Raw genomic sequence first — 113859 nt, forward strand, 5'->3', positions numbered from 1 at the left:
ACTCGGACTCGACGGGGAGGCCGGCGCGGTACCACGGGTGCGCGGCGCCCTCGCAGTCTGGCGTGCGGGCCGTTCCCGCCCGCACGCGGGCCGCCCCCTGGGCCTGCTCACCGGCGCGGGCCTGTCAGCGCGGGCACGCGTGGAGCTGATGCGCCTGCAGATCGCGCTGGGGCGCGCGGGACTGGACCCCGACCGCCCCGAGCGCTCGCCCCTGGGCTCCGACACCGTCGCCGACCTGCTCCGCGACTACCATCCGGAGCTGCGGGACCGCCTCGTCCAGCCGCTGGCCGCCGGGTTCTTCGGCTGGGACCCCGAACGCTCGGCCGCGGCGCCGCTGGCCGCGCACCTGGCGGCCTCGGGCAGCACCAGCCGCTGGCACACCTACCGCGACGGGATGGACACGCTCGCCCGCGCCCTCGCCGACCGGCTCGACGTGCGCACCGGGCACACCGTGACGGCGGTGGCCGCCGACCGGGACGGGGTCCGGCTGGAGTCGGACCGCGGGGCGCTCACCGCCCGTGCCGCGGTGCTGGCGGTGCCCGCCCCCGTGGCTGCCGGGCTGTACCCCGGCGCACCCCCGGCCGAACGCGACTACCTGCGCGCGTGCGGGTTCACGCCCATGCTGCGCCTCACCCTGGTCCTGGACCGGCCGATGGCGCCCCGGGGCGCGCGCCGCGGCTTCGCCACCCTCGTGCCCGCCGACGAGGACGCCCTGGTCAACGTGATCACGGTGGACCACAACAAACATCCGGGCCGCGCCCCGGCGGGCCGCGGACTGGTGTCGGTCGTCACCTCGCCCCGCGGCACCGCCGAACTCCTCGACGCGCCCGACGCACAGGTGGTGCGCCGCCTCCTGGACCGCGCCGAGCGCTTCGTCCCCGGCCTGGCGGCACGCGTCCGGACCGCCCACGTGCACCGGTTCCGGTACGGGCTCCCCGAGGCCACCCCGCGCGCGCTGGAGGCCCGGGCGGCGTTCGCGGCCCGGCCCGCCTCGGCCGTGGAGTACGCCGGCGACTGGGTCGCGCTCCGCCCGTGCAGCGAGGGCGCTGTCTCCTCCGCCGCCCTGGCCGCCCGACGCGTCCTCGCGCACCTGTCCCGGCCCCGGGCCGAACAGCGCCCCGGCGACCGCACGAGCGCCCTCCCCACCCCGAACGACGAGGCATGATGACACCCTTCAGCAAGCCCATCCACCTGGGCACACTCTTCGACGACCTGGCCGAGCGCGGCCACGCCACGGCCGTGCACCTGAGCCGGCCCCTGGACATCGCGCCCGGCCTGGGGACCGCCCTGGACATCCCGCGCCTGGCCGGGCTCGTGGCCGAGGCGGCCGGATGGCTGACCAGCGCCGGGGTCCGGCCCGGCGACCGCGTCGCGATCGCCAAGCGCAACCACTGGGACTACGTGGTGCTCTCCTGCGCCGCCGCGCGGGTGGGCGCGGTGCCCGCGTCCCTGTCCGCCCACCTGGACCCCTCCGTCCTGGAGGTCCTCCTCAAACGGCTCGACCCCGCGCTCCTGGTCACCGACGCCGCGCTGTTGGCGGCGTGCCGGGAGGGCGGGACCGACCTGGCGTCACTGGCCGGGCGGGCCCTGGTCGTCGACGGGACCGCCGCGGGGGCGCTGTCCACCGACGACGTACGCGGTGGGCCCGAGCCCCGGCCGCGCCGCCCGCCCCTGGACGCGCCGCTGGCCATCATGCACACCTCCGGCACCACGGGCGTGCCCAAGCTGGTCGTGCACTCCACCCGCACGATCATGCGCCGCCTGGCCGGGTTCGAGGCGCACCGCTGGCCGCTGCTCGGCAGCCGCCCCGACGACGCCGTCGCCAGCGCGGTCTCCTTCGCGCACGGCCGCGCGCTCGCCTGGACGGCGAGCGTGCTCTGGCTGGCCCCCGCGCGGCTGCTGGCGGTCTCGTCCTCGGACTGGGCGGAGGCCGGGCCCTTCCTGGAGCGGCACCGCCCCACCACCCTGGAGGCGCAGCCCGCGACCTACGTGCGCTGGCAGGACCGTGCCGCCGAGCGGCGCGCCCCCTTCGAGCGCGTGCGGCTCTACATCAGCACCTTCGACGCCATGCACCCGCCCACCGTCCGCGCCTTCCTCGGCGCCACCCGGCACCGCCACCCGGTCTGGATGCAGGGCTGGGGCCAGAGCGAGACCGGGCCGCTCACCTTCCGCTTCCTCACCAGGCGCGCCATGGCCACCGAACGCGGACGCCACCCGACCACGCGCGACCTCGGCCGCCCGGTCCCCACCCGTACCGCACTGCGCGTGGTCGACCCACAGACCCTGCGGCCTGTGCCCCGTGGCACCCAGGGCCTGGTGTTCTGCCGCAGCGAGGCCCTGTGCCTGGGCTACGTCGGCGAGGAGGAGCGCTGGCGGTCCAAGTGGGTCGGCCAGTGGTGGAACACCGGCGACCTCGGCGTGCTCACCCGCACCGGGAGCGTGCGCCTGGTCGACCGGGAGGTGGACGCCATCCCCGAGGGCAGCTGCCTGGAACTGGAGGACGTCATCGCCGACCGTCTTCCCGGGGTGCTGGAGTGCGTCGTCCTGGGCGTTCCGGGCCGCCCCTCCCTGCCGGTCGCGGTCACCGAGGACGGCACGCTCGACCTCGACGCGTGGCGGCGTGCGGTCACCGACCTGCCCCCGCTCGCCGACCCGGTGGCGATGAAGTGGGACGAGGTTCCCCGGACCGGCACCGGCAAGGTCCGCCGCGCGGCACTGCGCGACCGGATCGGCGAGACACCCGACACCCACGGGACGGGGCGGTGGACCTGATGGCCCACACCGCCCCCGGTATCTCGACCACCTCTGGTGCCCTCGACACTTCCCGCGTCACCCGTACACCTGGTGCCGCTGACATCCCCGACGCCCCCGGGGACCCGAACGCCTTTGGTGCCCCTTGTACCGCCGACACCCCTGGTGCAACCGATGCTCCCCGTACACCTGGTGTCCCGGGTGCCCTCGATACCCCTGACACCTCCGCTACTCCCGGGGCCCTCGACGCTCGTGGTGCTTCTGGCGCTTCTGGTGGCCCTGGCGTTCCCGGCGCCTCCGGTGGCCTTGTTGTCTCCGGTGCCCCTGGTGTGACCGCGGGGCGACGGCGCGCGGAGGTGGCCGGGGTCGCGCTTCCGCTGGCCGGTGCGCGGGCCCGGGCGCTCGGCGACTCCCTCGCGCTACGGGTGGCCGCGGAGCGCCTGCGCGCGCTGGGGTGCGCGGTGACCGCCCCGGGCGGCCCGCCGCCGTCCGGGGCTCCGGCGGGGTGGATCGGCCTGACCGCGCTGCCCTTCGCCCCGGACGGCCCCCTGCCCGGGTGCGCGGTCTCCTGGTCCGGCCCGGTCGGCGTCCCCATGGAGGGTGAACGCGACGTGCAGGCCGCCTGCGGGATCGAGCACGTCCACGGACGGGCCTCGGGAGGACCGCGCCCCCTGGGGGTGGACTACGCCTCCGTGTGCGCCGGGGTGCTCTGCTCCCTGGCGGTCACGGCCTCGGCCCTGGCCCTGGTCCGTGGCGGGCGGTCCCTGTCCGCGACGACCTCGGTGGCCCAGGCGGCTCTGCTCTCCCTCACCCAGTACGCCGCGGCGGCCACGGCGCCCGGAGCGGGCCCTGACTTCGGCGACCCGCCGCCCGGTGATCGTCGCACTCCGCCGTTCCGTGCGGCCGACGGAGTGCTCTTCGAGGTGGAGACGCTCGACGCCGAGGCGTGGCGGGACCTGTGGACGCGCCTGGGCGCCGACCCGGGGGCGGCCGCCGCGGGATGGCTCCCGTTCCAGCGGCGCTTCGCCACGGCCACCTGCCACCTGCCCGCCGCGCTGGGCGACACGGTCGCCGCCCTGGACTACGCACAGGTGCGCGCCGCCGCCGAGCGGAGCGGCGTCAGTGTCGTCCCGGTGCGGTCCGCCGACACCCCGCCCGACCCCGCACCCGACTCGCCCTGGCGGCTGCGCGGCCTCACGCCCGGGTCCCCTGGGCACGCCCTCCCCCCGCTCGGACCGCACGTCCACGCACCGCTGTCGGGGATCCGGGTCCTGGAGGCCACCACCCGGGTGCAGGGCCCGCTGGCCGGTCATCTGCTCGGCCTGCTCGGCGCCCGCGTCCTGCGCGTGGAACCGCCCGGCGGCGACCCCATGCGGGGCGTACCGCCGATGGCGGGCCCGTACTCGGCCCGCTTCCTCGCGCTGAACCGGGGCAAACGCGCCGTGGAGGCCGACCTCAAGAGCGAGCGGGGGCGCCGCACCGCGCTGGACCTCGCCGCGTCGGCGCACGTGTTCCTGCACAACTGGCCGCCGGGCCGGGCCGAACGGCTGGGCCTGGCGCCCGACGACCTTGCGGCCGGGCGCCCGTCGCTCGTCCACGCGCACACCGGCGGATGGGCCGACGCGCTCCCCGACCCCCAGCCGCTGGGCACCGACTACCTGGTACAGGCGCACAGCGGAGTGGCGGCACTGGTCAACGGTCCCGGCGAACCCCCGGCGCCCTCCCTGATGACGATCACCGACGTCCTGGGCGGGATCATCGGCGCCGAGGGGGCCGTCGCGGCTCTGCTGGCGCACGCCCGCACCGGCGCGGGCGTGCGGGCCGAGACCGCCCTCGTCGACGCCGCCCGTCTCCTTCGCGAGGCGGCCCCGCCACGGGGGCCCTCCGCCGACCGCTCCGCCGGGGCGGCCGTGACGACCGACCTGGCCGCGATGGCCGCCGACCCGGCGTTCGCGACGGCGTTCGACACCGACGGCGCCGCCTACGCCCGCGCGCCGTGGACCTTCGCGCCCGCCGCCAGTGGTCCGTCGGAGGAGCCCCGTTGACCACTGCCACCAGTCGCCCGGAGGTGTCCCGTTGACCACCGTCCTGCCCACGACCTGGACCTCGGCGGGCGGCATCGCCCTGGCCGACCGGGTCCCCCGGGAACTGCGCGCGGCCTGGACCGCGCGGGGGCTGTGCCCCGGCCGGGACCTGTACACCCTGTTCGGCGAGCACGTACGGGCCGCGCCCGACCGCGCGGCGGTGATCGACGCCCAGGGCGTGCTCGACTACGCCGGGCTGGACGCCGCGGTGCGCCGCGCCGCCACAGCCCTGTCCGGGGCCGGATACGGACCGGCCGACATCATCGCGATCCGGCTGCCCAACGGGCGCGAGGCGGTGACGGCCGAACTCGCGGTCGCCGCGATCGGGGCCGTGTCCCTGCCGATACCCGAGCGCCCCTGGCGCGACGTCGCCGGCCTGCTCGGACGCTCCCGCGCCGGGGCGCTCGTCACCGGCCCCGGCGAGACCGGGTACGCCCGTGGCCACCGGGCCGACCTGCCCCACCTGCGCGGGCTGTGGACCTTCGGCCCCGCCGTCCCCGGCGCCCGCTCCCTGGACCGGCCCGACCCGGGGCGGGCCGAGCACTGGAACCCGGCGCGCCCGGACCCGGAGGCCCCCGCCCGCCTCCTGGTCTCCTCGGGCTCGGAGGCCGAACCCGCGATGGTCGCCTACTCCCACAACGCCATGGCCGGCGGACGCGGCAACTACGTGGCGGCACTGCACCCCGGCCCCGGGCCGATGCGCAACCTCGTCCTGGTCTCCCTGGCCTCCTCGTTCGGGTCCTGCGGCGTCCCTGTCACCCTGGCCCGGCTCGGCGGCACCCTCGTGGTGCTGCCCCGGTTCGAGGCCGCCGCCGCCCTGCGCGCGGTCGAGTCGCACCGGCCCACCCACCTGACGGGGGTGCCCACGATGCTGCGCCGCATGGCCGAGCATCCGGGGCAGGAGGCCGCGGACCTGTCCTCACTCCAGCGGATCGTGGCCAGCGGGGCCCCGCTGCACCGGGAGGTCCACGATGCCTGCGTCCGGCGCTTCGGGCGGCCGGTGGTCAACGTCTACGGCTCCACCGACGGGGTCAACTGCCACACCGGCCGCGACCCGCGGGGCTGGGTTCCGGGACTGGCCGGGTACCCCGACCCCGACGTGGCCGAGGTGAGCGTCCGCGACCCCGAGGGCCGCCCGGTCGCCCCGGGGCGGACGGGGGAGATCTGGGCCCTGGGGCCGATGAGCCCGCTGTGCTACGTCGCGGCACCCGACCTGGACGCCTCCCGCCGCGCCCCGGGCGGGTGGGTGCGCACCGGAGACCTCGGGCGGATGGACGCCGACGGCGCGCTCTGGATCGTCGACCGGATGCGGCGCGTGGTCATCCGGGGCGGCGTCAACCTGGCCCCGGCCGAGGTGGAGCGCGAGCTCAGCGCCCACCCCGACCTCGCGGACGCCCACTGCGTGCCGGTCCCCGATCCCGATCTGGGCGAGCGGATGTGCGCCTGTGTGGCGCCCCGGAAGGGGGCCGAGCCGCCCACACCCGGTGCCCTGACCGCCTTCCTGCGCGAGGAGCGCGGCATGGACCGGCGCGCGCTGCCCGAACTCTTCCTGGCCCTGCCCGAACTCCCGCTCGGGCCCACCGGAAAGATCTGCGCCGCCACGCTGCAGCGCCTGGCGGCCGCACACGCCCGACCGGTGCGCGAGCACCGGACGTACGACTCCGAGGAGCACCCCGTGCAGTCCACCACCCCAGCGCGCGAGAGCGGCGAGCCCGCCTCGCGCTACGTCTTCGACAACCACAGTGAGCACGCCTTGGACCAGCACCGCTTCCTGGCGGCCGCCTACGACCCCCTGACCACCGAGCGCCTCGCCCGGACCGGGGTCGGCCCGGGATGGCGCTGCCTGGAGGTCGGCGCGGGCGGCGGCAGCGTGGCCCGGTGGCTCGCGCGCCGGGTCGCTCCCACCGGGTCGGTGACGGCGACCGACATCAAACCCGAGCGGATCCCCGCCGAGGAGGGGCTGGAGGTCCTGCGCCACGACGTCGTGCGCGACCCGCTGCCCGAGGCCGCGTTCGACCTCGTCCACTCCCGGCTGGTCCTGCTGCACCTGCCCGAGCGGATCGCGGTGCTGGACCGCCTGGTGCGCGCCCTCAAACCGGGCGGGGTCCTGCAGCTCGACGAGTTCGACATCACCTACGGGCCCGGCCTGCTGATGCCCGGCCGCGGGGCGGCCAAGCTCTACGAGACGTTCCTGGAGACCAAGATCCGGGTCATGCGGCGCGCCGGAGCCGACCCGGCGTGGGGGCGCGACGCGGCCGACGCGATGCGGCGGGCCGGACTGGTCGACATCGATCCGCGCCCCCGGCTGGAGCTGTGGGACGCAGACTCGCCGGGCGTCCACCTGATCGCCCACCACACCCGGCACCTACGCGACCAGTTCGTGGCCGAGGGGATGACCGACGGGCAGCTCGCCGACGTCCGCGCCCTGCTGGCCGACCCGGGCTTCCGGGCCAGTTCGTGCGTCGTCTACTCCGTGCAGGGCCGGCGCCCGCTGGAGGCCGGATGACGGCGCCGCGAATCGACCTGGACACCGCCGCCCCCGGCGTCTACCCGGCCATGGCGGCCTTCGACACGGCCGCGCGCGCGGGCGTGGACCCCGTCCTCGGCGAACTGGTGCGCATCCGCGCCTCCCAGCTCAACGGCTGCGCCTTCTGCCTGGACATGCACACCCGGGCCGCGCTGAAGGCGGGGGAGGGGCAGCACCGCCTGGACGCGCTCGCCGCCTGGCGGGAGAGCCCGCTGTTCACCGGCGCCGAGCGCGCGGCCCTGGACCTGACCGAGTCGATGACGCTGATCGCCGGGTCGGGCGTGTCCGAAGAGGTCGTCGCCGCGGCGGCCGAGCACTTCGACGAGGCCGCCCTGGCGGCCCTGGTGTGGGTGATCGCCGCCGTCAACACCTGGAACCGCGTGGCCGTGGCCGCCGCGCTACGGCCACCCGGGTGACGGTCGCCCCGGCGGCGGAACAGCGGGAGGGGTCCGCCCGGGGGCGGACCCCCGGTGCGGACCTCGGAGCGGGCCCGGAGCGGGCCCGGACCGGCGTCGATGAGAGGGGGCGGGCGGGGGAGTGGTCGATAGCATGGTTCGGCGGGTACCGAGTGCCGGCCGTACCGGAGGGAGCCACGGATGAGGGCCAACCAGATCCCCACCGAGGAGATCAGGCGGGACCCGGCGGCGTTCGCCGACAGGGTGACCGCGGACGGGCGGTTCGACCGGACCGCCGAACCCGGGCGGTACCGGCTGGTCATCAACCGGGCGTGCCCCTGGGCGCACCGGGTCGTCATCGTCCGCCGCCTCATGGGTCTGGAGGAGGCGGTCTCCCTGGCCGTCACCGACCCCCGCCAGGAGATCATCGACGGCGACCCCCACTGGGTGTTCACCGAGGAGACCGGCAGCCCCGGCGACCGGGACCCGGTCCTGGGCATCCACGCCCTGCGCGAGGCCTACCTGGCCCGCGATCCCGACTACACCGGCGGCGTCAGTGTGCCGGGACTGGTCGACACGGCCGACGGGCACCTGGTCTCCAACGACTACGACCGGCTCTCCCTCGACATGGCCACCGAATGGGGCGGCCTGGTGCGGGACGGCGCCCCGGACCTGTACCCGTCCGCGCTGCGCGACGAGATCGAGTCCCTGGGCGAGGAGATCTACCGCGACCTCAACAACGGTGTCTACCGGTCCGGTTTCGCGCCCGACCAGAAGCGCTACGACCGGGCCGTCGCCGGAGTGTTCCGCCGGCTCGACGCCCTGGAGGAGCGCCTCGCCTCGCGCCGCTACCTCGTCGGCGACGCCCTCACGGTGGCCGACATCCGGCTCTTCACCACCCTGGTGCGCTTCGACGCCGTCTACCACGGCCACTTCAAGTGCAACGTCCGCAAGCTCGCCGAGTACCCGGCCCTGTGGGCCTACGCCCGCGACCTGTTCCAGACACCCGGGTTCGGCGACACGACGCACTTCGACCACATCCGCGTGCACTACTACTTCGTCCACACGGCCATCAACCCCACGCGGGTGGTCGCGGTCGGACCCGACCCCCGCCTGTGGCTGACCGCCCACGGGCGCGAGGACCTGTGCGGTACCCCCTTCCGGGCGGGCACCGCGCCGGGCCCGGTCCCCGAGGACGAGCGCGTCCCCGCCCCCGCCTGAGCGCTGGGCCGCGCACGCGCCTACCGGGGGGACCACACCCCCAGCTCGTTGCCGCTGGGGTCGGTGAAGTGGAACCGGCGGCCTCCCGGGAACTCGTAGGGTCCGTTGACCACGTCGCCCCCGGCGGCGCGGACGGCGTCGGCGGAGCGGTCCAGGTCGGCCGAGTACAGCAGCACGAACGGGCCTCCCGCGCGGACCTCGCCGAAGGTGGTGAGGCCGCCGGCCTCCGGGGCGTCCGGGCCGGCGGGGCCCTGGATCCCCGCGTACCGGGGTCCGTAGTCGTTGAACCGCCAGCCGAAGGCGTCGCCGTAGAAGCGCTTGGCCCGTTCCAGGTCGGTGGCCGCGATCTCGACGTAGTCGATGGCGTGGTGCTCATGCTGGTGCTCGGTCATGGGGGACATGGTGCCCGACGGCGGTGACATCCGGGTGCCGGACGCGGGCGTGTTCCGCGCGGCCGGGCGGGCAGGTGTGCGCGGGTGAGGTTCGGGTAGCGCGTTGGTGAGGGCACGTGCACGACACTGATCCGGCCGAACAGGGGCGGCACGGCCCGGCCCCCGCCGGTCGTCGTGCGCTGACGGCGAATGGGGTGAGGACGGTGTTCCGAGACCGCGGAGAGGCCGGGGAGCGGCTGGCCGGAGCGGTGGCCGAACTGGGACCTGAGCGACCGCTGGTGCTGGCGCTGCCGCGCGGCGGGGTGCCCGTGGCCGAGCACGTCGCTCGGTCGCTCGGCGCGCCGCTGGACGTCATCGTGGTCCGCAAGATCGGTGCTCCCGGCAACCCGGAGGCGGCGATCGGCGCCACCACGGCCGAGGGTCCGCCCCTGTTCGACAAGGGCGCCCTGGTCGCGCTGGGGGTCACCGAGGGAGATCTGGCGGGCCGGTCGGGCGACGCGCAGGCCGAGGCGCGGCGGCGTGTGTCGGCCTACCGCGGGGACGCGCCGGATCCGGAGGTCGAGGGCCGCGACGTCATCGTGGTCGACGACGGCCTGGCCACGGGCATGAGCGCCCGCGCCGCCGTGTCCGAGGTGCGTGAGCGCGGGGCCGCCGCCTCGGTGGTCCTGGCCGTCCCCGTGGGCGCACCCGAGGCGGTGACGGCGCTGGAGGAGGTGTGCGACCGGGTCGTGTGCCTGTCCACACCGCCCGACTTCCGGGCCGTGAGCCTCTGGTACGAGGAATTCCCCCAGGTCGACGACGCGGAGGTGCGTCGGATCCTGGGACGGGCCCGATGACCGGCGGTCCTGACGAGGGGAGTGCACCATGACCATGCAGGAGGTGACCGTGGCCACCGCGGGGGTGGAGGTCGGCGGGTACCTGGCGACCTATCCCGGGGTGCCGGGGATCGTGGTCTTCGCGCACGGCAGCGGGAGTTCGCGGCACAGTCCGCGCAACATGGCCGTGGCCGAGGAGCTGCACCGGCGGGGGCTGGCCACGCTGCTCTTCGACCTGCTCACCCCCGACGAGGGCCGCGCCGACGATCTCACCGCGGAGCAGCGCTTCGACATCGGTCTGCTCACCCGCCGCCTGACCGGAGCGGTGGACTGGCTGGCCACGCGCGAGGAGACCGCGGACCTGCGGGTCGGGCTGTTCGGCGCGAGCACCGGGGCCGCCGCGGCGCTGCGCACCGCCGCGGAGCGCCCGGACCGGGTCCACGGGGTCGTCTCGCGCGGCGGGCGCCCCGACCTGGCCGGGACCGAGGCGCTGCAGCTGGTGAAGTCGCCGACGCTGCTGATCGTCGGCGGCGCGGACCCCGAGGTCCTGCAGCTGAACCAGGAGGCCGCCGACCGGCTCTCGGCGCACAACCGGATCCACGTCGTTCCCCGCGCCACGCACCTGTTCGAGGAGCGCGGGGCGATCGAGGAGGTGTCCGACGCCGCCGCCGAGTGGTTCCTGCTCACGTTCGGCGCGGACGGGGACTGAGCGGTCCGGGAGCGGCCGACGGAACCCGGACGGCGGCCGGGCGGCAGCGGTACCGGCGTGGAGCGGCCCGCCGGCGACGCGTCGCCGACGGGCCGTGGAGCCCGGTTCAGCCGCTGAGTTCCGGGTGCCCGAACAGGGTGGCGAATTCGGAGGGAAGCTGGCTGAGCAGCTTGTTCAGCTCGCCGCCGGACACGTTCTCCGCGACGGCGGTGAGCGTGGCACTGGCGTCCCACTCGGCGGTCATGGGCCGCGCTCCCGTGGCCGCCGCCACCCGGTTGAGGAACTCCTCCACCCCGAACGACTCGGCGTTCTCCAGTTCGCCCCTGTGCAGCGGCTCGGTGAGCGGTTCGGGCAGCTGCGCGGCCAGGTGCTCCACCCCGTCGGCGGGCAGGCGGGGCGCGAGTGTGCCGAGCACGGAGTGCGCGACGTGTTCGGCCTCGTCGCGGTCGGCGTACTCGCCCAGTTCACGGACCTTGTTGAGGAACTCGTCGTACTTCATGTCGGCCTCCTCACCGGTGGTGGATGAGCGGCGTGTCCGTCGTCCTAGGACCGTGCCCGGGACGGGCGGAGGCGAATCATCCCTGGTCGGCCCGCGTGGCGCTGCTGACAGGGCGGGTGCGGTCCGGATATGGCTGAGACCACGGGCGCGCGGGGACGCGCCCGTTCCCGGTCGGGGCCGTCCGGGCGGTGTCCCGCCCGCGGCGCCCATCCAGGAACCATCGAAGGAGACGAACCCATGTCACGTGTGACCGTCGCGGCGTTGGCCGCGGCTCTGATCGCGGTCGGCCCGATCGGCCTGACCGCCTGCACGAGGGACAACACCCACGACCAGAGGCATGTGCAGACGCCCGAGGAGGTGGAGGTGCCGGAGGAGACGGAGAGCCCGCAGACGGACGGGGACGCCGACGGGGAGCTGGCACTGACGCTGGACGTCAGTGCCGAGGAGTACTCCTTCGAGGGCATTCCCGAGACCCTGCCGGTGGGGACGACCGAGATCACGTTGGAGAACACCGGCACGATGCCGCACGACCTGGTGCTGGAGGAGCTCGGGGACGAGGTGGTCATCCCGGAGACGGCACCGGGCGAGCAGGCGACCGGCACCGTCTCCCTGCTCCAGCGGGGCGAGTACACCTTCTACTGCTCGGTCGGCGACCACCGGGAGCGGGGCATGGAGACGACGGTGACGGTGGAGTGAGCCCGGTCGCGGGCGAGTGGACGCGGGCGGGCGTCCGGCGGCTCTCAGGTCAGGAAGCCGCGCAGGAGGGCCTCACTGCCCTCCAGGTGTTCGCGCACGGCGAGCCGGGCGGCCTCGGGATCGCCGGAGCGGATCGACTCGACGATGGCGCGGTGCTGGGCGCTGCTGTGCTCCAGGTTCTTGACCAGCATGGGCATGGCGTCGAGCAGGTCGTTGACGCGCATGCGCACCTCGGTCAGGGACGAGGACAGCGACGGTGAGCCGGTGAGTTCGGCGATGGTGAGGTGGAAGACGGTGTCGGTGCGGCGGTAGTCGTCGACCTCGGCACCGTCGACCTGGGCCAGCCGTTCGGTGAGTAGGCGGTCCTGGTCCGGGGTCAGGCCGGTCTCGGCCAGCAGCACGGCGGCGCCGGTCTCCAGCACCCGGCGGTAGGTGAGCAGGTCGTCGAGGTCGACGTGCATGTCCTTGAGGACGCGGCGCGCCTCGGCCCGGCTGGGGCGCGGGCGCACGTAGGTGACGAAGGTGCCGCCCAGCCGTCCGCGCCGGGACTCGACGTAGCCCTCCTCCTGCAGGGCGCGGATGGCCTCGCGCAGGGTGATGCGGCTGACGCCCAGGCGGCCGGCGAGCTCCCGCTCGGCGGGGAAGCGGTCGCCGTGCGCGACCACGCCCAGCCTGATCGCCGACAGGAGCCGTTCGACGGTCTCCTCGAAGGCGTTGCCCGCACGGACGGGGCGGAACACGGCCTCGGCGGCCGGCCCGGCGTCGGTGTCGGGCTCGGCGTTGGTCCTGCCCACCTGTGCCCCCCACGTTCGGTGACGCCCTTGCCTCCCTCAGGTTAGGGCCTGTCCGGTGGAGCGGCCTCCCGCCCCGGGTTCCGGGGCGGGTCGGCGGTGGGGTCCGGACGGCAGGAGCGGCGCGCCTCCGATCGCGCCGGGGGCAGGGGATACGCCCCCGCCCGGGCCGGGGGCAGGGGATACGCCCCCGCCCGGGCCGGGAGCGGCCGGGACGGGGGCGCGGGGCCGGCTCCGGCTCACTTGAGTTCGGAGTCGGCCTCCTCGATGAGCGCGAACTCCTCCTCGGGGGCGTCGGCGACCAGGCGGTGGCGGGAGTAGAACCAGAAGTAGGCCAGGAACACCACCAGGATCGCGGCGGTGACGGCGGCTCCGACCATGTCCACGAAGAAGGTGGCGGCCAGGGCGCACACCGCCAGCACGAGCGCGACGCCCGTGGTGACCGCCCCGCCGGGGGTGCGGTAGGGCCGCTCCAGGTGCGGTTCGCGCCGGCGGAGCACGATGTGCGAGGCCATCATGAGCACGTAGGAGACGGCGGCGCCGAACACGGCGATGTTGATCAGCCGGTCGCCGTCGGCCACGGTGACCGCGAGGACGAACCCGATCGTGCCGGGCACGATCAGTGCCAGGTAGGGCGTGCGGCGCTTGCCCGTCACGGAGAGCCAGCGCGGCAGGTAGCCCGCCCGCGATAGGGCGAACAGCTGGCGGGAGTAGGCGTAGATGATGGAGAAGAACGAGGCCACCAGCCCGGCCAGCCCCACGTAGTTGACGAAGTCGGCCAGCGCGGTGCCGCCGCCGTAGGCCTCGCGCAGCGCTTCGGGCAGGGGGTTGGTGGAGGAGGCCATGGCGGCCGCCCCGGCGCCGCCGGGGGCGAGCACGAGCATGGCGGTGGCGGTCACCATCAGCACGCACATCGCCGCGATGATGCCGCGCGGCATGTCCTTGCGCGGCTCGCGCGCCTCCTCGGCGGCCAGCGGCACTCCCTCGACGGCCAGGAAGAACCAGATGCCGAAGACGAAGGCGCCCAGCACGCCGGCGAACCCGTAGGGCAGGAACGCGCTCGCGCCCAGCGCCGAGGTCGGTTCGATGTCGAACAGGTTGGCGGCGTCGAAGCGCGGGACCATGCCGACGGCGAAGGCCACCAGCGCCACGAGGGCCACGCCGGTGATCACGAACATCACCCGCAGGGCCTCGCCCACGCCCCACAGGTGGATGCCGACGAACACGGCGTAGCACACGAGGTAGACGGGCCAGGCGTTGGTGAGCCCGAACAGGCCCAGCGCCTCGACGTAGCCGCCGATGAAGACGGCGATGGCGGCGGGGGCGATGGCGTACTCGATGAGGATGGCGGTGCCGGTGGTGAAGCCGCCCAGCGGGCCCAGTGCCCGGCGCGCGAAGCCGTAGCCCGCTCCGGCGGTGGGCAGGGTGGAGGCGAGTTCGGCCAGGCCCAGGACCATGCACAGGTACATGGCGCCCATGAGGACGGTGGCGATGAGGAGCCCGCCCCAGCCGCCCTCGGCCAGGCCGAAGTTCCATCCTGCGAAGTCGCCGGAGATGACGTAGGCCACGCCCAGCCCGGCGAGCAGCACCCAGCCGGCGGCCCCGCGTCTGAGCTGGCGCCGGCGCAGGTAGTCGTCCCCGGCGGCGGCGTACTCGGCCCCCTGGATGTGGACCGGGCGGTCGTTGGTGTCGGACATGGGCGCTCCCTCGGTTCGGTTGCCCGTGGCCTTGCGGGACCAGCGATGCGCTCATTGGTTCACCGCCAGTCCTTTTGGATTACCGGAGATGGTCTGCTGGTCGGGTCCGCGCTGTCAAGGGGAGTAACACGCTATTGACAGGCGGGGACCTCGCTGGTTGCATGACCGGTGAATGGTCTGAGACCAAACCAAATGCGTCGGAGGCCGGACCCGGCGCGGACAAGGAGTCCCAGGTGAACGAGCACGGCGGCCCCCCACTGTCCCTGGACGAGTTGCGGCGCGAAGCGGCCGAGGGCACCCTCGACACCGTCCTGGTGGCCTTCACCGACATGCAGGGACGGCTCCAGGGCAAGCGCCTCTCCACCCGCTTCTTCCTGGAGGAGGTCCTCGGCCACGGCACCGAGGGCTGCAACTACCTGCTGGCCGTGGACGTGGACATGAACACCGTCGACGGGTACGCGATGTCGTCCTGGGAGACCGGCTACGGCGACTTCGCGATGGTCCCGGACATGGCGACGCTGCGCCGGACCCCCTGGGCCGAGGGCGCGGCCATGGTCACCGCCGACCTCGCCTGGCACGACGGCACGCCCGTGGCCGCCTCGCCCCGCCAGATCCTGCACCGCCAGCGCGAACGGCTCGCCGAGCGCGGCTGGCACGCGCTGGTCGGCACCGAACTGGAGTTCGTCGTCTACCGCGACAGCTACGAGCAGGCCTGGAACCGCGCCTACCGCGACCTGACGCCCGCCAACCAGTACAACGTCGACTACTCCGTCCTGGGCGGCGCCCGCGTCGAACCCCTGCTGCGCCGGATCCGCCGGGAGATGACCGGCGCCGGCCTGTACGTGGAGTCGGCCAAGGGCGAGTGCAACCTGGGCCAGCACGAGATCGCCTTCCGCTACGCCGAGGCGGCCCGCACCTGCGACCAGCACAGCGTGTACAAGAACGGCGCCAAGGAGATCGCCGCCCAGGAGGGCATGTCCCTGACCTTCATGGCCAAGCCCAACGAGCGCGAGGGCAACTCCTGCCACATCCACCTGTCCCTGCGCGACGACGAGGGCACGCCCGTCATGGCCGAGGGGGACGGCATGTCCGCGGTGGGCCGCCACGTGCTGGGCGGCCAGCTCGCGGCCCTGCGCGAGTTCACGCTGCTGCTGGCGCCCAACATCAACTCCTACAAGCGCTACGTCCCCGGCAGCTTCGCCCCCACGGCCGTCGCCTGGGGGCCCGACAACCGCACGTGCGCGCTGCGCCTGGTCGGCCGCGGCCCCTCCCTGCGGCTGGAGAACCGCGTCCCCGGCGGCGACGTCAACCCCTACCTGGCCACCGCGGCCCTCATCGCCGCCGGACTGCACGGCGTGGACGAGGCGATCGAGCCGCCCGAGCCCCTGACCGGCAACGCCTACGCCTCCGGTCTGCCCACGGTGCCGACCACCCTGCGCGAGGCCCTGGAGCTGTGGGAGGGCAGCGAGCTGGCGCGCGCGGCCTTCGGGGAGGAGGTCGTGGAGCACTACGCCCACAACGCCCGGGTGGAGCTGGCCGCCTTCGACGCCGCCGTCACCGACTGGGAGATGTTCCGCGGCTTCGAGCGGATGTGACGCCGCCGGGCCCACCGCGACCGGGCCCGACGCAGAACCGGGCCCCGAGGCGACCAGGCCCGACGGAGGCCCGGGTCCACCGCGACCGACAGCGCCCACCACGCACCGACGAGCACGAGGGGGAGACAGTGGGGACCGAGCACGAAGTGATCGACCCGGCCACGGAGGAGGTCCTGGCCACCGTCGGCCTCGCCTCGGCCGAGGAGACCGACGCCGCGGTCGCCCGTGCCGCCGCGGCCTTCCCGGCCTGGCGGGACACCGCGCCCGGCGAGCGCGCGCGACTGCTGCGCGCCGTGGCCGCCGCCCTGGACGAGCACGGTGAGGAACTCGCCCGGCTGGAGGTGCGCAACGCCGGGCACCCCCTCGGCCAGGCCCGCTGGGAGGCGGGCAACGCCCGTGACGTCTTCCAGTACTACGCGGGCGCGCCCGAACGCGCCGCCGGACGCCAGATCCCCGTCCCCGGCGGGTGGAGCGTCACCTTCGCCGAGCCGCTGGGCGTGGTCGGCGTCATCGTCCCGTGGAACTTCCCCATGCCCGTGCTGGCCTGGGGCACCGCCCCCGCGCTGGCCGCGGGCAACACCGTGGTCGTCAAACCCGCCGAACTCACGCCGCTGACCGCGCTGCGCATCGGCGAGCTGGCCCGCGAGGCCGGGCTGCCCGACGGGGTCCTGCAGGTACTGCCCGGCGCCGGATCCGTGGCCGGGGAGCGCCTGGTGCGCCACCCCGACGTCGCCAAGATCGCCTTCACCGGCTCCACCCGGGTGGGGCGCGCCATCATGGCGGCCTCCGCCGACCGGCTCAAACGCCTGACCCTGGAACTGGGCGGCAAGAGCGCCAACATCGTCTTCGCCGACGCCGACCTGGACAGGGCCGCCGCGGCCGCCCCCGGCGGGGTCTTCGACAACGCGGGCCAGGACTGCTGCGCCCGCTCCCGGCTGCTGGTCCAGCGCCCGGTGTACGAGCGCTTCATGGAACTGCTGCGCCCGGCCGTGGCGGCCGTGCGCGTCGGTGATCCCGGCGACCCGTCCACCGACATGGGCCCGCTGATCAGTGCCGCCCAGCGCGACCGCGTCGCCGGCTACGTCGACGCGGCGACGGTGGCCTTCCAGGGCGGCGCGCCGGACGGGCCCGGGTTCTGGTTCCCGCCCACCGTCCTGACCACGACCGACCCGGACGAGCCCGCCTTCCGGGAGGAGATCTTCGGCCCCGTGGTCTCGGTGCTGCCCTTCGACACCGAGGAGGACGCCGTGCGCATCGCCAACGACTCCGACTTCGGCCTGGCCGGATCGGTGTGGACCCGCGACGTCGGCCGCGCGCTGCGGGTCTCGCGCGCCGTCCGGGCGGGCAACCTGTCGGTGAACTCGCACTCGGCGGTGCGCTACTGGACGCCCTTCGGGGGCATGAAGCAGTCGGGCATCGGCCGTGAGCTGGGGCCCGACGCGCTGGACGCCTTCACCGACACCAAGACCGTCTTCGTCTCCGACGACACCTGAGGGAGTGCACATGAACCGGTTCGACCAGCGCGTCGCCGTCATCACCGGAGCCGCGGGCGGTATCGGCCGCGCCACCGCCCGCAGGCTGGCGGACGAGGGCGCGACCGTCGTCGCCGTCGACCTGGACGAGGAGGCGGGCAAGCGGGTCGCCGAGGAGGTGGGCGGCCGTTTCCTGAGGGCCGACGTCACCGACGAGGCCGAGGTCGAGGAGCTGTTCGCGACGGTCCGCCGCACCTGCGGCAGCGTGGACGTGGCCTTCAACAACGCCGGGATCTCCCCGCCCGAGGACGACTCGATCCTCACCACGGGGCTGGAGGCCTGGCGCCGTGTCCAGGAGGTCAACCTGACGTCGGTCTACCTGTGCTGCAAGTACGCGCTGCCGTACATGCGAGAGCAGGGGCGCGGGTCGATCGTCAACACCGCCTCCTTCGTGGCCACGATGGGCGCGGCGACCTCCCAGATCTCCTACACCGCCAGCAAGGGCGGCGTCCTGGCCCTGAGCCGCGAGCTGGGCGTCCAGTTCGCCCGGGAGGGCATCCGCGTCAACGCCCTCTCGCCGGGGCCGGTGAACACCCCGCTGCTGCGGGAGCTGTTCGCCAAGGACCCCGAGCGGGCGGCCCGCCGCCTGGTGCACGTCCCGCTGGGGCGCTTCGCCGAGGCCGAGGAGATCGCCGCCGCGGTGGCGTTCCTGGCCAGTGACGACGCCTCGTTCATCACCGGGTCCAACTTCCTGGTCGACGGGGGCATCTCCGGCGCCTACGTCACACCCGAGTAGGAGGTCCACTGCCGTGCCACCGATCATCGGCGTCTCCGCCTACGCCCAGCCCGCCCGCTGGGGCGTGTGGGAGATGCCCGCCGTACTGCTGCCCGGCGCCTACACCGACGCCGTCGCCGCCGCGGGCGCCGTCCCGGTCCTGCTGCCCCCTCTGGAGGGGGTGGCCGGGGCCGTGGCGCGCCTGGACGGACTGCTGCTGGCGGGCGGCGGCGACCTGGGCCCCGGCCTGTACGGCGCCGAGGCGCAGGAGCACACCGCCGGGGTGCAGGCGGCCCGGGACGGGGCCGAGAGCGCCCTGCTCGCGGCCGCGCTGGAGCGGGGGATCCCCGTCCTGGGCGTGTGCCGGGGGATGCAGCTGCTCAACGTGGCCCGCGGCGGCACGCTCGTGCAGCACCTGCCCGACCGGGTGGGGCACGACGGGCACCGCCGCCGGACGGGGGTGTTCGACGACCATCCGGTGACGGTCGCCGAGGGCACACGGACCGCGCGGGTCCTGGGGCGAACGCGCCTGGACGCGCCCTCCTACCACCACCAGGCCGTGGACGCCCTGGGCGAGGGCGTGGTCGCCACGGCCTGGGCCGCGGACGGCACGGTCGAGGCGCTGGAGTACGCCGACACCGCCGACGTGCTCGGCGTGCAGTGGCATCCGGAGATGGGCCGCGACCCGTCCCTGTTCGACTGGCTGGTCGAACGGGCCGCGGCCCGGTGTGGCAGGCTGGCGGCCGACCCGTCGACCTGAACCGGAGGCACAGTGGCCGCCCACGCCGGCAGTACCGGAAGCCGTGACCACGACGTCCTCGTCGTGGCCGGAGCGGGGGTCGACACCATCGTGCGTGTCGACTCCCTGGCCCTTCCCGAGGGCGATTCGGTGTTCGTGCCGCCGGTGCTGGACTACGTGGGCCACACCGGCAACGGCGTGGCGCTGGGGTGCCACGCCCTGGGGCTGGCGACCAAGTTCGTCGACTTCCTGGGCGACGACGTCCAGGGCCGCATGGTCCTGGCGGCCTACGCCGAGCGCGGGCTCGACTTCAGCCACGTCGTCTCGCCGCACGGCACGCCCCGGGGCGTGAACCTGGTCGACGCCCAGGGCCGCCGGTTCTCCTTCTTCGACGGCCGCCACCCCGCCGACCTGCGGCTGCCCCGCGAGTTCTACCTGCCGTTCGTCGAGCGCGCCCGGCACGTGCACATGTCGATCATGGGGCACAACCGGGACGTCTACGACGACCTGGAGCGGTTGGGCGTGCCCAGCTCCACCGACCTGCACGACTGGGACGGCCGCGCGGAGCACCACCTGCCCTACGCCCTGCGCTCCGACCTGGTCTTCCTCAGCGCCGCCGCGATCCACGGCCGGGTGGGCGAGGTGATGCGCGCGGTGCTGGAGCGGGGCCGGGCCGAGCTGGTCGTGGCCACCGACGGCGCCGAGGGCTGCCACGTGCTCGAACGCGGCTGGGCCGGCTCCGTGCACGTGCCCGCCGCCGACCCCGGCGCCCCGGTCGTGGACACCAACGGCGCGGGCGACGCGTTCGTCGCGGCCTTCCTGCACGCCCGGCTGGAGGGCGCGCCGTCCCTGGAGTGCGCGCGGGCGGGCGCGGTGGCGGGTGCCTTCGCCTGCACCACCGCCGGAACCCATACAGACTTCATCACCCTGTCCGGCCTTCGCCATCTGACCGGTGGGGGCGCCCCGTAGTGTGCCCTAGTCTTTCGGCTGGGGGAGGCTTTGTGGACAACGAATGGTTCGTGCGTCGGACCTACCGGTGGTCGGACTGGACGGTCGAGCGGCTGGTGGAACTCAAACGGCGCGGCGGGACGACCGTCAGCCTGGTGATCCCGGCCAAGAACGAGGCGGCGACGGTCGGTGGCATCGTCTCCCGGGTGCGCGCGGCCCTGGTGGAGGACGTTCCGCTGGTCGACGAGCTGGTCGTCATGGACTCCGACTCCACCGACGACACCGGCGCGCTCGCCCGCGCGGCCGGGGCGCGGGTGCACAGGGTCATGGACGTACGGCCCGACCTGGGCCACCACCAGGGCAAGGGCGAGGCCATGTGGAAGTCGTTCTTCGTCACCTCCGGTGACGTCGTGGTGTTCATGGACGCCGACCTGGTGGAGTGGGACACCCACTTCGTGTCGGGACTGCTGGGCCCCCTGCTGACGGAGCCGGGCGTGGGCCTGGTCAAGGCCTTCTACGACCGGGTCCTGGACCAGGCCGGGGCCGGGGCGGGCACGAACGAGGGCGGCCGGGTCACCGAGCTGGTGGCCCGGCCCACCATCGCGCTGCGCTGGCCGGAGCTGGCGGGCGTGGTCCAGCCGCTGTCGGGGGAGTGGGCGGTGCGCCGCGAGCTCCTGCGGGACCTCCCCGTGCCCACGGGCTACGGGGTGGAGCTGGCGGTGCTGGTCGACACCTACCTCGGCCGGGGCGCCGACGCGATCGCCCAGGTGGACATGGGCCGGCGCGCCCACCGCCACCAGAGCCTGCGCGGGCTGGGGGCGATGGCGACCGAGCTGCTGGCCGTGGCCGACCGCCGTGCCGGTCTCGGGCAGGGGCGCGAGGAGGTCGAGGTGTGCCAGTTCGGCACGGGCGGACGGACGATGACACGTACGGTGAGTGTGGTCGAGCGGGGCCCCGCGGGCCGGGTGGCGCCCGCGCCCGAGTGGCACCAGGGAGAGGTGGCCGATTCGTGCTGAGACTGCGGGGGCGGGAGTACGACCGGGACGCGGCGCTGGTGATGGCGATCGTCAACCGGACCCCGGACTCCTTCTACGACCGGGGGGCGACCTGGGACGACGGGCCCGCGTTCGAGCGTGTGCGCCGGGTCGTGGACCAGGGGGCCGACATCGTCGACATCGGCGGTATCAAGGCGGCTCCGGGTGAGGAGATCGGCGCGGACGAGGAGAAGCGCCGGATCGTCGACTTCGTCGCGGGGGTCCGCCAGGAGTTCCCCGACCTGGTCATCAGCGTGGACACCTGGCGGGCGTCGGTGGGCCGGGCCGTGTGCGAGGCCGGCGCGGACCTGCTCAACGACGCCTGGGGCGGCTACGACCCGGAGCTGGCCGAGGTGGCCGCGGAGTTCGGGGTGGGGCTGGTGTGCACGCACACCGGCGGGGTGGCCCCGCGGACCCGGCCGCACCGGCTGCACTACGACGACGTGGTGCGCGAGGCGATCGACTCCACCGTGGCGCTGGCCGAGCGGGCGGTGGCGCTGGGGGCGCCCGCGGAGTCGGTGCTCATCGACCCCGCCCACGACTTCGGCAAGAACACCTGGCACTCGTTGGAGCTGACGCGCAGGCTGGACGAGATGACGGCGACGGGGTGGCCGGTGCTGGTGTCGCTGTCCAACAAGGACTTCGTGGGCGAGACCCTCGACCTGCCCGTGGGCGAGCGGTTGACCGGCACGCTGGCGGCGACCGCGGTGTGCGCGTGGCACGGGGCCCAGGTCTACCGGGTCCACGAGGTCGTGGAGACGCGCCAGGTCCTGGACATGGTCGCCGCGATCAGGGGTGTGCGGCCTCCCGCGCGGGCAGTGAGAGGGTTGGCGTAGGGGTGTTGGCGGAGGGGAGGCTCGATGATCGTCGGAACCGCGGTCTGTCCGCATCCGCCGCTGCTGCTGCGTGAGCTCACCGGCGGGCAGGACGTCGGCGCGGACCTGCGCAAGGCCTGTGAGGCGGCGGTGGCGTCCCTGGTCGCGCTCGGCCCCGAGGTACTCGTGGTCGTGGGCGGAGCCGACACCGGCGGGCGCCGCGAGCCGGGCCCGGCCCCGGTCCGGGCCTTCGGGGGTACGGAGAGCGCCGGGGGAGCCGGGGGTTCCGGGACGCGTCCCGAGGAGGGCGCGCTGCCGTTGAGCCTGGGTGTCGCGGGTCGGCTGCTCGACGCGGTCGGCGGCGCGGTCCCCGTCGATATGTACGCGGTGGCCTTCGACGCCGGTCCCGGGCCGGTGGCGGAGCTGGCGGACGCGATCGCCCGCCGCCCGGAGCGGGTCGCGCTGCTGGTGATGGGCGACGGCAGCGCGCGCCGGGGGGTCAAGGCCCCCGGGCACCTGGACGAGCGCGCCTTCGCCTACGACGAGCGGGTGCGGCGTGCCCTGGCCGGGGCCGACCCGTCGGCGCTGCTGGGACTGGAACCGGGTCTGGCCGCGGAGCTGCTGGCGGCCGGGCGGGCCGCCCTGCAGGTGATGGCGGCCGCGGTGGCGCGGGGCGGCGCGTCCTACCGGCCCGAGGTGCTCTACGCCGACGACCCGTTCGGGGTCATGTACACGGTGGCGGTGTGGTCGTGCGACTGCTGATGAACGACGTCGCGCCCGGCGCGGCCGAGCCCGGCGACCCCGTGGACGACGCGGTCCTGGAGGCGCTGTACGCCTACCCCGACACGGGCGGGCGGCCGTGGGTGCGGGCCAACATGGTCTCCACGCTGGACGGTGCCGCCGCGGGCAACGACGGCCGGACCGGGACCATCAACACCGAGGCCGACCTGGTCGTGTTCACGCTGCTGCGGGATCTGGCCGACGTGGTCCTGGTGGGCGCCGGGACGGCGCGCGCCGAGGGCTACCGCCGTCCCACGCCGCGCACGGGCGCGCGGCGCGAGCGCGCCGAGGCGCAGGGGCGCGCCGCGCACCCGGCGCTGGCGGTGGTGACCCGCAGCGCGCACGTGCCGCCGCTGCTGGCGGCCGAGGAGCCCGACCGGGGCCAGGTGTGGCTGCTGACCTGCCAGGAGGCGGGCGAGCCGGCGCTGGAGCGGGCGCGTGCGGCGCTGGGGCCCGACCGGGTGCTGGTGCTGGGCGAGGCGGAGGTCGACCTGGTCGCGGCGGTGGACGCGCTGCACGAGCGGGGGATGCCGCGGATCCTGTGCGAGGGCGGTCCGCGGCTGCTGCGGGACGTGGCCGCCGAGGGCGTGCTCGACGAGCTGTGCCTGACCGTCGTGCCGGTGCTGGCCGCGGGGGCGGAGCAGCGCATCACCGCGGGCGCGGGCGTGGACCAGGAACTGGTGCCGCGCCTGCTGCTGGAGGGCGGGGGAACGCTGCTGCACCGGTGGATCCGTCCCTGAACGCGTTCCTCGGGACCCGGAGGCCGTGGGGCGGGCGGGTGCGCCCGTGGCCGGGCCCCTGCCGGAGGCTGGGGGATGCCGCGCGGCACCGGTGGATCCGTCCCTGAGCGTGCCTCGCAGCGGGCCGGGAGGCCGTGGGGCGGGCCGATGTCCGCATCGGTGTGCTGAGCCCGTCGCGCGAACGGACCCCCGACCCGGCGGCCCGACCTTCCATGAACGGACCCGTGCTCAGCTCGGCGCCGCACCTCGCGAGATGGCGGCGGCCTCCTCGGCGTCGTCGAGCAGCCGCCGCTGGCGCTCACGGACCGGCGCGTGGTCGCCCGGAGCGCTGCGCCGCAGCTCCCGGTACCGGCCGCCGCGAGAGGCCAGCGCGAGCGCGGCCGAGCGGGGCAGGCCCTCGGCGGCGCCCCCGGCGGCCAGCGCGGCCCGGACCCGGCGGCGGTGGTCCCGGCGCGCGGCGAGGTAGACGAGCATCGCGGCGGTGAAGATCACCAGGACCTTGGCCAGGATCACCGGCACCGTGTTCCCGAACACGGGCGCGTCCAGCAGCCAGTGCATCGCCATGGCGAGCAGGACCAGGCCGGTCGCGGCGGCCGCGCGGCCGGGCGGGGGCCGCCAGGCGACCGGGGCCAGCAGCCCGAGGGCGGTCCCGGCGACGGCGGTCATCGCCCAGTGCGAGCCCGGGCCGGTCACCCCCACGCGCAGGACCGCGGACTGGACGACCGAGAGCGCGCCGGCGGTGGCCCCGGACTGGACGATGGCGCTGACGGCGTAGAGGAGGTTCTCGGTGACCTCGAAGCCCAGACCGGCGAGCGCGCCCAGGACGAAGCCGTCGGCGGGGCCGCGCAGGGCGCGGGGGAAGGCGGTCGCCACGAGCACGACGCCCGCGAGTTTGAGCAGTTCCTCGTTGAACGGCGCGGTCAGCGCCGCGCCCCAGGCGGTGGCCAGGTCCAGGCCCAGAACGGAGGACCAGGCGCTGCGCAGTGCCGAGTTGGCGATGACGGCCGCACCCGTCGCCGCGGTCAGGCCCCACAGGGCGGCCACGGCGCAGGGGAACCGGTCGGGGGTCCGGACCGGGCGGATGCGCCGGAACAGCCAGAAGCCGAACGCGAACGTGGCGGCGGCCAGGACCAGCGCGAGGACCACCTCGCCGGGGAAGACCCGGGCGGAGCCGGACAGCTGCCCGAGCAGGACCAGGAGTCCGGCCGCGCTCCCCAGCGCGATGGCGGCGGTGGCCGCGAGCGCGGGCGGGCGCGGCGCGTCCGGGTAGGCGTGGTGCGGAGTGGGACGGCCGCCCGTCCCGGCCCCGGCCTCTCCTGTGCCGCCCGTCCCGGCCCCGGCCTCTCCTGCGCCGCCCGTCCCGGCCCCGGGCGCACCACCGCGGGGTGCGCCGGAACCGGTCGCGCGGTCGTGGGAGCGGCTCCGTCGCGGCGCGGGTACGGCCGCGGACCGGCTGTCGCGGGCCCGGCTCACGCGTCCTCCCGGGTGAACGTGATCGAGGTCAGGACGTCGTCCACATCGGCCAGGTCGGCGCGTGTGGCGTCGCGCCCGGTGAGCGTCATCGACACGGCGAACCGGCCGTCCGGGGAGGGGTACAGGACGGCGGTGCCGGACTCGGTGTCGCTGGTGAGCGTGCCGGTCAGGCCGCGTGTGCCGTCCTCCGCCCTGGTGGGGTCGGGTGGGCCCAGGCGGGTGGATCCGTCCCCGGCGCGCAGGGTGCGGTCCAGGCCCCGCCACAACTCTGGGGCGGTGGGCGGCACGGCGGTGGTGGGGGTGACCGTGCTCAGAGTGAGTTCGGCCGGGCCGCGGCTGAAGTGGTAGACGCGTTCGGCGGTGCTGGTGCCCGTGCGCAGGGCCCAGCCGTCCCGGCGGAAGGTCAGTTCCGCCTCGACGTCCTCGCTGGAGCCCACCGCGAGGGCGTGGCCGGACCGGACGGGCTCGGTGCCGGGCAGGACCCTGTCGAGTAGCGGCCAGGCGGTGACGAGCACCGCGACCGCCCCGACGGCCAGGCCCGGCGGCCACCAGGAGCCGCCCGCGTGAGGGGGAGCGTGCGGTCGCTGTGCGTCGGTCCCCGGTGCCATGGCACCCCTCTCGTCGCGCGCGGTGAGACCCCGTCACGGACAGCGAATCATCCGTACGGGTGCTCGTTCGCGAGGGACGGCGGACTTGGCGTACGTTTGCGGCGATTTCACCCGGTCCGGGGAGTTCGGGCCGCCGGGGGCCGTCCGTGTCCCGGTGCCGGTGAGGAGGCGGCGGTCGGGGTGCGCGGTGGATCGCGGATGCCCCGGGCCTCGCAGCGGTGGGCGGGTGCTCGCCGCGGTGAGACCGCGTGCGCTCAGGGCGTGGCGGCGACGATGACGCGCAGGGCCGCGGGGCGCTTGGTGAAGCGGACCGTCTCACCGCACTCCCACACCTCGCCGTCCACGGAGATGTGCCGGTGGCCGGGCGGAAGCGAGAGGGTGAGCTCCGTCGCGAGGCGGCTGGAGTAGCCGTCCCCTCCCCTGGAGCGCTCGAAGAGGATGTCGGTGAGGGCCCGCCATCGCGGGTAGGTCCGTGCGGCCGCCAGTACGCGCACGTCCAGGCGTCCGTCGTCCAGCCGTTCGCGCATCGCCGGTACGCGGCCGTGGGTGCGGTACCGGCAGTTGCCCACGAAAGCCCACCACACGCGGGTCGGCCGGCCATCGATCCGGGTCGGGGTGGGCTCGACGTCCCTCAGGTCCCGCCACAGCGCCAGGCCGAACGCGGGCCACTTGCCGATCCTGGGCGCCCAGCGGTCGCGCCGCCGGACCAGGCGCGGGTGCGACCCGAACGTGGCGGTGTTGAGGAAGACCCGGCCGTCGGCCTCGCCCACGTCAACCCTGGCCAGGTGGCCGCTCCCGTAGGCCCGCAGTGCCGCCTCCACCGAGGTCAGGCCCAGTGTGCGCGCGAAGTTGTTCAGGGTGCCGGTCGGCAGGATGAGCAGGGGGCGGTCGTGTTCCAGGGCGGCGCGGGCCCCGGCGTTGGCCGTTCCGTCGCCGCCCGAGACCACCAGGATGCGCGAGGTGCGGGCGGCCTCGTCCATCACCGCGGCCATGTCGTCGTCGGGTGTGAGCGGCACGATCCGGGCCTTGGGCAGGGACCGCGTCACACGGTCGGCGGTGGCGCCGAAGCCCGGCCCTCCGATCCCCGTGCCGGCGGAGCGGGGATTGACCACCACGGTCACGCCGGAGCCCTCGGGGTCGCCTCCGGCCGAGCCCTCCGGGACGGTGCGCGCGCCCGAGACCAGTTCGGGGCGGGCGGGCAGCACGGCTCGTGAGAGCACGGCCGCGGCGGTACCGATCACCAGGCCCCCGGCCACGTCGCCGGGGTAGTGCACGCCGCTGTGCACCCGGGAGAGGGCCACGGCGCCGGCGATGCCCCAGACCACGGCGGACAGCGGGCGCGGGGCGTCGGCGGCGATCCCCCCGGCGAAGGCCGCCGCGGCGGCGGTGTGCCCGGAGGGGAAGGAGGAGTTGCCGTAGGCGCGGTAGGGCCGGCGTGCGCGCGGGACCCGGGAGCTGTCGGGGCGCGAGCGGGTGACCAGGTTCTTGACCACGAAGGAGGTGGCGTTGGCGGCGCCGGCGGCGGTGATCGCCCGCAGCGCGGTCCGGCGCAGGCGGGGCCCGCCGACGGCGGCGAGGGTGGCCGAGACCAGCAGCCAGGGCGCCATGTGGTCGGTGGCCTGGACGAAGCGGGGGGTGACCGGGTCCAGCGCGGGCGGCCCGAGTGCCGTCACCTTGTCATAGAGGTAGCGGTCGGCACGGCTGAGGAGTCGGGACGGTCGGAGTCGCATGTCTCCAGAGTGGGTCCGTCCGGCCCGGGTGTCCAGGAACCGGCCGGTGTGGATCGCGACACATTTCGTGACCTATCCGTGACATTTCCGGGGCAATCCGCCCTCCGGCCCCGCGACGAATCACTCGTGTCCGATCAGCGCGACCGAGTGAAGAGGACCCATGGTCACGGGCCACACCGTCCACCGCCGCCGCAGGATCGCGGTCATCGGCTCCGGCGTAGCCGGGCTGACGGCGGCCCACGTCCTGCGGCGGCACGCCGACGTCACCCTGCTGGAGGCGCGGGACCGCCTCGGCGGGCACGCGCACACCCACCGCGTGGCGGCGGCCGGGGGAGGGGAGCTGTCCGTCGACAGCGGCTTCATCGTGCACAACCGGCGCACCTATCCCCACCTGCTGCGCCTGTTCCGCGAACTGGGGGTGCCGACCCGCTCCACCGAGATGAGCATGTCCGTGGGCTGCGACGGGTGCGGCCTGGAGTACGCGGGCGCTCGGGGCCTGTCGGCCCTGCTGCCGAGCCGGTCCCGCCGCAGCACCGCCTACCTGCGCATGCTGGCCGAGGTGCCCCGTTTCCACCGGGTCGCCCGGCGCCTGCTCGACACCGGACCGCCCTCACCGGCCCGCGAGCCCACCCTCGCCGACGTCGTCCGCCACCACCGCTTCGACCGGTACTTCGTCGCGCACTTCCTGCTGCCGCTGGTCTCCGCGGTGTGGTCCTGCCCGCCGGGCACGGCCCTGGACTACCCGGCCCGCTACCTGTTCGCCTTCCTGCGGCACCACGGGATGCTCTCGGTGTGGGGCTCGCCGTCGTGGCGGACGGTCGAGGGCGGTTCGCGCGTGTACGTGGAGCGGGTGGCCGCGAGCCTGGCCTCGGTGCGCACCGGCGCGCCGGTCACCGCCTTGGCACGCACGGCCCACGGGGTGCGCCTGCGAGCCGGCTCCGAGGAGCTGGAGTTCGACGCGGCCGTGGTGGCCACCCACGCCGACCAGGCCCTGGCCCTGCTGGAGTCGCCCGCCCCGGTCGAGAAGGAGGTCCTGGGGGCCTTCGCCTACTCCCGCAACCGCACCCTGCTGCACACCGACACCAGTGTCCTTCCCCGGGACCGCGCCACGTGGGCGAGCTGGAACCACCGGCTGTCCTCGTGCGAGCCCGACGACGCGCCGGTCCGGGTCAGCTACCACATGAACCGCCTGCAGCACCTGGCCGGCGACGAGCAGTACGCGGTGACACTCAACGACGGCGGAGCCGTCGACCCCGGCCGGGTCGTGGCCGCCATGGACTACGCCCACCCCGTCTACACGCCGGCCTCGGTCGCCGCCCAGCGGCGGCTCGGCGAATTGAACGACGGCGTCGTGGCCTTCGCGGGCGCTCACCACGGGTGGGGCTTCCACGAGGACGGGTGCCGGTCGGGGGCCGTCGCGGCCGCGAGCCTGGGGGTGCGCTGGTGAACACGCCCGGCGTCCCGGCGCTCTACGAGGCCACCGTGCGCCACGTGCGTGCCGAGCCGGTGCGCCACGCCTTCGCCCACCGCACCTACTACTGGCTGGTCGACCTCGACGACCTGCCGCGCCCGCCGTGGCCGCTGCGGCTCCTGGCCGGGTTCCGCGCCGCGGACCACGGCGGCGGAGACGCCGCGTCCCTGCGGGCCGATCTCGACGCCTACCTCGCCGGACACGGGGTGGACCTCGCGGGCGGGCGCGTGCTGATGCTGTCCCACGCCCGCGTGCTCGGGCACGTGTTCAACCCGCTGACCGTGTACTGGTGCCACGACCGCGGGGGCGACCTGGTCCGGGTGGTCGCCGAGGTCCACAACACCCACGGCGGACGCCACCGCTACCTGCTGGACGTCGACGGCCGGGGCCGGGCCGAGGCGGACAAGGAGTTCTACGTCTCCCCGTTCAACCGGGTCGAGGGGCGCTACCGGCTCAGCCTCCCGCTTCCGGGCGACCGGGTCGCGCTGACCGTCGCCCTGCACCGGCGCGGCCGACCGCCCTTCGTCGCCTCGGTGCGCGGCGCCCACCGCCCGGCCACTCCCGCGGCGCTGCTGCGGATGGCGCTGCGCCACCCCCTCGCCCCCCTGGTCGGCGCGCTGAGCATCCGCCGCCAGGGCATCGGGCTCTACCTGCGCGGCTTGCCGGTCCACCCGCCGCGGGCCCACGACCGAAAGCGAAGAGAACGGACGGACGCACCGCGATGAACACCACCCCCGACACGACGGTTCCGCGCCCCTGGCCGGCCGTGGACGCCCGGCGCTGGCCCGACGTCGCCCGGGTCCCGGCCCGCGGGCCGCGGGTGCCCGTGGCCCGCGCCCTGGCCGCCCACGCCGCCCGCCGGGCCGGTGTGCGCCTGCACACGGGACCGGGAGAGCCCGGCGCCGCCGGTCCGCCGGTCCTGCGCCTGCGCGACCCCGACGCCTTCCACCGCCGCCTGGCCGCCGGCGGGCTCATCGGCTTCGGTGAGTCGTACATGGCGGGGGAGTGGGACTCCCCGGAGCTCGTGCGCCTGCTCACCGTCCTCGCGCGCGGGTACGAGGAGCTGGTCCCGCGGCCCCTGCGGCCGCTGCGGCACGTCACGCTGCCGCGGCGGCCGTCCCTGGACCGCAACACCCGCAGCGGCGCGCGCAGGCACATCAGCCACCACTACGACCTGTCCAACGACCTCTTCGCGACCTTCCTCGATCCGACCATGACCTACTCCAGCGCGTTGTTCGACGAGGGCGAGGAGCGCTGCCGGGCCACGCTGTCCCGTGCCCAGCGGCGCAAGATCGACCGCCTGCTGGACGGCGCGGGCGTCACCGACGGGACCGAGCTGCTGGAGATCGGCACCGGGTGGGGGGAACTGGCCGTGCGCGCCGCGCGCCGCGGTGCCCGCGTCACCACGGTCACGCTGTCGTCCGAGCAGTGCGACCTGGCGCGCCGACGGGTCGAGGAGTCGGGCCTGGCCGACCGGGTCCAGGTGGAGCTGTGCGACTACCGCGACGTCCGCGGAACCTATGACGCCGTGGTGAGCGTGGAGATGGTCGAGGCGGTCGGTGAGCGCTACTGGCCGGTCTACTTCGCCGGACTCGACCGCCTGGTGCGCCCGGGCGGGCGGGTCGGCCTGCAGAGCATCACCATGGAGCACGGACTGATGCGGGCCTCACGCACCTCCTACACCTGGATGCACAAGTACGTCTTCCCGGGCGGGCTGATCCCCTCGGTCACGGCCATCGAGGAGCAGTTGCGGGACCGGACCCGCCTCAGGGTGGTCGACCGGCTCGCCTTCGGCGCCGACTACGCCGACACCCTGCGGTTGTGGCGCGAGGCGTTCGAGGGGGCCGCCGAGCGGGTGGCCGGACTCGGCTTCGACGACACGTTCCGCCGTATGTGGTCGTTCTACCTCGCCTACTGTGAGGCCGGGTTCCGCGCCGGCATGATCGACGTGGAGCAGCTCGTGCTGGAGCGCTCCCGGTGAGCGCGGTGGGCGCACTCGCGACCACCGGTGCCGTGAGCGCGCTGGCCGTGGCGGTGCTGATGCTGGGCGCCTTCGCGGTGGGCCGCAGGGTGGGGCGGCACAGCGTCGTGGACGTGGCCTGGGGCCTGGGGTTCGTGGTGGTCGCGGCGGTCGCCCTGGTGACGGCCACCGCGGACCACGCGCGGGCCTGGCTGCTGTTCGCCCTGGTCGCCGTGTGGGGCGTGCGCCTGGCCGCGCACATCCACCGGCGCTCCCGCGGCGTCGGCGAGGACCCCCGGTACGACCGTCTGCTGTCGCGGGCCCCCGGGAGCCGGGACGCCTACGCGCTGCGCGTGGTCTACCTCCTCCAGGGCGCCCTGGTCTGGTGCGTCGCCCTTCCGGTCCAGGTCTCGGCGCACACATCCGGCCCGCTCGGCGGGCTCGCCGCGGCCGGGACGGCCCTGTGGCTGTTCGGATTCCTCTTCGAGGCGGTCGGCGACGCCCAGTTGCGCCGGTTCAAGGCCGATCCGGCCCATCGCGGCCGGATCATGGACCGGGGGCTGTGGGCCTGGACCCGCCATCCGAACTACTTCGGGGACGCGTGCGTGTGGTGGGGGCTGTTCCTGGTCGCGGCGGGTTCCTGGTGGGTCCTGCTGACCCTGCCCGCGCCGCTGCTGATGACGTTCCTGCTCACGCGGGGGTCCGGGCAGCGCCTGCTCGACGAGCACATGGCGGGCCGGCCGGGCTGGGCGGAGTACGCCCGCCGCACGAGCGCCTTCGTGCCCCGGCCGCCCCGGCGGGACGCCCCCTGAGCTCGCCCCGCAGGGGCGCGGGCCCCTACGCCGTGGGCAGGTGCCCGCCGTCGACGCGCACGGCGGTGCCCGTGACGTAGGCGGCCTGACGGCTCGCCAGGAAGGCGGCGACCGCGCCGTACTCCTCGGGGCGGCCGTAGCGCCCGGCGGGGATGGTGGCGCGTGCGTCGGCCTCCACCTCGGCCACCGTGCGGCCCTCGCGTTCGGCGCGGGCGGCGTCCAGGGCGTCGGTGCGCGGCGTGGCGACGCGGCCGGGCACGATGACGTTGGCGGTCACGCCGTCGGCGGCCACCTCCCGCGCCAGGGTCTTGGACCAGGAGTGCAGTGACGCCCGCAGCGTGTTGGAGATCCCCAGGTTCGGGATGGGCGCGATCGCCCCCGAGGAGGTGCTGGTGATGATCCGGCCCCATCCGCGCTCGCGCATCCCCGGCACCACGGCGTCGGTGAGCGCGATGACCGGCAGGACCATGGACGCGTGGTGGTCCTGCCACAGCGCGATGTCCTGGCCCAGGGCGGGCGTGGGCGGCGGGCCCCCGGTGTTGTTCACGAGGATGTCGACCGGGCCCAGGTCCCGCTCGACGCGTTCGGCCACCTCAGCGGCCCGGCCGTGGTCGGCCAGGTCCCAGGCCAGCGCGAGCGCGGACACGCCGTGCCCGGCGCAGGCCTCCACCGTCGCGGCGAGGCGGCCCTCGTCGCGTCCGGTGACGGCCACGTGCACGCCCTCGGCCGCCAGCGCCTCGGCCATCGCCCGCCCCAGGCCGGAACTGGCCGCGGTCACCAGCGCGACCCTGCCTGCGATCCCCAGGTCCATGTGCGTCCTCCCGCTCGTCGTGTTGTGCGCATCCTGGCAGGCGGGCGGGGCGCGGGCGGCACCGGGGCGGGGTCGGGCCGCGCGGTCGGCCCGACCGCGGCGACCGGCGGGTCAGGGGGTCGGGTCGACCGGCGGATTGGCCCTGGAGTACTCCGGTGGCTCCGGCGCGAGCAGCCCGGCGCCCGCGGTGGCCACGACACCGTCCACGGTGAACTCCACCGAGCGCTCCCGCGTGGGCGAGTCCTCCTCCCACCGCACACGGGCCCGCCCGGTCAGTTGCAGCAGGTCGCCGGTCTCCCAGTCGGGGACGAGCAGACCGGCCCGGGGTTCGACCCACAGGTTGCCTAGCGTGTTGAACATGGCGTTGCCGGCGTAGTCCGGCCAGCTGAGCAGGGTGGGCGAGTGCACGCGCAGGAACCCGGGGCCGCCGCCCCGGTGGCTGGCGTCCGCCTGCCCGGTGTCGGAGCGCGTGGCGACGAAGAAGGTGTCGGCGCGCCGGACGAGGGCCCGCTGGCCGGGAGTGAGCGCCTCGCCGCGGACGGGTTCGGGGCGGGCGGGCGCGGCGGGGACCGGGGTGCGCTTCTGGATGTACTTGGGGCAGTTCGCGTAGACGTCCTCGGCCGCCATACGCAGGCCGGCGCCGTGCGGCCGGACGGTCCCGTTGAGGCGCATGCGCCGGCGCCCGGCCGGGTCCAGGGCCAGGGCCCCGACGGGGGCGGGGCCCTGGCGCAGCCGCTCGGCGAGCGGGTCGCCGCGGTGCGGGAGGGCGGCGACGTCGAGCGTGCCCTCGTCGGGGACCTGGAGGAAGCCGGGCGGTCCGGTCAGCAGCGAGCACCAGGTGCGCCCGTCGCTGTCGGCCGCTCCGACCACTAGGAACGTGCGGGCGGTGAGGAAGCCGGCGGCCACGCCGGGCACCGACGAGCGGATCGCCCGCGAGGTGTGGCCCGCCTGCCGCGACAGCGCGGCCCGTGCCTGCACGGCGAGTTCGCCGCGGTGGTAGGAGCCCATGGCTCCGCCCTTCTGTCGGGTCGGGGGCACGGCCTAGAAGAAACCGCAGGTGGGTGCGCTGGTGATGGGCGCGTCGGCGCCCTCGGCGCCGGTCGCGGCGTAGATCTCCAGGCGGACGCCGTCCGGGTCGTGGAAGAAGATCCCGCCGGAGGCGGCCCCCTCGCCGTGCGGGACCACGCCGTCGTAGGCGAACTCCACGGCGGCGGCGCGCAGGTCCGCCTCGGCCCGGCGGACCTCCTCCATGGTGTCGACCTGGAAGGAGAGGTGGTGCAGTCCCGCGGTGTCGGCGCGGAAGGCGTGGGCGCTCTGCTTCCACAGGGTGAGGACGAGTCGGCCGTCCCGGCCGAGGAAGGCGAACTCGCGGCCCTCCTCCTTGCCCTCGCTCATCGTCTCGAAACCCAGTACGCGGCCGTAGAAGTCGCGCGAGCGCTCGATGTCGGTGACGTTGATCCCCACGTGCCCGGTGGTGGCGGTGGACGCGGTCATGGTGTGCCCTTCTGCCGGGGGCCACAGCCCGATTGCTGCAACCACTGAAACGGACTTTAGGGGTTAGTCGCACGGCGCGTCAACCACTCAAATGGATTTCAGTGGTTAGCGAGGTAGGGTTGGTACGATCCAGGCGGTCATCGAGCGGGGGAGGACGCATGGCGGAACGCAGGGCCCGGCCGCTGGTCGGCGAACCCGTGGCCATGGACCTGATCAACACCCGCTGGGCCGTCGGCGGGGCGGTCCAGGACCTGCTCGTCTCGCTCGACGGACTGCGCCAGTGGCTGTCGGAGACCGGACTGGACGCGCGTTTCGACGCCGACCCCGCCGCGCTCGACCGCCTCCTGCGCGTCCGCGAAGCGCTGCTGCGCCTGATGCGCGACGCGGGCGACCCCGGCGCCCGTGCCGCGCTCAACGACACCCTCGCCCACGGGTGGGTCCGGCGCAGGCTCCTGGAGGGCGCGGGGGGCGGGCCCGGGGTCCCCGGCTTCGACGTCGAGTTCGACGACCCCTCCTGGGGGCCGGCCTGGACGGCCGCCGACGACTACCTCGACCTGCTCCGGGCCCCCGACCGCATCCGGGGCTGCGCCAACCCCGCCTGCGTCCTGTGCTTCTTCGACACGTCCAAGAACGGCACCCGCCGCTGGTGCTCCATGGCCGGATGCGGCAACCGCGCCAAGGCCGCCCGGCACCAGGCCCGCGGGCGCGCCGGCCGGACGGCCTGAGTCCCGAGGCCGCCGGCGCCGAGTACCGCCCGGCCCGGCGTCTCGACGCCGTGAGCACCCCGGGCTCCCGGGGATCGGGGCCGGGGCGCCACCGGCCCCTTCAGGACCGGTCGGTGAGTTCGGTGAAGGTGAGACTGGCGCGCGCGCTGGGCAGCGCGATGACGATGTGCACGCGCGTGCCGTGGCCCGGAGAGCTCTCGATCCGCAGCGTCCCGCCGAGGTTGGCGGCGCGCTCGCTGATGGAGACCAGCCCGTGGCCCGTGCGGGGATCCTCGCGCGGTGCGCCCGAGAGGCCGCCGACGTCGAAGCCCACGCCGTCGTCCTCCACGGTGACGGTCACGTCCCAGTCGGTGATGTCGATGTCGACCGTGGCCCTGGTGGCCTGGGAGTGCTTGTCGATGTTGCGCAGGCACTCGCGGATGATGACGAACAGTTCCTCGCGCTGGTGCCGGGGCACCCGGAACTCGTCGCCGGTGAGGCGGACGTCGACCTCGGTCTCGGGAACCGCGTTGTGCGCGAACAGCGCCAGCTTCTCCCGCGTCCGCCCGTCCCCCCGGTCGGTGCGCAGTTCGGCGACGAGCCGGCGGGTGTCCTCCATCAGGGCGTGCAGCGCCCGGCGGGCGATGGAGAGCCGGTCGTCGGCGGTGGGCGCCCCTCGCTGCCGGTAGATCTCGTACAGGTCCAGGTTGCGGTCGACCAGGCTCAGCCCGCTGCCGACCCAGTCGTGCACGTCCCTGGCCAGGCGCTGGCGGTCCGAGGGGGTCATGTCGTCGACGGGCGCGCCGACGCCGCCGTCGTGGTTGCGCACCATGGCGGCGGTGCGGGTCGTCACGCTCTCGTGCACGGCCCGCAGCCACAGGGCGGTGATCCGCACTCCGTCGGGCTCGTTGCGGAACATCTGGGTGGCGGCCTCGGCCGCCAGCTGGAAGACCAGCGTGCTCACCTGCTGGACCACGGCCGGGTCCAGGGCACGGCAGTCGGCGCGGTCCTCGGTCACGCTGGAGCGCGGGACCGAGGCGTGGTCGATGATGACGGTGCCGGCCTCCACGCTCACGAACGCGTCGGTCAGCGAGGCCTCCACCTGGCGCAGGGCCTCGGCCAGGGCACGGGAGTCGGGGACCGCGCCGTGCCCGAGGGCCTGCATACGGGAGCGGAAGGCGTTCAGGATCATCTGCGTGCGTTCACGGGAGGTGAACTCCGCCGGTTCCCAGTGGGGGAACTCCAGCGGAATGTACCGTTCACGGCTGCTCTCCAACTCGCCCCTCCGAATCGATGGGAGGTCGCTCTCGCCCCGTGCGCGCTGGACGACGGGGACAGGGAGCTCGGCGCGGATGGACATGGGTGCCGGAATGGATGAGTGCGGTCCGACACGTGGTCGCGGAGCGAGACGACCTGTTCGGAATGGTACGTGATTCGTCCCGGATTCGCCCCTGCGCACGGGCGCCCCCGTGCCGGGAGGGGCACGGAGGCGCGGGCGGTGATGTTCTCGGTCACGCTCCTTCCGTGAACACCAGAACCGCGTTCTGGCCGCCGAACCCGAAGGAATTGCTCACCGCGACGCGACTGTGGTGCGTGCGCGGCTGGTCACGCACGATGTCGATCTCGATCGCGGGGTCGGGCGCCGTCAGGTTGGCCGTCGGCGGCACGGTGCGCTCCTCGATCGCCAGGACCGTCAGCGCGGCCTCGATCGCCCCGGCGGCGCCGAGCGTGTGACCAACGACACCTTTGGCGGAGGTCACCACCGGGGCGTCACCGAGCAGTCGGCGGATCGACGCGGCCTCGGCCGCGTCGTTGAGCGGCGTGGAGGTGCCGTGCGCGTTGACGTGGTCGACCTCGTCCGGTGCCACCCCGGCGTCGGCCAGGGCCGCGGTGACGGCCAGGGCCACGCCCCGGCCCTCGGGGTCGGGCGCCGTGGCGTGGTGGGCGTCGGCGGAGGCTCCGTAGCCCGCCAGACCGGCCCTGACCCGGGCCCCGCGCGCCCGGGCGTGCTCGGCGCGCTCCAGGACCAGGATGCCCGCGCCCTCGCCCATGACGAACCCGTCCCGGTCGGTGTCGAAGGGGCGCGAGGCCCGCTCCGGGTCGTCCAGGCGCCGCGTGGACAGGGCGCCCATCCGGGCGAACCCGGTGGCCACCAGCGGAAGGATGCCCGCCTCGGTGCCCCCGGCGATCACCACGTCGCAGACGTCGCGGCGCAGCAGGTCCAGGGCCGAGCCCAGGGCGGTGGCACCCGAGGCGCAGGCCGTGGCGGTGACGAAGTTCGGCCCGCGCGCCCCGAACCACATCCCCAGGTGGCCCGACGCCATGTTGGGGATCATCAGCGGGATGAGCAGCGGGGACACGCCCTCGGGTCCGCTCTCCCGCATCCGGCGGTGCTGCTCGTCGTAGCTGCGCAGGCCGCCCATGCCGCAGCCGAGCACGACGCCCACCCGGGCCCCGTCCCACGCCCGCGGGTCGAGCCCGGAGTCGGCGACCGCCTCGATCGCGGCGATGAGCGCGAACTGCACGAACCGGTCGTACTTCATCGTGCTGCGGCGACCGAGCAGATCGTTGGGATCGTAGGCGGGCACGGAGCAGGCGATGTCCACGGGCATCCCCTCCAGGACCGGGGTGCGGGCCGCCGTGGAGCGACCGCCGCACACCCCCTTCCAGGAGTCCTGGACGCCGATTCCCGCCGCCGTGACCAGCCCGAGGCCGGTGACGGCGACCGCTCCGCCGCTCACGACCCCGCCGCGGCGGTCTGTGCGTCGATCAGCTCGGCCGCGCGGGCGACGGTGTCGGCCGGGGTGGCGGAGTCCTCGCTGATCCGCACTCCCATCTCCGACTGGACGACCAGCAGGAGTTCGACCATGAAGAGGGAGTCCATCTCCAGGTCCTCGAAGGTCGTGTCGGGCGTGATGTCCTCCGGGCTCACCTCGAAGCGCTCGGTGAGGAGGGTGACGAGCTGGTCGTAGGTGCTGCTCATGGTCGACTCCTTGTGTGTCGTACGCGGTGGGTCGGCGGGCGGGGCCCGCCCGGTGGGTGGAACGGTCAGGACCCGTCCAGCGGGGGCCAGCGCAGCAGCGTCGAACCCCAGGACAGGCCCCCGCCGAAGGCCGTGAGGAGGACGCGGTCGCCCTCGTCCAGCCCGCCCCGGTCGACGGCGTCGGCCAGGGCGACGGGGATGGAGGCGGCGCCGGTGTTGCCGACGCGCTCGATGTTGGAGACGGCACGGTCCCGGGGCACGCCCAGGTCGTCGGCGAGCTGGTTGATGATGCGCTGGTTGGCCTGGTGGCTGACGACGCGGTCCAGGTCCGCCACGTCCCAGCCGGCCTCGGCCAGGACGCTGCGGGAGGAGGCGGCCATCCGCAGTACGGCGTGGCGGAAGACCTCCTGGCCGCGCATGGTCATGTAGGCGTCGCCCGGACCGGCCGGGGCGTCGGAGCCGCGTTGGCGGGACCCGCCCGCGGCGATCATGATGTGGTCGGCGCCGGTGCCGTCGCTGCCCAGGTCGAAGGGGCCCAGGGCGCCGGGCTCGTCCGGCTCTCCCGCGCGCAGCACCACGGCTCCGGCTCCGTCGCCGAAGATCACCGAGGTGGAGCGGTCGGCGGGGTCGAGCACGGTGGAGTTGACCTCCGCGCCCACGACCAGGACGCGCCGGGCGACCCCGGCCGAGACCAGGCCGGTCGCGGCGGCCAGCGCGTAGACGAAGCCGCTGCACACCGCGCCGACGTCGAAGGCGGCGGCGCCGGTCAGGCCCAGGCGGCTCGCGACGGCGGGAGCGGTGGCCGGGCACGGGTGGTCGGGGGTCATGGTGGCGACCACGACCGCGTCGGCGGAGTCGCGTCCGGCCGACTTCAGGGCCCGGGCGCCGGCCTCGACGGCGAGGTCGGAGGTGGCCGTGCCCGGGTCGGCGACGTGCCGCCGCCCGATGCCGGTGCGGCTCCGGATCCACTCGTCGGTGGTGTCCATCCGCCCGGCCAGCTCGTCGTTGGTCACCACGCGCGGCGGCAGGTACGACCCGACACCGCACAGGACCGCGGCGGCGCTCATCGCGCGGCTCCGGCCGTGTGCGGCCCGCGTGCCCGCGCCCGGGGCCCCTCGTGTGCGTCCATGGATGTCTCCTCCGTTCGACGTGGCCCCACTCTCGCGGTCGGCGCTGATCACGCGGTGACCGGTCGCTGACGGGGTCCTGACGTCCGTGGCGGGTGCCTCAGGCGGTCAGCGCCAGGCAGGGGTCGTGGTTGAGGATCTCGGCGTAGCGCCGCTGGAGCGCCCGGCCCGGTTCGAGTCCCAGATCGGTGGTCAGGCGCAGGCGCATGCGGTGGAACAGCTCCATGGCCTCGCCCTGGCGGCCCGAGCGGTACAGGGCGACCATGAGCTGCTCGCAGAAGCGCTCGTGCAGCGGGTACCGGCCTACCAGGCGGCGCAGCTCGGGGATCACCTCGCGCTCGTCGCCCATCGCCAGGCGGGCGGTCACCAGGTCCTCCCAGCAGGTCAGGCGGCGCTCGTCGAACAGCGCCGAGGCGGCGCGGCAGCGCATGCCGTCGCCCGCGTCCAGCAGGGCCGGGCCCCGCCACAGGTCCAGGCCGCGCTGGAGGAGGACGGCGGCCGGAGCCGGGCTCGCCCGCAGGGCGGCGGCCCCCTGGCCGGCCAGGGTGAGGAAGCGGTTGCCGTCCACGGTGTCGGCGGGCACGTCCAGGACGTAGCCGCTGTGGACCGAGCGCAGCACCCGAGCGCCCGGGCGCTCGGGGGCCGACGCCTCCAGGATGCGGCGCAGCCGGGTCGCGTGCGCCTGGAGGGCGTTGCGCGCGTTGCCCAGGGAGGCGTCGGCCCAGAGCTCGTCGCACAGCTCGTCGTGGGAGATGACCGTGCCGGGGTTGAGGGCCAGCACGGCGAGCATGGTGCGAACCTTGGCGGCGCGGACGGGATGGCTCTGGCCCCGCGCCTCGATGGTCACGTTGCCGAGGATCGTGATCTGCACGGGTCTCCTTGGGTCGTGCTCGGCCGGAACGGTCACGAGACCGCCCGGACGGGCCGGGGTCTGCCGAAGGCGTGGGCGCCGCGGGGCCCGTCCGCCATGAGGATCTCGTGCTGGAGGCGCTGGGCCTGCTCGGAGGGTTCGAGTCCGAGTTCCTCGTCCAGCACCCGGCGCAGGTCGCGGTAGGCGGTCAGCGCCTCCCCGCGGCGGCCCGAGCGGTGCAGCGCGGTGATGAGCTGGTCGTGGTACCACTCGTTGAGCGGGTCGGCCGCGATGAGGGAGCGCAGCTCGGGTACCAGCTCGCGGTGGCGGCCCAGCCGCATGTCCGCCTCCACGCGCAACTCGACTGCGTGGTGGCGCAGTTCCTCCAGGTAGGTGACGTGGCGGGAGAGCACCGGGCCGACGGAGGTGTTGGCCAGCACCCGCCCGCGCCACAGGCCCAGCGCCTGGCGCAGGAGGTGGGCGGCCTCCTCCACGCGGTCCTGGCGGACCAGGGCGCGGCCCTCCTCGACGCCCCGCGCGAAGACTGTCGCGTCGATCTCGTCGGGATCCACGGTCAGCAGGTGGCCGGTGGGCTCGGTGGCCACCGACGCCGTGGAACGGGACAGGGCCCGGCGCAGGTGGTACACGTGCGTGCGCAGGATCGCCGCTCCGCCCGGCGCGGGCGCGCCGTCCCACAGCTCCTCGGTGACGGTGCCGGGGTCCACCACCTGGTTCGCCCGCAGCAGCAGGAGCGCCAGGAGCTTGCGGACCTTGGTCCCCGAAGGCACACCGAGGCCGTCCTCGGATCTCAGCTCTAGCGAGCCGAGAACGCTGAAGTTGATCATTTGTGTCCTCGCTGCTCTTTTTTCGTGAACGGCAGGGAAATTGATTTCGATCTCTGGTGGACAACGCTGGTGTGATTCAGGACACTGATTTCCGTCTGGGTGGTCGGCCTTCTGCTGTCTTCGAGTTCTAGCAGGCAGAACCCGGTTGCCGACAGGGTGAATAGACCAAGGTGCAAACGAGATGTCTCTTTCGGGACATCGGGTGCACCGGAGGTGCCATGCGATATGCCACTGCGTGGGGATGGCCGGTTCCATTCGGTGCCCAATCCTGGGTTCCGGAGATCTTCACCGAGGAATGGAGCCGAATCCGTGAAAACGACAGTTCCGCTGCTCGTGGTCGGGGCCGGTCCCACCGGCCTGGCGCTGGCGTGCGAACTCCTGCGCCAGGGAGTCGACTGCCGCGTCATCGACAAGGCGCCGGACAGGCCGTCCGACCAGGCACGCGCCCTGACCATGTGGGACGGGGCCCTCGACGTACTGGAGCGGCACGGCATCGCCCAGGAGGTCGTCTCGCGCGGCACCCCGATGACCGCCGCCCGCTACTGGTCGCGGGGGCGCAACTTCGCCAACGTCCGGTTCGGGGAGTACGGGCGGGGCGCCGCGTCGCCGCTCATCATCACCCAGCCCGCCGTGGAGGAGGTGATGCGCGACCGCCTCAAGGAACTGGGCGGGCACGTGGAGTGGCGGACGCGGCTGCGGGACCTGCGCGACCACGGAACGCACGTCGAGGCCGTCCTGGAGGGCCCCGACGGGTCCGAGCACGTCACCACGAGCTGGCTGGTGGGCTGCGACGGCAACAGGAGCACCGTCCGCGAACAGGCGGGCATCACCTTCGGCGGCAGCACCTACGGGCGCAGCTTCGTCCTCGGCGACGGCGACATCGACCACGACGTCACCCCGGGCGAAGCCCACTACGTCCTGCACACCGACGGCGTCCTCGTCATCGTGCCCCTGCCCGGCGGCAAGCTGCGGGTCTTCGCCGACGCCACCACCGTGGGGGACCCGGACACCGCGCCCACCGCCGCCGAGATCCAGCGCCTGGCCGACGCCCGCTCCCCCTTCCCCCTGGTCGTGCGCGACCTGCAGTGGAGTACCCGCTTCGAGGTGCACCTGCGCCAGGCCACCAGCTACCGCAGCGGACGCTGCCTGGTGGCGGGCGACGCCGCCCACGTGCACAGCCCCGCCGGGGGCCAGGGCCTCAACACCGGCATCCAGGACGCCGCCAACCTGGCCTGGAAGCTCGCGCTGGTCCTGGAGGGCCGGGCCGGGGCGGAGACCTTCCTCGACAGCTACCAGGCCGAGCGCGAACCCGTCGCCGCCGGCGTCATGCGTTCCTCCCACCAGCAGACCCGCCTGTGGACCATGCGCTCACCCGTCACGCGCGCCCTGCGCGACGCGTTGATGGGCCGGGCCGCCCGCAGCGGCCTGCTCGAACGCCGCATGGTCCCGGCCATGGCCCAGCTCGACCTCGACTACACCGCGAGCCCGGCCGTCGGGGAGGGCGGTGGGCGCCGCGCGCTCCAGCACGACCTGCCCGACGCCGACCTGGTCCCCGTGGCCGGGGGACCGCGCGTGCGCCTCGGCCGGCTGCTGGCCGACCCGCGGCACACCCTCGTCGTCCTGCCGGGAGCGGACGCCGCGGGCGCCCGCGCGGCCGTCGAGGCCGCCGCCCCGCTGGCCGACCGCGTCCAGACCCTCGTCCTGCTCACCCCCGAGGCCGCCGCGGCCGGATCCCCCGCGGGCACCTACCTGCTGCCGCGCGGCCACGCCGGGACCGGCGCCCGGGCGGCGGGGCGGCGGCTCGTGCTGGTCCGCCCCGACGGCTACGTGGCCGGGACCTCCACCACCCTCGACCCCGCCGACCTGCTGCGGCCGCTGGCGCCCGCGCCCGCGACGGCGCGCTCCTCCGGCCCCGCCCACCCCTGACGCCGCGCGGGAGCGACCCCCTCATGTTCGACAGACTCGACTCACTGACCGCCCGGCCCGTCCGGGTCCTGCTCGTGGCGGCCGTGTTCACCACGGTCATGGCCGTCCTGGGCAGTGGCGCGGCCCAACACCTGCTCAGCGGCGGCACCGACGACCCCGCCTCGGAGTCCGTCCTGGCCGGGGAGGTCATCGACGAGCACTTCCCCGGCAGCCAGCCCAACCTCCTGCTGCTGCTGACCCCCGCCGAGGACGGCGCTCCGGTGGAGCACCCCGACGTCGTGGACTCGGCGGAGGACCTCGTGGAACGGCTCTCCGCCGAGGAGGGCGTCACCGGGGTGACCTCCTACTGGACCAGCGGCGCCCTGGCGCTGCGCACCACCGACGGCGAGCACGCCTTCGTCACCGCCCGCATCACCGGCGACGAGAACACCGTGGCCGAGACCTTCGCCCGCGTCGCCCCGGAGTACCGGGGGGAGCAGGGCGAGGTGACGGTCCGGATCGGCGGCGAGTCCGCCGTGCGGGTCGAGACCGAGTCCACGGTCGAGGCGGACCTCGTCCGCGGCGAGGCGATCGCCCTGCCCATCACGCTCCTGGTCCTGGTCCTGGTCTTCCGCAGCGTGGTGGCCGCCCTCATCCCGCTGCTCGTCGGCGTGGTCACCATCATGACCGCCAACGGGGTCCTGCGGATCATCGCCGAGTTCACCGAGGTCTCGATCTTCGCCCAGAACCTCGCGGTCGGGCTCGGCCTCGGCCTGTCCATCGACTACGCGCTGCTGTTCCTGCGCCGCTACCGGGAGGAGCGCGACGCCGTGCCCGACCGGCGCGCCGCGCTCGGGACGACCCTGCGCACGGCCGGGCGCACGGTCGTGTTCTCCGCGCTCACCGTCGCGGTCGCGCTGGCGTCCATGCTGGTCTTCCCGCAGTACTTCCTGCGCTCCTTCGCCTACGCGGGGATCCCGGTCGTGCTGTTCTGCTCGGTGGCCGTGCTCGTCCTGGTCCCCCCGCTCCTGGTCCTGCTCGGCGACCGCGTCGACGCCCTGGACCCCACCCGCCTGCTGCGCCGCCGCCCGGGCGCTCCCGCCCCGGTCCCCGGGCGGGCCTGGCACCGCCTGGCCACGGTGGTCATGGGGCGGGCGCCGCTGTTCGCGGTGGGCACGACCGTGCTGCTCCTGCTGCTGGCGGTGCCCTTCCTGCGGGTGGAGCTGGGACCGGCCGACCACCGCCAGCTCCCGTCCGGCTCGGAGTCGCGGCAGGTCGCGGAGTTCGCCGAGGAGAACCTGCCCGGGCGCGCCGACGGGACGATCGACGTCCTGCTCCCGGTGGAGGGCGAGGCCGCCCTCGACCCGATGATGATCCCCCGGCAAGCCGTGGAGCTGTCGGAGATGGCGGGCGTGGACGGTGTGGTCAGCCCCCTGGGGATCTACCGGGACGGCGCCCTGGCCTACGCGCCCACCCCGGTCGACGTCGACCGGCTCTCGGACGGGCACATGATGCTCTCCGTCGTGCCGGACGAGGACGTGGCCACCATCTCCGATGAGAGCCGGGCACTGGTGGAGGAGCTGCGCGAGATCCCCGGCGCGCGGGTGAGCGGCACGGCTGCGGTCTTCTACGACTCCCAGGACGCCCTGGCGCGGCAGCTGCCCATCGCCCTCGGGCTCATCGTGGCCACCGCGCTCGTCCTGATGTTCCTCTTCACCGGCAGCGTCCTGGTTCCGATCCAGACGCTGGTGCTCAACACCCTGAGCCTGACCGTGATGTTCGGCGCGGTGGTGTGGATCTGGCAGGACGGCAACGGCAGCGCGCTGCTGGGGTTCGACACGATCGGCTCCATCGAGACGACCCTGCCCATCCTCATGTTCTGCCTGACCTTCGGGCTGTCCATGGACTACAACATCATCGTCCTGTCGCGGATCAAGGAGGAGTACGAACGCACGGGCGACCACCGGGCGTCCGTCGCGGCGGGGCTCCAGCGCACGGGCGGCCTGGTCACGGCGGCCGCCCTGATCCTGGCGGTCGTGCTCCTGGGCATCGGCTCCTCGCAGATCACCAACATGCAGATGCTCGGCATCGGGGTGGCGCTGGCGATCCTCATGGACGCCACGGTGATCCGCGGCTTCCTGCTGCCCGCGCTCATGGCGATGATCGGCGGCCGGGCCACGTGGTGGGCGCCGGAGCCGCTGCGCCGCTTCCAGCGGCGCTTCGGGCTGCACGACGAGCCGCCCGCCCCCGTCCCCGCCTCCTCCCCGGACGCCGGCGGCGCGGCGGGGGACACCGCTCCGTCCCCGGCCCCGGATCCCGGCCCGCGGACGGCGGAGCGGCCCGAGCCCGCCGTCTCCGACCGCCCCTGAACGACCACCCCCAGCGACCCAGGAGGAGCGAGCCATGTGCTCTCCCCAAGTGATCCTCGCGGCCCTCGGCGCGAGGGCCCAGACGACCTGCCACGAACACCACCACGAGCACCACCACGCCTCGCCCGCGCAGGCCCCGACCGCCGGGGCGGCGCCCTCGGGGGTGGGCGCGCCCGGGCCCGCCCCCCGGTCGGTGCCCCGGCCCGCTCCGGCGCCCGCCGCGGCGGGCCCGGTGGCCGACCGGCGCGGCCTCCTGCGCGCGGCGGTGGCGGGCGCGCTGGGCCTGGCGGGCGCCGTGGCGCTGCCGGGGACGGCCGCGGCCGCCCCGCCCCGGCCCACCGATCCCGACCTGTCCCTGGCCGCGATCCTGCGCCGGGACCGCCGCCGGATCGTGGACCTGACCCACCCCCTCAGCGCGGACTTCCCCGTGTTCGAGTTCTACGTGCGCCGTCCCGAGCAGCGGCAGGTGATGTTCGCCGACGTCGTGGGCTTCAACTCCGCCGAGTGGACCTTCAACGAGCACGCGGGCACGCACATGGACGTCCCCGCGCACGCCGAGGAGGGGCTGGCGCACGCCGACGAGATCGCCCTGGAGGACCTCGTGGCGCCGCTGGCCGTGGTGCGCGTGGCCGAGCGCGCCGAGCGCGAGAACACCACCGAGCTGACCGTGGACGACCTCCTGGACTGGGAGGACGAGCACGGGACGATCCCCGCCGGCGCGTTCGTGGCCATGGACAGCGGCTGGTACCGCCGCGTGGACGACGCCGGGGCCTACCTCCAGTTCGACCGCGCCGCCGAGGTCATGCGCTTCCCCGGCGTGAGCGTGGAGGCGGCCGACTTCCTGGTCCGGGAGCGCGACATCGTCGGCTTCGGGACCGACACCACGAGCCTGGACGTGGGGACGCGGGTGGAGCCGCTGACCCATCGGGCGCTGCTGACCACGGGGCGCTACGGCCTGGAGAACCTGGCCGCCCTGGACGAGGTGCCGGAGAGCGGGGCCACCCTCGTGGTCGGCCTGCCCAAGCTGCGCGGCGGTTTCGGCGCTCCGGTGAGGGCCATGGCCATCCTCTGACCTCGGAACACACTGTCCACCGTCACAGAGCGAGAAGTTCCGGTATCCGTTCTGTGGACAAAGACCGTCCCGTGCGGACATTATAGATAGACCGAGTACCGATAGTAGATAGCGTTGCTATCACCGACGCCATGCTCCCGAAGGAGAGGCAAGGACCACTCTCATGTTTTCCTCACTAGGCAGGTTCACCATCCGGCGCCGATGGTGGGTGCTGGCCGCGGCCGTGCTGTTCGTCATCGCGGGCGGCGTCTGGGGTGCCGGAGCGGGTGGCGCCCTGGGCGGCGGGGGAGGGCTCGACGACCCCCACGCCGAGTCGACCCAGGCCGACCACATCCTTCAGGACACCCTCGGGCGCTACACGGCCGACGTCGTCGTGGTCTACGAGAGCGACGAGCTCACCGTGGACGACCCGGAGTTCCAGGCGCTGGTGGAGGAGGCGGCCGCGCGCGTGCCCGCCGAGACCTACGAGTGGCAGGAGACCTACTGGTCCACCGGCTCCGAGGACTTCGTCTCCGAGGACCGCCACAAGGCCTACGTCTCCTTCCAGCTCGCCGGCTCCTCCGAGGAGGAGCGGGTCGCCCTCTACCAGGAACACGACTACGAGGGACTGCTGGACGTCCCCGGGATGGAGGTGCGCTACGGCGGCCTCGTCGCGGTCAACGACCAGTTCAACGGCATCAGCGCCGAGGACCTGCGCACCATCGAGCTGATCGCCACGCCGCTGCTGCTCATCATGCTCCTGTTCGTCTTCCGCAGTGTGGTCGCGGCCCTGCTCCCGCTGTCGATCGCCGTGTTCGTCGCGGTGGGCTCCCTGGCCGTGCTGCGGGTGGTCGGCGGGGTCGTGGAGCTGTCCACGATCGCCATCAACGTGGTCATCGTCCTCGGACTCGGTCTGGCCACCGACTACGCGCTGCTCATCGTCACCCGCTTCCGGGAACAGCTCGCCAAGGGCGACGACGTGCCCCAGGCCGTCGTGCGGACCATGGGCACCGCCGGGCGCACGGTCGTGGTCTCGGGACTGACCATCGCGGCCACCCTGGGCGGGCTGCTCGTCTTCCCGTCCCGGTTCCTGATGTCCCTGGCGTGGTCGGGTGTGAGCGTGGTGGTCTTCGCCGTCATCGCGGCCGTCACCCTGCTGCCGGCCCTGCTGTACTTCGCCGGACACCGCGTCAACTCCCTGCGCGTGCCGCTGCCCCGGCTGCGGCGCGCCCGGGCCGCCGACGCCCAGGTCGGACAGGACGCGTGGTACCGCACGGCCCACGCGGTCATGCGCCGCCCGGTCCTGTGGACCGTGGGCCTGTCCATGGCGCTCATCCTGCTCGGGCTCCCGCTGCTCAGCGCCAACTGGGCGCGTCCCGCCGAGTGGGCGCTGCCCGAGGGCACCGACTCCAAGGTGGTCACCGAGGAGCTGGTCGCCGACTTCGGGCACGACCCGACCAAGATCGTCACGACCGTGGTCACCATGCCCGGGTCCGCCGAGACGCCCGAGGCCCAGGAGGAGTTGGCGGCCTTCACCGAGCGCCTGGTCGCGGTGGACGGCATCCACCGGGGCTCGGTCACCGGCGCGGAGGGCGAACTGGCACGGATCACGCTCTACTACACGATGGACCCGATGGGTCCCGACTCCCGGCCGATGACCGAGGAGCTGCGCGCGGTCGACACCCCCGAGGGCGCCGAGGTGCTGTTCACCAACCGCCCCTTCGGCGTGGCCGACATGCTCGACATGATCGGGGAGCGCGTGGTGTGGATGAGCGCGATCGTCGCGCTGGTCACCTTCGTGGTCCTGTTCATGGCCTTCGGCTCGGTGATCATGCCGCTCAAGACGCTGGCGCTCAACGTGCTCTCGCTCTCGGCGGCCTACGGCGCGATGGTGCTGATCTTCCAGTACGGCCTGCTGTCGGATCTGCTCCGCTTCGAGCCGACCGGCTACATCGACGCCAACATGCCGCTGCTGGTGGCCGCGGTCGCCTTCGGCCTGGCCATGGACTACGAGGTGTTCGTGCTGGCCCGCATCCGCGAGCACTACCTGCGCAGCGGGGACACCGTGGAGTCGGTGGCCTACGGCATCCAGCACACGGCGCGCATCATCACCGCCGCCGCCCTGCTGCTGGGCGTCGTGGTGGCGGCGTTCGTCTTCACGCGCATCAGCGTGCTGATGATGATCGGCGTGGGCCTGGTGATCGCCCTCGCGGTGGACGCCACCATCGTGCGCGGGCTGCTGCTCCCGGCGACCATGAAGCTCCTCGGCCGCTGGGCCTGGTGGGCTCCGGCCCCGATGGCCCGCTGGTGGGAGAAGTACGGCATCCCCGAGGAGACCGGCGACGACGAGCCGGAGCAGGGCGGTCCCCGGACCCGGGCCGCCGATCCGCTGGTCGGTCAGTCCAGCGGTCTGTGACCCGCTGCTGACGCCGTGAGCCCGCCCCTCCGTCCGGGGGCGGGCTCTTCGCGTGTCCGGGGGAGGGCGCGGCGGATCAGTCCCGGCGGCGGCCGTGGACGAGGCGGCGCAGCAGTGACTCGAAGGGGCCGCGCACCCCGCCCCGCCGCATGAGGTCGGCCGCCACCGCCGACCCCGCCCACACCGCCAGCGCCAGCGCGCAGGCCGACGGGGCGGTGAGCGAGGCGCCCAGGCCCAGGGCGAACGGCGAGAGCAGCCCGACGAACACGAACGACTGCGCCACGTAGAAGGTCATCGACCGCTGTCCCAGGGCCACCAGGGCGGCGGTGACCGGCCCGTGCGGCGGCCGTGGCCCGGAGGCGGCCAGGGCCACCAGCGCCGCCAGGCCCACCCCCGCGCCCAGGCCCGTCGGCAGGTGGACGGCGGCCAGGACCTGAGCCGCCAGGGGCGAGGGCGCGTGCCAGGCGCCGGCGTGGGCCAGCGCGGCCGGGAGCCCTCCCACGACGGCCGTGCCGAGGCCCGCCGCCGCCGTCGCCGTCAACAGCCGCCGGTGCCGGGCGGGCTCCTCCAGCACCCGCCGCCGGGCGGCCCAGACCCCGGCCAGCACGGCCGGCAGCACCGTGAGCACACGGCCGAGCGTCTCGACGGGCAGGGTCCGGAACCGGTGGACGGCGGCCGACCAGGGGTCGGCCATCGTCACCGACGCGGTGATGACGTCGATCTGGCCGGACAGCTCGCCGGCCGACACGATCCAACCGACCGCGGCCGCGGGCACCACCAGGGCCGCCGCCCCCCACAGCAGCGCGCGGTCGCTCCACCGCAGGACGCCGGCGCCCAGGAGGGCGATCAGCCCGTACACGCCGATGATGTCGACGAAGACGAGGGTGTGGGCCAGGCCGAACGCGACCATCCACGCCCCCCGGCGGCGGATGAGCCCGCGGGCACGCGGCCAGTCCGTGCCGTCGCGGGCCGCGGCGCGCTCGGTGATCTGGACCAGCGCGTAGCCGAACAGCAGGGCGAAGAGCGGCCGTGCGCGGTGGTCGACGAACAGGGACAGGAGGATGTTCACGGCGCGGTCGGGGACCGAACCGGTGGCGACGGTGACGAAGAGGGGCGCGTGCGCCAGGGCGATCAGCAGCAGCATGTAGCCGCGCGCCAGGTCGGGTACGAGGGCGCGCGGCGAGGGCTCGCGTGCCACGGCGGACACGGCGGTGCTCTTGGGAGACGGCATGACTCTCCAGACGTGCGGACGCCCGCGACGGCGGACCCTGGTGGGGGACCGCCCTCGCGGGCGTACTGGGTGCGGGTGGTGGAGCTGTGGGTGCTGTGGGGTCTACTCGGCGGCCGTGGTCCGCTCCGTCCACTGGTAGAGGGGCGGGCGGTCCGTGCCGCGGGTGGAGGCGACGCACTCGAAGTGCTCGTATCCGCCCCGGTGGGGGATCTTCACGGTGGTCTCCCCCGAGCGGAGGAAGTACCGCCGCAGATCCGGCGGGAGGTCGGTGGGGCCTCCCACCAGGAGCACGTGGGTGACCACGGGAACGTGGTCGGGTGCGTGGTCGGGGGCGTCCGGCTGGTCGGATCGGCTCATGGTCACCGCTCCGGGTGCGGGGCGAGTTCGATCCGGCCCTCGGCCAGGCGCTTGCCGAACTGGTGCAGTCCCACGTCCACCGCGACGCGGCCCGCCCCCAGGTCCTCGGGCTCGGACGCCGAGCACTCCAGATCCGAGCCGAACTCGCCGAAACCCGTGAAGTGCGTGGAGCACGCGACCACCGCGGCGGCGGGGGAGGCCAGCGCCCCCGCGCGGTGGGCCGCCACGGCGGCGGCCTGCCGGAACCCCTCCACGATGAAGGGGCCCGGCACGTGGTCGTAGTCGTGGTCGAAGAACGAGGGGTGCGTGCGGTCCACCGCGTAGGCGAACCGCGTGCCGCCGTCCCCGGACGCCCCGGTGTCGGCGATGACGACGTTGCGCCGGTCCAGGCGGCCCACCTCGGAGGGCTCCAGCGGAGCCGGAGCGTCGGCCGGGGCGGTCGCGGTCCGCGCCGCGGGCTTGCGGGAGAGCTGGAAGGCGCGCAGCGCCTCGTAGTCCTCCGCCGGCATGAACACCACGTCGGCGGTCAGCGTCATCGCCGTCGCGCCGTCGACGGTCACCTCGCCCTCCAGCGACAGTTCGGAGAAGTCCGCGCCCCGCTTCTTGCGGTCCCCCACGCGGTAGCGCAGCACGCCTTCCAGGGGGGAGGCGCCGTCGTCGGCGTAGGGGGCCAGGTCGGGCACGCGGAAGGCGAACCGCTGGAGGGTGAACGGCAGGCCCACCGGGACGCCCAGGTGGCGGTGGATCGCCACGAACGACCCCTGCCGGGCCGCCTCGGCCACCGAGAACGTGTCGTGGCGGGCCACCGCGCGGTCGAACCACAGGGTGTGGGCGCGGGGGAGCTGGAGGGCGAGGTGGATGTCGCCGTCCTCGTCCTGGAGGGAGTCGGCGACGAACACCTCGCCGATGGCGCGCCGGTGGGCGAGGGAACAGGGAACGGACTGCTCGAAGCTCAGGCCCTGCGCGGGTCTGGCCGGGGCCTCGGGCGGATGCGCGGTCATGGGAAGCGGTCCTCCTGCTGGGTCGTGGTCGGGGGGTACGGGGAGAGCGGTTCAGGAGCGGGCGACGCGGCGCCAGACGGTGTCCAGGACCGAGGGCCCGTTCTGCTCCAGGTAGAAGTGGCCGCCGGGGAACAGGTGCGACTCGAAGCCGCCCCGCGTGTGGTCGGCCCACCCCTGGAGCTGCGCGGGCGTGACCGTACGGTCGTCGGCCCCGCCCAGGGCGGTGACGGGGCAGGTCAGCGGCGGACCGGGCCGGTAGGCGTAGGAGTTGGACAGCTCCAGGTCGGCGCGCAGGATCGGGGCGAAGTGGGCCCGCAGCTCCGGGGAGGAGCGCACGGCCTCCGGCACGCCCTGGTAGACGCGGTCGACCAGGCCCAGCAACTCGTCGTCGTCGCGTGGCAGCTCCAGGCTGGCCCTGCGGGTCAGTGGCGCGGACCGGGCCGAGACGACCAGGTGCGCCGGCGGCGCGCCGGCCCGGGTGAGCGTGCGCGCCACCTCGAAGGCCACGGCCGCGCCCAGGCTGTGCCCGAACAGGGCGACCGGGCCCTCGCCGCCCTCCAGGACGGCCGCGGCCATGTCGCGGACGAGGCTGGTCCAGTCGCTGACGAAGGGTTCGCGGGTGCGGGCGGCGCGGCCGGGCAGCGTCGCCGCCCAGACCTCCACGTCGGGGGCCAGCGCCGGCCCCCACCGGTGGAACATCGCCGGACCCCCGCCGGAGTGCGGGAAGCACACCAGGCGCAGGGTCGCGCCGGGCTGGGGGACCGTGGCGCGGATCGCGGCGGTCCTGGGCGCGGCGGGCGCCTGGCGGGTGGCCAGCGCTCCGGGCGGACTGGTCGGGGCCATCATCGGTCACTCCCCACGGTGGCGGGCTGGGCGCCCGCGTTGTCGGTGGCGATGGCCCGGGCCAGGCCGTGGACGGTGCCGCCCTCCATGACCTCCAGCAGCAGCTGGAGGCGCACCTTCATCCCGAGTTCGTTCTCCACCTGGTTCTTCAGCTCGACGAGGACGAGCGAGTCCAGGGCCAGGTCGGTCAGCAGCGACTCCGCGGGCACCGCGCCGGGGCCCGCCAGACCGAGGGCGTCGGCCACGCGCTCGCGTACGAACAGCTCCAGCCTGTCGACGAGGCCGTCCACGGGGAGCCCGGAGGGTGCCTGCGTGCCCGGCCCGGACACCGGCTCGGCGGACCCCGCCGCCGGTGCGGTGCGGGGCGCCGGCGTGCCCGTGCCCGGCGGCAGCCAGTGCCGCTCGCGCTGCCAGGGGTAGAGCGGCAGGCCGACGCGGCCCGCGGGCGCGGGGTGCACGCCCGCCCAGTCGATGTCGGCCCCGGCGGTGTACAGGCGGGCCAGCGACCGGTCGAGGGAGTCCGCGAGCGCGCGTCCGCGCCGCAGGCTGCCCACCGCGGTCGCGTCCGCGCCCGCCTCCTCCAGCAGGGTGCCGACGTCGCGCAGCAGGACCGGGTGCGGACCGATCTCCACGAAGGCGGACACGCCCGTCGCGGCGAGTGCGGTGAGGGCGGGCGCGAAGAACACCGCGTCGCGCAGGTTGCGCGCCCAGTGCGCGCCGTCCAGGGCCTGGGTGTCCAGGCGCGTCCCCGTCACGGTCGAGTAGAACTCGGCCCGTCCGGGGACGGCGGTGACGTGCGCCGCCTCCTCGGCGAGCCGGGCGGCCTGCTCCTCCAGCAGCGGGCTGTGGAACCCGTACTCCACGGGCAGGCGCCGGCAGGCGGCGCCCAGCGCCGTGGCCGCCTCGACCACGGCAGCCACGCCCTCGGGCGCGCCGGACACGACCGTCGAGCGCGGGCCGTTGACGGCGCCGATCCCGACGCCCTCCACCGCGTCGACCAGCGGCTCGACGTCGGCGAGGGGGAGCGCCACACTGGCCATCGCGCCGCCCCGGGCCCCGGTCTCGGTCAGCCGGGCCCGCCGCAGCAGCAGGTCGACGGCCTGCTCCCGGGTGAGCACGGCGGCGTCGGCGGCGGCCACGATCTCGCCCATGCTGTGCCCGACCACCGCGTGCGGCACCACGCCCCAGGAGCGCCACAGGGCCGCCAGGCCGAGCTGGAGCGCGGCGATCGCGACCTGGGCGATCTCGGTCTCGTGCAGGCGGGCGTCCTCCTCCGGGGCCCGCAGCTGCTCCAGCACCGACCAGCCGGCCGCCTCCCGGACCAGCGCGTCCCAGGCCAGGACCTCCTCCAGCACCACGGGCTCGCGGTCCAGCAGGTCCGCTCCCATGGCGGCCCACTGCGATCCCTGGCCGCTGAAGACGAACGCCACCCGGCGGTCGGCGGACGGGCGCGGGGGCACCGGGCGCGGAACGACCGCGCGCAACCGCCGGACCAGGTCGTCCGCGTCCTCGGCGGTCAGGCACAGGCGGTGCGCGTGGTGCCCCCGGCGCAGTGCCGCCGCCGCGCACACCCGCTCGGCCTCCGCCCGGTCGGTGCCCTCCAGCCGGTCGGCGTAGCGCCCGGCCAGGGCGGCTAGCGCCGCCTCGCTCCGTGCCGACAGCGGCAGCACGAGGCGGCCGGGCCGGGCCGCCGCCGGGTCCCCGGCGGGCGCCTCGCGCGGCGCGGCGGCCACGACCGCGTGCGCGTTGGCGCCGCCGAACCCGAAGGAACTGACGGCGGCCAGCGGGCGCGGTGCCGGGGCCAGGGGAGTGGGTTCGGTGGGCAGCGTGAACCGGGTGCCCTCCAGGTCGATCTCGGGGTTGGTGCGGCGCAGGTGCGGCAGCGGCGGGGCCTCGCCCTTCTCCAGCACCAGCAGCGCCTTGACCAGGCCGGTGATCCCGGCCGCGGCCTCCTGGTGGCCCACGTTGGCCTTGACCGATCCCAGCGCGCAGGCGTGCTCGCCCCGGCCGTAGACCTCGCGCAGGCCCTCGACCTCGATGGGGTCGCCGAGCGGGGTGCCCGTGCCGTGCGCCTCGATGTACACGACCTCCTCGGGCGAGGCGTCGGCGTCGGCCAGGGCGCGGCGCAGCAGCGCGGCCTGCGCCCGCGGGTTGGGGGCGGTGAGGCCGTTGGTGCGCCCGTCGTGGTTGGCGGCGGTGCCCCGGATGAGGCCGCGCGGGCGCCCGCCGACGGCGTCGGACATCCGCCCGAGCAGCAGGACTCCGCAGCCCTCGCCCCGCACGATGCCGTCGGCTCCGGCGTCGAAGGGACGGCACCGGCCGCCCGGGGCCAGGGGCAGGACGCGCCCGGTGACCTCGGTGGACAGCGGGGACAGCAGCACGTTCACGCCGCCGACCAGCGCCAGGTCGCAGTCGCCCTGGCGCAGGGCCCGCACCGCCAGGTGCACCGCCATGAGCGAGGAGGAGCAGGCGGTGTCCACGGCCATGCTCGGCCCGTGCAGGTCCAGCAGGTACGACAGCCGGTTGGCGACGATGCTGTGCGCGCCGCCGGGCGCGGTGTAGGCGTTGATCGGCGCGGCCCCGGCGATCTGCATGGTGAGGTAGTCGCTGCCGTACACGCCCAGGAACACGCCGGTGGAGCGTTCGCGCAGCCGCTCGACGGGGAGTCCCGCGTCCTCCACGGCCTCCCAGGCGGTCTCCAGCACCAAACGCTGCTGCGGGTCCATGCGCGCGGCCTCGGCGGCCGTGATCCCGAAGAACGCGGCGTCGAAGGTGTCGACCTCGTCCAGCTGTCCCGCCCACCGGTCGTTCGGCGCGCGGTCGGCGGCGGACGGGGCGACCGCGCCGTCGGTGCCGGCCGAGGACGTCCCGCTCCGCCGCGGAGCGGTCCCGGGGCGACGGCCGTCGGGGGCGTCGGTCATCGGCGCGACGGCGTCGGTGCCCTCGCGCAGCAGGTCCCAGAACCCGTCCGGGTCGCTCACCCCGCCGGGCACGCGCAGACCCGTCCCCAGGACGGCGATCGGCTCGTGCCGGGCCGCCTCCGCCTGGCGCAGGCGGCCCCGCGCCTCCCGCAGTTGGAGCAGCGCCCGTTCGAGCAGGGCGCGCTGGTCGCTTCGCTCCGTCATCGGTTCTCCCTCTCGTCCAGCTCGTCCAGCTCCTCTTCCAGGAGCGCGGTCAACTCGTCGTCGTCCAGGCCGGACAGGTCCTCGGCCGCCTCGGGAGCGGGCGCCCCGCCCCTGCCGCCGGAGCCGGACGGTGCCTCGGGCGCGCGGGCCGGGCCGGGTTCGGGGTCGATCCGGGCCAGCAGGCCCTCGGCCAGGTCGTCCACGGTGGGGTGGGCGAAGACCATGGCCGCCGACAGGCGCACGTCCAGCGCCGACTCCAGTCGGTTGCGCAGCTCGACGGCCATCATCGAGTCGAAGCCCAGGTCCTGGAACGGCACGCCGTTGTCGAGCGAGGCGGCCGGGGCCCCCACGATCGCCCCGACGTTCTCCAGCAGGAAGGCGCGCATCTCCGCGGTCCGCCGCTCGTGCGTACCGGCGGCCAGGACCCGGGTCCGCGCGCCGCCGCGCGGCGCCGCAGCGGCCTCGTCGGCGCGCATCAGCCCGTCGAGCAGCTGCCGCGCCACCGGCGGGACCGAGGACCGCGCGACGTCCTCCCAGCGGAACGCCGCGGCGACCACGTGCGGCCGTCCCGAGCGCATCGCCTCCTCCAGCAGGGCCATGGCGGTCTCCGGCTTCAGCGGCGGGACGCCGCGCGCGGCCAGGCGGTCGGCCCCGCCGCCGGTGACGGCCAGGCCGGTGTCCGACCAGGGGCCCCAGCCGACGCTGACCGCGGGCAGGCCGCGGGCCTGGCGGTGCACGGCCAGGACGTCGATGAGGCTGTTGGCCGCCGCGTAGGCGGCCTGCCCGGGCGAGCCGAGCACGGCGGCCAGGGAGGAGAAGAGCACGAAGTGCTCGACGGGCTGGTCCAACGTGGCCTCGTGCAGGTGCCAGGCGCCCGCAGCCTTGCCGGACACCGCCCGCTCCACGGCCGACCGGTCCAGGTCGGCCACGAGCCCGTCCTCCAGCACACCCGCCAGGTGGAACACCCCGGCCAGCGCCGGGTACCTCTCGCCCAGGCCGGCCAGCGCGGCGCACACCCGCGCCGGGTCGGCCACGTCGGCGCGCACCGTGCGCACCCGGGCCCCGGCGGAGCGCAGCGCCGCCAGCTCACCGCGCACCTGCGCGGTGGGTCCGCGTCGGCCAAGGAGCAGCAGGTGCCGGGCACCGCCCTCCACGAGCCGGCGCGCGGTGTGCAGGCCGAGCGCGCCCAGGCCGCCCGTCACCAGGTAGGTCCGGTCCGGGCGCAGCAGCGCGCCGTCGACGGCGGTGAGGGGCAGCGGCGCCAGCCGGGGGGCCAGCAGGGTGTCGCCGTCCACGCGGAGCTGGCCGGGGGCTCCGGCCGAGCGCAGCCCGGCGGCCAGGGCCGCCACGCCCCCGCTCCGCACCGGCCAGGGCAGGTCGACCACGGACACCTCCAGTTCGGGGTGTTCGTTGGCGGCCACCCGGCCCAGGCCCCACAGGCCCGCGCCCGCCGGATCGGCGCCCGCCGGATCCGACCCCGCGGGATCCGTGCCCGCGGCGTGGTCGGCGGCGTGCACCCCGCCGGTGACCAGCCAGATCCGGGGCGGATCGGCCGGCCACGCGCGGCGGCCCACGGCCTGGAGCAGATCGAGGGCGCCGAGCGCGGGACCGGCCAGCACGCCGGTGTCCAGGGCCGTGCGAGGAGCCAGGGCCCGCAGGTCCACCACACCGCTCAGTCCGTCCCCGGCGACGCCGTCCAGCAGGTCGTCGTAGGCCGCCGGACCGGACCCCGGCGCCGGTGCGCGGACCACGGTGGCCGCTCCGCCCGCCGAGACCAGGCGCGCGGCCAGGTCGTCGGCGGTGCCGGAGGCGTCGGCGAGCAGCAGCCAGCGGCCGTCGCCCGCCGTGCGCCCGAGGGCCGCCTCGCTCCAGCGCAGCCCGTACAGGCGCCCCTCGTCGGCGCCGCGCTGCCTCGCCGCCAGGGTGACCCGCAACCGCGCGGCCCGCCACACGACGGTGCCCTCGGTGTCGTACACCGTGACCTCGGCGGCCAGGTCGCGCCCGCGCGAGGGCAGCAGCCGGGCGTGGCACCAGGCCTCGCGGGCGGGCGCGGCGTCCTGGCGCGACCACAGGCCCTGCACGCCCGCGGGCAGGGGCAGCTCCCCGGCGCGGTCGCCGACCGAGGCCGCCACCACGTGCAGGCAGGCGTCGAGCAGGGCGGGGTGCAGCGGCGCGGAGTCCGAGGCCAGACCCTCGGGCAGCACCATGCGGCCCAGGGCCTGCCCGGGCCCGGACCAGAGCTCGGCCAGGCCGCGAAAGCGCGGGCCGTAGCGGAGCCCGGACTCGTCCAGGCGCTCGTACAGCACCCCGGCGTCCGTCGGGTCGGGGCAGGCACCCCGGACCTCCTCCAGCGGGGCGCACACGGGGGCGGACTCCGCCTTCTCGTGGACCACGCCCCGGGCGTGCACGACCGTACGGCCGCCCTGGCGCGAGGTGACCAGCAGGCGCGACCGGCCGTCGTCGTCGGGCCGCAGCGAGAGCTGGAGCCCGCGGTCGCCGTCCTCGGCCACCGCGTACGGCTGGACGAAGGCCACCTCGTCGGCGCTGGCCGCGCCGCCTCCCGCGCCCGCCGCCCGCGCGGCGGCGGCCAGCCAGTACGCGCCCGGCACCAGCGCCACGTCGTCCACGACGTGGTCGGCCAGCTCCGGGGCGCCGGCCAGGTCCAGGGGCAGCGTCCACACGCGCAGGTCGGGGTCGGCGCCCACGTGCACGCGCTCGCCGAGCAGGGAGCCCGTCCGGTGGGTGCGCGCGGCGGCGCCCGCGCGGGCGCCGCGCAGCAGCGGGAAGTGCTGGTGGTCCCAGCCGTGCGGGGGCAGGTCGACGTGGGCGGCCCGGGTGCCGTGGTGGGCGCTCCAGTCCACCGCCGCGCCCGCGGCGTACAGCTCGCCCAGCGCCCGCAGCATGCCCAGGGTCTCGTCCTCGTCCCGGCGGGCGGAGGAGACCGACAGGGCCCCCTCGACCCCGGCCGTGACCTCGTCCACCGAGCGGATGAGCACGGGGTGCGGGGCGACCTCCACGAAGGTGTCGTAGCCGTCGTCGAGCAGCCGCTCCAGGGCGGGAGCGAAGCGGACCGTGGCCCGCACGTTGCGCTCCCAGTACTCCGGGCCCAGCTCGCGGCCGTCGATCGGCTCGCCGGTGACCGTGGAGTACAGCGCCGTCCCGGCCGGGCCGGGCGCGATACCCTGGAGCGCGGCGCGCAGCCGCGCCTGGATCGGCTCCACCTGAGGGCTGTGCGCCGCGAACTCCACGGTGACGCGCCGGGCGAAGACGCCCTGGGCCTCCAGCTCGGCCACGACCTCGTCCAGGGCGTCCGGTGTCCCGGAGAGCACCAGCGCGCGGGGGCCGTTGAGCGCGGCCACCGACAGCACGTCCTCGCGGCCCCGCAACAGGGCGGTGGCCTCGTCCACGTCCAGCTCGACCAGCGCGAGCCCGCCCGTGCCCGTCAGCTCGGTGAGCAGGCCGCTGCGCTCCACCACGATCCGCGCGGCGTCGGTCAGCGACAGCGCGCCCGACACGTGGGCGGCGGCGATCTCGCCCATGCTGTGGCCGACCACCGCCACGGGGTCCACCCCGAAGGCCCGCCAGGTCCGGGCCAGGGCCACCTCCATGGCGAACAGCGCGGGCTGGATCTCGGCGGTGCCCTCGGCGACCAGCCCTCGCTCGTCGCTCCACAGGGAGCGCCCGAGCCAGCGGGAGATCTCGACGTCGCACGCGCGTACGGCCTCGCGGAAGGCGGGCACGGACGCGGCCAGGCTCCGGCCCATGCCGTTCCACTGCGACCCCTGGCCGGGGAAGACCAGGACGGGTCGGCGGGTGCGGCGCGCGGCCTCGCCCGGACCGCTCACCGCGGGGTGCGGCCGACCGGCGGCCAGCGCCCGCATGCCCTCGGCGAGGGAGGCGGCGTCGGAGGCGACCACCGCGGCGCGGTGCCGGTCGTGGTCGCAGCGCAGTGCCGCCGCGGCCGCGGCCCGGGGCAGCCATCCCGGGTCGTCGGCGCGGCGGTCGGCCTCCTCGGCCCAGCGCCCCGCGCGCCGCGCCAGCGCCTCGGGCGACCGCGCCGAGACGGGCACCAGCAGCGCCCGTCCAGCCGAGCGCCCGGACACGCCCACCCCACCGAGCACGTTTTCCCCACTGGGTACGCCTGCCCTACCGGGTACGCCTGCCCTACCGGGTACGCCTGCCCCACCGGGCACGCCTGCCCGATCGGGCACGTGGTCGCCACCGAGTACGACTGCCCTACTGGGCGTATCCACCTCGATGGGCACGACCGCTCCACCGGGTGCGGGGGCGGCGGAGAGCACCAGGTGGGCGTTGGTCCCGCCGAACCCGAACGAGCTCACCCCGGCCAGCGGCGCGGCGTCCCCGCGCTCGGGCCAGGGCTCCAGTTCCGTCTGCACCCGGACCGGGATCCGGTCCAGGCCCAGCATCGGGTTGGGCCGCTCGAAGTGCACGGTCGGCGGCAGGGTCCGGCGGTGCAGCGCGAGCGCGGTCTTGACCAGCCCCGCCACTCCGGCGGCCGCCTCCAGGTGGCCGACGTTGGACTTGGCCGAGCCCACCCGCAACGGGCGGTCGTCGGGGCGCCCCGCACCGAGCACCGCGCCCAGGGCGCCGACCTCGATCGGGTCGCCGACCGCGGTGCCGGTGCCGTGCGCCTCCACGTAGTCGACCTCGGCCGGGTCCACGCCCGCCGCGGCGTAGGCCGAGCGCAGCACCCGCTCCTGGGCCAGGCGGTTGGGCGCGGCCAGGCCGTTGGTGCGGCCGTCCTGGTTGACGGCGCCGCCGCGCACCACGGCGTACACGCGGTCGCCGTCGGCGAGGGCGCGTGAGAGCCGCTTGAGGACGACCACGCCCACGCCCTCGCTGCGCACGTAGCCGTCGGCGCGGTGGTCGAACGCCTTGCAGCGGCCGTCGGGGGCCATCAGGCCGCCGCGGCTGAAGCCCATGGCGATCCGGGGGCTGGTGATGACGTTGACGCCGCCCGCCACGGCCGCCGTCGCCTCGCCCGACCGCAGGGCCTGGCAGGCCAGGTGCACCGCGACGAGGGAGGAGGAGCAGGCGGTGTCCACGATCATCGAGGGCCCGCGCAGGTTGAGGCAGTAGGAGAGCCGGTTGGCCACCACGCTCAGCGCCCCGCCGGTGCCGTCGTAGGGCTGGACGTCGTCGCCGGAGGCGAACAGGGCGGCGCCGTGGTCGTAGGTGGAGGCGCCCATGAACACCCCGGTGGCGGTCCCGGCCAGGCTCGCCGGACCGGTCCCGGCGTCCTCCAGGGCCTCCCACGCCACCTCCAGGACCAGGCGCTGCTGGGGGTCCATCCGCTCGGCCTCGCGCGCGGTCAGGCCGAAGAAGGCCGCGTCGAACCCGGTGACGTCGTCCAGGAAGCCGCCCCACCGGGTGTTCATCCGGCCGGGGACGGCGGGGTCGGGGTCGTACAGGGCGCGGGCGTCCCACCGCTCGGCGGGCACCTCGCCGACGGCGTCGCCTCCCTCCGACAGCAGGGTCCAGTACTCCTCCAGCCCGCCGCCGCCCGGCATCCGGCAGCCCATGCCCACGATGGCGACGGGGTCGCCGTCGTCGGCGGTGGCGTCCGGGGCCGGACCGGCCTCGTCGACGGCGTCCACGCCCCCGGCGCACACGTGCTCGGCGGCGAGTTCGACGGTGGGGTGGTCGTAGGCCAGGGTGGGCGCGACCGTGACGCCGGACCAGCGGCGCAGCTCCTCGGTCAGCTCCACGGCCTGGACCGAGGACAGGCCGACCTCGGTGAAGGGCGTGTCGGGGCCGATGGAGGCGGGGGGAACCGACAGGGTCGCGGCGATGTGCCGGATCATCCAGTCGATGACGGTCTCGCGGTCGCCGGTCACTTGGCGTCCTCCAGTTCCGGAGCGGGGCGGGCGGGCGTCAGGGCGCCGGACTCGTAGGCCGTACGGCAGGCCCGGCGCTGGATCTTGCCGCTGGTGGTCTTGGGCACCGAGCCCGGCGTCACCAGCAGCACGGTGTCGGGCTGGACGCCGTGGGCGCCGCCCACGGCGGCCCGCACGGCCCGCACCACCTCGCCGTGGTCGGCGCGGCGGTGGGCGGGGTCGAGTTCGGCGACCACGACGAGTTCCTCGCGGTCCCGGCCCTCGACGGCGAAGGCGGCCAGGCAGTTGCGGCGCACCGCCGGGTGCGCCGCCTCGACGGTGGCCTCGATGTCCTGCGGGTAGTGGTTGCGGCCGTCGACGATGACGACGTCCTTCATCCGCCCGCACACGTACAGCTCGCCGTCCAGGAGCACGCCCAGGTCGCCGGTCCGCAGGAAGGGCCCGTCGCCGCTGTCGGCCAGGTGCGCCCGGAAGGTCTCCTCCGACGCCTCCGGGTCGTTCCAGTACCCGGCCGCGACGTCGGGTCCGGCCGACCAGATCTCGCCCACCTCGCCGGGCGCGACGGGCAGGCGGGTCGCGGGGTCGACGATCTCCAGCCGGCGCCCCTCCATCGGCCGCCCGGAGGAGACCAGGACGTGGGAACCGCCCGTGACCAGGCGGCGATCCTCCTGCAGGGCCGCCAGGTCCACGCCCACGCTCGGCGGCACCGCGCCGATGCGCGAACCCGTGACCATCAGGGTGTTCTCCGCCAGCCCGTAGCAGGGGTAGAAGGCACGCCCGCTGAACCCGTGGGGCGCGAAGGCCCGGGTGAAGGCCTCCATGGTGGCCGCGCGCACCGGCTCGGCGCCGTTGAAGGCGATCTCCCAGCCGCTGAGGTCCAGCCCCTCGCGGTCCTGTTCGGGTATCCGGCGCAGGCACAGGTCGTATCCGGAGTCGGGGGCGCCCGAGACCCGCGCCCCGTACCGCTCGACCGCGCGCAGCCAGCGGACCGGCTTCTGCACGAACGCCAGGGGCGGCATGAGCACGGCCTCCAGGCCCACGAACACCGCCGGGAGGAGGGTGCCGATCAGTCCCATGTCGTGGAAGAGCGGGAGCCAGCTCACGATGACCGTCGCGGGGTCGTAGCGCCCGGCGCGGCGGATGTACTCCTCGTTGGCCGCCAACGCCTCGTGCGTGACCACCACGCCCTTGGGGGCCGAGGTCGAGCCGGAGGTGTACTGGAGGAAGGAGACGTCCGGGGCCCGCTCGCCGACGGGCCGGTAGCCGGTCGCGTCGTAGGTCTCGACCGCGTCGACCGCGATCCAGCGCAGCGCCGCCAGCTCGGGAGCCGAGGCCGTGAAGGCGGCCCGGTAGTCCACCGTGCCCGTGGACAGCACCGCGACCGTGCCGGAGTCGGCGCCGATCGCGCGCAGCGTGTCGATCTTGCGCTGGGAGTTGAGCGGGAACGGCGGGTAGACGGGGACCGCGATGGTGCCGGCGTACTGGCAGGCCAGGAAGGCCAGCACGAAGTCGATCGGGTCCGATACGAGCACCATGGCCCGGTCGCCCGGCCGGGTGGCCCGCTGGAGGTGGGCGGCCACGGCGCGCACCTGGAGTTCCAGTTGGGCGAAGGTCAGGGTGCGCGCCTCGGTCTCGCCGTCGGGCAGCGAGCGGTAGGCCGTCTTCGCTCCCCGCTCCCGGGCTTGAGAGGCCAGCGCCTCGGCGAGGTTGGGCGCGAGAGGGAACGTCGTCATTATCCACCCCAGAGATTGCTGACACGGAACGTCGGAAAACCTTTCCGGTCCGCGTCGTGCAGCGGTACCGTGTGAGGTCTGACCCCGGTTATCGTCCAGCGCCCGTGCGGGCGGGAGCAAGGACGAAGCCGTTCCGGTAAAGAGTTCTCCACGCTCCCTCCACGCGGTTTTGACAGGGAATGCACAGGGCCGTGAAAGGGAAATGCCAGAATGCTCTTCGGCCATGTCGGAAGGAACTGGACGGAGCACGATGACGACCTCGACCACCACGCGGACCGGCGTGAGGGCGGTGTGGACCGACTTCGGAGGCGTCCTGACCCCGCCGCCGGCGCACACCTTCGCCGCGCTGTGCGAGCGCACCGGCCTGGACGCCGACCCGCTGATCAAGGCGGTGCTGACCGTGACCGCCCGCTACGGCACCGACGACATGATGCTGCCCCTGGACACGCCGCTGGTCACGGAGGAGGAGTGGCTGCGCCAGATCTCCGACGTGCTGCGCGAGGAGCACGGCGTGCGGGCGCACATGACCAGCCTCGCCGACACCTGGTTCGACGACCGCGAGACCAACCGGCCGTGGCTGGACTCGCTCGTGGGCGCGCGCGAGCGGGGGCGGTTCGTCGGGATGCTCTCCAACATGCCGCCCGCCTGGGACGGGCACTGGCGGCGCATGGTGCCCTACGAGTTCTTCGACGACGTGGTGATGTCGTTCGAGGTGGGCCTGCGCAAGCCGGGCCGGGAGATCTTCGACCTGGCGGCCGCGCGCGCGGGAGTGGAGCCGGCGCGGTGCCTGCTCGTGGACGACCTGATCGCCAACTGCGAGGGGGCGCGCGCGGCCGGGTGGCACGCGCTGCACTTCACCGACACCCCCGGGGCCGTCGCCGAGTTGGAGCGCCTGCTGGGCTGACCGTCCGGCGCACCTCCGTCGGGCGGCACGTCCCCGTCGTCCCGGCCGCGTGCGCGGCCGGGACCGCGCGCCCGCACAGGCCCCACCCTTCGCTCAGGCCGCGCCTTCCGCTCAGGGCCCGCGCCTTCCGCTCAGGCACCGTGCGTCCGCTAGGCCCCACCCTTCGCTCAGGCCGCGTGCGTCCGCTCGGCCTCGCGCCTTTCGCTCTGGCCGCGCGCACCCGCTCGGCCCCGCCCTTCGCTCTGTCCGCGCGCACCCGCTCAGGCCCCACCCTTCGCTCAGGCCCCGGCTAGGACGCCGTCCCGTTCTCCGGTCCCTCGCCGCCCGGCCGGGCGGACACGCCGCCCAACCGCGGTGTGGCGGCGTCCTCCTGCGCGATCCTGCGCAGCGAGCTGAGCATGACGTCGCCCAGCGCCGTCCACACCACCAACCCCTCGGCCATGCTGTCGACGTCGGGCCGGCGCAGCAGCACCTCGATCTCCGCGGCGACGATGCGCTCGGCGGCCTCGGCGTAGGTGTCCAGGAGGTCGAGCTTGTCGTACTGGCCGAGCCGCTCCAGGGCGACCAGGGCCGAGGCCAGGGTGCGGCGCGCGGGGTTGGTGGGCACCGAGTGCCAGCCGCGCCGGGCGATGAGGTCGTCCACCCGGCGCGTGGCCGCCTCCCACGCCTCCTCGTCGCCCTCCTGGCGCTGCGGGGGAGTGCTCATCGCGAACTGCGCCTTGCCCACGGCGGTCAGCATGTCGTGCTCGGGGGCGTCGATCTTGGCCAGGACGTCCCGCGCGGTGGCGATCGACAGGCCGCCGGCCTCGACCAGGGCCCGCACGAGCTTGATCCGGCGGACGTGGCGCTCGTCGTACTGTGCCTGGTTGCGGTTGGTACGCTCTCCCGGCGGAAGCAGGCCCTCACGCACGTAGTACTTGATCGTCGGCGCGGGAACCCCGGTGACCCGACTCAGCTCCGCGATCCGCATGGGCCGCCCTCCTGGGGGTGGTCGGTGCCGCCCGGGGATCCGCCCGGGCGGCACCGCAGTGGTAGTAGCCATCGTCACTATCCATGATAGGGGCCCATGACCGCCCGGGAAGTGGGAGGGATCCGCGTCGGGGTGGTGCGCGGAGCGGGGCCGACCGGGAAGGGCGCGGGTCACGCCGCCTGGTCCGGGGCCTGGTTCGGTCGCAGGCCCTAGTGCTTGTGGTGGGGCAGGCGCGCCCCGGCGGCCCGGACCTTGTTGACCGCGTCCATGCGCGACTCGGCGCCGAGCTTGTCGAAGATGTTGCGCAGGTGCCGTTTCACCGTGCCCTCGGTGATGGACAGGCGCGTGGCGATCTGCCGGTTGCTCAGCGCCCCGGCCACCAGCGAGAGCACCTCCTGCTCGCGCGGGGAGAGCGGACCGGAGTGGTTGGAGCCGACCGAGACGATGGTCTCCCGGGAGACCGACATCGTCACCTGCCGGGGCTCGCGGGTGGCCCGGTGGATCGCCGCCACGAGGTCGCGGCGGCCGATGCCCTTGTGGAGGTAGCCGCTCACGCCGACCTGGAGCATCTCCTTCACCAGCTGCGGCTCGTCGTACATGGTCAGCACGATCACCGAGGTGCGGGGCGAGGTCTCCAGGAGGCGGCGGACCGTCTCGACGGGCGGGTTGTGCGGCATGTCGACGTCCAGCAGGACGACGTCCGGCCGCAGGCGGCCGACGCACTCGACCGCCGCCTCCCCGTCGCCCACCTCCCCGACGATGGTGAAGTCGGGCTCGGCCAGGAGGATCTCCCGAAGGGCTTCGCGGAGGAGGGTGTGGTCATCGGCGAGGACAATCCGAATGGTGAGCATGGTGTTACCGAATGTGCTTTCTCGGTTCTTGGAGGAGTGCCGAAAGGGGATCCGCGCGCACGCGAAGGAGGGTGCATTTCCTTCTCACTGATGGATGTCGAGGTTGCTCTTTGTGCAGCGCTGACTCGCTTGGGTACGTTATCACCAGGATTATGGATTTCATCCTTTCGTCGTCTTACTTTCCTGGGACGTGTTATTTCGAGTGCTTCTTCCCCGTGAACAGGCAGGTGGGGACACTGCTGGGATGCCGGTGAACTCGGTGCGAACGGCATCATGGCCGACACCGGCCAATGGTGAGAAGAATTCACGTCCGCGGGGCCGGGCAGGGCGGCGCCCGGCCCGCGCACGGACCGGGCGCCGACACGGCCCAGGTCAGGCGTCGTTGGGAACCACCACCGCGCGCCCGGACAGCTCGCCCGCCTCCAGCCTGCGGTAGGCCTCCAGGGCGTCGTCCATGTCGTAGCGCTCGACCTCCGGCGTGATCTGCCCGGCGCGGAACATGTCGACGACCTCCCACAGGTCCTCGACCGTTCCCCAGTACGTGCTGGTGACGTAGGACTCGTAGGGGCTGGTGAAGAACGACCACTCGTGCGTGCCGCCCGCGATGCCCACGACCGTCAGCCGGGAGCCCTGTGCCATCGTGGCGGCGGCCGTCGAGATCGTGGGCGTGATCCCCACGAAGTCGAAGGCGGCGTCGACGCCCCGCCCGCCGGTGAGCGCGCGGATCTCCTCGGCCTGGTTCTCCCCGGGAGCCACCGTGCGGGCGCCGTGGCGCTCCGCGCGCTCCCGCGCGTCCGGCTTGGTGTCCGTGGCGATCACGGTCGCGCCGGTCAGGGCCCTGAGGATCTGCACGGCGATCAGGCCGAGCCCGCCCAGACCGACCACCAGGGCGTGGCGCCCGCCGCCCGCCAGGTGGGGCAGCGCCTGCTTGACCGCGTGGTACGGGGTGAGCCCCGCGTCGGCCAGCGGGGCCGCCAGCACCGGGTCGGCGTCTCCCAGCGGCACGAGGTGGTGGGCGGGGGCGACCATGTGGTCGGCCATCCCGCCGTTGCGGCCCAGCCCCACGGCCAGGTAGGGCATCGTGGCGACGTTCTCGCAGTAGGTGTCCTGCCCGCGTGCGCACTTACGGCAGTGCCCGCAGCCGACCGGCCCGTAGACGAGGTAGGCGCCGCCGACGTCGATGTGCGTGACCCCCGGACCGATCTCCTCGACCCACCCGGCGTTCTCGTGCCCCAGGACGAAGGGCGGCTTCTGGGCGCCCGGCTGTCCCTCCCGGAAGTGCCGGTAGACACTGACGTCGGAGTGGCAGGCGCCGGCCCCCGCGACGCGGAGCAGCACCTCGCCCGGGCCGGGACGCGGCCTGGGCACCTCGGTGAGCGACGGGAAGGTCCCGTAGTTGTCGAAGACCACAGCGCGCATGGGCTGTCCCCCTCTGTCGTCAGTCGATCGCTCGACGCTACCAACGCGGGCGGGAGCCGTTCGTCAACGCGGAGTCCGCAGTCGGTTCTTTTCCGTTTGACCCCGGTGAGTTCCGCGCCTCCGGATGGTCCTACAGGACGAGACTCGTCGCCGACCCGTCCGGGAGGACACCGTGAACCGCCGGCCCAGCCTCGACAGCATGCTGCTCGCCACCCGCGACCCCGACCGCCTGCACGCCTGGTACGCCGCCGTCCTGGACCCGCAGGAGGACGACGGCATGGACGGGTACCGGGTCCTGCGCTTCGGGCACTTCCACCTGCTCATCGACCACCGCTCCGACGTGGCCGCCGAGCCCGCCGAGCCCGCCCGGACCATCCTCAACTTCGACGTCGGCGACGCCCGCGCCGTGGCCGCGCGCATGGACGCCGCGGGCACGGAGTGGCTCGCGCCCCTGGAGGACCGGGACGGCAGCCTCTTCGCCACCGCCCTGGACCCCGACGGCAACTACGTCCAGATCATCCAGCTCAGCGAACAGCACCGCGCCGCCATGGACGGCGGCGCCTGACATCAGGGAGAAGACATGGTCACCGCCACGCACGTGTTCGGGTCGTTCGCCGTCCCGGACACCGCGGCCGCCCGCGAGTTCTACGCCGGGACGCTCGGCCTCAGGGTCGGGCCGGTCGCCGGCATGGAGGAGCAGGGCCTGATCGAGATCGACCTCGGCGAGGGCCGCACCATCCTCGTCTACCCCAAGCCGGACCACGTTCCGGCCGTGTTCACCGTCCTCAACCTCGTCGTGGACGACGTCGAGGCCGCCGTCGACGAGCTCGCCGACGCGGGCGTGGAGACGATGCGCTACGAGGGCTTCGAGCAGGACGCCAGGGGCATCGCCCGCGGCGACGGCGGCCCCGCCGTCGCGTGGTTCGCCGACCCGTTCGGCAACGTGTGTTCTGTCCTACAGGAGACGTAGCGTGACGGTCATGGTGGACCACGGTTCGGACCAGGACTTCGCCCGGCTCGCCGACCCCTATCGTCGGGAGCTGTACGCGCACTGCTACCGGATGCTCGGCTCGGTGCACGACGCCGAGGACCTGGTGCAGGAGACCTATCTGCGCGCCTGGCGGGCCTACGACCGCTTCGAGGGCCGGTCCAGCCTGCGCACCTGGCTGCACCGCATCGCCACCACGGCCTGTCTCACCGCCCTGGAACAGCGCGGGCGGCGCCCGCTGCCCACCGGGCTCGGCGGCCCCGCCGAGCCCGAGGGGCGGCTCGGCGAGCGCCCCGAACTGCCCTGGCTCGAACCGGTGCCCGACGACCTGGTCGGCGCGGGCTCGGACGGGGACCCCGGGACGGTGGTCGCCGCCCGCGAGAGCGTCCGCCTGGCGCTGGTGGCGGCGCTGCAGTACCTGCAACCGCGCCAGCGGGCGGTGCTCGTCCTGCGGGACGTGCTGCGGTTCAGCGCCGCCGAGGTCGCGGAGATCCTGGGCACCACCGTCCCGGCGGTCAACAGCCTGCTCCAGCGCGCCCGCGCGCAGATGGCCAGGTCCACCCCGACCGAGGACGATGTCCAGGTGCCCCGGGCCGAACAGAAGCGGGTCCTGGACCGCTACGTCACGGCGTTCGAGAACTACGACATCGGCGGGATCACGTCGATGTTCACCGCCGACGCCGTCTGGGAGATGCCGCCCTACACCATGTGGGTGCGCGGCGCCGAGCACATCGGCCGCCTCATCCGGTCGAACTGCCCCGCCCAGGGGCCCGGGGACATGCGGCTGCTCCCGGCCCGCGCCAACGGCCAACCCGCCTTCGGGCTCTACATACGCGGCGCGGACGGTATCCACCGCGCCTTCCAACTGCAGGTCCTGGACCTGACCCCGAACGGCGTCGCGCACGTGGCCGCGTTCTTCGACGTCTCCCTCTTCCCGCGCTTCGGCCTGCCCGCCGCCCTGGACCGCGCGCGGCCGACCGCGGGGGCGGCGGGATAGCGGGATAGGCTGTGCGGCGTCCCCGCCCGCGCGGGCGCGGGAGTCCGCGAGCCGCGAAAGCGAGAGCATGAGCCCTTCGATCGCCACCAACACCCGGGTCGACCTCGACGGCCTGCTGGACTTCGTGCGCAGCCGCCACCACGCCCTGCTCATCACCCGTCGGGCCGACGGCGGTCCGCAGGCCTCACCGGTGGTGTGCGGGGTCGACGCCCAGGGGCGCATCGTCGTGTCCACCTACCCCGAGCGCGCCAAGACCCGCAACGCCGCCCGCGACGCCCGGGCGAGCGTGGTCGTCCTGTCCGACGACTTCGACGGCCCCTGGGTGCAGGTCGACGGCGACGCCGAGGTCCTCGACGGAGAATCCGCGGTGGAACCGCTGGTGGAGTACTTCCGGGTGATCTCCGGCGAGCACCCCGACTGGGACGAGTACCGCGCCGCCATGCGCCGCCAGGGCAAGGCCCTGGTGCGCGTCACGCCCCGGCGCTGGGGACCGGTCGCCACCGGCGGCTTCCCCGCCGACCGCATCTAGGTCGTGTTCTTTGCAGCATTCCGGGCTCCCGAAAGCCCGCAGAAAGACGGCGGATTCTAGGGCCCGGGCCGAACGCGCCCCGCCAGCCCGAACAGGCCCCGGTCCCCGCACTCTCCGGCCGGGTCAGTCCGCGCGGGCGTGGCGGTCGATCTCGGCCAGCTCCTCGTCGGTGAAGTCCAGGTGTCCGACGGCCGCCACACTGTCCTCCAGCTGCGCGACGCTGCTCGCGCCGATCACCGCCGAGGTCACCCGGCCGCCGCGCAGGACCCAGGCCAGCGCCATCTGTGCCAGCGTCTGGCCGCGGCGCCCGGCGATGGCGTTCAGCGCGCGGACGCGTCCCATCACGGCCGGGGTGAGCCGGTCGGCGGTCAGGAACGGGCTCGAACCGGCGGCGCGCGAGCCCTCGGGCACACCGTCGAGGTAGCGGTCGGTGAGCAGGCCCTGGGACAGCGGCGAGTAGGCGATGGAGCCCGCGCCCACCTCGTCGAGGACGTCGAGCAGGCCGTCCTCCACCCAGCGGTTGAACATCGAGTACGAGGGCTGGTGGATGAGCAGCGGCGTGCCCAGCCCGCGCAGGATCCGCGCCGCCTCCAGTGTCTGCTCGGGGGAGTAGTTCGACACGCCCGCGTACAGGGCCTTGCCCTGGCGCACCGCGGTGTCGAGCGCGCCCATCGTCTCCTCCAGGGGCGTGTCGGGGTCCGGCCGGTGGCTGTAGAACACGTCCACGTGGTCCAGGCCGGTCCGGCCCAGGCTCTGGTCCAGGCTGGCCAGCATGCCCTTGCGCGAACCCCACTCCCCGTACGGGCCGGGCCACATGTGGTACCCGGCCTTGGTCGAGACGACGATCTCGTCGCGGTAGCGGCGCAGGTCGCCGGCGAACACCCGGCCGAAGTTCACCTCGGCCGCGCCGGCCGGCGGGCCGTAGTTGTTGGCGAGGTCGAAGTGGGTGACCCCGAGGTCGAACGCCCGCAGCAGGACCGAGCGCTGGACCTCGATCCCCCGGTCGTCGCCGAAGTTGTGCCACAGGCCGAGGGACAGCGCGGGCAGGCGCAGCCCGCTCCGGCCGCAGCGGCGGTAGGGCATGGTGTCGTAGCGGGTCGGTGCGGCGACGTAGCTCAAACGAGGCTTCCCTTCGGGGCGTCCACGGGACACGATCGCGTCCATCCTCGCACCCGCACCGTCCCTACCGCCCGCATCGTTCGCACCTCCCGCCGCGCGTCAGCGCTCGCACCTCCCGCACTTTTCGTACCTCCCGTACCGTGCGCACCCGGACGGCCGGGGCCGCCCCCGCCACCCGCGGCGCGTCAGCGCCCGGGCGGCTCGGGATCCTCCCGCCCCTCCTCGCCCTCGTGCGGATCGGCCTCGACGGGACCCCGGGGCAGGCGGTCCTCCCACCCCGTGGGGTACCGCCGCCCGTCCGGGCCCTCCTGCCAGTACTCCTCCGAGCGCACGGCCCGCTGCGCCCGGAGCCGGTCCCAGCGGATGATCGCCAGCACGAGCAGGATCAGCGCGATCGGGACGGCCACCGACACCAGCACCGCGATCGGCCACTCCATCGTCGACTCCCCCCTCCGGCGGTCGCCCCCTAAAGGGTCGACATCAGGTCGCGGCAGGCCTGCTCACAGATCTGGCACTCCCGAGCGCAGATCCGGCAGTGCGCGTGCTGGGCGGCGTGCTCCTCGCACTCGGCCCGGCAGACCGCGCTCACCTTCGCGCACGCCTCCAGGACCGCGCGCAGCACGCGCGCGTCCGACCCGGTCTGGCGGGTCAGCACGCGCCTGGTGGCCTCGCACACCTCCGCGCAGTCGAGGTTGAGGCGCACGCACGTGGTCAGGTCGGCCGCGGACCGCTCGCTCAGGCACGCGTCCGCGCAGGCGTCGCACGCCTCGGCGCACGCCGCGCAGGCGTCGATGCAGGCCCGCAGGCGCGCCCGGTCGACTCCGGTCGTCGACCCCGGGTAGGTCTCCAGCATCTGCTCGGTGATGCTCATGGTCACTCCTTCCTCGGCCGGGCGGAGCCGTCGGCGGCTCCGGGCCGCCGCGCCGCCACGGGCACGGCGGGATCACATCAGGTCACGGGGGACGGACTCGGTCCACTCACGGGAGAAGATCCGCTCGTCCCCCTCGTAGGCGTCCAGCGTCGCGTAGACGCGGAACTCGTCCTCGGTGCACCGCAGCGACGCGTGCGTCTCGGTGCGCGTCCGCCACTCGCCGCGGGCGAAGCGCATCGTCCACGAGGACCGCCCGCGCGGCGAGGTGAAGTCGTCGGCGACGGAGTCGTAGTCCTCGTAGGCGCGCCGCCCGACGTCCAGGTCCACGTCCTCGAAGTGCATGATCCCGCCGTCCTTGACGATCTCCAGGGACGAACGCGTGTCGACGAGGTCGCGGTGGACGGTCCAGCGGTGCTCGGGGGGCTCCCTGCGCTCGTGGGCGATCTCCGGCGTCGCCTCGGGCTCGCCGAAGGGGCGCGGTGCGGGGTCCTCGTCCGCGGGCACGGGACGCACCGGCAGGGTCAGCGCGCTGCCCTCCGGGTGGACGGTCATCAGCACCTTGCGCGGCGGCGGCCAGGCCAGCGGCCAGTACGACGTGGACAGCGAGAGCCGGATCCGGTGGCCGGCGGGGAAGACCTGCGCGACACCGTTGAGGGTGACGGTGACCCGGTACCGCTCACCCGGTGTGAGCGGCCGGGGGTCGTCGTGGCGGTCGCGGTGGGTGAGGTTGAGCAGCCCGAAGGTCACGCGCGTGGCGCTGCCGTCGGGTGCCACGTCGCACAGCCTGGCGGCGACCATGGCCACCGGCTCGGTGACGCTCAGGTCCAGCTCGGCCGTGGCCGACCCCAGGATCTCGACGTCCTCGGACAGGACGTCGGAGTTGAAGACCAGCGAGCCGCCGTCCTCCTCCCGCTGGTCGTAGGGCAGGTCCGGCGGCGCGTTGTAGGAGGCCCACTTGCCCGCGAACTGGCCCACGGTCAGCGGTGAGCTCACGGTGAGGGCGTCGGTCCCGCCCTCGTCCCTCGGAGCGTTGATCCGGTACCGCGACAGCGGGTGGACGGTGCGCGCCACGCGCGCCGAGGGCCAGGCCTCCTCGCGCACCCAGCGGCCGGGGCGGTCCTCGTAGGAGGTCGCGGGCGGGACGCTCTCCTGCATCCAGGCCCACAGGTCGGGCCCCTCGCCGACGCCGTTGTCCGCGCCCTTGAGCCAGTGGTCGAACCAGCGCACGACCTCCTGCAGGTAGCCGATGGCCGGTCCGGGGCGCCCCAGGTGCGGGTAGCGGTGCGACCAGGGGCCCACCAGGCCCCGGCAGGGCGCTTCCAGGTGTTCCAGCAGGCGCAGGACCGCGTTGGAGTACCCGTCGGCCCAGCCGCTGGCCGCCAGCACGGGACAGCGCACGGTCGTGTAGTCCTCGCACACCGAGGCGTGCCGCCAGTAGTCGTCGCGCCGCTGGTGGTGGAGCCAGTTCAGGATCCAGGGTTCGACGGCGTCCAGGCGTTCCAGCCACATGTCCCGCCAGCGGTCGCCGACGGTCGCCGGATCGGGCGGGCAGGTGGAGTAGGCGAACATGGTGCCCGCCTCGGCGAGGTTGTCCGAGAGCAGGCAGCCGCCCATGTAGTGCATGTCGTCGGCGTACCGGTCGTCGGTGAAGCAGTTGACCGCGATCGCGCCGAGGCTGGGCGGGCGCCGGGCCGCCACCTGGAGCGCGGCGAAGCCGCCCCAGGACAGGCCGAGCATGGCGGTCCGGCCGTCGCACCAGGGCTGTTCCGCCAGCCAGGCCAGCACCTCCTCGGCGTCCTGCTGCTCGCGTTCGAGGTACTCGTCGGTGAGCACGCCCTCCGAGTCGCCCGTGCCGCGCAGGTCCACCCGTACGCAGGCGTACCCGTGCCCGGCGATGTAGGGGTGGTGCATCGAGTCGCGGACCGACGTCAGGTCCCGCCTGCGGTAGGGGATGTACTCCAGGACCGCCGGGACCGGGCCGGCCCCTGCGCCGTCCGGGCGCCACGAGCGGCCGGCCAGGCGGACCCCGTCCGACATCGGTATCCAGAAGTGCTCGTCCTCCCGGACGGAGTAGGGCAGATTCCGTACCACCTGCATGGGTGCGCCTCCCTCAGCGCGCGGTCACCGTTCGCCGGTGTCGAACTCGAACCTCATCTCCTCCACGCAGCGCTCGTACTTGGCGCGCATCTCCACGCCGTTCTGTGCGCCCATGGTGATCTTCGCCAGCTCGAAGCTGTAGCTGTCCTGTGCGTGGAGTTCGGTCAGCGGGCGGCCCACCTCGGGCACGATCTCGATCGACACGCCCGGCAGCGAGGCCTCCAGTTCCCGGACCTCCTCGGGGGTGGGCACTCGCACGGGGACGCCGTCCTCCCCGAACCTGCGGTGGAACCACTGCCCGGCCACGGCGTACTCCCCGCCGCCCACGGGCAGGTCCGGGCTGCGCCCGAGCGCCAGCCGGAGCATGCGCTCGTGGTTGGGGATGCCGTCCACCAGCTCGAACAGCTCGGCGTGGGTCTGGGAGTGCCGGGGATTGATCTCCACGACGTCGAGCCGGTCCCCGACCGGGTCGTAGAAGAACTCGACGCTGAACATCGAGTCGTCCAGGCCGACTCGGCGGATGAACCTCGTGGCCACCTCCGCCATGCGGCGGCTCACCCTCTCGGGCAGTTCCGAGGGGTAGCGGTGGCACAGGAACGCCGGGCTGCCCGGGTAGTCGACGGAGTCCAGGGCGGCGTAGACGACTGGCTCGCCGTGCCGGACGTAGCCCTCGACCGCCGCCTGCACACCGTGCAGGGCGCCCTCGGCCAGGCACGTCCGCCCGCCCGCGGCCGCGACCTCCTCCGGCAGGTCCACGCGGGCGAGGATCTGCTCGAAGGGCACACCGATCCGGTCGATCCCCCCGCGCAGCCGTTCCAGCGCCTCCTCGAAGCTGCGCTGGTCGTGGACGCGGAACGCCAGGTCGGAGGAAGCCGACTTCACCGGCTTGATCCACATCGGGTACTCCAGCCCGCTCGGCGGCTCGGTGGCGTCCAGGTCGACCAGGGCGAAGGGCGGGTGCTCGTCGATGACCCTGCTCTGTTCGAGCCGGCTCCAGTACTTGTGCTCGCACATGACCACGGACCGCAGGCTCGGTCCGCGCAGGCCGTTGTTCTCGCACAGGATCGGGACCAGCAGAGTGACCGGGAAGTCCCAGTACCCGACCACGGCGTCGACCGAGCCGGTGAAGCCGTCGAGGATCCGCTGGGCCCTGTCGATCTTCTGGTCGAGGTCGACCTTGTCGTCGCGCAGTTCCTCCAGTGTCAGCAGCGTGTGGAAGCGGCAGTGTTCGGCGCTCGGCGTCCGGAGCAGAACGTCGTGGTTGTGCTCGTCCATGCCGACCACGAAGACGTTGTCCACCTGTCCGCACCACCCTCCTGATCCGTGTCGGCGTCCGTCGTGGGTGCGACTACCCGAGTTCGGTGAAGCGAACCGGAGCGTTCGGGCAGGTGGTTACGGGTCCGGGCCCAGGGGTAGCCGTATCCCTACAGCCGGCCGTACACAGGACCGCCACAGGCCGCGCACACCAAGGCGGGAGTGAAACCCATGAACCGGAAGACGCCGCCGATCGCGGACTACGAGGGTCTGCCGATCGCCACGCTGCAGCACCGGATCCGCTCGCTCGACGAGGAACAGCTCCGCGAACTCATCGCCTACGAGGAGCACCACGGCAACCGCACCGGCGTTCTGGAGATCCTCCACCAGCGCCTGCACGGCCTGGAGGAGGGCGCCGAGCCCTCGGACGGCGACCAGGACTTCCAGCCGGAGACCCCGGGGCCGCCGCAGGGGGGCTCCCCGGTCGGGGAGGACACCACCGCGCCCAGGCAGGGCCTGCCGCCGGAGGGCTACCCCGAGGCGCGGCGCTAGCACCCGACCGCGGCGCGGGCGCCCGGTCGGGGCACGGCCGGGTCCGCGCCGCGTTTTCGCGCGGGGAGCACGGGTAGCCGTAGACCCACACGCGGTCGTACACCCGCACACGCGGCGGACCGACGACGAACGGGGGAGTGGTCATGGCCACGGCAGGCACCACACCGAGCGTCCCGTGGGGGCGGTCGCCATGATCCGGTGGACGGTACCCGCGGCCCTGGCCGCCGGGCGCTGGGCCCTGTCCCGGCACCGGCGGCGACGCCCACGCGCGCGCCCGGTGGACCTGGTCCCGTGGGCGGTCGCCGGAGCGGCCCTGGGCGTCTGCGCGTCGACCCTGACCGAGCGCCGCCGCGCCACCCTCCTGCGGGGCAGGGCCGTCCTCGTCACGGGCGGCACCCGGGGACTCGGGCTGCGGATCGCCCGCGAGTTCGGCGCCTACGGCGCGTCCGTCGCCGTGTGCGGCCGGGACCGGGAGCGGCTCGACCGGGCCGTCGCGGGGCTCGCCGGACGCGGGATCCGCGCGCACGGCATCCAGTGCGACGTCGCCGACCCCGAGCAGGCCCGGTCGCTGGTGGAGGAGGCCGCCGAGCGGCTCGGCGGCCTGGACGTGGTCGTCAACAACGCGGGCGTCCTGCGGGTGGGGCCGCGCGAGACCATGACGACCGCGGACGTCGAGGAGGCCATGGCCGTCATGTTCTGGGGCCCCTACCACGTCGCGCGCGCCGCCTGGGGGCGGTTGAGCGAGTCGCGGGGCTCCCTGGTCACCATCACCTCCATCGGCGGCCAGCTGGCGGCGCCGCACCTGCTTCCCTACGCCTGCGCCAAGGCCGCGCAGGCCAAGCTCTCGGAAGCGCTCGCGGCCGAGAGCCTCGGCTCGGGAGTACGCGTGACCACGGTGGTGCCGGGCCTGATGCGCACCGGCTCGCACCGGGGCGTCGTCTTCTCCGGGGCCCCCGAGCGCGAGTACGACTGGTTCGCCCTGTGCGCCGGGCTGCCCCTGCTGTCCATGAGCGCCGAGCGGGCCGCCCGCCGGATCGTGCGCGCCACGGTCCGCGGCCACGGCTACGTGGTCCTGACACCGGCGGCCCGTCTGGGGATGGCCGTGCACGGGCTCGCCCCGGGGCTGACGCAGCGGGCGGCGTCCCTGGCCGGGTGGCTGCTGCCCGCGGTGCCGCCCGAACCGGAGGAGCGGCCGGGCACCGAGGCGGCGGTCCAGGGCGTGCCGGGACAGGTCGTGCACGCGCTCACCGCGCTCAACGAGGACGCCGCCCGGCGCCTCAACCAGCCGTCCCGCGCCGGGACCGCACCACCCGGCGACGGCGCACGCGAACCCTAGACCTGGGAAGGTCGCCATGACACGCTTCGGATACTTCCTCGCCGCGGAGGAGCACGGGCCCAGGGACCTGGTCGACCAGGCCAGGGGCGCCGAGTACGCCGGGTTCGACGGCCTGTGGATCTCCGACCACTACCACCCGTGGCTGGACGCCCAGGGGGAGAGCCCGTTCGTGTGGTCGGTGGTCGGCGCGATCGGCGAGGCCACCGACCTGCCCCTCACCACGGCGGTGACCTGCCCGACCACCCGGGTGCACCCGGCGGTGATCGCGCAGGCGGCGGCGACCTCGGCGCTGCTGGTCCGCGGCGGCTTCACCCTCGGCGTGGGCACGGGCGAGGCGCTCAACGAGCACGTCGTCGGGCAGCCGTGGCCGCCGGCGTCGGTGCGGCTGTCGATGCTGGAGGAGGCCATCGGGCTGATCCGCGAGCTGTGGAGCGGCAAGGTCGTCACCCACCGGGGCGAGCACTACACCGTGGACACCGCCCGCCTGTACACCCTGCCCGAGCACGCGCCGGGCATCCACATGTCCGCGTTCGGCCCCAAGGCGGTGGACCTGGCCGCGCGCGCGGCCGACGGACTCATCGTCATGTCGCCCGACTCCGAGCCCATCGAGGCGTTCCGCTCCCACGGCCGCCCGGGCCGTCCGGTGCAGGCGGGCCTGAAGGTGTGCTGGAGCACCGACGCCGACACCGCCCGGCGGATCGCCTACGAGCGGTGGCCCACCGAGGCGCTCGCGGGCGAGTCCCTCCAGGTCCTGCCGCAGCCCAAGCACTTCGAGGAGCTCACCGAGACCCTGGTGACGCCGGAGATGGTGGCGCGGCGGGTCCCGTGCGGCCCCGACCCCGAGGCCCACGTCGCCGCGATCCGGCCCTTCGTGGAGGCCGGCGTGGACGAGGTCTACATCAACCAGATCGGCGACGACCAGGAGGGCTTCTTCGAGTTCTACTCCAACGAGGTCCTGCCCCGCCTGCGGCGGCTGGAGCGCGCCTGACCGGCGGCCCCGCAGGCGGGCCGCACCGCTTGCACCCCGCACCCGTTGTCGAAGGAGGACGTCCCATGCACGCCAGAGCACCGGTCCTGCGGTACCCCGACCCGCTGCCGCCGGACCCGTTCCCGCCGGTCCCGCCCGCGCCCGACCCGGTGCCGCCCCCCGAGCCGCCGGCTCCGGAACCGGTCCCGCCCCCCGAACCGGAACCCGAGCCCGTCTGAGCCGAGGGCGGATCGGGCCCTAGTAGGCGGCCACGGTGGAGATGCGCAGCTGTTCGTCGGTGTCCACGTCCACCAGGACGTGGTCACCCGCCACGACCTGGCCGTCCAGCACCATGCGCGAGAGCCGGTTGCCGACCGAGCGCTGGATCGTGCGCCCCAGCGGCCGCGCGCCGTAGGCGGGCTGGTAGCCGCGTTCGGCCAGCCAGCCCACCGCCTCGTCGGTGAAGCGCACGGTGATGTCCTGGGCCTTGAGCCGCTGCTCGGTCTGCTCCAGCATGAGCCGGGTGATCTGGGCCAGCTCCTCGGCGCCCAGCTGCTGGAAGACGATGACCTCGTCGATGCGGTTGAGGAACTCCGGGCGGAACTCCTCGCGCAGGCGCCGCATCACGCGCTGCTCGGTGTCGGGGTCCATCTGGCCCTCGGCCGTGAAGCCCATCGGCCCGCCGCCGGTGATCGCCTCCGACCCCAGGTTGCTGGTCATGATGACCACCGTGTTGCGGAAGTCGACCGTGCGGCCCTGCCCGTCGGTCAGCCGGCCGTCGTCCAGCAGCTGCAGCAGCAGGTTGAACACGTCCGGGTGGGCCTTCTCGACCTCGTCGAGCAGCAGGACGGAGTAGGGGTGGCGCCGCACCGCCTCGGTGAGCTGGCCGGCCTCCTCGTAGCCGACGAACCCGGGCGGGGCCCCGGTCAGGCGGCTGGCGGTGTGCCGCTCCTGGAACTCGCTCATGTCGATGCGGACCATGGCCTCCTCGGACCCGAAGAGGGTCTCGGCCAGCGCCCGCGCCAGCTCGGTCTTGCCCACGCCGGTCGGTCCCAGGAAGAGGAAGCTGCCCACCGGGCGGCCGGGGTCGCCGAGCCCGGCGCGTGAGCGGCGGATGGCCTCGGAGACGGCCGTGACCGCCTCGTTCTGGCCGATGACGCGCTCGTGCAGGTTGGCCTCCAGGTTGACCAGGCGTTCGCGCTCCTCCTGGGTGAGCTGCGAGACGGGGATGCCGGTGCTGCGCGCCACCACGTCGGCCACGTCGTCGCCGCCCACCTCGGGCACCGAGGACCCGGTCCCGCGCGCCTGGTGCACCGAGCCCTTGGCCCGCGCGATCTCGTCGCGCAGGGACGAGGCGCGCTCGTAGTCCTCCTCCTGGACGGCCTTCTCCTTCTGCTCCTCCAGGGTCTTCAACCGGCCCTCCAGCTCGCGCAGGGCCGCGCTGGAGGTGCGCAGGCGCAGCCGGACGCGGGCGCCGGCCTGGTCGATCAGGTCGATGGCCTTGTCCGGCAGGAAGCGGTCGGTGACGTAGCGGTCGGACAGCTCGGCCGCCGCGACCAGGCTCTCGTCGCTGAACCGCACCTGGTGGTGCGCCTCGTAGCGGTCGCTCAGCCCGCGCAGGATCTCGATGGTGTCCGCGACCGAGGGCTCCGGCACCAGGATGGGCTGGAAGCGGCGCTCCAGCGCCGCGTCCTTCTCCAGGTTCTTGCGGTACTCGTCCACGGTGGTCGCACCGATGATGTGCAGTTCGCCGCGGGCGAGCGCGGGCTTGAGCATGTTCCCGGCGTTCACCGCCCCCTCGGCGGCACCGGCGCCCACGATCGTGTGGATCTCGTCGATGAACACGAGCAGGTGGTCGGCCCGCTCGCGGATCTCGTCGACGATCTTGGTCAGGCGCTCCTCGAAGTCGCCCCGGTAGCGGGTGCCGGCGACCACCCCGGCCAGGTCCAGCTGGACCAGGCGGCGACCGCGCAGGATCTCGGGCACGTCGTCGTCGAAGATGCGCTGGGCGATGCCCTCCACGATCGCGGTCTTGCCCACGCCCGGGTCGCCGATGAGCACCGGGTTGTTCTTGCGGCGCCGGGCCAGCACCTCGACGCACTGCTCGACCTCGTCGTCGCGGCCGACCACGGGGTCCAGCCGGCCCTCACGGGCCAGGGCGGTCATGTCGGTGGCGAACTCGTCCAGGGTGGGCGTGTCCGAGGGCTCGCCCTCGGTCTGCTCCGGGGCGGGCACGGCCCCGGCCGAGTGCTGGAGCGACTCCGGCGTGACACCGGAGTCGCGCAGGAGCTGGCCCACCGCACCGGAGGGGTTGACCGCCAGCGCGAAGAGCAGGTGCTCGGGCGTGATGCTGGAGCTGCCGGTGGCGCGCGCGATCTGCAGGGCGTCCAGCAGGGCGCGCTTGGCCGAGGGGGTGAGCCTGGCGGTTCCGGGCATCACCGAGCGCGGGGCCTGGGCGACCGCGTGGTCGATGACGTCGCCCAGGGTGGAGAGGTCGGCGCCGGTGCGGTGGACCAGGTCGCGCGTGGGCTCGTAGCGCAGCAGCGCCCACATCAGGTGGATGGTGTCGACGTCGGCGCCGCCGGTCTCCAGGGCACGGCGCACGCCGCTGTCGGCCACCTGCCGGGCGTCGGCGCTCATGAGCTTGGACAGGTCCACACGGCGGACCGGACCGCGCGCGCCCAGGAACCGGGCGAGGAACTCGTCGAAGGAGCCCGGTTCGTTGCCGTGGCCGTCGGGAAAGTCGTGTGTCATCGGTTCTCGTCCCCCGTGCGTACGGTAGTTCTGTATGTACCCTACGTGATGGCTTGGAGGGGGTCGCCATCACGCCCCGGCGTGGGACGCCTCGTCCAGCCGGGCCTTCTCCTGGTCGGTGAGCCGCAGCCCGCCGACCGGAAGCAGCGCGGACAACTGGTCCAGGTCGCGGGCGCTGGCCAGCACCGAGGCGACGGCGGGCCGGTCCACGAGCCAGGCCAGCGCGATCGTCGCCGGAGCGGCGCCCCGCCGCGCGGCGATCGCGTCGAGTTCGGCCAGCACGCGCGGACCCTGGGGCCGTTCGAGGTAGGCGCGGGCCTTGCCGGCGCGCGGACTGTCCACCTCGCCGCCGTCGGGCCGGTACTTGCCGGTGAGGAAGCCGCGGGCCAGCCCGAAGTAGGGCAGCAGGGCCAAGCCCCGCTCCTGGGCCAGCGGGACCAGGTCCTCCTCGACCGCCCGCTCCATCAGGTTGTACTGCGGCTGGACGCACACCGGGGCGTGCAGGCCGCGGTCCCGGCACGCGTCCAGCCACTCGGTGATGCGTTCCGGGCTGTGGTTGGACAGCCCGATGGCGCGGACCTTGCCCTCGTCGACCAGGGCGGAGAAGGCCTCGGCGCTCTCCGCGACCGGCGTGCGGGGGTCGTCGAAGTGCGCGTAGTAGAGGTCGACGGCGTCCACGCCCAGGCGCTTGAGCGAGGTGTGCGCGGCGGCCCGGACGTTGCCGGCGGACAGGCCGGGGAACTCGGGGTGGCTGCTGACCTTGGTGGCGATCACCAGGTCGTCGGGGCGGCCCCGGGAGGCCAGCCAGGCGCCGATGACCGTCTCGGACTCGCCGCCGGTGTGCCCCTCGACCCACGCGGAGTAGGAGTCGGCGGTGTCGACGAAGGTGCCGCCCGCGTCGCGGTAGGCGTCCAGGAGGCGGAAGGAGGTCGCCTCGTCGGCGGTCCAGCCGAACACGTTGCCGCCCAGGCACAGGGGTGACACGACGAGGTCGGAGCGGCCCAGCCGGCGCGGGTTGTTCTCGGTCATGCTCACCGTTCTCGGGGTCGGGGGTCGGGTCCTGACCACACGCTAGGACAGGGGATCGCGGGACGCGAGGCGGTTTCCGCGGCGATGGGGACGCACAGCCGCTCCTCGACCGACATGAGTCCTCCCGGCGTGGTGCGTGCGGTCCGCGACGGAGCAGCGTACCGAACGCCGTGCCCGCCGGAGGGGCGTTCGGTTCCGGAGCCGGAAGTGTCAGGCGTCCCCTCTAGGATCCGGGAAGGAGGGCTCATCGGTCCGGGCCGCGGGCCGGGCCCCGGAGAACGCGGGTGGCGCAATGAATGACGTGTGGAAACTCGTGCACGCCGAACGCCGGGCCCTCATCGCGGACCTGTCCGGTCTCGCGCCGGACCGATGGTCGGTGCCGTCGCTGTGCGAGGGCTGGACCGTCCACGACGTGGCGGCGCACCTGGTCGACTCGGCGCGCACGACGCGCCTCGGGTTCGTCGTCGACCTGCTGCGGGCACGGATGGACTTCGACCGGCTCAACGAGCGCGGCATCGCCCGCGAGCGGGGAGGCGGCCCGGCGGACACGCTGGCGCGGCTGCGGGAGGTGGCGTCCCGGACGACGACCCCGCCGGGACCGCTCGCCACCCGGCTCGTGGAGGAGGTCGTCCACGGGGAGGACGTCCGCCGCCCCCTCGGCATCACCCGCGACTACCCGACCGAGGCGGTCGTCCGCGCGCTCGGCGTCCAGGTCCGCACACCGGTCGCCTTCGGCGGCGGGAGGGAACGAGCGGCCGGGCTGCGACTCGACGCCTCCGACAGCGACGTGGACATCGGCGAGGGCCCGGTCGTCTCCGGCGGCACCCTGGACCTGCTCCTCGCCCTGTCGGGCCGCCGCACGGCCCTCGACGGCCTGCACGGCCCGGGCGCGGACGCGTTCCGCGCCCGGGACTGACCAGCAGCGCGCCCCGGCACACCCGCCGCCCGTGCGGGAGCCGGGCCCCGATCCCGCGAAGTGGGCCCGGCACCCCGTGGGCGGCGTGCGGCAGGCCCCTAGGGCATATGTGATGGATGCTGTCCGTCGCGAGCGGCGCATCCAGTGGTGCTCTCACCAGGCCGAATGAAGAGGTCAGCCTGGTCCGGCTCTCGGCTGATGAGAACGCAGTGAGAGTGCCGCTGGAGCGCCGCGCAGCAGGGCGAGTGTCCGCGGAGTGCGCCCTAGACCCCGTGGGCGGCGCGCCGGACGCTCGCGTAGCGCTCGTGGACCTCGGCCACCACGGCGGGCTCCGCGGCCGGACCGGCCTCGGCGGTGTCCCAGACCGGCGGCTCCGCGGAGCCCGCCAGGGCCCAGGCCGCCTGACGGGCCGCGCCGATCGCGACGTACTCGGCTGCCGGGGGTGCCACGACCGGCGCGTCCAGGATCGTCGGCGCGATGGCGCGCACGGCCGCCGAACGCGCGCCCCCGCCCAGCAGGAGGACGCGCCGCACCGGCACCCCGGTGTCGGTCAGCGCGGTCATCCCGTCGGCCAGGCCGCACAGCATGCCCTCCACGGCCGCGCGGGCGATGTTCTCCGGCCGCATGTTCGAGCGGCGCAGCCCGTGCAGGGAACCGGCCGCGTCCGGGAGCACCGGCGTGCGCTCGCCGTCCAGGTAGGGCAGCAGCACGACGCCCTCGGCGCCCGGCTCGGCGGCCATGGCCAGCGCGTCGAGTCCGGCCAGGTCGACGCCGAGCATCGCGGCGGTGGCGGTCAGCACCCGCGCGGCGTTGAGCGTGCAGGCCAGCGGGAGGAACCGGCCGGTGGCGTCGGCGAAACCGGCCACGGCGCCGCTGTGGTCCCGGGTGGCCCGGTCGTTGACCGCGAACACCGTGCCGCTGGTGCCCAGGGACAGCGCCGCGTCACCGGCCCGCAGCCCCAGGCCCAGGGCCGCGCCCATGTTGTCGCCCGTGCCCGGCGCGATGAGCGCTCCGGAGGGCGTGCGCCCGACCGCCTCGGCGGGTCCGGCCACGCGGGGTACGTCGATCTCGCGCCCGAAGGCCCGCACCAGCAGGTCGGTGCGGTAGGCCCCCTCCGCCGGCGACCAGTAGCCGGTGCCCGAGGCGTCGCCCCGGTCGGTGGTCGGCTCGCCCCCGCCGCCCAGGCGCCAGGTCAGCCAGTCGTGGGGGAGCATCACCCCGGCCACGCGGGCGGCGGCCTCGGGCTCGTGCTCGGCCAGCCACCGCAGCTTGGTCACCGTGAAGCTGGCCACGGGAACGCTCCCAACGGCATCGGCCCAGGCCTTGGGTCCGCCGAGTTCGGCGACCAGGTCGTCGGCGGCCGCGGCCGAGCGCGCGTCGTTCCACAGCAGGGCGGGACGGACGACCTCGCCGTCGCCGTCCACGGTGACCATGCCGTGCTGCTGTCCGGCGACGGCCACGGCGGCCACGCCGTCGAGCAGTCCGTCGGAGGCGTCGGTCAGCGCCGACCACCACGCGCGGGGGTGGATCTCGGTTCCGTCGGGGTGCGGCGCGCGGGCCTCGCGCACCACCGCGCCGCTGTCGGCGTCGCAGACCACGACCTTGCAGGACTGGGTCGAACTGTCGATTCCGGCGACCAGGGCCATTTCCGCTCCGGTGGGTGAGGGTGAACAGTGGACGGTGGGCGCTCTCGGGCGCCACCGGGTGCAGCAGCCGTTCCAGAGTGATGGCCGCGGCGCGCTCGGACAACCCCGGGGCCGGTGGAAGGCACTGGACGTTCACCCCGATGGGCACACCCGGGCCCGCGCTCCCCACCAGGAGTGATTCAGATCACGGAGCCGGTCCCACGGGGTGGGAGCGTCCGGGTTCCACAAAACCTACTTCTTAAGTAGAGTTTCCCTGGAATCGTCGACCAGCGAGGTGAGTGCCCACATGAGCGTGCGAACGCCCGTCCTCGCCGCGGCGGCCCTGGCAGTGAGCCTGGCCGCCGTCGGCTGCGCGGCCCTCGGCGGCCCGGACGACGGCGACGACCTCACCGTGGGGTACCTGACCAACATCACGCACGCCCCGGCCCTGGTCGCCGACCACGACGACGCCTACGCCGACGCGCTCGGCGCGGACGCCCGGGTCGCCGTCCAGACCTTCAACGCCGGGCCCGACCTGGTCAACGCGCTCTTCTCCGGAGAGGTCGACGCCGCCTTCATCGGTCCCAACCCGACCATCAACGGGTGGGCGCAGTCCGAGGGCGCCGCGCTGCGGGTCGTGGCCGGTTCCACCTCCGGCGGGGCGGGCCTGGTCGTGCGGACCGGCATCGACGACGTCGACGACCTGGTCGGCACCACCCTGTCCACGCCCCAGCTCGGCAACACCCAGGACGTGGCCCTGCGGCACTTCGCCGCCGAGCAGGGATGGGAGGTCGACACCGCCGGCGGCGGCGACCTGTCCATCATCCCCCAGCAGAACGCCGAGATCGTGGACGCCTTCGCCCTCGGGGAGATCGACGGCGCCTTCCTGCCCGAACCCCACCTCAGCCGGCTCCTGCGGGAGCACGGCGGCCACCTCCTGGTCGACGAGGCCGACCTGTGGCCCGAGACCGGCGGCGCGTTCGTCACCGCCAACCTCGTCGTCGGCGCCGACTACCTCGACACCCACCCCGACCGGGTCGAGCGCCTCCTGCGCGCGCACCTGGACACCGTCGACCGGATGAACGCCGACCCGGAACAGGCCCAGCGGACCGCCGCCGACCAGCTGGCCGAGGTCACCGGCAGCCGCCTGCCCGCCGGGACCGTCGAGTCCGCCTTCGGCCGCCTGGAGTTCACCGTCGACCCCATCGCCCCGTCCCTGGCCGCCGGAGCCGGGCACGCCGAGTCCGCCGGCCTGCTCGACCCCGTCGACCTGGACGGACTGTACGCACTCGAACCGCTCAACGACCTGCTCGCGCAGGACGGACGGGACCAGATCACCGGACCCCAGGAGGACAAGTGAGCGTCACGACCGAGAGCCCGGCCAGGACGCGCGCCGCCGCCATCGAGATCGACCGGATCACGAAGGTGTTCGGGCACGGCCCCGGCGCGCTGACCGCCATCGACGGCATGTCCGTCTCCGTGCGGCCGCGCGAGTTCGTCGCCATCGTCGGAGCCTCCGGCTGTGGCAAGAGCACGCTGCTCTCCCTCGTCGCGGGCCTGGAGGAGCCCACCGTCGGGACCGTGGACGTGGGCGGCCACCGGGTGGCCATGATGTTCCAGGAGGCCTCGCTCTTCCCCTGGCTGACCATCGGCGGCAACATCGAGGTGCCCATGAAGGTCAACGGGGTGCCCAAGGCCGAGCGCAGGCGGCGGGTGGCCGAACTCCTGGACCTGGTCCGGCTGACCGGCTTCGCCCACAAGCGCCCCCACCAGCTCTCCGGAGGCATGCGCCAGCGCGTCGCCCTGGCCCGAGCCCTGGCCCAGGACGCCGACGTCCTGCTCATGGACGAGCCCTTCGGCGCGCTCGACGCGATGACCCGCGACATCCTGCACGACGAGGTCGAGCGGATCTGGCGCGAGAAGTCCCTGACCATCCTGTTCGTCACGCACAACGTGCGCGAGGCCGTGCGGCTCGGCGACCGGGTCATCCTGCTCTCCAGCCGCCCCGGCCGCGTCATCGAGGAGTTCGAGGTCAACGGGCGCCGGCCCCGCCGGATCGACTCCGCCGAGATCGCCTCCCAGGCCGCCGAGATCACCGACCGACTGCGCGTGGAGGTGTCGCGCCATGCCGGGTGAGTCCTCCGTGCGGGACCGCCAGCTCCAGGGCCTGGACGCCCTGGAACAGAAGCCGGGCGAGGGGCAGCGGGTCGGCCTCTCCGCGAGGGCGCGCACCCTGTGGGCGGCCACGTGGCCCAAGCTGGTGGCCGTGGCCATCGTCCTGGCGGCCTGGCAGGCCGTGGCGTGGAGCGGGTGGCGGCCGGTCTACGTCTTCCCCGGCCCCGACCAGGTGCTGCCCCGGATCGCCCAGGAGATCACCTCGGCGGGGTTCTGGGAGGCGGTCGGCGTCACGATGCGCCGGGCCTTCGCGGGCTTCGCGCTGGCGCTGGTGGTCGGTGTTCTCCTGGGGCTGGCGGTCTCGCAGGTCAAGATCCTGCGGGTGGCGATCGGCTCGCTCATCACCGGTCTGCAGACCATGCCGTCGATCGTGTGGTTCCCGTTCGCGATGCTGCTCTACGGCATCAGCGAGTCGGCGATCATGTTCGTCATCATCCTGGGCGCGGCGCCCTCCATCGCAGGCGGGCTCATCTCCGGGATCGACTACGTTCCCCGCCAGCTGATGCGCGCGGGGCACGCCATGGGCCTGCGCGGCGTCCAGCGCTACACCCTGCTCATCGTCCCGGCCGCGCTGCCGATGTTCGTCACCGGGCTCAAACAGGGCTGGGCCTTCGCCTGGCGCTCCCTCATGGCGGGGGAGCTGCTGGTCATCATCGACCAGCAGAACTCCATCGGCTGGGCGCTGAGCCAGGCCCGCCAGCTCAACGACGCCGAGCAGCTGCTGAGCTACGTCGTCATCGTGCTGTTCATCGGCATCGTCATCGACGTGTTCTTCTCCTGGGCCGACCGCTCCATCCGCGCCCGCTGGGGTGTCACCTGACAGTGTCTTCCCGGGGCCGCCGCTCGTTCCTCGCTTTGGCCCCGAACTGACCCCCAGTGGCCAGGGTGGGTTGGACGGCCTACCCGCCCCCAGGCGTCCCGCAGGACTTGGACGCGCAGGCCCCCGGGGATGCCCCGGGGGCCGCGAGGGGCTATTCGGCCCCGGTCTCGGGGTACAGCCCGGCGGAGCGGATCCCCGCGACGAGGCTCAGTTCGTCGTTGAGGGAGGTGTCGCCGGTCGCGCCCGCCGCTCCCAGCAGGGCGCCCTCGGCGTCCCGGACGAAGACACCGCCGGGCACGGTGACGACGCGCCCCTGGGCCAGTGCCGCGACCGAGGTGAGGAACTCCGGCGACTGCTCCGCCCGGGCGGCGATCGCCCGGGTGGACATGCCGAGCCCGAGCACGCCCCAGGCCTTGGCCACCGCCAGGTCGGGTCGGAGCAGGCCCGACCCGTCCTGCCGGGCCAGGGCGACCTGGACCCCGCCGGGGTCGAGGACGGCGACGGTGAGCGGTTGGAGGTCGTTGGATTCCGCGTACTTCAGAGCGCCGTCGATCAGCGCCCGCGCCTGATCCAGAGTGATGGCTGCCAAGCATGCCCCTTCGGTCGAGTGATGGTCACCACACGAAGGTAAGCCCTGCACAACCGGTCGGAAAGACCGGCATTCTCCGGATTCGTGGTCCTTTGTCAGGAGTATTTCGGCAGTTCGTCCAGCCGGACCCCCGTGACGAAGGCGACCGCGTCGACCCCGTCCAGGCCCGAGAGCGGGACGTACCGGTGGTCCGCGGACTCGGCCGGAGGCAGTCCGCACAGGTCGGCCAGCCGCTCCACCGGGAACAGCGCCCGGTCCGGCGTCGCGTCCGCCAACGCGGCCTGGAGGCTCGACCCGTCGGACACCACCGCGTCGGAGTCGGTGCCGATGACGGCGTAACCGTCCCCGATCAGCGACGCCACGACGGCACCGGCGCTCCACCAGTGCTGGTCCGTCCCGCCGAAGCGCACGGTGGAGCGGTCGCGTTGAAGGTGGGTGTTGTGCGCGGAGACCAGGCACGGAGCGCCGGTCCGGGCGACCGCCAGGAGGTGGTCCGCCATCATCGCGTCCCGCAGCCCGAGCATGCGCGCCAGCCGGTCGGGCGCCTCCGACGCCATGGCCGCGTGGTAGCGCAGGAGCCCCCGCCCGGTCCGGGCGAACAGGAGCGCGCGCTCGTACCCCTCGTCGGAGTCGGCCCGCCGCAGGCCGGGGGCCTCGGCCTCGAAGACGCCCATCATGTCGTCGGCCGCCACCCGCAGGGCCCGCGCCTCGTCGGAGCCGCCGACGGACGCCGAGGGGTCCATCATGGCCGCCGGGTTCTCCCAGGCGGCGTCGTCGATGTCGGCGAACGCGCCGGACGGCACCCGGCCGAGGTGGTCGCGCAGGTACCGGCTCGCGGCCTCCAGGGCCGGTCGCGGACTGGCCGCGCCCGAGATCTCCAGCGGTGAGTCGATCCCGTGGAACCTGACCCGCTCCCCGGGCCCGCGGCCCTCGTTGTACTCCCGCATCCACGCCACCAGGGCGCGGTTGCCCGGAAGGGCGCCCCACCCGTGGCTGAGGGCCGTGTCGAAGTCCAGGCCGTCCGTGCGGCCGGTGACGTGGTCGTCGACGGCCGCCGCGGCCAGGCAGTCGGTCTCCAGCGCGAAGGACCGGAACCCCCGGTGCTCCACCAGGTGGGCGAACACCTCGTTGCGCAGCAGCAGGAACTTCTCCACACCGTGCGTCGGCTCGCCCATGCCCAGCAGCCGGGGTGTGCGCCCCCACGCGTCCAGGAGGCGCCCCACCGCGGGGCCCGGGTCGGCGCGCAGGCCGTAGTCGGAAAGGGACATCACAGATCCTCACCTCGGAACGATCGACTGCCTTCGACCGTATCCTTGAACTACCGGTTGAGACTTTTCCGCCGATTCACCGTTCTCATGGCGGTCAACCCTCAAAGGACGGGTGCATGCGACCGATCGATCTCGCCCGTGAGCACGGGCTCTCCGCGCAGGCGGTCCGCAACTACGAGGACGAGGGGATCCTGCCGTCGGCCGAACGCAGTGCCACCGGTTACCGCCGCTACACGGCCGTCCACGCGCGGGCGCTGCGCGCCTTCCTCGCCCTCCGCGCCGGATTCGGGCACGGGACGGCGGCGGAGGTCATGCGTGCCGCGGGACGCGACGACGAGGCGGCGCTGTTCCGACTGCTGGACGAGGCGCACGCCGACCTCCTCCAGGAGCGCCGAACCCTCGACGAGGTCACCGCGGCCCTCGGTGCCCTCACCGCGGACCCGGAGCCGCACACCGGCGGGGTGACCATCGGCGTGCTCGCGCACCGGCTCCGGATGCACCCGGCGTCGCTGCGCAAGTGGGAGCGGGCCGGGATCCTGCGACCCGAGCGCGACCCGGCCACGGGATACCGGCTCTACCCGCCCGACGCGGTCCGCGACGCCCACGCGGCCGGTCAGCTGCGGCGCGGCGGCTACGGGCTGGCCCGGATCGCGGACTTCGTGGCGCGGCTCCGGTCCGCCGGCGGCGCGGACGCCCTCGACGACGTGCTCCGGCAGTGGCGCGCGCGCATCGCCCGGCGCGGCCGCGCCATGCTCGCGGCGGGCGGGCCGCTCGACGAGTACCTGGCCCTGCTCGCCCGCGGCCGGTCCGGGCCGGACCCCGACCGGACACCAAGGACGAACGGTTCTGAGCACGACCCGTCGTGAGCGGAGGTGGACCCGAGCCGACGGGCCCTCCCGGGCCTGCGCACGACCTGCTCTGAGCGGAGACGGGCCCGAGCCGACGGGCCCTTCCGGGACTGCGCACGACCCGCCGTGAGCGGACGTGGACCTGAGCCGACGGGCCCTCCCGGTTCCGTGCACGACCCGCCGTGTGCGGAGACGGGCCCCCGAGCCCAGGCGCTTCGCCCCCGGGCCGGGGACTCGCGGGCCTGAACATGACGGGCCCTCGGCGCGCCGTCGTGCGCGCCGAGGGCCCCGTACGGGACGCGGCTCCTACCGGCCCCGGGCCGTGCACACCGGCCGGGCGGGCTCACGGACCGGGTTCCAGCCGTCGGAGCCCGCCAGGTAGGCCTCGGCGGTGTGGCCGGCGGCCTCCTCGGCGCTCATCTGCGGGCGGTCCGGGGTGTTCAGCGCGCCCGGACCCTTGTTGGCGAACTCGCGCAGCTGGAACTGGCGCCAGTCGTGTCCGGAGGACATCTCGATCCAGCCCTGCTCCTTGAAGTGCCGCCCCATCCAGGAGTCGCGGATCAGCGCCTGGGGACGGGCGTCGAGGTCGGAGCTGGGCACCCACGGGCGGCCCAGGTAGACCGACTCCGGCGGGGCGTCGCTGGTGAAGCAGGACTCCGTGAACAGGAATCCGAACTCCTGCTCGGGCGGGGTGCTGGGCGCGGTCACGTACCCGTTGTCGCTGTCGCTGCCGCGGTCCAGGGAGCGGATCTCGCACCCGTGGAAGACGGCCGTGCCGCGGCCGAAGACGAAGTCCACGTCCCCCTCCACGTAGCAATTCCGGTAGTACTGCCGGGAGGTGGTCTCCGTGTTGGGCGAGTTGGCGTAGAGGGTGTCCTGGTGCCCGAGGAAGCGCACGTTGTCGAACACCAGGCGGTCACCGGTGGTGCGGACCGCCACAGCCTGCGTGGAGGTGACCTCGGGGTGCTCCTCGCGTAGGAAGGAGTTCTCGAAGGTCAGGTCGCGGCTGTGCACGTCGTCGCCGGAGATGACGACACTGGCGCTGCCGGAGGTCCCCCATGTCCCGCCGCCCGGCTTGGGCAGGCCGGACGCGCGGTCGTCGGTGATGACCACGTCCCGCGGGTCGCCGGTCGCGCCGACGAGGGTCAGGTCGGAGGCGGCGACGACCACGGGTCCGCGGTACACGCCGGGGCCGATGCGCACGGTGGCACCGGCGGGCGCGGCGTCGACCGCCTCCTGGACGCTGGAGAAGTCGCCGGATCCGTCGGTCTCGACCGTGATCACGTCCGCGGTGTCGTCGTCGCTCACGGGGATCGCCTCGCTTGCGGTGCTCGTGCCGGTGGCCGTGGCGGCCGTCGTACTGGGGGCGGGGGGCTCGTGTGTGGACGCCGTCGCGATCGCGGAGGCGCCCAGGACGCCGGCGAGCGCGAACGGCAGCGCCGCGAGCCGCAGCGCCGTGGTCGGGGTGGTGCGCACGGGTGCTCCTTCCGGGGGAGTGGGGGCCGGGGCGTGGTCCGCGCTCACGCGGCCTGGACCGGGCGCTCGGCGGGCCAGGTCACCGCGGAGTCGGGGAGGTCGTCGCCCAGGCGGCGGACGAGGTACGGGGGCAGGATGCGCTGCCGCTTCAGCGCGGCGGCGACCAGGCGCGCGACCTCGATCGCGCCGTGCGCCTGGAAGTGGGTGTTGTCCTCGACGCCGTCCGGGTAGTTGGCGTGGGCGCCCGGGTCCAGCCACAGGAAGTGGTCCTTGGTGCCGTCGGGACCGAGTTCGCCCCACAGCCCCAGGCTGAGCGCGGTGAGGTCGACCAGGGGCACGCCCTCCCGGTCGGCCAGGGCGCGCATGGCCGCCGGGTAGTCGCCATGGGACTCCCGGGGCACGCCGTCACCGGTGAAGCGGCGCCGTTCGACGGAGGTGACCAGGACCGGGTGGGCGCCGCGCTCGCGCGCGCCGTCGAGGTAGACGGTGAGCTGCTCCTGGTAGGTGCTCCAGGGTTCGGTGTAGCGGTCGGGGTCCGCGGACTTGGAGTCGTTGTGGCCGAAGGAGACCAGCATGTAGTCGCCGGGGCGGATGTCGGCCAGGGCCCCGTCCAGCAGGCCCAGGTCGGCGAAGCTCTTGGAACTGGCGCCGGACAGGGCGCGGTTGTCGACGGTGGCGCCGTGGCCGAGGAAGAGTTCCAGGGCCTGGCCCCAGCCCGTCCGGGGCGCTTCACCGGCGGCGTAGGTGGAGGCGGTGGAGTCGCCCGTGACGAACACGCGCGGTGCCCGGCCGGGGGCGGCCCAGGCGGGGGTGGCGATCAGCGGGGCGCCGAGGACGGCCGCGGATGCGGCGAGGAAGCTGCGACGGATCATGGGGCCTCTCCAGGGGAAGCGCTTTCCAGAGCGTTGGCTCTGCAACCGATTGCATGACCCTCCCCGAAACCACGACGAAACGTCAAGGCCCGCGCGTCGATTTGCTCAGAATTCGGACGGGTCGCCAGCGGAACCAGGGAACTGGCGACCGTGAAGCGCGCGGGGGTCGCGAGAGCCTGGCCACAATCGTTTGCACAGACCACGGGCCCAGTCGTCGCCTGACGCTCGGCGCCCCCTCGGGTCGAGCGCGGGGGACGGTCGGTCCGGCCCGCCCGCGCACGCCGGGTGCGCGCGGTCAGAGCGGGCGGACGGGCTCCAGGGTGCGGGCGTCGTAGTCCGCGCGGGCCTCGGTGATCTCGTTCATGTGCTCCTCGGCCCAGACCCGGATCGCTCCCATCAGCACACCCAGGTTCTCCCCGAGCGGGGTCAGGCTGTACTCCACCTGCGGCGGCGTGGTCGGGAAGACCTCCCGGCCGACGAGTCCGCTGCGCTCCAGGTCGCGCAGGGTCCGCGTGAGCATCTTCTGGGTGATGCCGTCCAATCGCCGGCGCAGGGCGCCGAAGCGCATCGGGCCGGACGCCAGTGCGCCGATCACCAGGCACACCCACTTGTTGGAGATGAGGTCCACCACGCTCCGCGAGGCGCAGCTACGGAGGTAGGCGTCGGCTCCGCCGAATTCTTGCAGGTCAGGAGTGGTATACACGTGGTACCTATAGGTCTCGAAAGTGCCTTCTATACAACGGGTACCTTAACCGGCAGCCTGGTTCCCATGACAGAGCACATGCGCATCGTTCAGCAGGAAGAGCTCGGCGGCCCCGAGGTCCTGCGCCTCATCGAGGCACCCCGCCCCGAGCCGGAGCTCACACAGATCCAGGTGCGCGTCCACGCCGCGGGCGTGAACCCGACGGACTGGAAGCAGCGCGCCAGCGGCTACTGGTACTCGCTGCCGATCGCCCAGGGCTGGGACGTGTCCGGTGTCGTCACGGCGGCCGCCCCCGGCGTGACCCGGTTCGCGGTGGGCGACGAGGTCTACGGGATGCCGAACTTCCCCCACCGGCCCGGCGCCTACGCCGATTACGTCACGGCTCCCGCGCGGCACTTCGCCCGCAAGCCGACGACGCTGGACCACGTCGGGGCGGCGGCGGTCCCCCTGGCCGCGCTCACCGCCTGGCAGTCCCTCGTCGACACGGCCGGTATCAAGGAGGGGCGGCGCGTCCTGGTGCACGCCGCGGGCGGCGGCGTGGGGCACTTCGCCGTGCAGATCGCCCGGGCGCTCGGCGCCCACGTCATCGGCACCGCCAGCGCGGGCAAGCACGAGCTCGTGCGCGACCTGGGCGCGCACGACGTCGTGGACCACACGGCGGTCGACTTCGCCGAGGCCGTCAGCGGCGTCGACGTGGTCCTCGACACGATCGGCGGCGACTACCTGGAGCGCTCGATGCGCGTCCTCGCCCCGGGCGGCCTCTACATCGGACTGTCCAACCCCTTCGACGTCGAGGGCGTGGCCGCGGCGGCCACGGAGGAGGGCCGCGGGGTGCGCGGCACCACGGTGGTGGTCGAGCCCGACCACACGGCCCTGGAGTCGATCACCGCCCTGGTCGAGGACGGGCGGCTGCGACCGGTGGTCAGCGACACCTTCCCGCTGGAGGAGGCCGCCCGGGCCCACGAGCGCGGCGAGACCGGGCGCACCACCGGCAAGATCGTGCTCACCCTGACCTAGGAGTACCACCCTGAGAGGTGGGGAGCGCGTGAGGCGGGAGGGCCGCTGATCGCGGTACGGAACCGGTGGTGGTGTCGTGGTGGAGCCACCCGGTGAACGCCTCACGGGACCGGCCCCGGACACGGGGGAGGGGTCGGACCGAGCCGGTCCGACCCCTCACGCGGTGGTTCACGAGTGGACGATCGGCGTGTCCACCAGGTGCTCGGCCAGGAACCAGGCCTGGAGCTCCCCGGTCCGGATCACGTCCGACACCAGCAGGTCGTTCGTGCCGTCGTCGCCCTGCTCCTGCGTGCGGGCCGCGGCGTCGTGGGCGTCCTGCAGGATGGTCTCGTGTGCTTCGAGCAGGCGCGAGAGCATCGCGGGCACCTCCTCGACACCGTTCGGGGGCCGGGGGATGTTGGTGATCTCCGCTACGTGCCGGGGATCCCCCACGGCCACGCCGCCCAGCGTCTGGACGCGCTCGGCGATGCTGTCGACCAGCGCGGTCTGCTCGTCCGCGTGCTTGTCCATCAGCAGGTGCAGCTGGTAGAAGGTCTGGCCCCGCATCAGCCAGTGGTGCTTCTTGTACAGGCTGTGCAGGATCTGCGTGTCGGCCAGGACCTGGTTGAGGCGCTGGCACGAGTACATCCGCGCGTTGTAGGACAACCCGACCGGCAGCTGGCGGACCGACCCGAACTCCTGGATCTCCTTCCCCCTCTGGTGCAGCCACGGCTGGCTGCTGCGTGGCCTGGGCGTCTCCGTCGAACGGTCCGTGCTCGTCACGGTGCCTCCCCTTCTGGCGTTCGGTACCTGGAGCACAGCATGAGCTCCGCCGCCCAGTCTGGGACACCGACCGTCTCGGGAACTGCAAACCGACACCATGTGCGGACCAAACGTCGGTGGGATTTCCGGCCGGGGCGCCAACGGGCGGCCGGACTCGGGTGGGGCCCCTTGTGCGAGGCGGGAGTCACGGCGCGATGGCGCAGGCGGTCTCCAGGACGAAGCGCGGCCAGGGGCGGTGCGGGTCGTGGCCGGTCAGCTCGCGCACCTGGCGCAGCCGGTAGCGCAGGGTCTGCGGGTGCACGTGCAGGGCGTCGGCGGCCGTGGTCGCGGCACCGGCCCGGAAGTAGGTGCGCAGTGTCTCCAGCAGGTGGGCGTTGCCGTCGGACAGCAGCGGGCCCAGGGCCGCCCGCCGGACGGCGTCCGGTGTGACCGGGCCGCCGTTCAGCAGGGCCAGGACGCACGCGTCCGCCTCCCCGAGGACGCCCCACTCGCCGAAGGCGTGCGCGGGCGCGGTCTCCAGGGCGCCGTCGGCCAGCCGGTAGGCGGCCGACATGCCGGTGAGCGCCCGTGGCGCCAGCGCGCAGCCCCGCCAGGGGCGTCCGCCGAGCACGGCCGTCACCTGTGCGGCGTCCGCCGGGTCGACCAGGAGGACCGCGCGTCCGGCACGCGTGGTCAGCAGGGGGTCGGCCCCGGTGGGATCGATCAGGTCGAGCAGGGCCATCGCGCCCGGGACCGACACGGCCGGCCCCGCGCCGGGGCCTGTCGGTGTGCCGTGGCCCGAACCGGAGACCGTTGGTGTACCGAGGCCCGTGGCCGATCCCGAACCGTAGCCCGCCACAGCGCCTGGCCCTGGCCCCGAACCTGGTCCCGCAGCTGCTCCCGGCCCTGATCCCGCACCAGGGCCCGGCCCTGATCCCGCACGAGGGCCCGGCCCTGATCCCGCACGAGGGCCCGGCCCTGATCCCGCGCCGGACCCGGGAACCGGGCGGTGCTCGGCACCTGAGGGCTCGGCCGCGGGCTCGGCCACGACCAGGACGGCCGGATCGGGCGGGGTGATGCCCAGGATGCGCGCGCGGTCGCGGACCGCCCCGCGCGAGGACTGGCGGCCGATGAGCAGGTCGTCGAGGAACGTCCGCCGGGCCCGCTCGACGTCGGTGTCCAGCATCCGTGCGGCCTCGGTGTGGCCCACCGACAGGCTCTCGGAGATCTGGTCGATGGCGGTCAGCCACAGTTCGCTCAGAGCGAACACGTCCGCGGCGTCGAGCCGGTCGGCCGAGGCCCGCGCCACCAGCCGGACCGCCGCCGCGGACCCCACCCGGTGGGCCCGCACCACCGCGTCGATGGAGCGGCCGTCCGCCGCCCGCGCACGTCCCACACCGCGCAACCGCTCCACGTCCTCCGGAGCCAGCCCGGTGGCGCCGCCCACCCACAGTTCCAGCGAACGGGTGACCAGCCACCCGGCGATCGCGCGGACCTCCGTCAGCTGCGACTCGTGCAGCGCCTGGTAGGCGGGCACGCGCTCGTACACCTCGGCGACGATCCGGTCCACCAGGGCGGCACGGTCGCGCGCCAGCTCGGCACCCACGAGGGCGCGCTCCTCGCGGCCCATCGGCCCACCCCTTCCGCAGCGGAACGGGGCCGAGCGTACCGCGTGCCGTTCGGGGCGACCGCCGGCGGCGGCCCATCGCTGGTCACGGGAGTAAAAAGCGCGCACAGGCACGGCCTATCTACGGGCCGGTCAGGCTCCGACATGGCAGTATGCGACTGTGGCAGGGGGCTGCCGCGACACACGAACCAGGATGAAACTCGCGCTCAGGGTCAACGGGGGATGAAGAGCGATGACGGTTCCCGGCATCACGTTGAACAATGGACTACGAATCCCGCAACTGGGGTTCGGTGTCTGGCAGGTGCGCGACGACGACGTGGTCCACGCCGTGTCGACCGCGTTGGAGACGGGCTACCGCAGTATCGACACCGCGGCCGCCTACGGCAACGAGGCGGGCGTCGGTGAGGCGGTGCGCCGGTCGGGGCTCGACCGCGACGACGTGTTCGTCACCTCGAAGCTGGCCAACCCCGACCAGGGCTACGACGCCACGCTGCGCGCGCTGGACGCCAGTCTGCAACGCCTGAGGATGGACCGGCTGGACCTGTACCTCATCCACTGGCCCCTGCCGGGGCGCGACCTGTACGTGCCCACCTGGAAGGCCCTGGAGCGCCTCTACGCCGAGGGCCGCGTCCGCGCCATCGGCGTGTGCAACTTCCAGCCCGCGCACCTGGAACGGGTCATGGAGGAGGGCGGCATCGCCCCGATGGTCAACCAGGTCGAGCTGCACCCGCTGCTCACCCAGTCGGACCTGCGCGCCTTCGACGCCAAGCACGGCATCGTCACCGAGGCCTGGAGTCCGCTGGGCCAGGGCAACCTCCTGGACCACCCGACCATCACCGCCATCGCCCGCGAGTACGAGCGCACGCCCGCCCAGATCCTGCTGCGCTGGCACATCCAGCTCGGCAACGTGGTCATCCCCAAGTCGGTGACACCGGAGCGGATCAGGTCCAACTTCGAGATCTTCGACTTCGAGCTCGCCGAGGCGGACATGGACCGCGTCAGCGGGCTCAACACCGACAGCCGCTACGGCCCCGACCCCGACGAGTTCGACGGCGACTGACCGGCCGCGCGGGTCAGTCGCGCAGCTCGCGCACCTTGCGGGCGTCGGACAGGACGGTCTCGGTGCCCTTGCGGCGGAGGCGGCCGACGTAGACGCCGCCGCCGATGAAGATGGCGACGACCAGCCCCAGGACGGCGATGAGCGCGAGAGCGGACAGCAGCACAGTGATCGACATGCGTCCATCGTATCCGCACGTCCCACGGCAGTCCTCCCGGTGTGGGCCGCCCGTGTCGGGACGCGCGACCGAGGACGTTCCGTGACGAAACAGAGGGGCCGTCGGTGGACCGGACACCGCACAAGATCATCAACCCGCTGTCCCTGGCCGAGCCGGTGGGGTACGCGCACGCGCTCATGGTCACGCCCGGGCGCACCGTCCAGATCGGCGGGCAGACCGCGCGCCGCCCCGACGGGGCGGTCGTCGGCGAGAGCGTCGTCCAGCAGTTCGACCAGGCGCTGGCCAACGCGGTGGAGGCGCTGCGCGCCGCGGGCGCTGAACCCGGGCACGTGGTGAGCATGCAGGTGTACACCACCGCCATCAGGGCCTACCGGGTCAACCTCCGGACCCTGGGGTCGGTCTACCGCCGCCACATGGGCCGCTACTACCCGCCGATGTCGGTCGTGGGCGTCACCGACCTGCTCGACCCCGCCGCGCTCGTCGAGGTGGTCTGCACGGCCGTGGTCCCGGACATGCGCGACGCCGACACCCTCGACGACGAGGAGGCGTGGGAACTGGTCGAGGAGATCGACGAGTCCCTGGTCGCCGGCCGCTTCGGCGACCGCGAACCCGCGGCGGAACACCAGAGGTCCGGTTCCTAGCGGTCCAGACGGAGGGGCCCGCCCGGGCCCGCGCCCGTTCGCGCCGCATGTCGGGCTCGGACTTCGGGGCCGCATCTGATTCGGCCCTCGGCCGGGTCCCGGCCCCGGTCATGAGCCGTGCCCGACCCGGCTCGCTTCACCCGCTTGACCTGGCCATCGGCCCGGCGCCGCACCCCGGTCATGAGCCGTGCTCGACCACGGCCCCCGGTTCCGTGCCCGACCCGGCTCGCTTCACCCGCTCGGCCCGGCCCCCGGTTCCATGTGCGCCGCGGTCAGGATCCGTGCCCGACCTGACTCTCGCTCGGCTCGCCGCACCGGCGGGCATCCGCGTGCTCGCCGCCGGTCGCGACGGCAGCAGCACCAGCGCCACGGCCGCCGCGCAGACCGCGGTCCCGGCCAGGGCGCCGACGCCCATCGCCTCACGGAACATGACCCAGGTCCACACCAGCGTGGTCGGCGGCGTCAGGTACAGCAGCGCCGACACACGCGCCACGCCGAAGCGGGCGAGGTTCGCCCAGTAGAGCCCGTATCCGCCGAGCGTCGACAGCACCACCACCCACGCCACGGCCGCCCAGAACCCCGGAGCGGCCGGGGGCGCCAGCGTCCCGGTGGCGGCGGCCAGGCCCGTGAACAGGACCGCGCTCACCGCGCACTGCACGGCCAGCGCGGTCACCACGGACCCGCCGGGTCGGGTGCGGCGCTCCACGAGCGTCGCCGCCACCAGGGAGAGCATCGCGCCGAACGGCAGCGCGTAGCCCCACCAGGGCGCCGCGCCGGGGCGCAGCAGATCCGACCCGACCACGAGCCCCACACCGCCCAGGCCCACCACCAGGCCCGCGGTCTGGCGGGCCCGCACCCGTTCGCCCAGCAGCGGCACCGCCAGCGCGGTGGCCACCAGCGGCTGCAGGGACGCGACCAGGGCGCTGGTGCCCGCCGCGACCCCGACCTGGGCCGCGGCGACCACCCCGTACAGGTAGCCGCCCTGCGCCAGGACACCGAGCGCGGCGTGCAGGACCAGGTCCCGCCGGGACATCCGGGTGCCCCGGTACACGCACCAGGCCGCCAGCATCCCGGCGACCACGAGGAAGCGCCAGGCGAGCAGGGTCGTGGCCGGGGCCTGCCGCGTGCCGAGTTCGGCTCCGACGAAGCCGGAACTCCACATCACGACCAGTCCCGCGGCGAGCAGGACGGGCACCAGGGAACGCGGCACGGGATCCTCCCCCCGACACTGGGGCGCCGCCGTCCGGCGCCCTCTCCGGCAGGTAACCACACCGGTCGGTATACTCGCGATGTAGTGGGCCGGTCCCGCCGGACCGCGCCCGGTACCGGAGCAGTCCACCCGACGGAAGGGCCACCATGGCCGTCGCCAAGCCCCAGTCCACGCGCCGATCCCGGCCGCAGGAGCGGCCGCTGACCCTGACCCCGGCCGCGCGCCGCATCCTCGACGTGGCCGGCGACCTCTTCTACACCCGCGGCATCAACACCGTCGGCATGGAACTGGTCGCCGAACGCGCGGAGGTCACCAAGAAGACCATCTACGACCGGTTCGGCTCCAAACAGCGGCTCGTCGTGGAGTACCTGCGCGAGCGCGACGCCCGCTGGCGGGCCCACCTGACCGGCCACGTCGAGCGCGCCGACGACTCCCCGCGCGCCCGCGTCGCCGCCACCTACGACGCCCTGGACACGTGGATGGGCCAGGAGAACCAGCGCGGCTGCGCCATGGTCAACGCCTACGCCGAACTGTCCGACCCCGACCACCCCGGCCGCGCCGTGGCCGAGGAGCAGAAGCGGTGGCTGCGCGACCTCTACACCGGCCTGGCCGCCCGGACGGGGGCCGAGGATCCGCGGGAACTGGCCGACGCCCTGGCGATGCTGCACGAGGGCGCGGTCGTGGCGCGCAACGTCACCGGTGTGGCGGACGCCGCCCGTATCGCCCGCTCCGCGGCCGACGCGCTCGTGACGGCCCGCATGGCGCCGACGGATCAGGCGTAGCCGAGCCTCGACAGCTCCACCGAGGCCACCTCGTGGACGTCGCCGTGGTCGTCGCGGGTCAGGTGCTCGCGCCAGGCACCGATGCCCCAGGACCGGTCCGTCAGCAGTTCGGTGGCCGACACCCGCGCCCCGGTGAACGCGCGCAGGCGTTCGGCGGTGTCGACCTCGCCGCCGTGCACGTCCTCGTAGCGCAGCGTCAGCAGGCGCTCGGGACCGATCTCCCGGCGCAGGCGCGCCGACATCCGTACCGCGCCCCGCCAGCGCATCGCGCACTTGGCGGGCGTGGAGCCCTCGGAGAACGCCGAGAGGTCCGACTCGTCCTCCAGACCGAAGAAGTGGTTGGGGAACTCGTGGTCGACCTTCATGAAGCTCGGCTTGAGCCAGGCGAGCGAGCGCTCGTCCTCCATCATCGCCGTGACGACGTCGCGGCCGTCCCGGATGATCTGCACGAAGAGCGCGTCGGGGAAGGCCGCGTGCAGGGCCGGGGCGCAGTAGAGCAGGTCGGGGCTGGCGTCCCCGTACCGGCGCACCTCCGCACTGTGCTCGCAGGGCTCGGCGGAGGTGTTGGCGGGCACGCGGGCCCACGGCCCGGGGCACCGCGGGCAGGTCAGCGGGGTGAGCTGCCAGGCCTCGGCGTAGGCCTCGCGCAGCAGGGTCGCCGTCGCCGACACCTTCTCGGTGGCGAGGGAGGGGCGTCTGGCCACCGCGTACACGGTGTTGAGCACACCGGAGGCGCCCGCGCCCAGATGGAAGCCGGGAGCGCGGGACAGGGCCCGGGCGATCACCGGGACCCCGGAGTGGGGCGCGCCCAGGACGAACACCGGGCGCTGGACCTTGGTCCCGTTGACCACGAGGATGTAGGAGGGCTGCTTCATGATTGTGTCGATTTTCGCACCCTTTGCCCTTCTCGTGCGCATCGGCCGGGCATTTCGCCCGAAGCCCCCCGGATGCACCGAGGGTACGGCGTCCGGAGGACGACCACCCGCTCCGGACCGCCGTGCCGGGCGAAACCGGTGGGAAAGTCGCTGCAACAATGAGGTATGGCCTCGATCACCACCGACCCCATGCTGTTCGCCGACCCCGAGGGCTTCGAGCGGGCCGCCGAACTGATGGCCTCCGCCGGCCGCATCACCGTGCTCACCGGAGCGGGCGTGTCCACGGACTCGGGCATCCCGGACTTCCGCGGCCCCCAGGGCGTCTGGACCAAGGATCCCGGCGCCGAGGCGATGGCCGACTTCGACACGTACATGGCGGACGTGACCATCCGCCGCCAGGTGTGGATGGCACGCCGCTCCCACCAGGCGTGGAGCGCCGAGCCCAACGCCGCGCACCGCGCCCTGGCCGACCTGGCCGGCACGGGCCGGCTGCGGGCGCTGATCACCCAGAACATCGACGGGCTGCACCAGCGCGGCGGGGCGCCCGCCCGCGAGGTCATCGAGGTCCACGGCACGCTGCTGTGGGTGCGGTGCATGCGCTGCGCCCTGCGCACCCCGGCCGAGGAGGTCCTCGCCCGCCTGGACGAGGAGTCCGACCCCAAATGCCTGCGCTGCGGCGGCATCCAGAAGTCGGACACCATCTCCTTCGGCCAGCGCCTCGACCCCGAGGTCATCGAGCGGGCCGCCCAGGCCGCGCGCGAGTGCGACGTGTTCGTGGCCGTGGGGACGTCCCTGTCGGTGCACCCGGTCGCGGGGCTGTGCGACGTGGCGATGATGGCGCGGGCGAGCCTGCTCGTGGTCAACGCCGAGCCGACGCCGTACGACGACTTCGCCACCGCGGTGCTGCACGACCCCATCGGCGACGTCGTCCCGGCCCTGGTCGAACGGGTCAGGGCCGCGGCCGGGGCCTGACATCGAGCCGGTCGTCATCCCCGTAGTACCCGGCACTGTTGTAGGGCACCTCGCGCGGTCGCGCGTGCCGACGCGCGGTGGGGGGCGTGGGCCCGATCGGCTGAGCGGGCGCGTGGGCAGGAGCGGGCTCGGGGGAGGGCTCGGTCGGAGGCGGTGCGACGGGGGAGCGGTCCGTCGGCTCCGTACCGGCCGGGGCCGCGTCCTCCTCGGCCATCCCCAGGATCTGGCGCACGGGCAGGCGGGGCACGTGGCGTCCCAGGGCCTCCAGGACGGGGCGGACCTCCGCCGGGCGCAGCGCGGGCCCCGCGACGATCAGTCCCACCTTCTGGAGGTGGCCGCGCACGAGCGCGGTGAGGCGGGCGTGCTGGTCGGCGTCCTCGGGCAGGAGCGACAGGTCCTCCGCCGCCTGGCGCAGGACGAGGAGTTCGATACGGCCGAGCGCCGGTTCGGCCAGCAGCCTTCGATAGCTGTTCAGCCGCTTCGCCGGGTCGAGGGCGACCGGCTCCAGGCGGAGCCGCAGGATCTCGTGCAGTTCCGTCCACGACGTGTCCCGGCCCCGCCGCTGGTCCAGGTACCAGGTGGCCATGTCCGTGGAGACGTGCCGCAGGTAGGGAAGCAGACCCAGGGTGAAGCGCGCCGCCGTTCCGTTGACCCGCATCGCCATCGACCGCAGCAGCCGCGAGGTGGTCGACTCGTAGGGCACCGTGATGCCGTAGGGGTCGATCAGCGACGGAGCCTCCCGCTGGTTCGCCCGGATCTCGAAGCCCAGGCATTCACCGACGTTGACCGGGGACCCGTCCTCGCGCTCGACGACGGTGAGGGGGCCGTCGTCGTCCCAGCCGCTCAGGTGGCGCACGCGCAGGGCGGACACGATGCTGAACCACTCCGCACCGGGCAGCGTGCGCCACATCGACGTGACTTGCTGGAGTTCCTGGTGGGGCTCGGACGCGCCGGGGAACAGCTCGCGCGCGTCCACGGGCTCCGACCGCACCAGGCACAGCAGCAACAGCAGGTTGCTCGTGTAGTTGGCCTCGCGCCGGGTGTGGGGCAGCCGCACGGGCTCGTAGTCGGTCAGGGAGCGGTTGGCGGCCGGGAACGGCGCCTCCCGGAACAGCTCGTTGAGCAGCGAGGCGTAGTCCGCGCCGACCCCCGGGTCCTCCTCCAGCCGCCGCCGGAGCAGTTCGTCGAGGAACTCCACGACCTTCTCCCGCCCGGCGTAGCTCGCGAACGAGGACAGCGCGTACAGCTCGCCGTCGTCCGGCCGGGCCGTGCGGCCGCGCCCCCGGCGCCGTGAGGGACGGGGCCGCGACTCCTCCACCACGTCCAGGGCGGCGAGGACGGCCCGGGCCACCAGGTACTCGCCGAAGGTGGCGTGCAGGAACTCGAAGACGTTCGCCGCCCCGTCGGTCGCCTGGGCCCGGGACTCGTGGACGAAGAAGAACCGGCCGAGCACCTGGTGCGCGGGTGCGATCCGTCCGTGCAGGTCGGCGTCCTCGGCGCGCACGGCCGCGTCCGGCATGAGGACCGCCAGGTCCTCGTTCAGCTCGTCGGCGCTCACAGTCTGCTTGCGGCGGGTGAACATCGCCAGCGCCGCGATCTCCAGGCGGCGCAGCTCGTCCTCGACGGCCGCGTCGAAGTCGTCCCGGCCCAGCCCCGCCCGGTGCTTGTCGACCTCCCGCCGGGCGAACATCGTGAGCAGGCGTTCGTACAGGTCCGCGTGCGAGAGTTCCTCCGAGGCCCGCCGCAGGGCGTTGTCCTCGGCGTCGTAGATCAGCAGCATCAGCAGGAGCAGGGGCTGCTCGGCGAGTTCGCGGTAGGGGGCCAGGTCCGGCACGGTCAGCGGCTCCAGCCCGGCCGCGGTGAAGGCGTGGGCGTTGGCCCGGTTCCACACCTGGAGCATGCGCTCGATGTGCACGTCGTCGAAGGGCTCCAGCCGCATCACCATGGACCCGTCCGGGAACCGCGCGCGGTCGGCGACCACCGTGCGGCTGGTGACGATGACCGCGACCGGCTGCTCCATGGCCTCCTGCTGGTGCTGGAACTCCTGGACCCGCTCCAGATAGTCGGAGCGGTCGACGCCGGTGGCCTGGAGGAGTTCGTCGAAGCCGTCCAGGATGACGACCGGCAGGGCGCCGTCGGCCGACTCCACGAGTTCGCGCCAGGAGACCCGGGTGTGCAGTGCGGCGGTCAGCCCCTCCTCGATCTGGACGTGGATGGGGGCGTTGGGCGGGACGGCGCGCAGCTCCACCCGGATCGGGAGGAAGTCGTCCGAGGGCAGCTGGGCGGCGAGCATCTCGGTGAACTTGGACTTGCCCGCGCCGGGGTGCCCCAGGATCACGGTGGGCACCTCGGTGGCCACGGGGTGGACGAGGTGGGCGGCGACCGCGCCCTGTAGGTCGTCCTCCACCGGCAGGGCCTCCCACCAGTCCTCCGCGGAGGGGGTGCCGCCGCGCACGGCGTACCCGGCGCGTCCGCGCGGGGGGACGTAGGCGTCCTCCAGCGGGGGCAGGACGAGCCCGGCAGGGGCGTCGTCCGACCGCAGGACGGGCTGCCGCAGCACGGCCCGGTACCCCGCGGCCAGCTCGCGCCGCCGACCGGCCACCTCGCGCCGGGAGCCGATCCCCTCCAGCGTGCGCCTCAGTTCCGTGAGCCCGGTCCCCACGGCCCGTCGGGTGCGCTCGTGCTCGTCCAGGTGCACCCACATCCCGAACTCCGGGATCTCCGCGGCGAGCCGGCGGTACGACTCGTGGTACCGCCGCGCGGCCAGGTCGGGCACGACCTCGCGCAGCCGCCGCAGCAGGGGGTGGCTGTCGGAGGTGACGCCGTGCTCCTCGGCGACGGCGAGTCCGAGCAGGATGTCGGTGAAGGACCGGAAGAGGTGGTCGGAGAAGAAGCGCGGGGCCCAGGCGGAGCCCAGGGAGGGGACCGGCAGGGAGCCGGAGTGCGTGAGGACGTGGTCCAGGAGCCGGACCTGCTCCTCGCGGGTGAACTCCAGGTCCGCCAGCGCGAAGGGGGCGTCCGCCTCCTCCAGGGACTCCTCCACCGCCTCGAAGAACGCCACCAGGACCAGGACGTGGTGCGCGGCCTGGATCTTCGCCGTGCGCGACAGGCGGCTCTGGCCCCTGAGCTTGGCCGCCATGCCCTCCAGGGCCTGGCGTCCCTTGCTCACCAGCGCGCCCCGGGCCCCGAACAGGTCCGGGACTCCGACGAGTCCCAGCCCGCCGTCGGCGAGCTTCTCGGCCAGGTCCAGGACCTCGGAGTCGTTGCCGCCGAGCGTCTTGAGGGCGTCGGCGTAGGTCAGCTGCTTCGCCATGGAGGGTGTGGTGCCTTTCCGTCATCGGGGGAGGGGAGGGAGTCGTCAGTCGTGGTCGTCCCACGAGGCCGGAGCCGGTTACCAGGGCAGCTTCAGCCCGGGAACCAGACGGCGCAGGTCTTTCAGCACGTGGTCGAGCAGATCGAGGTCGAGCGTGTCTTCCTCAAGGTTGAATCCCTGCACCCCGGTCAGGTAGTCGGACACCACGTGGACCAAGCGCACGTGTTCGTCGGATGCCGACAGGAGATACGCGAGGTCCTCGGCCGCCTGCCGAAGGACCAGAGACTGGACTGGTCCCAGGACTCGCCCCGCCAGCAGCCTTCGGTAGGTCTCCATCCGTTCCTGGGGTCGCCACGTCGGCGGCTCCAGGCGCAGCCGCAGCACCTCGTGGGCCTGGACCCATGCGGTGTCGGTCTCCTGGTCCGCGTACCACGTCCCCAGGTCCAGGGACACATGCCTCAGGTACGGCAGGAGGATGAGGCTCATCCTCGCCGTGGTGCCGCTGGCCTGCAGCGCGATGGACCGCAGCAGCTTGGAGGTCACCGAGGAGTACGGCACGGTGATCTTGTACGGGTCGAGCACGGACGGTTGGCTGTCCACGTCCCCTCGCAGGTCGAAGCCCAGGCACTCACCGACGTTGACGGGGAAGCGGGCCTCCCGCTCGACCGTGGTGAACGGATCGTTGCCGTCGAAGTAGCCGTGGTGGCGGATGCGCAGGGTGTCCATGACTCCGAACCACTGGCTCGACGGCAGGGCCCGCCACTGCGCCACGGTCGTACGCCAGGCGTGCCAGTGGTCGCGCGCCTCGGGGAAGAGCTCGCTCAGGCGCAGGGGCCGCCGGGCGACCAGGACGAGCAGCGTGACCAGGTTGGCGGTGTAGCGGCCCTCCCTGGCGGACATCGCGAGCCGCTGCGGCTCGTAGGAGGTGTACGAGCGGTTGGGCGCGGGGAAGGGCGCCTCCTGGAACAGTTCGAGGAGCAGCGCGGTGTATCCCCCGACGAGGTCGGGATCATCCGCCAACCGGTGCCCGAGTCGCTCGTCCAGGAAGTCCACCACCTTCTCCCGCCCGGCGAAGGCCGCGAAGGAGGACAGCGCGTGGAGTTCGCCGTCGTCCAGGTGCTGGGGGCCGCCCCGCCGCCGCAGCGACCGGGCCCGGTCCTCGACCAATTCATCCAGAGCCGAGGTGACCGCCCGGGCCACCAGGTACTCGCCGAAGGTGGCGTGTAGGAACTCGAAGACGCTCGCCGGGGAGTCGGTCCCCTGGGCGCGGGACTCGTGGACGAAGAAGAACCGTCCGAACACCTGGTGCGCAGGGGCGATCCGTCCGTGCAGGTCGGCGTCGTCGGGGCGCTGTGCGGCCTCCGGCATGAGGACGGCCAGGTCGCGGTCGAGTTCGTCGGCGTGCACGCTCTGCCTGCCCCGGTTGAACATGGCGGTCGCCGCGATCTCCAGGCGGCGCAGCTCGTCCTCGACCGCCCGGACCAGAGCCGGTCCGCCGAGTCCGGGCCGGTGCTTGTGGACCTCCCGCCGGGCGAACTTCGTGAGCAGCCGTTCGTACAGCTCTCCGTGCGAGAGCTTCTCCGCCGCCCTGCTCAGCGCGTTGCCGTCGGCGTCGTATACCAGCAGCATCAGCAGCAGAAGGGGTTGCTCGGCCAGCTCCCGGTAGGGCAGCAGGACGTCGGCGGAGAGCGGCTCCAGCTCGGCGGCGGCGAGCGCGCCGGCGTTGGCCCGGTTCCACACGACGAGCATGTGCTCGATCTGGGCGTCGTCGAAGGGTTCGAGCCGGATCACCGTGGTGCCGTCGGGAATGCGCGCCCGACCGGCGACGGCGGTGCGGCTGGTCACCATGACGGCCACGGGCTGCCCGAGGGCCTCCTGCTGCTGCTGGAACTCCTGGATCCTCTCCAGGTAGTCACTGCGGTCCACCCCGGTGGCCTGAAGGAGTTCGTCGAAGCCGTCCAGGATGATCACGGGAAGTGCGCCGTCGGCCGACTCCGCCAGCTCCCGCCAGGAGACCCGGGTGTGCAGTGCGGCCGCCAAACCCTCCTCGATCTGGACGTGGACGGGGGCGTTGGGCGGGACGGCGCGCAGCTCCACCCGGATCGGGAGGAAGTCGTCCGGGGGCAGCTGGGCGGCGAGCATCTCGGTGAACTTGGACTTGCCCGCGCCTGGATGGCCGAGCAGGACCAGGGGGTGTTCGGTGCTCCGTGGGTGGACGAGCCGGGCCGCGATGGCCGTCTGGAGGTCGTCCGTCACCGGGCGCCCCGTCCACCACTCCTCCACAGACGGGGAGCTCGTCGTGAGGGCGAGGGCGACGCGGCCCCGGGGCGGGATGTAGGCGTCCTCCAGGGTCGGGAGTACGATCCCGCGAGGAGCGTCGTCGGAGCGCAGCAACGGCTGCCGCAGCACCGCCCGGTAGACGGCGGCGATCTCGCGCCGCCGGTCGTCCACCGGTCGGTGCGAGCGCACCTGCTCCAGGTGGCGGCGCAGGTCCCGCAGTCCGGTGGTGAGCTCCTGCCGTGTGCGCCGGTGCTCGTCCTGGTGCGCCCACATGCCAAACTCGGGGACCTCGGCCGCCAACCGCCGGTAGAGCTCGTTCTGGCGCTCGGTGGCCAACACCGGCAGCCGTTCGGACAGGCTCCGCAGGAGTGGGTGGTCGCTCGCCGTGATGCCGTGCTTCTCCACGGCGACCAGTCCGGGGAGGAACCGGACCAGGACGCGGGTCATCACCCGGGGCTCCTCGGCGGTTCGGGCCTCCAAGGACACGTCCGGCAGCGGACCGGCGGCGGGAGCGGGCAGTCGGAGCAACGCCGTTCGTTCCTCCGCGGTCATCTCCAGGTCCGCGAGGGTGAACGGGGCCCCGATCTCCGTCAGGCACTCGTCCACTGCCTCGAAGAACGCCACGATCACCAGGATCCGGAAGGCAGCCGCGATCTTCTCCGTCCGCGACAGGCGGCTCTCACCCTTGAGCTTGCCCCGGATCCCCTCCAGGGCCTGGCGTCCCTTGCTCACCAGCGCGCCTCGGGCCCCGAACAGGTCCGGAACCCCGACCAGCCCCAGCCCGCCGTCGGTGAGCTTCTCCGCCAGGTCCAGGACCTCCGAGTCGTTGTTGCCGAGGATTCTCAGGGCGTCGGCGTACGTGAGCTGCTTGGCCATCGGCGCGGGGGCCTTTCCGCATCAGGGGTGGAACGCGGGCGGACCCGGCACCGGGGGGCGGTACCGAGTCCGTGGGTCTGGTGGGGGTGCGGGGGTGTGACGCCTCAGGGCAGCTGCCAGTTCACGGGCTGTGCGCCCATCTCCTCCAGCATCGCGTTCGTCCTGCTGAACGGCTTGGAACCGAAGAACCCGCTGCGTGCGGAGAGCGGGCTCGGGTGCGCGGACTCCACGCACGGCACACCCGGCATCATCGGGCGCAGGTTGCGCGCGTCGCGCCCCCACAGGATCGCCACGAGCGGCTTGCCGCGCTCGGACAGCGCGCGGATGGCCTGCTCGGTGACGGCCTCCCAGCCCTTGCCCCGGTGCGATCCGGACTGGCCCGGAGCGACCGTCAGCACCCTGTTGAGCAGGAGGACGCCCTGCTCGGTCCACGGCGTGAGGTCGCCGTTGGAGGGCATGGGGGCGCCGAGGTCGTCCTGCATCTCCTTGTAGATGTTGCGCAGGCTCGCGGGCAGGCGCACGTCCGGGGCGACGGAGAAGCTCAGGCCGACCGCGTTGCCAGGGGTGGGGTAGGGGTCCTGGCCCACGATGAGCACGCGCACGTCGTCGAAGGGCTGCTGGAAGGCGCGCAGCACGTGCTCGCCGGCAGGCAGGTAGGTCCGCCCCTCGGCGATCTCCTGGCGGAGGAAGTCGCCCATGGCGGCGATCTGCGGGGCGACCGGCTCAAGGGCCTTCGCCCAGCCGTTGTCCATGATTTCGTTCAGGTCCCTGGAAGACATGGCCAGAAGACTAGCGCCAGGTCCCGACATCCACGGCCCTTTCGGGCGATCGGCTCCCTCTTGTCGTCAGCCGAGCGCCCGGAGACTCGCGGCCGACGCGCGGAGGTAGTCCTGGACGGCGCGATTCGGCACCCGGTACGAGCGTCCTACGCGTGTCGCCGGCAGGACACCTGAATGGACCATGCGGTAGACCGTCATCTTGGAGACCCTCATGATGCTCGCGACCTCCGCCACGGTCAGAAAGCGCACCTCTTCCAGTTCCAGAGGACGCTGACTCCTCTGTGCGGGTCGCACTGGAGGCGGGGCTTCGACCCGGTCTTGTAGGTCACTGATCTGCGTGGCGAAGGAGCGGACCCATTCATGTGTGTCCGGGTCCGGAAGGTGACCGGTCTCCTCCAGAGCTTCCAGGACCGCCGAGGTGTCCAGAGGGCGTTCCAGGGTCAGGGCCTCCACTCCGACGGCTCTGCCGTCAGCGGAGAGGTCGACGACGAATGAGCCGTAGTCAGCGCTCCGCACCACGGTCGCGTCGACGAGTCGGAGATACCGACTTCGTCGATGACGACATGGAGTGTCCGGGCCCAGACACGGCCTTGCGCGCTCCCGCTCACGCTGAGGGCAGCGCTTCCCGACGGTCGGAGGACTTCCAGTTCGACACGGAGGGGATGACCGGCATCAGAAGGCCCGACCAGCCCGAACACCGCACCGGGATCGACACCGAAGGGGAGGCGGTCGACGGTCAACGTGCGGAGCGAGGGTCGTCTGACGGTGAGGATGTCATCGTCCAAGCCGACCTCGCGGCCCAAGAGGAAGAAGTACTGCTGGGCTTGCGAGGGTTCGGGGGTGTGGGACGCATGGCTCCAAGGCTATGGACCATCGAGCCCGTGGGAAGGCGAAACAGGGATACTGGTGGCGCAACACCGATCAGTGATCGGCGCCCCCGTGACCGTTGCGGCCACGGGGGAGGGGGTGTGCGAGGCGGTCGCCCGAGGGGTGGCGGCCGGGGGACGCCTTCGGGGCGTCAGGGGGTCGACGGGGTCACTCGGCGCGCCAGCCGCCCTGGCGGTCGGCGAGGTTGAGGGCGGTGGTCACCAGGGGCACGTGGCTGAACGCCTGGGGGAAGTTGCCGACCTGGCGGCCCAGGCGGGGGTCCCACTCCTCGGCCAGCAGGCCCAGGTCGTTGCGCAGCGACAGCAGGCGCTCGAACAGCTCCTTGGCCTCCTCCTGGCGGCCGATGGACAGCAGCGCGTTGGCCATCCAGAAGCTGCACGCCAGGAAGGCGCCCTCGTCGCCGGGCAGCTGGTCGGCGGAGTTCTCCAGGTCCGTGCGGTAGCGCAGCACGAAGCCGTCGACCATCAGGTCCTTGCGGATCGCCTCGATGGTGCCGATCACGCGGGGGTCGTCGTAGGGGAGGAAGCCGACCTCGGGGATCAGCAGCAGGGCGGCGTCCAGCTCCTTGCTGCCGTAGTACTGGGTGAAGGTGTTGCGCTGGGGGTCGTAGCCGTACTCGCAGACCTCGGCATGGATGGTGTCCCGCAGGGCCCGCCATCGCTCGATGGGGCCCTCCTTGCCGAACTCCTCGATGCTGCGCACCGCGCGGTCGGCCGCCACCCAGGCCATGACCTTGGAGTGCACGAAGTGCTGGCGGGGGCCGCGTACCTCCCACAGCCCCTCGTCGGGCTCGTCCCAGCACCACTCCAGGTAGTTGACCAGGGAGCGCTGCAGGCCCCACAGGTGGTCGCCGCCGCGGATCCCGGAGCGCCTGGCCAGGTGCAGCACGTCCATGACCTCGCCGTACACGTCCAGTTGGTACTGGCCGACGGCGGCGTTGCCGATGCGGACCGGGCGCGAGGCCTCATAGCCGGGCAGCCAGTCGGCCTCCCACTCCGTGAGCCGCCGCTCGCCGCGGATGCCGTACATGATCTGCATGAGCTGGGGTTCCCCGGCCACGGCGCGCACCAGCCACTCGCGCCAGGCGAGGGCCTCGTCCTTGTAGCCCGAGCGGATCAGCGCCTCCAGGGTGATGGTGGCGTCACGCAGCCAGCAGTACCGGTAGTCCCAGTTGCGCACTCCCCCGATCTCCTCGGGCAGCGAGGTGGTGGGGGCCGCGACGATGCCGCCGGTGGGGCGGTAGGTGAGGGCCTTGAGGACGATCAGGGACCGGATGACGGCCTCGCGGTAGGGGCCGTCGTAGGTGCACTGGCTGACCCACTTCTCCCAGAAGCGCTCGGTTCGGGAGAGCGCTTTCTCGGCGTCCAAATGATCGGACTCCTCCACTTGGGAGGGATGCCAGGTCATCACGAACGGCACGCGCTGTCCGGCGGAGACCGTGAAGTTCGCGTCGTGGGTGAAGTTGTGTCCCCGCAGGGCGACGGGGGCGCTCAGCCAGATCGCGTCGGGGCCCGCGATGGCGACGAGCTCGGTACCGGCCCGGTGCATCCACGGCACCACGTGACCGTAGTCGTAGCGGATCCGCATGGTGGTGTGCATCTCGACCGAGCCGCTCAGGCCCTCGACGATGCGGACGATGTGCGGGGCGCCGCCGCGCGGGGGCATGAAGTCGATGACCCGGACCGAACCGGTCTCGGTGTCCCACTCCGATTCCAGGATGAGCGTCTCGCCCCGGTAGTGGCGCCGGGTGGCGTTCGGCTCGCCGTCGGCCGGGCGCAGCGACCAGCTCCCGTTCTGTTCGTCGCCGAGCAGCGCCGAGAAGCAGGCCGAGGAGTCGAAATCCGGCAGACAGGCCCAGTCGATGGAACCGTCGCGCCCGACCAGCGCGGCGGTCTGCATGTCGCCGATCATTGCGTAGTCTTCAATCCAGCCGGGCACGCGGCTCACCCCCATCACGTCGTCCTTGATCCTGCGGTTGGCGCGAGTGCCGTCGTCGGGACGGGGTCTGCCGCGTCGTCGCGGAGCATGTCGCGCACGCCCGTGTGCGCTCCCCGTCGGGGCCTCTCACCCTTCCGTCCGGCCGACCCGCGTCCACCGCCGGAAAGGGGCGCCGTTCGGGCACCGTCCCCTCCCCAGCCCTGCCCGGCTCGCCTGGTACCCGGTATATTCCCAGGTGAGGACAGCCGAAAAGGCCGGATCTCCGGAACCCGCCCGAACACGGTCCTTCCGTTCACCGCGGTCCCATCTTCCCTTCTTCGCCGGGGTCGCGCTACCCGCAGGTGCACGTGCATTTGCAGGGGCGGCGTGGTTTGGGGCCTATTGCGGGAGTTTGTCCGGGCAGAAGTTATGACGCGGTGATCAAGAGCCCATGACGGGTCGGCTAACGGTGAGGTGATGACGGTTCTTCCGACGGCATTTCAGTCATTCGGAACATCGGCAGGAACACCTGCGCGAGTGGACCGATCGTGACGGCGAACACCACGGTACCCACCCCGGCCGTCCCGCCCAGGAGCACACCGGTGACCACCACCGTGATCTCGATGACCGTGCGCGCCAGGCGCACGGACCAGCCGCGGGCGGCCAGCCCCGTCATGAGGCCGTCCCGCGGTCCGGCGCCCAGCCCGGCACCGATGTAGCAGCCGGTCGCCACGGCGCACGCCAGCACACCCAGGGCCAGCAGCCCCGCACGCAGCACGAGTGAGTCGGTCGTGGGCAGCAGCCACAGGAACAGGTCGACGCCCACGCCGATCACCACCACGTTGCTCAGCGTGCCCAGCCCCGGCTTCTGCCGCAGCGGGATCCACAGCAGCATCAGCGCGGCGCCCACGATGACGCTCCACGTGCCGATGGAAAGTCCCACCCGCAGGGCCAGCCCCTGGTGGAGCACGTCCCAGGGCATCGAGCCCAGGCGCGCCTCGATCAGCAGGGCACCGCTGAGCCCGTACAGGACCAGTCCGGCGTAGAGGCGGACGAGGCGCTGGAGACGGGGGCGGGGCAGGATCGGGGTGATCATCACGGCGGGGTCCGGTGCCTTTCGCGGGTCGGGGGTCGGCGCGGGTGGGACGGGGCGGGCTTCGGGGAGCGGTGGGCGGGACACCGCACAAGAGATCCGGTCATCGGATCAGAGACCATTCCTGGAGCCGCATCGCCAGAGTGGCGGAAGTGGCGCCGTACGTGAAGGGCCAATACGCTCAAGTGGACTGAACAAGATGCGCGGGTGGGAGATCCATGGCCAGGGGGAAGCGAACGATGGAGCGCACGGGCACGGGCGGCGGCACCCGGCGCATCAACGGCCGCCTGCTGGCCCGCCTGATCGGCGAGGCACCCGTGGAGCGCCCCTACTACCTGGCCATCGCCCGGTCCGTCAGCGGCCTGGTCCTGGACGGGCGCGTGCCCACCAACACCCGCCTGCCGGCCGAACGCGACCTGGCCACCGCGCTCGGGGTGAGCCGCAACACCGTCACCGCCGCCTACGCCTGGCTGCGCGACAACCGCTTCCTGGACAGCCGCCAGGGGGCGGGCAGCTGGACGGTCCTGCCGGACTCGGGCTCGGGGGAGTCGGCGCCCTTCCCGTCCGCGGCCGAGCAGATCGACCTGGGCGTGGCCGCGCCCCCGGCCGTGGAGGGGCTGCGCGCCGCGGCCTTCCAGGCCTCCGAACAGCTCGCCGCCCACGTGGGCGGTCTGGGCTACTACCCCTACGGGCTGCCCGAGCTGCGGCACGCCATCGCCCGCCGCTACGTCGAGCGCGGCCTGCCCACCACCCCGGAGCAGATCTTCGTCACCAGCGGCGCCCAGCACGCCGTGTCACTGCTCATGGACCTGCTCGTGCAGGACGGCGACGACGTGCTGGTGGAGTCGCCCACCTACCCGCACCCGGTCGACGCCGCCCGCCACCGGGGCGCCCGGATCCGCACGGTCGGCGTCACCCCGCAGGGCTGGGACATGGAGTACCTGGCCGACGCCTTCCGTCAGTGGCGCCCGGGCCTGGCCTACCTCATCCCCGACTTCCAGAACCCGACCGGCGCCCTGATGGACGATGACGAGCGCCGCGTCCTGGTCCGGGAGGCGCGCCGGGCCGGCAGCCACCTGATCATCGACGAGTCGGTCGCCGAACTCGCCATCGACTCCGGCGACCTGCCCGCGCCGGTGGCCGCCTACGACACCGACGGACGCGTGTTCACCGTCGGCTCGGTGGCCAAACTGCTGTGGGGCGGCCTACGGGTGGGCTGGGTGCGCACCACGCCGCCGATGGTGGCCCGCCTCATGGCCGTCCGCCAGCGGGTGGACATCGCCGGGGCCGTGCTGGAGCAGCTGGTCGTCACCCACCTGATGTCCGACGTGCTCCGGATCCGGGCCGAGCGCAGCCGTCAGCTGCGGCGCAACCGGGACGCGCTGCTGCACGCCATGCGGGAGCGCCTGCCGGACTGGCGGCCCAGCGTGCCCGGGGGCGGCCTCGTGGTGT

General features: G+C 74.0%; 97 protein-coding genes (2 of these 97 running past the window's edge). 47 read left to right on the forward strand and 50 right to left on the reverse strand.

The features are described 5' to 3' along the window. The 6 genes from ADL05_RS20995 to ADL05_RS21020 form a co-directional block, all read left to right on the forward strand. Nucleotides 1-1165: the 3' portion of an NAD(P)/FAD-dependent oxidoreductase gene (locus ADL05_RS20995; RefSeq protein WP_053618704.1), read on the forward strand. Its footprint begins 224 nt before the window's first position; the window shows 1165 of its 1389 coding nt (coding positions 225-1389); its start codon lies beyond the left edge, outside the window; it ends in the stop codon at nucleotides 1163-1165. Continuing rightward, nucleotides 1165-2772 (forward strand): class I adenylate-forming enzyme family protein, encoded by a 1608-nt coding sequence (locus tag ADL05_RS21000; protein WP_053618705.1) that lies wholly within the window; start codon nucleotides 1165-1167, stop codon nucleotides 2770-2772. Before ADL05_RS20995 ends, ADL05_RS21000 begins: the two co-directional genes overlap by 1 nt. Nucleotides 2773-3080: 308 nt before the next feature. Beyond that, nucleotides 3081-4796 carry a CoA transferase gene (locus tag ADL05_RS21005; protein ID WP_231640844.1) on the forward strand — a complete coding sequence of 572 codons (1716 nt, stop codon included), beginning with the start codon at nucleotides 3081-3083 and terminating at the stop codon, nucleotides 4794-4796. A 31-nt stretch (nucleotides 4797-4827) separates the two neighbouring features. Next, the gene (locus tag ADL05_RS21010; RefSeq protein WP_231640845.1) at nucleotides 4828-7341 is read left to right on the forward strand and encodes an AMP-binding protein; all 2514 of its coding nucleotides are present in this window, start codon (nucleotides 4828-4830) and stop codon (nucleotides 7339-7341) included. After that, the gene (locus ADL05_RS21015; protein ID WP_053618706.1) at nucleotides 7338-7778 is read left to right on the forward strand and encodes a carboxymuconolactone decarboxylase family protein; all 441 of its coding nucleotides are present in this window, start codon (nucleotides 7338-7340) and stop codon (nucleotides 7776-7778) included. Before ADL05_RS21010 ends, ADL05_RS21015 begins: the two co-directional genes overlap by 4 nt. 180 nt (nucleotides 7779-7958) lie before the next feature. Next, on the forward strand, nucleotides 7959-8978 hold the full coding sequence (locus ADL05_RS21020) for a glutathione S-transferase family protein (protein ID WP_053618707.1): 1020 nt from the start codon (nucleotides 7959-7961) through the stop codon (nucleotides 8976-8978). Between the two features lie 20 nt (nucleotides 8979-8998). On the opposite strand, the gene ADL05_RS21025 is transcribed toward ADL05_RS21020, so the two are convergent. Next, entirely contained in the window at nucleotides 8999-9370 is a 372-nt protein-coding gene (locus ADL05_RS21025) for a VOC family protein (protein ID WP_053618708.1), read from the reverse strand. Nucleotides 9371-9573: 203 nt separating this feature from the next. Between ADL05_RS21025 and ADL05_RS21030 the strand changes: the two genes are divergently transcribed. Continuing rightward, nucleotides 9574-10206 carry a phosphoribosyltransferase gene (locus ADL05_RS21030; protein ID WP_053618709.1) on the forward strand — a complete coding sequence of 211 codons (633 nt, stop codon included), beginning with the start codon at nucleotides 9574-9576 and terminating at the stop codon, nucleotides 10204-10206. Between the two features lie 28 nt (nucleotides 10207-10234). After that, nucleotides 10235-10894 (forward strand): dienelactone hydrolase family protein, encoded by a 660-nt coding sequence (locus ADL05_RS21035; RefSeq protein ID WP_053618710.1) that lies wholly within the window; start codon nucleotides 10235-10237, stop codon nucleotides 10892-10894. A 106-nt stretch (nucleotides 10895-11000) separates the two neighbouring features. On the opposite strand, the gene ADL05_RS21040 is transcribed toward ADL05_RS21035, so the two are convergent. After that, complete coding sequence (locus ADL05_RS21040) at nucleotides 11001-11393, reverse strand: DUF2267 domain-containing protein (RefSeq protein WP_053618711.1); 393 nt, start codon at nucleotides 11391-11393, stop codon at nucleotides 11001-11003. A 237-nt stretch (nucleotides 11394-11630) separates the two neighbouring features. Between ADL05_RS21040 and ADL05_RS21045 the strand changes: the two genes are divergently transcribed. Continuing rightward, nucleotides 11631-12089 carry a cupredoxin domain-containing protein gene (locus ADL05_RS21045; protein ID WP_053618712.1) on the forward strand — a complete coding sequence of 153 codons (459 nt, stop codon included), beginning with the start codon at nucleotides 11631-11633 and terminating at the stop codon, nucleotides 12087-12089. A 44-nt stretch (nucleotides 12090-12133) separates the two neighbouring features. Here ADL05_RS21045 and ADL05_RS21050 read toward each other — a convergent pair whose 3' ends face one another. Continuing rightward, nucleotides 12134-12883: a FadR/GntR family transcriptional regulator gene (locus tag ADL05_RS21050; protein WP_053618713.1), complete on the reverse strand. Its 750-nt coding sequence runs from the start codon at nucleotides 12881-12883 to the stop codon at nucleotides 12134-12136. A gap of 236 nt (nucleotides 12884-13119) precedes the next feature. Continuing rightward, a complete protein-coding gene (gene eat, locus ADL05_RS21055; protein WP_053618714.1) occupies nucleotides 13120-14577 on the reverse strand; it encodes an ethanolamine permease in 1458 nt (485 codons plus the stop codon). Nucleotides 14578-14810: 233 nt separating this feature from the next. On the opposite strand from eat, the gene ADL05_RS21060 reads away from it, so the two are divergent. The 9 genes from ADL05_RS21060 (at nucleotide 14811) to ADL05_RS21100 (ending at nucleotide 23475) form a co-directional block, all read left to right on the forward strand. Further along, nucleotides 14811-16172: a glutamine synthetase family protein gene (locus ADL05_RS21060; RefSeq protein WP_053618715.1), complete on the forward strand. Its 1362-nt coding sequence runs from the start codon at nucleotides 14811-14813 to the stop codon at nucleotides 16170-16172. A gap of 128 nt (nucleotides 16173-16300) precedes the next feature. After that, nucleotides 16301-17665, forward strand: a complete 1365-nt coding sequence (locus ADL05_RS21065; RefSeq protein WP_053618716.1) for an aldehyde dehydrogenase — start codon at nucleotides 16301-16303, stop codon at nucleotides 17663-17665. Nucleotides 17666-17675: 10 nt separating this feature from the next. Beyond that, nucleotides 17676-18440, forward strand: a complete 765-nt coding sequence (locus tag ADL05_RS21070) for a 3-oxoacyl-ACP reductase (protein WP_053618717.1) — start codon at nucleotides 17676-17678, stop codon at nucleotides 18438-18440. 13 nt (nucleotides 18441-18453) lie between these two features. Beyond that, the gene (locus tag ADL05_RS21075; RefSeq protein WP_053618718.1) at nucleotides 18454-19179 is read left to right on the forward strand and encodes a gamma-glutamyl-gamma-aminobutyrate hydrolase family protein; all 726 of its coding nucleotides are present in this window, start codon (nucleotides 18454-18456) and stop codon (nucleotides 19177-19179) included. Nucleotides 19180-19191: 12 nt separating this feature from the next. Beyond that, nucleotides 19192-20127 (forward strand): carbohydrate kinase family protein, encoded by a 936-nt coding sequence (locus ADL05_RS21080; protein ID WP_053618719.1) that lies wholly within the window; start codon nucleotides 19192-19194, stop codon nucleotides 20125-20127. Nucleotides 20128-20159: 32 nt separating this feature from the next. After that, a complete protein-coding gene (locus ADL05_RS21085; protein ID WP_053618720.1) occupies nucleotides 20160-21122 on the forward strand; it encodes a glucosyl-3-phosphoglycerate synthase in 963 nt (320 codons plus the stop codon). Continuing rightward, the gene (folP, locus tag ADL05_RS21090) at nucleotides 21116-21976 is read left to right on the forward strand and encodes a dihydropteroate synthase (protein WP_053618721.1); all 861 of its coding nucleotides are present in this window, start codon (nucleotides 21116-21118) and stop codon (nucleotides 21974-21976) included. Before ADL05_RS21085 ends, folP begins: the two co-directional genes overlap by 7 nt. 24 nt (nucleotides 21977-22000) lie before the next feature. After that, a complete protein-coding gene (locus ADL05_RS21095; RefSeq protein ID WP_053618722.1) occupies nucleotides 22001-22717 on the forward strand; it encodes a hypothetical protein in 717 nt (238 codons plus the stop codon). Further along, a complete protein-coding gene (locus tag ADL05_RS21100; protein ID WP_231640846.1) occupies nucleotides 22699-23475 on the forward strand; it encodes a pyrimidine reductase family protein in 777 nt (258 codons plus the stop codon). The genes ADL05_RS21095 and ADL05_RS21100 overlap by 19 nt, the downstream gene beginning before the upstream one ends. Nucleotides 23476-23703: 228 nt before the next feature. Here the strand turns inward: ADL05_RS21100 and ADL05_RS21105 are convergent, their stop codons facing one another. The 3 genes from ADL05_RS21105 to ADL05_RS21115 all read right to left on the reverse strand — a co-directional run bounded on the left by ADL05_RS21105 (nucleotide 23704) and on the right by ADL05_RS21115 (nucleotide 27286). After that, nucleotides 23704-24948 (reverse strand): PrsW family intramembrane metalloprotease, encoded by a 1245-nt coding sequence (locus ADL05_RS21105; RefSeq protein WP_231640847.1) that lies wholly within the window; start codon nucleotides 24946-24948, stop codon nucleotides 23704-23706. Continuing rightward, nucleotides 24945-25556 (reverse strand): hypothetical protein, encoded by a 612-nt coding sequence (locus tag ADL05_RS21110; protein ID WP_053618723.1) that lies wholly within the window; start codon nucleotides 25554-25556, stop codon nucleotides 24945-24947. Before ADL05_RS21110 ends, ADL05_RS21105 begins: the two co-directional genes overlap by 4 nt. Nucleotides 25557-25810: 254 nt before the next feature. Then, nucleotides 25811-27286: a bifunctional phosphatase PAP2/diacylglycerol kinase family protein gene (locus ADL05_RS21115; protein WP_053618724.1), complete on the reverse strand. Its 1476-nt coding sequence runs from the start codon at nucleotides 27284-27286 to the stop codon at nucleotides 25811-25813. A 160-nt stretch (nucleotides 27287-27446) separates the two neighbouring features. Between ADL05_RS21115 and ADL05_RS21120 the strand changes: the two genes are divergently transcribed. Genes ADL05_RS21120 through ADL05_RS21135 form a run of 4 tightly spaced genes read left to right on the forward strand, consistent with a single transcriptional unit; the run spans nucleotide 27447 to nucleotide 31529 of the window. Further along, nucleotides 27447-28733 (forward strand): NAD(P)/FAD-dependent oxidoreductase, encoded by a 1287-nt coding sequence (locus tag ADL05_RS21120; protein ID WP_053618725.1) that lies wholly within the window; start codon nucleotides 27447-27449, stop codon nucleotides 28731-28733. Next, a complete protein-coding gene (locus ADL05_RS21125) occupies nucleotides 28727-29482 on the forward strand; it encodes a DUF1365 domain-containing protein (protein ID WP_053618858.1) in 756 nt (251 codons plus the stop codon). Before ADL05_RS21120 ends, ADL05_RS21125 begins: the two co-directional genes overlap by 7 nt. Continuing rightward, a complete protein-coding gene (locus ADL05_RS21130; RefSeq protein ID WP_053618726.1) occupies nucleotides 29479-30738 on the forward strand; it encodes a cyclopropane-fatty-acyl-phospholipid synthase family protein in 1260 nt (419 codons plus the stop codon). Before ADL05_RS21125 ends, ADL05_RS21130 begins: the two co-directional genes overlap by 4 nt. Continuing rightward, entirely contained in the window at nucleotides 30735-31529 is a 795-nt protein-coding gene (locus ADL05_RS21135; RefSeq protein ID WP_053618727.1) for a DUF1295 domain-containing protein, read from the forward strand. Before ADL05_RS21130 ends, ADL05_RS21135 begins: the two co-directional genes overlap by 4 nt. Nucleotides 31530-31554: 25 nt before the next feature. Here the strand turns inward: ADL05_RS21135 and ADL05_RS21140 are convergent, their stop codons facing one another. The 3 genes from ADL05_RS21140 to ADL05_RS21150 all read right to left on the reverse strand — a co-directional run bounded on the left by ADL05_RS21140 (nucleotide 31555) and on the right by ADL05_RS21150 (nucleotide 33834). Then, nucleotides 31555-32340 (reverse strand): SDR family oxidoreductase, encoded by a 786-nt coding sequence (locus ADL05_RS21140; RefSeq protein WP_053618728.1) that lies wholly within the window; start codon nucleotides 32338-32340, stop codon nucleotides 31555-31557. 111 nt (nucleotides 32341-32451) lie between these two features. Then, nucleotides 32452-33378, reverse strand: a complete 927-nt coding sequence (locus ADL05_RS21145) for a pyridoxamine 5'-phosphate oxidase family protein (RefSeq protein WP_231640849.1) — start codon at nucleotides 33376-33378, stop codon at nucleotides 32452-32454. 3 nt (nucleotides 33379-33381) lie between these two features. Continuing rightward, nucleotides 33382-33834, reverse strand: coding sequence for a VOC family protein (locus ADL05_RS21150; RefSeq protein WP_053618730.1), 453 nt, complete (start codon nucleotides 33832-33834; stop codon nucleotides 33382-33384). Nucleotides 33835-33992: 158 nt separating this feature from the next. Here ADL05_RS21150 and ADL05_RS21155 point away from each other — a divergent pair, with 158 nt between their 5' ends. Beyond that, complete coding sequence (locus ADL05_RS21155) at nucleotides 33993-34559, forward strand: CGNR zinc finger domain-containing protein (protein WP_053618731.1); 567 nt, start codon at nucleotides 33993-33995, stop codon at nucleotides 34557-34559. 100 nt (nucleotides 34560-34659) lie between these two features. Here the strand turns inward: ADL05_RS21155 and ADL05_RS21160 are convergent, their stop codons facing one another. The 6 genes from ADL05_RS21160 to ADL05_RS21185 form a co-directional block, all read right to left on the reverse strand. After that, the gene (locus ADL05_RS21160; RefSeq protein WP_156365944.1) at nucleotides 34660-35898 is read right to left on the reverse strand and encodes a sensor histidine kinase; all 1239 of its coding nucleotides are present in this window, start codon (nucleotides 35896-35898) and stop codon (nucleotides 34660-34662) included. Between the two features lie 151 nt (nucleotides 35899-36049). Continuing rightward, nucleotides 36050-37279, reverse strand: a complete 1230-nt coding sequence (gene fabF, locus ADL05_RS21165; RefSeq protein ID WP_053618733.1) for a beta-ketoacyl-ACP synthase II — start codon at nucleotides 37277-37279, stop codon at nucleotides 36050-36052. Continuing rightward, complete coding sequence (locus ADL05_RS21170) at nucleotides 37276-37521, reverse strand: acyl carrier protein (RefSeq protein ID WP_053618734.1); 246 nt, start codon at nucleotides 37519-37521, stop codon at nucleotides 37276-37278. Before ADL05_RS21170 ends, fabF begins: the two co-directional genes overlap by 4 nt. Before the next feature lie 65 nt (nucleotides 37522-37586). Further along, entirely contained in the window at nucleotides 37587-38588 is a 1002-nt protein-coding gene (locus tag ADL05_RS21175) for a beta-ketoacyl-ACP synthase III (protein ID WP_053618735.1), read from the reverse strand. A 160-nt stretch (nucleotides 38589-38748) separates the two neighbouring features. After that, a complete protein-coding gene (locus ADL05_RS21180; protein ID WP_053618736.1) occupies nucleotides 38749-39519 on the reverse strand; it encodes an AfsR/SARP family transcriptional regulator in 771 nt (256 codons plus the stop codon). 32 nt (nucleotides 39520-39551) lie between these two features. After that, complete coding sequence (locus ADL05_RS21185; protein ID WP_053618737.1) at nucleotides 39552-40343, reverse strand: AfsR/SARP family transcriptional regulator; 792 nt, start codon at nucleotides 40341-40343, stop codon at nucleotides 39552-39554. 309 nt (nucleotides 40344-40652) lie between these two features. Between ADL05_RS21185 and ADL05_RS21190 the strand changes: the two genes are divergently transcribed. The 4 genes from ADL05_RS21190 to ADL05_RS21205 all read left to right on the forward strand — a co-directional run bounded on the left by ADL05_RS21190 (nucleotide 40653) and on the right by ADL05_RS21205 (nucleotide 48084). Beyond that, nucleotides 40653-42269, forward strand: coding sequence for an FAD-dependent monooxygenase (locus ADL05_RS21190; RefSeq protein WP_197285879.1), 1617 nt, complete (start codon nucleotides 40653-40655; stop codon nucleotides 42267-42269). A 23-nt stretch (nucleotides 42270-42292) separates the two neighbouring features. Further along, nucleotides 42293-44617 carry an MMPL family transporter gene (locus ADL05_RS21195; RefSeq protein WP_082376667.1) on the forward strand — a complete coding sequence of 775 codons (2325 nt, stop codon included), beginning with the start codon at nucleotides 42293-42295 and terminating at the stop codon, nucleotides 44615-44617. Nucleotides 44618-44651: 34 nt separating this feature from the next. After that, nucleotides 44652-45689, forward strand: coding sequence for a cyclase family protein (locus ADL05_RS21200; RefSeq protein ID WP_082376669.1), 1038 nt, complete (start codon nucleotides 44652-44654; stop codon nucleotides 45687-45689). Between the two features lie 163 nt (nucleotides 45690-45852). Then, nucleotides 45853-48084: an MMPL family transporter gene (locus tag ADL05_RS21205; RefSeq protein ID WP_082376671.1), complete on the forward strand. Its 2232-nt coding sequence runs from the start codon at nucleotides 45853-45855 to the stop codon at nucleotides 48082-48084. 76 nt (nucleotides 48085-48160) lie between these two features. Here ADL05_RS21205 and ADL05_RS21210 read toward each other — a convergent pair whose 3' ends face one another. From ADL05_RS21210 to ADL05_RS21240, 7 genes are all read right to left on the reverse strand, one after another. Then, on the reverse strand, nucleotides 48161-49315 hold the full coding sequence (locus ADL05_RS21210) for a DUF418 domain-containing protein (protein WP_053618740.1): 1155 nt from the start codon (nucleotides 49313-49315) through the stop codon (nucleotides 48161-48163). 102 nt (nucleotides 49316-49417) lie between these two features. After that, the gene (locus ADL05_RS21215; RefSeq protein ID WP_053618741.1) at nucleotides 49418-49672 is read right to left on the reverse strand and encodes a DUF5988 family protein; all 255 of its coding nucleotides are present in this window, start codon (nucleotides 49670-49672) and stop codon (nucleotides 49418-49420) included. 2 nt (nucleotides 49673-49674) lie between these two features. Beyond that, nucleotides 49675-50673: an AfsA-related hotdog domain-containing protein gene (locus ADL05_RS21220; protein ID WP_053618742.1), complete on the reverse strand. Its 999-nt coding sequence runs from the start codon at nucleotides 50671-50673 to the stop codon at nucleotides 49675-49677. A gap of 51 nt (nucleotides 50674-50724) precedes the next feature. Then, nucleotides 50725-51516, reverse strand: coding sequence for a thioesterase II family protein (locus ADL05_RS21225; RefSeq protein WP_197285880.1), 792 nt, complete (start codon nucleotides 51514-51516; stop codon nucleotides 50725-50727). Continuing rightward, nucleotides 51516-54641, reverse strand: a complete 3126-nt coding sequence (locus ADL05_RS32320) for a type I polyketide synthase (RefSeq protein WP_053618744.1) — start codon at nucleotides 54639-54641, stop codon at nucleotides 51516-51518. Before ADL05_RS32320 ends, ADL05_RS21225 begins: the two co-directional genes overlap by 1 nt. After that, the gene (locus tag ADL05_RS21235) at nucleotides 54638-60499 is read right to left on the reverse strand and encodes a type I polyketide synthase (RefSeq protein WP_053618745.1); all 5862 of its coding nucleotides are present in this window, start codon (nucleotides 60497-60499) and stop codon (nucleotides 54638-54640) included. The genes ADL05_RS32320 and ADL05_RS21235 overlap by 4 nt, the downstream gene beginning before the upstream one ends. Continuing rightward, on the reverse strand, nucleotides 60496-62232 hold the full coding sequence (locus tag ADL05_RS21240; protein WP_053618746.1) for a fatty acyl-AMP ligase: 1737 nt from the start codon (nucleotides 62230-62232) through the stop codon (nucleotides 60496-60498). Before ADL05_RS21240 ends, ADL05_RS21235 begins: the two co-directional genes overlap by 4 nt. Before the next feature lie 250 nt (nucleotides 62233-62482). On the opposite strand from ADL05_RS21240, the gene ADL05_RS21245 reads away from it, so the two are divergent. After that, on the forward strand, nucleotides 62483-63136 hold the full coding sequence (locus tag ADL05_RS21245; protein WP_053618747.1) for an HAD family phosphatase: 654 nt from the start codon (nucleotides 62483-62485) through the stop codon (nucleotides 63134-63136). Between the two features lie 289 nt (nucleotides 63137-63425). Here ADL05_RS21245 and ADL05_RS21250 read toward each other — a convergent pair whose 3' ends face one another. The 3 genes from ADL05_RS21250 to ADL05_RS21260 all read right to left on the reverse strand — a co-directional run bounded on the left by ADL05_RS21250 (nucleotide 63426) and on the right by ADL05_RS21260 (nucleotide 66376). Next, on the reverse strand, nucleotides 63426-64106 hold the full coding sequence (locus ADL05_RS21250) for a MerR family transcriptional regulator (RefSeq protein ID WP_082376675.1): 681 nt from the start codon (nucleotides 64104-64106) through the stop codon (nucleotides 63426-63428). 209 nt (nucleotides 64107-64315) lie between these two features. After that, the gene (locus tag ADL05_RS21255; protein ID WP_053618748.1) at nucleotides 64316-64957 is read right to left on the reverse strand and encodes a response regulator transcription factor; all 642 of its coding nucleotides are present in this window, start codon (nucleotides 64955-64957) and stop codon (nucleotides 64316-64318) included. A 372-nt stretch (nucleotides 64958-65329) separates the two neighbouring features. After that, nucleotides 65330-66376, reverse strand: coding sequence for an NAD(P)-dependent alcohol dehydrogenase (locus tag ADL05_RS21260; RefSeq protein WP_053618749.1), 1047 nt, complete (start codon nucleotides 66374-66376; stop codon nucleotides 65330-65332). Nucleotides 66377-66575: 199 nt separating this feature from the next. Between ADL05_RS21260 and ADL05_RS21265 the strand changes: the two genes are divergently transcribed. From ADL05_RS21265 to ADL05_RS21280, 4 genes are all read left to right on the forward strand, one after another. Further along, complete coding sequence (locus tag ADL05_RS21265) at nucleotides 66576-66941, forward strand: VOC family protein (protein WP_231640850.1); 366 nt, start codon at nucleotides 66576-66578, stop codon at nucleotides 66939-66941. A 15-nt stretch (nucleotides 66942-66956) separates the two neighbouring features. Continuing rightward, nucleotides 66957-67346, forward strand: coding sequence for a VOC family protein (locus tag ADL05_RS21270; RefSeq protein ID WP_053618751.1), 390 nt, complete (start codon nucleotides 66957-66959; stop codon nucleotides 67344-67346). A gap of 1 nt (nucleotide 67347) precedes the next feature. Then, a complete protein-coding gene (locus ADL05_RS21275; protein ID WP_053618752.1) occupies nucleotides 67348-68361 on the forward strand; it encodes a sigma-70 family RNA polymerase sigma factor in 1014 nt (337 codons plus the stop codon). Nucleotides 68362-68428: 67 nt separating this feature from the next. Next, on the forward strand, nucleotides 68429-68890 hold the full coding sequence (locus ADL05_RS21280) for a PPOX class F420-dependent oxidoreductase (protein WP_053618753.1): 462 nt from the start codon (nucleotides 68429-68431) through the stop codon (nucleotides 68888-68890). Between the two features lie 123 nt (nucleotides 68891-69013). On the opposite strand, the gene mgrA is transcribed toward ADL05_RS21280, so the two are convergent. The 5 genes from mgrA to ADL05_RS21305 all read right to left on the reverse strand — a co-directional run bounded on the left by mgrA (nucleotide 69014) and on the right by ADL05_RS21305 (nucleotide 74276). Further along, nucleotides 69014-70009, reverse strand: a complete 996-nt coding sequence (gene mgrA / locus ADL05_RS21285; protein WP_082376677.1) for an L-glyceraldehyde 3-phosphate reductase — start codon at nucleotides 70007-70009, stop codon at nucleotides 69014-69016. Between the two features lie 185 nt (nucleotides 70010-70194). Beyond that, nucleotides 70195-70446, reverse strand: a complete 252-nt coding sequence (locus ADL05_RS21290) for a hypothetical protein (RefSeq protein WP_053618755.1) — start codon at nucleotides 70444-70446, stop codon at nucleotides 70195-70197. Nucleotides 70447-70475: 29 nt separating this feature from the next. Continuing rightward, the gene (locus tag ADL05_RS21295; RefSeq protein ID WP_053618756.1) at nucleotides 70476-70880 is read right to left on the reverse strand and encodes a ferredoxin; all 405 of its coding nucleotides are present in this window, start codon (nucleotides 70878-70880) and stop codon (nucleotides 70476-70478) included. Between the two features lie 72 nt (nucleotides 70881-70952). After that, nucleotides 70953-72977 carry a CocE/NonD family hydrolase gene (locus tag ADL05_RS21300; RefSeq protein WP_053618757.1) on the reverse strand — a complete coding sequence of 675 codons (2025 nt, stop codon included), beginning with the start codon at nucleotides 72975-72977 and terminating at the stop codon, nucleotides 70953-70955. Between the two features lie 24 nt (nucleotides 72978-73001). Continuing rightward, the gene (locus ADL05_RS21305) at nucleotides 73002-74276 is read right to left on the reverse strand and encodes an acetyl-CoA carboxylase biotin carboxylase subunit family protein (RefSeq protein WP_053618758.1); all 1275 of its coding nucleotides are present in this window, start codon (nucleotides 74274-74276) and stop codon (nucleotides 73002-73004) included. Between the two features lie 186 nt (nucleotides 74277-74462). On the opposite strand from ADL05_RS21305, the gene ADL05_RS21310 reads away from it, so the two are divergent. The 4 genes from ADL05_RS21310 to ADL05_RS30665 all read left to right on the forward strand — a co-directional run bounded on the left by ADL05_RS21310 (nucleotide 74463) and on the right by ADL05_RS30665 (nucleotide 77325). Further along, nucleotides 74463-74783 (forward strand): hypothetical protein, encoded by a 321-nt coding sequence (locus tag ADL05_RS21310; protein WP_053618759.1) that lies wholly within the window; start codon nucleotides 74463-74465, stop codon nucleotides 74781-74783. A 190-nt stretch (nucleotides 74784-74973) separates the two neighbouring features. Beyond that, a complete protein-coding gene (locus ADL05_RS21315) occupies nucleotides 74974-76119 on the forward strand; it encodes an SDR family oxidoreductase (protein WP_053618859.1) in 1146 nt (381 codons plus the stop codon). A 16-nt stretch (nucleotides 76120-76135) separates the two neighbouring features. Next, a complete protein-coding gene (locus ADL05_RS21320; protein ID WP_053618760.1) occupies nucleotides 76136-77107 on the forward strand; it encodes a TIGR03557 family F420-dependent LLM class oxidoreductase in 972 nt (323 codons plus the stop codon). Between the two features lie 65 nt (nucleotides 77108-77172). Then, nucleotides 77173-77325 carry a hypothetical protein gene (locus tag ADL05_RS30665; protein WP_156365946.1) on the forward strand — a complete coding sequence of 51 codons (153 nt, stop codon included), beginning with the start codon at nucleotides 77173-77175 and terminating at the stop codon, nucleotides 77323-77325. Between the two features lie 19 nt (nucleotides 77326-77344). Here ADL05_RS30665 and ADL05_RS21325 read toward each other — a convergent pair whose 3' ends face one another. Together ADL05_RS21325 and ADL05_RS21330 are read right to left on the reverse strand one after the other, a co-directional pair. After that, nucleotides 77345-79840 (reverse strand): ATP-dependent Clp protease ATP-binding subunit, encoded by a 2496-nt coding sequence (locus ADL05_RS21325; RefSeq protein WP_053618761.1) that lies wholly within the window; start codon nucleotides 79838-79840, stop codon nucleotides 77345-77347. 69 nt (nucleotides 79841-79909) lie between these two features. After that, nucleotides 79910-80869 (reverse strand): aldo/keto reductase, encoded by a 960-nt coding sequence (locus ADL05_RS21330; protein WP_053618762.1) that lies wholly within the window; start codon nucleotides 80867-80869, stop codon nucleotides 79910-79912. Nucleotides 80870-81161: 292 nt separating this feature from the next. Between ADL05_RS21330 and ADL05_RS21335 the strand changes: the two genes are divergently transcribed. Next, nucleotides 81162-81785, forward strand: a complete 624-nt coding sequence (locus ADL05_RS21335; RefSeq protein WP_053618763.1) for a maleylpyruvate isomerase family mycothiol-dependent enzyme — start codon at nucleotides 81162-81164, stop codon at nucleotides 81783-81785. Nucleotides 81786-82048: 263 nt separating this feature from the next. On the opposite strand, the gene xylB is transcribed toward ADL05_RS21335, so the two are convergent. Then, nucleotides 82049-83431 carry a xylulokinase gene (xylB, locus tag ADL05_RS21340; protein WP_053618764.1) on the reverse strand — a complete coding sequence of 461 codons (1383 nt, stop codon included), beginning with the start codon at nucleotides 83429-83431 and terminating at the stop codon, nucleotides 82049-82051. 286 nt (nucleotides 83432-83717) lie between these two features. Between xylB and ADL05_RS21345 the strand changes: the two genes are divergently transcribed. From ADL05_RS21345 to ADL05_RS21355, 3 genes are read left to right on the forward strand one after another with little or no spacing between them, the layout of a single operon-like run. Beyond that, on the forward strand, nucleotides 83718-84770 hold the full coding sequence (locus ADL05_RS21345) for an ABC transporter substrate-binding protein (protein ID WP_053618765.1): 1053 nt from the start codon (nucleotides 83718-83720) through the stop codon (nucleotides 84768-84770). Further along, nucleotides 84767-85546, forward strand: coding sequence for an ABC transporter ATP-binding protein (locus tag ADL05_RS21350; RefSeq protein ID WP_053618766.1), 780 nt, complete (start codon nucleotides 84767-84769; stop codon nucleotides 85544-85546). The genes ADL05_RS21345 and ADL05_RS21350 overlap by 4 nt, the downstream gene beginning before the upstream one ends. Next, nucleotides 85536-86405 carry an ABC transporter permease gene (locus ADL05_RS21355; RefSeq protein WP_053618767.1) on the forward strand — a complete coding sequence of 290 codons (870 nt, stop codon included), beginning with the start codon at nucleotides 85536-85538 and terminating at the stop codon, nucleotides 86403-86405. Before ADL05_RS21350 ends, ADL05_RS21355 begins: the two co-directional genes overlap by 11 nt. A gap of 151 nt (nucleotides 86406-86556) precedes the next feature. On the opposite strand, the gene ADL05_RS21360 is transcribed toward ADL05_RS21355, so the two are convergent. Both ADL05_RS21360 and ADL05_RS21365 read right to left on the reverse strand, forming a co-directional pair. After that, nucleotides 86557-86994 carry a heme-binding protein gene (locus ADL05_RS21360; RefSeq protein WP_053618768.1) on the reverse strand — a complete coding sequence of 146 codons (438 nt, stop codon included), beginning with the start codon at nucleotides 86992-86994 and terminating at the stop codon, nucleotides 86557-86559. A gap of 95 nt (nucleotides 86995-87089) precedes the next feature. Next, nucleotides 87090-88262, reverse strand: coding sequence for an erythromycin esterase family protein (locus ADL05_RS21365; protein ID WP_053618769.1), 1173 nt, complete (start codon nucleotides 88260-88262; stop codon nucleotides 87090-87092). Between the two features lie 116 nt (nucleotides 88263-88378). Between ADL05_RS21365 and ADL05_RS21370 the strand changes: the two genes are divergently transcribed. Further along, a complete protein-coding gene (locus tag ADL05_RS21370; RefSeq protein ID WP_053618770.1) occupies nucleotides 88379-89128 on the forward strand; it encodes a MerR family DNA-binding transcriptional regulator in 750 nt (249 codons plus the stop codon). Between the two features lie 288 nt (nucleotides 89129-89416). Here ADL05_RS21370 and ADL05_RS21375 read toward each other — a convergent pair whose 3' ends face one another. From ADL05_RS21375 to ADL05_RS21385, 3 genes are all read right to left on the reverse strand, one after another. After that, nucleotides 89417-90586, reverse strand: a complete 1170-nt coding sequence (locus ADL05_RS21375) for a pectinesterase family protein (RefSeq protein ID WP_231640851.1) — start codon at nucleotides 90584-90586, stop codon at nucleotides 89417-89419. Between the two features lie 44 nt (nucleotides 90587-90630). Further along, nucleotides 90631-91458: a rhamnogalacturonan acetylesterase gene (locus tag ADL05_RS21380; protein ID WP_053618771.1), complete on the reverse strand. Its 828-nt coding sequence runs from the start codon at nucleotides 91456-91458 to the stop codon at nucleotides 90631-90633. 295 nt (nucleotides 91459-91753) lie between these two features. Beyond that, on the reverse strand, nucleotides 91754-92161 hold the full coding sequence (locus ADL05_RS21385; protein WP_053618772.1) for a helix-turn-helix domain-containing protein: 408 nt from the start codon (nucleotides 92159-92161) through the stop codon (nucleotides 91754-91756). A gap of 66 nt (nucleotides 92162-92227) precedes the next feature. On the opposite strand from ADL05_RS21385, the gene ADL05_RS21390 reads away from it, so the two are divergent. Then, entirely contained in the window at nucleotides 92228-93178 is a 951-nt protein-coding gene (locus ADL05_RS21390) for an NADP-dependent oxidoreductase (protein ID WP_053618773.1), read from the forward strand. 168 nt (nucleotides 93179-93346) lie between these two features. On the opposite strand, the gene ADL05_RS21395 is transcribed toward ADL05_RS21390, so the two are convergent. Further along, on the reverse strand, nucleotides 93347-93940 hold the full coding sequence (locus tag ADL05_RS21395) for a Dps family protein (RefSeq protein ID WP_053618774.1): 594 nt from the start codon (nucleotides 93938-93940) through the stop codon (nucleotides 93347-93349). A 184-nt stretch (nucleotides 93941-94124) separates the two neighbouring features. Next, nucleotides 94125-95549, reverse strand: coding sequence for a helix-turn-helix domain-containing protein (locus ADL05_RS31925; RefSeq protein ID WP_053618775.1), 1425 nt, complete (start codon nucleotides 95547-95549; stop codon nucleotides 94125-94127). 229 nt (nucleotides 95550-95778) lie between these two features. Here ADL05_RS31925 and ADL05_RS21405 point away from each other — a divergent pair, with 229 nt between their 5' ends. Beyond that, a complete protein-coding gene (locus ADL05_RS21405; protein ID WP_053618776.1) occupies nucleotides 95779-96606 on the forward strand; it encodes an aldo/keto reductase in 828 nt (275 codons plus the stop codon). Between the two features lie 13 nt (nucleotides 96607-96619). Here ADL05_RS21405 and ADL05_RS31220 read toward each other — a convergent pair whose 3' ends face one another. Continuing rightward, entirely contained in the window at nucleotides 96620-96781 is a 162-nt protein-coding gene (locus tag ADL05_RS31220; RefSeq protein ID WP_197285881.1) for a hypothetical protein, read from the reverse strand. A 104-nt stretch (nucleotides 96782-96885) separates the two neighbouring features. On the opposite strand from ADL05_RS31220, the gene ADL05_RS21410 reads away from it, so the two are divergent. Further along, nucleotides 96886-97422 (forward strand): RidA family protein, encoded by a 537-nt coding sequence (locus tag ADL05_RS21410; RefSeq protein WP_053618777.1) that lies wholly within the window; start codon nucleotides 96886-96888, stop codon nucleotides 97420-97422. A gap of 178 nt (nucleotides 97423-97600) precedes the next feature. On the opposite strand, the gene ADL05_RS21415 is transcribed toward ADL05_RS21410, so the two are convergent. After that, nucleotides 97601-98632: a DMT family transporter gene (locus ADL05_RS21415; protein ID WP_231640852.1), complete on the reverse strand. Its 1032-nt coding sequence runs from the start codon at nucleotides 98630-98632 to the stop codon at nucleotides 97601-97603. A gap of 146 nt (nucleotides 98633-98778) precedes the next feature. Between ADL05_RS21415 and ADL05_RS21420 the strand changes: the two genes are divergently transcribed. After that, on the forward strand, nucleotides 98779-99414 hold the full coding sequence (locus ADL05_RS21420) for a TetR/AcrR family transcriptional regulator (RefSeq protein WP_053618778.1): 636 nt from the start codon (nucleotides 98779-98781) through the stop codon (nucleotides 99412-99414). Here the strand turns inward: ADL05_RS21420 and ADL05_RS21425 are convergent. Then, nucleotides 99405-100289, reverse strand: coding sequence for a sulfotransferase (locus tag ADL05_RS21425; RefSeq protein WP_053618779.1), 885 nt, complete (start codon nucleotides 100287-100289; stop codon nucleotides 99405-99407). The genes ADL05_RS21420 and ADL05_RS21425 overlap by 10 nt on opposite strands. 165 nt (nucleotides 100290-100454) lie before the next feature. On the opposite strand from ADL05_RS21425, the gene ADL05_RS21430 reads away from it, so the two are divergent. Further along, nucleotides 100455-101261 (forward strand): Sir2 family NAD-dependent protein deacetylase, encoded by an 807-nt coding sequence (locus ADL05_RS21430; RefSeq protein WP_053618780.1) that lies wholly within the window; start codon nucleotides 100455-100457, stop codon nucleotides 101259-101261. On the opposite strand, the gene ADL05_RS21435 is transcribed toward ADL05_RS21430, so the two are convergent. The 6 genes from ADL05_RS21435 to ADL05_RS21460 form a co-directional block, all read right to left on the reverse strand. After that, nucleotides 101239-104574 (reverse strand): NACHT domain-containing NTPase, encoded by a 3336-nt coding sequence (locus ADL05_RS21435; protein WP_231640853.1) that lies wholly within the window; start codon nucleotides 104572-104574, stop codon nucleotides 101239-101241. The genes ADL05_RS21430 and ADL05_RS21435 overlap by 23 nt on opposite strands. Before the next feature lie 78 nt (nucleotides 104575-104652). Continuing rightward, nucleotides 104653-107730, reverse strand: a complete 3078-nt coding sequence (locus ADL05_RS21440) for an NACHT domain-containing NTPase (RefSeq protein ID WP_053618781.1) — start codon at nucleotides 107728-107730, stop codon at nucleotides 104653-104655. Between the two features lie 104 nt (nucleotides 107731-107834). Continuing rightward, entirely contained in the window at nucleotides 107835-108509 is a 675-nt protein-coding gene (locus tag ADL05_RS21445; protein WP_053618782.1) for a uracil-DNA glycosylase, read from the reverse strand. Between the two features lie 66 nt (nucleotides 108510-108575). Beyond that, nucleotides 108576-108803 carry a helix-turn-helix domain-containing protein gene (locus tag ADL05_RS21450; protein WP_053618861.1) on the reverse strand — a complete coding sequence of 76 codons (228 nt, stop codon included), beginning with the start codon at nucleotides 108801-108803 and terminating at the stop codon, nucleotides 108576-108578. A gap of 741 nt (nucleotides 108804-109544) precedes the next feature. After that, nucleotides 109545-111350 (reverse strand): glycoside hydrolase family 15 protein, encoded by a 1806-nt coding sequence (locus tag ADL05_RS21455; protein ID WP_231640854.1) that lies wholly within the window; start codon nucleotides 111348-111350, stop codon nucleotides 109545-109547. 427 nt (nucleotides 111351-111777) lie between these two features. After that, nucleotides 111778-112410: a YitT family protein gene (locus ADL05_RS21460; protein WP_053618784.1), complete on the reverse strand. Its 633-nt coding sequence runs from the start codon at nucleotides 112408-112410 to the stop codon at nucleotides 111778-111780. A gap of 215 nt (nucleotides 112411-112625) precedes the next feature. Between ADL05_RS21460 and ADL05_RS21465 the strand changes: the two genes are divergently transcribed. Continuing rightward, nucleotides 112626-113859, forward strand: the 5' portion of a protein-coding gene (locus ADL05_RS21465; protein ID WP_053618785.1) for a PLP-dependent aminotransferase family protein. Its footprint extends 233 nt past the window's final position; only the first 1234 of its 1467 coding nucleotides appear in the window; it begins with the start codon at nucleotides 112626-112628; its stop codon lies off the right edge, out of view.

It is taken from the genome of Nocardiopsis sp. NRRL B-16309 (assembly GCF_001279585.1).
Taxonomy (GTDB): Bacteria; Actinomycetota; Actinomycetes; order Streptosporangiales; family Streptosporangiaceae; genus Nocardiopsis.

What these genes read in the sequence shown, in the direction of transcription:
- ADL05_RS21000 (WP_053618705.1), top strand. Translation starts at nt 1,165, where the DNA reads ATGACACCCTTCAGCAAGCCCATCCACCTGGGCACACTCTTCGACGAC.
- ADL05_RS21015 (WP_053618706.1), top strand. Translation starts at nt 7,338, where the DNA reads ATGACGGCGCCGCGAATCGACCTGGACACCGCCGCCCCCGGCGTCTAC.
- ADL05_RS21020 (WP_053618707.1), top strand. Translation starts at nt 7,959, where the DNA reads ATGAGGGCCAACCAGATCCCCACCGAGGAGATCAGGCGGGACCCGGCG.
- ADL05_RS21025 (WP_053618708.1), bottom strand. Translation starts at nt 9,370, where the DNA reads ATGACCGAGCACCAGCATGAGCACCACGCCATCGACTACGTCGAGATC.
- ADL05_RS21035 (WP_053618710.1), top strand. Translation starts at nt 10,235, where the DNA reads ATGACCATGCAGGAGGTGACCGTGGCCACCGCGGGGGTGGAGGTCGGC.
- ADL05_RS21040 (WP_053618711.1), bottom strand. Translation starts at nt 11,393, where the DNA reads ATGAAGTACGACGAGTTCCTCAACAAGGTCCGTGAACTGGGCGAGTAC.
- ADL05_RS21045 (WP_053618712.1), top strand. Translation starts at nt 11,631, where the DNA reads ATGTCACGTGTGACCGTCGCGGCGTTGGCCGCGGCTCTGATCGCGGTC.
- eat (WP_053618714.1), bottom strand. Translation starts at nt 14,577, where the DNA reads ATGTCCGACACCAACGACCGCCCGGTCCACATCCAGGGGGCCGAGTAC.
- ADL05_RS21070 (WP_053618717.1), top strand. Translation starts at nt 17,676, where the DNA reads ATGAACCGGTTCGACCAGCGCGTCGCCGTCATCACCGGAGCCGCGGGC.
- ADL05_RS21095 (WP_053618722.1), top strand. Translation starts at nt 22,001, where the DNA reads ATGATCGTCGGAACCGCGGTCTGTCCGCATCCGCCGCTGCTGCTGCGT.
- ADL05_RS21110 (WP_053618723.1), bottom strand. Translation starts at nt 25,556, where the DNA reads ATGGCACCGGGGACCGACGCACAGCGACCGCACGCTCCCCCTCACGCG.
- ADL05_RS21115 (WP_053618724.1), bottom strand. Translation starts at nt 27,286, where the DNA reads ATGCGACTCCGACCGTCCCGACTCCTCAGCCGTGCCGACCGCTACCTC.
- ADL05_RS21120 (WP_053618725.1), top strand. Translation starts at nt 27,447, where the DNA reads ATGGTCACGGGCCACACCGTCCACCGCCGCCGCAGGATCGCGGTCATC.
- ADL05_RS21130 (WP_053618726.1), top strand. Translation starts at nt 29,479, where the DNA reads ATGAACACCACCCCCGACACGACGGTTCCGCGCCCCTGGCCGGCCGTG.
- ADL05_RS21140 (WP_053618728.1), bottom strand. Translation starts at nt 32,340, where the DNA reads ATGGACCTGGGGATCGCAGGCAGGGTCGCGCTGGTGACCGCGGCCAGT.
- ADL05_RS21150 (WP_053618730.1), bottom strand. Translation starts at nt 33,834, where the DNA reads ATGACCGCGTCCACCGCCACCACCGGGCACGTGGGGATCAACGTCACC.
- ADL05_RS21155 (WP_053618731.1), top strand. Translation starts at nt 33,993, where the DNA reads ATGGCGGAACGCAGGGCCCGGCCGCTGGTCGGCGAACCCGTGGCCATG.
- ADL05_RS21160 (WP_156365944.1), bottom strand. Translation starts at nt 35,898, where the DNA reads ATGTCCATCCGCGCCGAGCTCCCTGTCCCCGTCGTCCAGCGCGCACGG.
- ADL05_RS21170 (WP_053618734.1), bottom strand. Translation starts at nt 37,521, where the DNA reads ATGAGCAGCACCTACGACCAGCTCGTCACCCTCCTCACCGAGCGCTTC.
- ADL05_RS21175 (WP_053618735.1), bottom strand. Translation starts at nt 38,588, where the DNA reads ATGAGCGCCGCCGCGGTCCTGTGCGGTGTCGGGTCGTACCTGCCGCCG.
- ADL05_RS21185 (WP_053618737.1), bottom strand. Translation starts at nt 40,343, where the DNA reads ATGATCAACTTCAGCGTTCTCGGCTCGCTAGAGCTGAGATCCGAGGAC.
- ADL05_RS21195 (WP_082376667.1), top strand. Translation starts at nt 42,293, where the DNA reads ATGTTCGACAGACTCGACTCACTGACCGCCCGGCCCGTCCGGGTCCTG.
- ADL05_RS21200 (WP_082376669.1), top strand. Translation starts at nt 44,652, where the DNA reads ATGTGCTCTCCCCAAGTGATCCTCGCGGCCCTCGGCGCGAGGGCCCAG.
- ADL05_RS21205 (WP_082376671.1), top strand. Translation starts at nt 45,853, where the DNA reads ATGTTTTCCTCACTAGGCAGGTTCACCATCCGGCGCCGATGGTGGGTG.
- ADL05_RS21210 (WP_053618740.1), bottom strand. Translation starts at nt 49,315, where the DNA reads ATGCCGTCTCCCAAGAGCACCGCCGTGTCCGCCGTGGCACGCGAGCCC.
- ADL05_RS21215 (WP_053618741.1), bottom strand. Translation starts at nt 49,672, where the DNA reads ATGAGCCGATCCGACCAGCCGGACGCCCCCGACCACGCACCCGACCAC.
- ADL05_RS21220 (WP_053618742.1), bottom strand. Translation starts at nt 50,673, where the DNA reads ATGACCGCGCATCCGCCCGAGGCCCCGGCCAGACCCGCGCAGGGCCTG.
- ADL05_RS21225 (WP_197285880.1), bottom strand. Translation starts at nt 51,516, where the DNA reads ATGGCCCCGACCAGTCCGCCCGGAGCGCTGGCCACCCGCCAGGCGCCC.
- ADL05_RS32320 (WP_053618744.1), bottom strand. Translation starts at nt 54,641, where the DNA reads ATGACGGAGCGAAGCGACCAGCGCGCCCTGCTCGAACGGGCGCTGCTC.
- ADL05_RS21240 (WP_053618746.1), bottom strand. Translation starts at nt 62,232, where the DNA reads ATGACGACGTTCCCTCTCGCGCCCAACCTCGCCGAGGCGCTGGCCTCT.
- ADL05_RS21245 (WP_053618747.1), top strand. Translation starts at nt 62,483, where the DNA reads ATGACGACCTCGACCACCACGCGGACCGGCGTGAGGGCGGTGTGGACC.
- ADL05_RS21250 (WP_082376675.1), bottom strand. Translation starts at nt 64,106, where the DNA reads ATGCGGATCGCGGAGCTGAGTCGGGTCACCGGGGTTCCCGCGCCGACG.
- ADL05_RS21255 (WP_053618748.1), bottom strand. Translation starts at nt 64,957, where the DNA reads ATGCTCACCATTCGGATTGTCCTCGCCGATGACCACACCCTCCTCCGC.
- ADL05_RS21260 (WP_053618749.1), bottom strand. Translation starts at nt 66,376, where the DNA reads ATGCGCGCTGTGGTCTTCGACAACTACGGGACCTTCCCGTCGCTCACC.
- ADL05_RS21265 (WP_231640850.1), top strand. Translation starts at nt 66,576, where the DNA reads ATGCTGCTCGCCACCCGCGACCCCGACCGCCTGCACGCCTGGTACGCC.
- ADL05_RS21270 (WP_053618751.1), top strand. Translation starts at nt 66,957, where the DNA reads ATGGTCACCGCCACGCACGTGTTCGGGTCGTTCGCCGTCCCGGACACC.
- ADL05_RS21280 (WP_053618753.1), top strand. Translation starts at nt 68,429, where the DNA reads ATGAGCCCTTCGATCGCCACCAACACCCGGGTCGACCTCGACGGCCTG.
- ADL05_RS21290 (WP_053618755.1), bottom strand. Translation starts at nt 70,446, where the DNA reads ATGGAGTGGCCGATCGCGGTGCTGGTGTCGGTGGCCGTCCCGATCGCG.
- ADL05_RS21295 (WP_053618756.1), bottom strand. Translation starts at nt 70,880, where the DNA reads ATGAGCATCACCGAGCAGATGCTGGAGACCTACCCGGGGTCGACGACC.
- ADL05_RS21300 (WP_053618757.1), bottom strand. Translation starts at nt 72,977, where the DNA reads ATGCAGGTGGTACGGAATCTGCCCTACTCCGTCCGGGAGGACGAGCAC.
- ADL05_RS21310 (WP_053618759.1), top strand. Translation starts at nt 74,463, where the DNA reads ATGAACCGGAAGACGCCGCCGATCGCGGACTACGAGGGTCTGCCGATC.
- ADL05_RS21315 (WP_053618859.1), top strand. Translation starts at nt 74,974, where the DNA reads ATGATCCGGTGGACGGTACCCGCGGCCCTGGCCGCCGGGCGCTGGGCC.
- ADL05_RS21320 (WP_053618760.1), top strand. Translation starts at nt 76,136, where the DNA reads ATGACACGCTTCGGATACTTCCTCGCCGCGGAGGAGCACGGGCCCAGG.
- ADL05_RS30665 (WP_156365946.1), top strand. Translation starts at nt 77,173, where the DNA reads ATGCACGCCAGAGCACCGGTCCTGCGGTACCCCGACCCGCTGCCGCCG.
- ADL05_RS21325 (WP_053618761.1), bottom strand. Translation starts at nt 79,840, where the DNA reads ATGACACACGACTTTCCCGACGGCCACGGCAACGAACCGGGCTCCTTC.
- ADL05_RS21330 (WP_053618762.1), bottom strand. Translation starts at nt 80,869, where the DNA reads ATGACCGAGAACAACCCGCGCCGGCTGGGCCGCTCCGACCTCGTCGTG.
- ADL05_RS21335 (WP_053618763.1), top strand. Translation starts at nt 81,162, where the DNA reads ATGAATGACGTGTGGAAACTCGTGCACGCCGAACGCCGGGCCCTCATC.
- xylB (WP_053618764.1), bottom strand. Translation starts at nt 83,431, where the DNA reads ATGGCCCTGGTCGCCGGAATCGACAGTTCGACCCAGTCCTGCAAGGTC.
- ADL05_RS21345 (WP_053618765.1), top strand. Translation starts at nt 83,718, where the DNA reads ATGAGCGTGCGAACGCCCGTCCTCGCCGCGGCGGCCCTGGCAGTGAGC.
- ADL05_RS21355 (WP_053618767.1), top strand. Translation starts at nt 85,536, where the DNA reads ATGCCGGGTGAGTCCTCCGTGCGGGACCGCCAGCTCCAGGGCCTGGAC.
- ADL05_RS21365 (WP_053618769.1), bottom strand. Translation starts at nt 88,262, where the DNA reads ATGTCCCTTTCCGACTACGGCCTGCGCGCCGACCCGGGCCCCGCGGTG.
- ADL05_RS21370 (WP_053618770.1), top strand. Translation starts at nt 88,379, where the DNA reads ATGCGACCGATCGATCTCGCCCGTGAGCACGGGCTCTCCGCGCAGGCG.
- ADL05_RS21380 (WP_053618771.1), bottom strand. Translation starts at nt 91,458, where the DNA reads ATGATCCGTCGCAGCTTCCTCGCCGCATCCGCGGCCGTCCTCGGCGCC.
- ADL05_RS21390 (WP_053618773.1), top strand. Translation starts at nt 92,228, where the DNA reads ATGACAGAGCACATGCGCATCGTTCAGCAGGAAGAGCTCGGCGGCCCC.
- ADL05_RS31925 (WP_053618775.1), bottom strand. Translation starts at nt 95,549, where the DNA reads ATGGGCCGCGAGGAGCGCGCCCTCGTGGGTGCCGAGCTGGCGCGCGAC.
- ADL05_RS21405 (WP_053618776.1), top strand. Translation starts at nt 95,779, where the DNA reads ATGACGGTTCCCGGCATCACGTTGAACAATGGACTACGAATCCCGCAA.
- ADL05_RS31220 (WP_197285881.1), bottom strand. Translation starts at nt 96,781, where the DNA reads ATGTCGATCACTGTGCTGCTGTCCGCTCTCGCGCTCATCGCCGTCCTG.
- ADL05_RS21420 (WP_053618778.1), top strand. Translation starts at nt 98,779, where the DNA reads ATGGCCGTCGCCAAGCCCCAGTCCACGCGCCGATCCCGGCCGCAGGAG.
- ADL05_RS21425 (WP_053618779.1), bottom strand. Translation starts at nt 100,289, where the DNA reads ATGAAGCAGCCCTCCTACATCCTCGTGGTCAACGGGACCAAGGTCCAG.
- ADL05_RS21430 (WP_053618780.1), top strand. Translation starts at nt 100,455, where the DNA reads ATGGCCTCGATCACCACCGACCCCATGCTGTTCGCCGACCCCGAGGGC.
- ADL05_RS21435 (WP_231640853.1), bottom strand. Translation starts at nt 104,574, where the DNA reads ATGGCGAAGCAGCTGACCTACGCCGACGCCCTCAAGACGCTCGGCGGC.
- ADL05_RS21440 (WP_053618781.1), bottom strand. Translation starts at nt 107,730, where the DNA reads ATGGCCAAGCAGCTCACGTACGCCGACGCCCTGAGAATCCTCGGCAAC.
- ADL05_RS21445 (WP_053618782.1), bottom strand. Translation starts at nt 108,509, where the DNA reads ATGTCTTCCAGGGACCTGAACGAAATCATGGACAACGGCTGGGCGAAG.
- ADL05_RS21455 (WP_231640854.1), bottom strand. Translation starts at nt 111,350, where the DNA reads ATGGGGGTGAGCCGCGTGCCCGGCTGGATTGAAGACTACGCAATGATC.
- ADL05_RS21460 (WP_053618784.1), bottom strand. Translation starts at nt 112,410, where the DNA reads ATGATCACCCCGATCCTGCCCCGCCCCCGTCTCCAGCGCCTCGTCCGC.